Here is a 115,343-nt window from a genome sequence, read left to right as displayed (position 1 = left end):
CGCCAAAGGCCGCGCGCCTGTCGCGGTTATATTCCGCCAGACCTCTACAACAGCTTGCGCACCGCCAATATAAGGGTCCGCCTGCCCGTAACGCGGGGTACAATCGGTTGTCATCGCGAGGCCACGATTCGTACCCTCGACCCGTACAATCGCAGCATCAGCCCCACCGGGGCGTTTTACTGTCTGGCCACCCACGCCGCTATCATATTGATTCCAAATCCAAGCGCGCGAGGCCCCATTCCCGCTGGAAAGCAAACGGGCTAAAGCAGCCTCTACCCCACAAGGAGCCGCTGGAGGGGTAAGGGCAGGTTGACGCTCATACGGAACTGTCGGGCGATCGTAAATTGGAGCTTCATCAGCCAATGGGCCCAAGGGAATATCGGCTTCTACAGTACCTTTATGACGTACCGTAATACGTCCGCTATCTGTCAGCGTGCCGACAATTGCAAAATCCAACTCCCATTTCTCAAAAATCTTACGGGCCACTTCTGTCCGGTCGGGACGCAGCACCATGAGCATGCGTTCCTGACTTTCAGAGAGCATCATCTCGTAAGCCTGCATATGGGTTTCGCGCTGCGGCACATGGTCTAGATCTAGGTCAATCCCGACACCACCTTTGCTAGCCATCTCCACAGCAGATGATGTCAGCCCTGCGGCACCCATATCCTGAATGGAAATCACAGCATCCGTTGCCATGAGTTCTAAACAAGCTTCGAGCAATAATTTCTCTGTGAACGGGTCCCCAACTTGAACAGTCGGCCTTTTTGAGCTCGATTCGGAATCGAACTCCGCGGAGGACATCGTCGCCCCATGGATGCCATCACGTCCTGTTTTAGACCCTACATAAACAACCGGATTCCCCACTCCCGCCGCAGCAGAAAGGAAGATACGATCCTGCCGTGCTAAGCCAACGGTCATGGCATTAACAAGCGGGTTGCAATTATAGGAATGATGGAAGTTTACCTCGCCCCCAACGGTTGGTACTCCCATGCAGTTACCATAACCGCCAATACCGCGCACAACACCATCAACAACGCGTTTTGTATCTTTATGAGACGGGTCGCCAAAGCGTAGGGCATTTAAGTTCGCAATAGGGCGCGCACCCATTGTGAAAACATCACGCAGGATGCCCCCAACACCTGTCGCTGCCCCTTGATATGGCTCGATGAAAGAGGGGTGGTTATGGCTCTCCATCTTAAAAACAGCGGCCAAGCCATCCCCAATATCAATCACCCCAGCATTTTCACCGGGGCCATGAATCACCCAGGGGGCCTTTGTAGGCAAAGTCTTCAGATGCAGACGCGATGATTTATAGGAACAATGCTCCGACCACATCACCGAGAAAATACCAAGCTCTGTCAGACTCGGCGTGCGCCCCATAATGGTGAGTACCTTCTCATACTCATCATCTTTGAGGCCAAAAGAACGCGCTAATTCGAGATTAACAACAGCGGTTACCATTAGCCTAATCCCTCCAAAATCCCATTAAAGAGGGGCAAACCATCTGTGCCGCCCAATATGTCTTCTGTTAGATTTTCAGGGTGAGGCATAAGCCCACAAACACGGCGATTCTCACTCAACACACCCGCGATCGATCGGGCACTGCCATTCATATTAACATGTGCATCATGGTGCTTCACCTGACCTGCCGCATCACAATAACGGAACGCCACACGCCCCTCACCCTCCAACTGGTCCAAGACCTCTGGGGCGGCAGTATAATTCCCATCCCCATGGGCTAAAGGCGCGCGAAATACGGCCCCACGCTCCCAACCAGCGGTAAAGATGCTATCGCGCCCTTCTACCTTAAGGTGACAATCCTGCGACAAAAAGCGCATGCCCGCATTACGCAATAACGCCCCGGGGAGCATCTGCGCCTCCGTAAGGAGCTGGAAGCCATTACAGACCCCCAGAACATATCCCCCTTTCTCTGCAAACTGACGAACAGCGCGCATAATAGGTGAATGTGCTGCCATAGCCCCACTACGCAGATAATCGCCAAAGCTAAAGCCGCCCGGCAGGACAATTAAATCGAATCCATCAACATTATCCTGCTGATGCCACAACATTTGAGGAGCTTTACCAGAAGCCACCTGAAATGCTTGTGCCATATCCCGCTCGCGATTCGTGCCGGGAAAAACGACAATGCCTATTTTCATCTGTTATCCCCTGACGGCGTACCCGCATAGCAAGGGTAGTTATCATGCAATGCCCGATAAACACCGCGTCCTGCTGGCTCGTTCAACGCATCTTCATGACCAGCATACCAACCGACAATCAAGGCGCGCAGCTGAGACATTCTCATCTCTTTAGGGACACAAAATGCCATCGGGTTATGCGCTCCCTCAATAGTGGAGAAATTGCGTGACCAAATCTCACTATCCATTGTCCCTGCGAGATAGCCATTACAGGCTGGCAAGCCAGCATTATGACTGCACAGAGCCACCAACCCCTTACCCGGCAGAGATGAAATACGCTGTGCTTGCGCCCGCCGCTCCGCATATAAACTCGCTACGCCAGAGGGGCATGTATAGTTATCATGCAAGGCTTGGAAAACACCCCGCCCTGCTGGCTGCCCCAGAGCTGTGCTATGACCAGCAAGCCACCCTACAACGAGAGACCGAATCTGCACCCCCTTAACTTGCGCCGGGATACAAAACGCAGGAGACGGCGCAGAGCCAAGCAAAAGCCCAAAGCTTTGAGACCAAGAAGCCCCATCCGTAATGCCCGCAAGATAGGCACTACACGCAGCAAAACGAGACTGCTTATCACAGCTCCGCGCTAGCTCCTCCCCCGATACGGTAGAGACACGCTGAGCATGAGCGGCATGCCCCACACACAAAGAGGCAAGGCCAAGGGCCAATGCAAACCCTATGTTACGGATAGCTCTCACGCACTTACCTCCACACGAAAATCCTCAATAACCTCATTAGCTAACAAAGCACGCGCCATTTTCTCGCCTTGCTCTTTTGCCGCAGCGGCATCATTAGCCTTAACGTGCAAATCAACCACACGGCTAATGCGCACATCGGAGGCTTCCTCAAAACCGAGAGAATGCAGAGCATGCTCAACCGCTTTACCCTGTGGGTCTAACACGCCATTTTTCAGATATACAAAAACTCTGACTTTCACCGCATACCCTCCGTAGATACAGTCTCGACTTGCCCATTTTCTGGCAAGATGCCAAGGCGGCGTGCCACCTCTTGATAAGCTTCACCAACACCGCCCATATCCCGGCGGAAACGGTCTTTATCCATTTTTTCCTGTGTTTGGCTATCCCAAAGACGACAATTATCTGGCGAAATCTCATCAGCCAGTACAATGCGCATCTCGTCATCTTGCCAAAGACGCCCAAACTCCAGCTTAAAATCCACCAGCGTAATGCCAACCCCGGTAAACAATCCGCAGAGAAAATCATTCACCCGCAACGCTAAACTTTGAATCTCCTCCAGCTCCTGCGGATGAGCCCACCCAAAGGTAACAATATGCTCCTCCGAGATGAGAGGGTCATTCAGCGCATCATTCTTATAATAATATTCCACCAAAGTGCGAGGCAGACGCTCCCCCTCCGGCAAGCCAAACCGCTTGGAAAGCGAACCAGCCACTACATTACGTACCACAACTTCCAACGGGATAATCTCAACCTCCCGCACAAGCTGCTCCCGCATATTTAAGCTACGGATGAAATGCGTAGGAATACCCATCTCACCAAGACGCAGCATCAAATATTCGCTAATGCGATTATTCAGGACGCCTTTACCGGTAATGACGCCACTCTTTGCCCCATTACCTGCCGTTGCATCATCTTTGAAATACTGAACCACCGTTCCCGGCTCAGGCCCTTCAAAGATAATCTTGGCTTTTCCTTCATAAATCTGACGCCGGCGAGCCATGCCATTTCATCCTTAACTAGTGGGCCTATCAAAGCCTTTTCGGCCCCTATATCACAAGAGATACCCTTATACGAGCCTAAGCCACAAATTGTGGCTCTGCCTCATAAGGTCCCTTTAACCAAATACGCGCTTAAAAATATGGTCCACCGCACGCAAATGGCGCGCCGGGTCTAGCGCATCATCCAACACAGCAGGCTCAACATGTTTTGCAACTTCTGGGTCTGCCTCTAGGTTTTCACGGAAGGTACGGCCCTCCGATGTGCCTAATTTTGTCCAAGTCGCCATAGCAGCACGTTGAACAATCCGATACGCATCCTCACGCGAGATACCAGCACGCGCCAGTACCAACAGGACTTCACCAGAATGAACAACCCCGCCCAAACTCTCAACATTAGCCAGCATTTGTTCTGGATAGACGACCAATTTTTCCATCATGCCAGAAAGGCGCGCAAGGGCGAAATCCAACACAATCGTCCCATCGGGGCAGATATTCCGCTCTACAGAAGAATGGCTAATGTCGCGCTCATGCCACAAAGCCACATCCTCCAGTGCTGGGGTGACATAAGAGCGCACCAACCGTGCTAGGCCCGTGAGATTCTCGGACAAAACAGGGTTACGCTTATGCGGCATGGCAGAGCTGCCTTTCTGCCCAGCATGGAAGAACTCCTCCGCTTCTCGCACTTCGGAGCGTTGAAGATGACGTACCTCTGTAGCAAGCCGCTCAATCCCGCTAGCAATCACACCCAAAGCGCAGAAGAAAGCGGCGTGGCGGTCCCGTGGAATCACCTGTGTGGATACAAACTCAGCCTTTAGCCCCAGATGAGAGGCGACATATTCTTCCACCTCTGGGTCGATATGCGCATATGTGCCTACCGCACCAGAGATAGCACATACGGCAATCTCCTCCCGCGCAACTTCGAGACGGCGACGATTACGGGCGAACTCAGCATAATGGCCCGCCAATTTTTGCCCAAAGCTCATCGGCTCGGCATGGATACCGTGGCTACGACCAATCGTAACGGTGTGTTTATGCTCAAAAGCGCGCTTCTTCAGGGCGGCAAGGAGAATATCCATATCCTCCAACAAAATATCCGCTGCTTGTGTTAGTTGCACCGCCAAACATGTGTCCAACACATCCGAAGATGTCATCCCCATATGGACAAAACGGCTCTCCGGCCCAACCTTCTCCGCCAACCATGTGAGGAAGGCAATCACATCATGGCGTGTTTCTGCCTCAATCTCATCAATCCGCGCTACATCAGCCTCACTAAAAGCGGCCATCGCGGCATCGCCTTTTGTGCGAATAACTTTAGCTGCCTCTGCCGGAATCTCCCCCCGGCGCGCCAAAGCCTCACACGCCAAGGCCTCAATCTCAAACCAGATGCGATACCGGTTTATAGGGGACCAAATGGCTGTCATCTGTGGGCGCGAATAGCGGGGGACCATGTTATAACTCCTGCTAGAAGGGCAATTATCCCCTGATTAGCCTAAAACTGCCCCTTTTGCCCAGAGCCGAAAACCCGCTATCTAACAATGAATCCTTCATTTACAAAAACCATGGCAGAAAAACACACACAGCACGGCTTAACCGCTCATCCACTCTCACATTAAAAAGATTTTTTATCTATAGATAGAAGATTAACAGCCCACCCTAGAGCTCAAGTGAACATATGACCATGGTGTCTCCTCTCTATTTCATCATGATGGTGTGCCTCACCATTATTCTGAATCTAGCATTGAGTGGCTATAATGTGGTGATTCTGCAAAATATTGTCGAGCATATCAGGCCGCCTCGGCTGGATATAGCACGCCAAACGCACCCCGATTTAGCCCAAAAACACCTCCGCTCATACCGCCGTACAGCTCTTATCTTCGGCTCCGCTTTGGCGGCATTTCTACGAATTGGCCTAACACTCATCCTAAGCGATATGCTCGTCTTCTCTTATACGAAGATTATCGCCGCTATTCTCCTTTTATGGACCAGTTGGATCTTATTCCGTACCCTTACCTCGCCTGATCCAGAAACCGAAAGCTCTCACTCAGCCAACTTAATAGAGGCGATTCCCAAAATCATTATGGCTGACCTCGCTTTGGGATTGGATAATATCTTAGCCGTTGCTTGCGTTTCCATTCATCACCACATCATTCTCATCAGCGGCCTTGTAATATCTATTCTAGCAATCACGATTGGCGTTATGATGGCTCCCGCGCAGTTGCTCCGTTTGCGCCGGTTAGAATGGGTAGGCTTAGTCATCATGCTTGTTCTAAGCATCCATCTTTTGATTCATGGCATTCGCGATGTTCCGCTTCCTCTTTTCTCGTAAATCAGGTCCTTTTTTAAGAGGGCTAACCCTACTTTATCTCGGCAGCATTGTTACAACAGCATGGGGGCAAACCCCCTCCCGTTTTGAAGAATGGCGCGCTCTAATCGCCTCAGACGGTACCAACTACCCTCCCACACGATATGCGGCTTTTCTAGCACAAAAACCAGATTGGCCCCTGCAAAAACGAATCGAAAGCCGTTATGAACGCGCCCTTCTTGCAGAGCCAGACCCAACGGTACGACAAACTCTTTGCCCTTCGCGCCCTATTCAACGTGCGGACCTCCTCGCTACCTGCGCGCCTTTTCTCCCTAACCTTGCCCAACAGGCGCGGCGTTTATGGCGGGAGCAGCCTATGGACGGGGAGCAAATGGCGTTATTCCTGCGACAATTTACTCCATATCTTACCCCTGAAGATGAAATCGCCCGTTACGAACTCTTAGAGCATACGGGGCCTATAAATACCGCTAAACAGCAAATAGAACGTACCCCAGAGCTATGGCACGCCCTCTTTTATGCCCGTCTGACAAACCGTTTTTCCACTTCCGATGCTGATGCGCTTTATCAAGCCAATGCTGCCAGCTCTGACCCTTCCCTTCTTTATTATCGCCTGAAATATTTACGCCTTCATGATCGGCTTGATGAAGCCACATCACTTTGGCTTACGAAGAAGCCCGGCACAGCAAGCAGCCCTCTCCTTCCCCCAAGCCCAGCAGATTGGCAAACTGAACGGGCTAATTTCGTCCGGGCCTTGCTGCGTACAGGGCGCGTAGAGGCTGCCTCTACTGGTTTTACCATTATGCAAGCCATACCGCCTCATCAACAAACACCAGAAACACGCTCCCTTATGGGCTATATCGCCTTTACCTTTTTACATAATCCACCCCAAGCGCATCCTTATTTTAAAGCTCTGGCCGAAGAAAATGACCTTAATAAACATGCTGAAGGGCTTTATTGGCTTGCCCGTACAGAGGAGAGCCTGCATCCACATACGGCATTAGAGGCTTATAAAAAGGCGAGCAATTATCCCACCACCTTTTACGGCCAACTTGCTTTAGCCCATATAACGCACACGCCTTTTTTATCCAGCTCACTCCGCAATGCGGATTTTTATGAAGCCTTACAAAGGCAGCTCCGCACGCTCCCTCCTACCCCAGCGGGACATAATCCCGCACGTGAGGATTTGCTACAAGCAAGCATAGACTTATGGCATGAAGGCGATGCTTTTAACGCTATGCTGATTTTAGCGTATCTTCAAGTCCATGAAGCCGATGATAAAGCAGCACAACTCGCCATTGCCCGCCTTGCTTTATCCCTCCCACTACCAAAAATCGCCATCCTCGCGACACGGCAACTTGCGCGGCTTGGGGTAGCCTTTTACCCCGGTGGCTATCCCTCACTCCCTCTCGCATCCTCCCCGGCTTTGCCTAATGGCTTACTCCCGGCCTTGGTCCGGCAAGAAAGCAGCATGGATGAAGCTGCCATAAGCCCGCGTCACGCCATTGGCCTAACCCAACTTCTCCTCCCCACGGCCCAGCAGATTATCCGACAACATCATCTCTCTTATAAACTAACCTCGGCACATGACCTCCAAGACCCGGAGACTAACCTCACAATCGGCAGTCTTTACCTAGAAGATATGCTGTCACGTTTTAATAATGTACTGCCTTACACATTAGCCGCCTATAATGCTGGCCCAACACGAGCCAAACGCTGGCAAGACGAGATGGAAAGCCCTATAACCCCAAGCGTTGATGATGAAGATATATTGCTCCGTTGGGTGTTGTTACTCCCTTATAAAGAAACGCGCCTGTATATCGAACATATTGAAGCCGATATGTCTCTTTATGCTTTAGCCCCACAATAACACCCATAAAAAAAGCGGCCCGATTGGGCCGCTTCTTCCACTATAATGTGTGCTTAACACTCATTATTAGTGCTTGGAGTTCGCATCCGAAACGCCTGTGTTAGCAGCAGGAGCCGGAGCAGCCTCTGGTGCGGAAGCAGCAGGAGCAGCAGGCCGTGCCTTATCCAGAGATGTGCTGTTCAGGTCATCAGTGGCTTGCGGAGCCTTGCCCTCATCCTTCTTCTGGCCATGCTTCATGCCGCATTTCTTGCCATGATGATGGTGACCAGCGTGATGAGCATGGTGAGCCGGTGCCGGAGCAGCAGCCTCATCAGCAGCGAAAGCCGGAGCAGCAGCAGCCGTCAGGCCGAGCAGAGCAATAGCGGAAAGAGATAGTTTCTTCATAAAATCCTCCTCAATCATCCTTTTCTTGTGATGACGGGAGCTATCCTAGAATGGATAAGCCTTTAGGACAATCATTCTTATCTAAAAGAATTATTACATAAAATTATTTATCCTATAAGCGAAGCCTTATGAGAGATGAGCCCCCGATACTATAGTGTGCGGTGGGCCATAAACCTTACTAGCGCGTGTGATAAAGGCCTTCACCATAAGGCGCACGCCTTCATTAAAAACCATTCCTATCGCATTGCGCAGCAAAAGGGAGCGGAACTCAAAATCGACAAAGAAATCAACACGGCAATGCTCTCCCTCAGGGGTGAAACGCCATATATTTTTGAGATGCTTAAAAGGCCCACGTTCATACCCTACTGTAATCTGATGAGGGCGGTCTAGCTGAACACGGCTTGTATAAGTCTCCCGGAAAGGGCCAAAGCCAATGGTCAAATCAGCTAATAATTCCTTCTCCGACCGAGAGCGCACAGCAGCCCGCACACACCAAGGGAGGAACTCAGGATATCTCTCTATATCCGCCACAAGGTCGAAGAGCTGCTCGCTAGAGTAAGGAATTAACCTTTGCTCGGCATGTGTTGGCATTAGCTCTCCCCTTTTAAACGGCGCGCACGGGCTTCGCGTAGCTCTGCAAAATCACGATCCGCATGATAAGAGGAGCGCGTGAGGGGGGATGCACTAACCTGCAAAAACCCCTTCGCCCGCGCCATGGCCCCATAGTCAGCGAATTGCTCTGGCGTGATAAAATCTTTAACCGCGGCATGTTTAACCGTAGGTTGCAAATATTGCCCTAATGTTAGGAAATCGACATCCGCAATACGAAAATCATCCATCACTTGCGCGACTTCCATCTTCTCCTCCCCCAAACCCAACATCATGCCGGATTTCGTAAAAAGAGATGGATCAAGCCGCTTAGCATCATCCAATAAGCGAATAGATTGATAATAACGCGCCCCCGGTCGAATCCCCGGATATAAACGCGGAACGGTCTCGATATTATGGTTAAACACATCCGGCCGTGCAGCAACAACAACCTCTAACGCACCCGGCTTACGCAGAAAATCCGGCGTTAAAATCTCAATCGTTGTTTCTGGCGCAAGAACACGAATCGCTTGGATGACATCAGCAAAATGTTGCGCTCCCCCATCGGGCAAATCATCACGATCCACCGATGTAATAACGACATGCTTGAGCGCCAACTTCGCCACAGCTTCCGCGACATGAGCCGGCTCGTCTGGGTCCAATTTATGCGGGAGACCTGTCGTGACATTGCAAAACGCACAAGCGCGCGTGCAAATCTCCCCCATAATCATCATAGTCGCATGGCGTTGGGACCAACATTCCCCAATATTGGGGCATGCAGCCTCCTCACATACTGTCGTCAGGCCATGTTTCCGCATGAGGCCGCGCGTCTCATCATAGACCGGATTGCTCCCCGGAGCCCGCACCCGAATCCATGAAGGTTTCTTCTGGATAGGGTTATCGGGCCGGTGCGCCTTCTCTGGATGACGCAAAGCGGCCATCCGGTCTTTTTGATGATTAATGACGATGCGCTGAGCCATTCCTAAATATGCAGCGCACCCTCATAAGCGGCGAGGACAGCCTCATGCATTGTCTCAGAAATGGTTGGATGGGGGAACACCGTCTCCATCAACTCGGCATCAGTCAACTCACCCGTTCGGGCGATGACATAGCCCTGAATCATCTCCGTGACCTCAGCCCCAATCATATGGGCCCCTAGCAATTCGCCCGTTTCAGCATCAAAAACCGTTTTGGTCATGCCGTCAGGCTCACCCATAGCAACGGCTTTCCCATTCGCTAAGAAGGGGAACCGCCCCACGCGGACCTTATAACCTTCGGCTTTTGCCTTCTCCTCACTAAGCCCCACAGAAGCCACCTGCGGGCGTGCATAAATACAGCCGGGGATGTTGCGAATATGGAGCGGCTCTGGGGAGCGACCGCTGATTTTCTCCACGCAAATCACCCCTTCATGGCTTGCTTTATGAGCAAGCCACGGTGGAGCCGCCACATCACCAATGGCATAAATGCCCGGCTCTGCCGTGCGGCAGAACTCATCTGTTTGAATATGGGAGCGATCAACCTTCACCTTGGTGCCTTCAAGGCCAAGCTCCTCCACATTCCCCACGATACCGACCGCGCAGATTACACGGTCCACCGTAAGGTCCACCTTGCCTTTCGCTGTCTCAATAGTGGTGGAGACCTCATTAGCCCCCTTCTTCAGCGGGCCAACCTTTGCCCCTGTATGGATGGTCATACCCCGCTTCTCAAACGCTTTATGCGCTTGTGCGCTAATCTCGGCATCTTCGGTCATGAGGATACGCTCTGCGACCTCGGCAATCGTGACCTCACAGCCCAAATCCCGATAGAAGGACGCAAACTCAATCCCAATCGCCCCAGAGCCAATAACCAAGAGACGCTTTGGCAGACTATCCGGCGTCATCGCCTCACGCGCCCCCCAAATGAGCTTGCCGTCTGTCTCCAACCCCGGTAGCTGCCGCCCCCGCGCACCAGTTGCCAAAATGACATGCGGGGCACGAATCTGGCCAGTCTCTTTACCATTTTTTGTAATAGAGACTTTATGCGCCTCACCCTCACGGCCTGCTAATTTAGCGTGGCCATCAAAGGTTTTAACTTTCGCCTTCTTTAAGAGATGAGCCACACCTTTACCCATTCCCTCCGCTACTGAGCGAGAGCGTTTTACAATCGCCTCTAGGTCGAAGGAAGGATTACTGGCCGAAAGCCCATATTTCTTCAAGTGCCCTAGGCTGTGGTAAACCTCCGCAGAGCGCAACAGAGCTTTGGTAGGGATGCACCCCCAATTAAGGCAGACGCCCCCCATATGGGTACTTTCCACCAAAGCGACATTCATCCCAAGCTGACTAGCCCGCAAAGCCGCCACATAGCCACCCGGACCGCCGCCGACCACAATAAGATCAAAAAGGTCAGACATGATCACAGCACCAGTGAATAAGGGTTTTGAATAAGGTCACGCAATTTATTAAGCCATTGCGCACCAAGGGCACCATCGACCGCACGATGATCCACCGAGAGAGTAGCCGTCATCACCGTTGCAACAGCAAGCTCACCATCGCGTATCACAGCGCGTTTCTCACCCGATGCCACAGCCAAGATAGCCGCCTGCGGTGGATTGATAATCGCAGCGAAATCTTTCACCCCGAACATCCCCATATTGGAGATAGAAAATGTCCCGCCTTGGTAATCCTCTGGGGAAAGTTTACCCTCCCGCGCACGGGTCGCAAGGCTGCGGGCCTCTTGGCTAATCTCCTTCAAGCTCTTGCGATCAGCTTGGCGGATAACCGGTGTCACCAATCCATCCGGCACGGAAACCGCCATAGAAATATCCACATCCTCAAAATGCAGCATCTCGGTTTCGGTGAACTGGACGTTCAGGCCCGGCTGTTGCTTCAACGCCAAAGCCACGGCCTTAATCATCATGTCATTGACAGAGATTTTGCAGCCTTCAGCTTCAAGAGCTTTATTAAGGCGACTGCGTAGGGCCAAGAGCGCATCAAGCTCAATATCCACCGAGACGTAAAAATGCGGCACTTGTGTTTTAGATTCCGTCAAGCGGCGGGCGATAACCTTCCGCATACCGGAGTGTTTTACACGCTCAACAGAGCCCGCTGCTGAGGCCGCTGTGGCAGATGGTGCAGTGGTACTAGATGTCTGCCCTTTTGCTTTCTCCACATCGCGGCGCAGAATACGGCCATTCGGCCCTGTCCCGGTGAGGCTGGCAATATCAACACCATTTTCTTTCGCAATACGGCGGGCCAAGGGGGAGATGAAAATCCGCTCCCCTTTATCCGCTTTCTGCGTTGATGTTTGTTGAGCCGGGTCAAAAGAAGAAATCACCACTGGCTCGGGCTTTTCAGCTTGTGCAGGGGCTTCAGCCTTCGCCGCAGTAGGTGCGGTTTCAGGAGCCTCAGGGACAGCTTCTCCCTCCTCCACAAGGATGGCGATGGGCGTCTTTACTGCCACATGCTCCGTCCCCTCTGGGATGAGGATTTTACCAAGAATCCCCTCATCCACAGCTTCGACTTCCATCGTGGCTTTATCAGTCTCAATCTCGGCAATAACATCACCGGACTGAACGGCATCGCCTTCCTTTTTTACCCACCGGGCCAGCGTCCCTTCTGTCATAGTCGGAGACAGAGCAGGCATTAAGATATTGGTTGCCATTGGTTTTAGTCTCCCAACTGCTTACGCACAGCCTCAACAATCCACTCAGGCTTAGGCAGGGCCAGTTTCTCTAAATTCGCAGCATAAGGCAAAGGAATATCCAACCCGCATACACGCGCTGGCGGGGCGTCTAGCCAATCAAATGCTTGCTCCACCGCGATGGTGCAAATCTCGGAGCCAATACCCGCTACAGGCCAGCCTTCCTCAACCGAGACAATCCGGTTGGTTTTCTTCACGCTCTTGATGATCGTTTCCGTATCAAGCGGACGGAGCGAACGAAGGTTAATCACCTCAGCCTCAATGCCTTGTGCAGCAAGCTGCTCTGCGGCCTCTAGCGCAACACCCACCATGATGGAGAACGCCACCAAGGTGACATCCTTCCCTTCGCGCTCGATTTTAGCCTTACCGATGGGCAGAACAAAATCCTCATCCACCGGGCAAGGGAACTTCTTGCCATAGAGAATCTCATTCTCCAGCACCACGACAGGGTTCGGGTCCCGAATAGCAGCACGAAGCAGCCCCTTCGCATCCGCCGCAGACCATGGCGCGACAACTTTAAGGCCGGGAATATGCGCGTACCAACTGCCAAAACATTGGGAATGTTGCGCCCCTACACGCGCCGCTGCCCCATTCGGCCCACGGAAAACAATCGGGCACGACATTTGCCCACCGGACATATAACGCGTTTTCGCTGCAGAGTTGATAATGTGGTCCACCGCTTGGAGGGAGAAGTTCATCGTCATGAACTCAACAATCGGCTTCACACCAGAGAGAGCCGCCCCGACAGCCATACCGGTAAAGCCATGCTCGGTAATGGGCATGTCCATAACACGCTTCTCACCGAACTCATCTAACAAGCCCTGACTAACCTTGTAAGCCCCTTGATATTGGGCGACTTCCTCACCTAGCAAAAAGACATCCTCATCACGGCGCATCTCCGCAGCCATCGCATCACGCAAAGCCTCGCGCACTGTAATGTCTGCTGTCTCACCCCATTCAGGCTCGACAAGCTCAGCAGTAGAGCGTTGAGCAGGGCCTTGCGGAGCAGATGCCGCCGCGTTGGGGACAATCTTCTCTACCTTGGGTGTGGGTTTGGCTTTTGAACCAAGGTCCAGCCCGTCCGCTGCGGAGGCATCCTCGCCTTCTTCCAACAGAACGGCAATAGGCGTGTTTACCGCCACATGCTCTGTACCTTCATCGATGAGAATACGGCCTAGCACGCCATCCTCGGCAGCTTCCATCTCCATCGTGGCTTTGTCAGTCTCGATCTCTGCGATAACCTCGCCAGAGCGAACAGCATCACCTTCTTTTTTAACCCAACGGGCCAGAGTCCCTTCCTCCATTGTAGGGGAAAGAGCGGGCATAAGAATTGGAGAGGCCATGGCTTATTCTCCCACCAGAACATCAGTCCACAGCTCGGAAGCATCCGGCTCTGGGCTTGTTTCGGCAAATTCGGCTGCGTCCTTTACAACGGCCTTCACGTCGTGATCCACAGTTTTGAAGAACGATTCATCAACTCCCTGTTTAATCATCTCCGCCTTTAACGATTCAATCGGGTCACGCGTTTGGCGCATCTCATCCACCTCCGAACGCTGGCGATATTTCGCCGGGTCAGACATGGAGTGCCCACGGTAACGATATGTTTCCATCTCTAACAAGAAAGGCCCTTTGCCAGAGCGACAATGCTCCATGGCCTCTTTTGCTGCTTGATAAACAGCAGCGACATCCATCCCATCTACTTTGCGTGATGGAATCCCCCACGGGGTAGCATTCTTTGAGAGGTCCTTAGAGGCAGAGGCACGCTCGATCGATGTCCCCATGCCGTAACGGTTATTCTCAATCACATAAAGGCACGGCAATTTATGCAGAGCGGCAAGGTTGAAACTCTCATAAACCTGCCCTTGGTTGGAGGCACCCTCCCCAAAATACACAATGGAGATAGCCCCGTCCTTTTTATACGCGCTGGTAAGGGCAAGGCCTGTCCCTAACGCCACTTGCGCGCCAACGATGCCGTGCCCCCCATAGAACTCTTGCTCCTTAGAGAACATATGCATAGAGCCGCCCTTCCCGTGGGAATACCCACCAGAACGACCCGTAAGCTCGGCCATCACGCCACGCGCTGTCATCCCAGCAACAAGCATCTGCCCATGATCGCGATAAGAGGTAATGGAACGATCACCCTTCTTCATCGCAAGGCCAATCCCTGCGACAACGGCCTCTTGACCGATATAGAGATGGCAGAACCCGCCAATCAGCCCCATACCGTATAATTGACCGGCTTTCTCCTCAAAACGGCGTACAAGGAGCATCTCCCTATAAGCACGTTCCATTTCCTCCTTCGATAGCACCGGGCCATTCTGGCGGTTCGGCGCATCCGTCATAGAACCCATGACACTCTCCCAGGATTGCAATTTTACAATGGAGCGGAGTTGTAACAACACTCCTCCCCAAATACCAGCATTTCACACATTAACGCGGCGTTTTATACCAACACAGTACTCTTTAGAAACCTAATAGTCGGCGCGCTGCGAGGCCGGGGTCTTCCTCCCGCAATAATGATTCACCTACGAGAACAGCACTACATCCAGCTTCACCAACCTTTGCCAAATCCTCCGATGTCGCAATCCCACTCTCTGAGACAACGAGACGATCAGGCGGCACTTGCGGGGCAAGGTCTAATGTTGTTTGGATGTCCGTCTTTAATGTCTTCAAGTTACGGTTATTAATACCAATGAGGAAGCTATCATAAGCAAGAGCCTTATTAAGCTCCTCCTCATTATGGACCTCCAACAATACATCCATATCCAGCCCTCGCGCGAGAGCGATAAGCTCGGCTGTTTGTTCTTCCTTCAAAATAGCCATAATCAAAAGGATGCAATCTGCCCCAATCAAACGGCTCTCATGCACCTGCCACGGCTCTAAAATGAAGTCCTTCCGCAAAATCGGTAGGCTACAGACTTCACGGACGGCTTTTAAATCTTCCACACTCCCATGGAAGCATGACCCTTCCGTCAGAACAGAAATACAGCTTGCCCCTGCCCGCTGATACGATAAAGCAATTTGAGCAGGGTCATAATCGGGCCGCAAAATACCTGCAGAGGGGGACGCCCGCTTCACCTCAGCAATCAACCCAACGCGCTTATCTGCCGTAATATGCTGCAAAGCCTGCCCAAAACCACGGGTCGGCATGGAGACCTCTTTTGCCTTCGCGGCAATCTCCTTGAGGGGCAACACCTGCATCCGTTGTTCGACATCAAGGCGAGTCCGCGCGCAAATACGTTCCAACACACTGGCCCCGTTATCCGCAGCGGCACTATCCCCTCCGTCTACAGAGGGTGGAGTAGCATCTTCCGATTTAGCGGCCTCTGCTACATCACCCCCAGCTGGGGACTCAGATATTGGCGATTGTCCTGCATCATCAGCAGGAGCAAAAGCAGCCATCGACCGCTGTGGCAAGAAAATCATGATCGTCCTGAATCTTTACCTTAAAACAAATCACGAACGGTTTTACACGTTCAACTCTGTGCCCTTACACCCCTTTGGGCGCGGATTAAAGCCTCCTGTGCGTCTCCTTCATCCAAAGAGTGCGCCGCTTGAGCAATGTTGCGCCGCAATGCGGGGACGGAAAGCGCACCATTCTCTAACAAATTACCACGCCCTGCGACATGTAGGCCTATCGCGGCATTTAACAAAACGGTGTCCCGATAACAGCCTTTTTCTCCGGCAAATAAACGCTTCATCGCCTGCGCATTTGCCTGTGCGTCCCCGCCTTTTAGGGCCGCAATCTCATAACAGGGTAAGCCTGCCATCTCGGGCGTGATATCAAAAGAGAATATCTGACCAGCCTCCCACACCTCATTATGCGTGGGACCTGCTAAAGTGAGCTCATCAATGCCACCTTCATCCGTATGGCCATGCACCACCCAAATAGACGTACCGCCCAACTCCCCCAAAACCTGCGCAACAGGCTGGCACCACGTTTCATCAAACACGCCAACCAACTGTCGCCGCACCCGCGCAGGATTACAAAGCGGGCCGAGCAAATTAAATAACGTCCTAAACCCCAAACCTTTCCGCACTGGGGTAGCAATCCGCATCGCCGGATGGTGATAAGGTGCTGCAAGGAATGCAAGACCATCCTCCCGCAGACGCGTCTCCTGCACAACGTGACTAGCCTCAGCAGGGATGCCCAATGCTTCCAACACATCAGTTGCCCCTGCACGGGAGGATAAGGCACGCCCCCCATGTTTCGCCACAGGCACACCAAGCCCCGCCAAAACAAAGGCTGTCGCGGTGGAGACATTCAACGTCCCCAGCCCATCGCCCCCCGTCCCGCATACATCTACGGTATCGTCAGGAACATCCTTTAAAGCTTGCATCGCACGACGCACAGCGCGTACCGCACCAGAAAGCTCGGCAGACGTCTCCCCGCGCATGTAAAGAGCGGTCAAGAACGCAGAAAGCTCAATCTCCGAGACATGCTCCCCCATAATGAGCGTAAAGGCAGCTTCGGCCTCCTCAGCACTCAAGGCTTGACCTAAAACAACCTTACTCAAAAACGGTGTGAAAGGCGTCCCCTGCCGTGCCATTAACTCACCGCACCTTTATGGGGTGGTAGGACATGAGCAAGACGCAAGAAATTCGCAAGCAATTCCCGCCCGGAATGAGAGGCAATACTCTCTGGGTGAAACTGTACGCCATGGATAGGATAATCCCGATGCCGCACCCCCATCACCACACCATCTTCTGTCCGCGCATTAACGATAAGCGAATCGGGAATAGTCGCCGGGTCTAGCGTTAGGCTATGATAGCGCACCATATCCACCGGATTAGGCAACCCTGCAAAAACCCCACTTCCATCATGATGAATGGCGTTAATCTTGCCATGCATTGGCACATCTGCCCGCACAACATCTGCCCCAAAGACCTGCCCTATCGCCTGATGCCCAAGACAAACCCCCAAAACAGGCACCTTGCCCGCTGCTTTTTCGATCAACGCGCAGCAAATCCCCGCTTCATCAGGTGAGCAAGGACCGGGGGATAGCACAATCGCAGAAGGCTCCATCGCCAAAGCATGCTCTACAGTGAGGGCATCATTCCGCTTCACCGCACATTCCACCCCTAACGCCCCAAAATGATGGACCAGATTGAAGGTGAAGCTATCATAATTATCAATCAACAAAATCATCTGATTGTCTCCTCAATCGCAGCACATTTTGCTGTTATCTCAGATGAGGTGTCGCGCGGCATTTTTCATCCCCCTCGGGGCAGAATGCTTTTGCTGCCCTACATGCACCGCTTGCTCAATCGCTGCTTCTGCTGCGCTAAAGAGCGCACGTGCCTTCGCTCTCGTCTCTTGATACTCCGCCTCGGGGTTGGATTCAGCCACGACACCACAACCGGCCTGTACATACATATGCCCGTCTTTCAGCAAGGCCATACGCAAGCCGATGCAGGTATCCATGTCCCCATCCGCACCAAAATAACCAACACACCCAGCATAGGGGCCACGCCGTGTTGGCTCTAGCTCATCAATAATCTCCATAGTGCGAATCTTTGGGGCCCCTGTGAGCGTCCCCGCTGGGAAAGCTGCCGAGAGGGCCTCCAACGCACCGCATTCCGCTTTTACCTTCCCCGTCACGGTGGAGGAAATATGCATGACATGGCTATAACGCTCCACCACAAAGCGTTCTGGCACCTCTACCGTGCCAAGCTGTGCTACGCGGCCAACGTCATTACGCCCTAGGTCAATCAGCATAAGATGCTCGGCAAGCTCCTTGCCATCGGCAAGAAGTTCTTTCTCCAAAGCAAGGTCATGCGCACGGTCCCGCCCACGCGGGCGCGTACCTGCCAGAGGACGCACCGTGACGACCCCTTGGCGCATCCGCACCAAAATCTCTGGCGAGGACCCAACAAGCGTAAAGCCCCCAAGATCCATCAAGAATAAGAATGGTGCGGGGTTAATCCGCCGTAAGCTGCGATATAATGACAAACCGGAAAGGGGAAAGGGCGTTGTAAAACGCTGGCTTGGCACAATTTGGAAGGCATCACCCGCCGCAATATAATCCTGCGCTTTTTTGACATTCTGCAAAAAAGCTTCATGCGTGATGTTGGAGACAGGCTCCGCCAGTGTCGTCCCTTCAGGGAGGGATTCGGCAGGGTCTGCCACGGGTTGACGTAAAGCCTCCACTGCTTTGGCTAGCAAAGCCTCGCCATCTTGCTCTGTCGTCCCCTCACGCAGCGGTGTGGCTAAAATCAACTCATCCCGCACTGTATCAAATACAGCAAAAAGCCGCGGACGAATCATCACCCCTTCGGGGAGGCTCAGGTCATTAGGCGGGGGATTAGGTAAATCCTCCATCTGCCGAACCATATCATAACCCAACACCCCAAAGACGCCGCCAATCATCGGCGGCAAGCCTTCTGGCAAGGGCATCCGGCTTTCATCCAACAAAGCTTTAAGCGAGGTCAGGGGGGCTACTGCCTCCGGCTTGCCATCCCGAAAAGCCTGCCCATCTTGGCACCGCCACACTGTGTCAGGCAGCAAAGCGATGATGGAATAACGCCCCCGCGCGGCCCCACCTTCTACACTCTCAAAAAAGAGACGGTAAGGATCATCAGCGAGGCGAGATAAACGCAGGAATACAGAGAGCGGAGTAAGAAGGTCTGCCGCTTCTACCCTATGAAGAATCTTACACACTACTGCCCAAACCTTCCTGAAACACTGCTGAAGACCCGATTATTAATGTCATCAAACAAAGCGGCATTAAAGTGCCGCGGCGGGGCGGAGCGCGTATAAGACATGCCTAATGTCTCACGCACATCACTCCGATATGCTTCCGCCAGTTGGCTCGTGATATTCTGGCGCAATGTAGTTGTGAAACTCGGCGATTCCTCATAGCTGCCCGTCACATTCACCAACCAATAGCCATCCCCCTCTTGGAGCATAACGGTCTCACCCTCTTTCTGCTCCATAGCGGCACGAAGAATAAGAGCAGGAACATCCTGACGTTGCTGAAGACGCGGGAAATGCTCATCCTTTTGCAGAAGGGACGCCTCACCTTGCCCATCCACTGCACGGCGCAAGCCATCAGTTTTAGCATGCTGATACAGGCTGGTTGCGCGTTGCTCCATCGCATGTTTACGCGCATCATCAAGCCATGCCTCTTTAACCTTATCGCCCATTTCCTCATAGCTGCCTTGGTGGGCTGGTACGATATTATCCACCAAGACCGCAAAAGCACTCCCATCAGGCTGGGTAACAATATGAGGAGGTTCATCTTTCTTTTGGCTAAAGACCTGCTGCAACAACGCCTCACGCAAAGCAGCATCACCCGGCAGAGGAGCCGGCTCCCCGCTAGGGATATTGCCTCTCTCATCCATTGTGCCTGCCAAAGGAAATGCCCCAATATCTGCGGGAATCTGCTCTAATGTGGCAGATTTTGCCACTTCCTCCTCCAAGATCCGCACACGCTCTTGAAGCAGCGGAATGGCACGGGCATTAGCGATATCCTCCCTTAAACCTTCTTTCATATCAGCAAGATTGGCATGATGTGCAGGTTTTACAGAGATAACATGCACTACACTCCATCCGGCTGCCGTCTGAATAGGATCAGAAACCGCCCCCGCCTCTGTAGCAAAAACGGCTTTACCTAATGTTGGGTCTGGGAAGTCTGCTATCCGAGCGTCATTCAAGGAGGCAGGAATCGCACTCGGATGCTGTTTTTGCAACGCATCCCACGTCGCTCCCTTCTTCCACGCTGTCGCAATTTGCAAAGCAAGAGCTTTGTCTGTTACAGCGAGAACCTCCACCGTTCGTAGCTCTGGCGTATTATAACGCGCAGCTTGGGCAGGGTCTGTCATCTTCTGCGCAAAGGCAGCTTTCAAGTCATCATCTGAAACGCTAATGGTCTTCGCCACACTGCCTGCTGTTATCACAACTAGGCGTGCATGCCTGTATTCCGGCACACGAAATTGCCAGAGATGATTCTGATAATACCGCTTTAATTGCTCAGCTGTCGGCTGGGTTGCAACCTCTCCCAAGGAGAAAGGCAGGCGAATCATATCCACCACACGCCCATGGCTGAAAAAATTCACCATCCAATCAACTTGTGCATTCGGGGCGACCAACCCCTGACCAAAACTATACATCGTTGCGGCGGCATAAAGCATGCTCCGCGTCTCATTTACCAAACTCTGATGGTCGAGCTGATTGCCCTTCAGCACAGCTTCCATCTTCTGCGGGTCAAACTTGCCTGTTGGATCCTGAAAGATCGGCATAGAGAATACTGCAGAGCGAATCGTATCATCGCTAGGATTAAGGCCATTACGCCGCCCAGCAACCTCACCTTCTTGCGTCAAGATAAGGCTACGCAACGCTGTATGACCAAGCTCCCCCCGCGCTTGCGGAGCTTTAAGAATCTCTGGAGAGCCACCATTCTGCTGAATGGCATAAGCGATTTGCCGTTGTATTGCCTGCTGCATCTCAATGGGTGTGACTTTGTGGGAGCCAATCTGCACCACAACATCCCCACTGAGGCCGATACCTCCCCCATCAATACTGAAGAAAGTACCCCCCAAAACAATAAAGGAGGCAAAGACTAACAAGGCAATGACCCGACCCAACCAAGAGTCAACCAGGAAATGACGCAGAGCAGTAATCATCGAAAGCGCGTATCACTTATCTAATGGTGGAATGGCGTTAAGCGGAAAAACCCGCTAAGCTACCCTAGCATAGAGATGCTGAGACAAATTGACCAGCGCGCCATGGCTATCATTTGCATGATAACGCGATGAAGTACGCCATAGCGAAACCGGGGGAGAGCAGAATGACCACTGTACCCAAATTCGTCATTGGGAACTGGAAGATGCAGGCCCGCCACGAATATGGCCTAGAGCTTGCACGCGGAGTTGCTCAAGGATTAAGGGACAATCCTCCGCCTAGCCACCTCCACACCATCCTATGCCCACCCTTTACTCAACTAGCTGGGGTTCATAGCGAGCTTGATGAAATTGGCCTACCAAATGAGCAGCTCGCTTTAGGGGCGCAAGATTGTTATCCAGCAGCATCAGGGCCTTTTACGGGGGATATTTCCCCGCAGATGATCAAAGCTCTAGGGGCTAGCTATGTCATCCTTGGCCATTCTGAACGCCGCCAGAATCATGGTGAAACAGATGCCGTGATTCGCCAGAAGGTCAAAGCCGCTACGGCTGCGGGCGTGACCCCGATTGTCTGTATTGGCGAGCACCTTGCCGAACGTAATGAGGGCCGTGCGGCAAGTGTCCTTGCCAGCCAAATTGAAGGCTCTCTTACAAGAGGCTTCCGCGGAATCGTTGCTTATGAGCCTGTTTGGGCCATTGGTAGTGGGATTACCCCTTCCCATGAGGAACTCCAAAGGAAGCTAACTCTCATTCGTGCTTTATTGCCTATGCGCTTGATGACAGATGACATTCGCGTCCCGGTCCTGTATGGCGGGTCCGTAACATCTGTACAGGCCCCTTCCATTATGTCTATCGAAGCCGTAGATGGAGTGCTTGTTGGCAGTGCTAGTTTGGAGGCGCAGAGCTTCTTAGATATTATCACCGCTGCGGCTGAGGCCACGACGCCTCAACTGACTTCGTAACTTTTGGACCCTGATTGAATGACCACATTATTGCTTATCCTCACTGTTCTGGTTGCCCTAGCCCTTATCGGCGTTATCCTGATTCAGCGTAGCGAAGGCGGTGGTCTTGGCGTTGGCAATAGTCAGGGTCTTGGCTCTTTTATGTCTGGGCGTGGCACGGCTACTTTGCTCACCCGTAGTACGGCGGTGCTAGCTGCCCTGTTTATGATTCTCTGCTTAGTCCTTGCCATCTTGAATCGCGGAGCCTCCTCTGGTGCGAGCAATGGGCGTGATATTCTCGCTCATCCGCCTGTATCCCAACCAGCTGCACAAACTGCACCGCAAGCAGCGGCCCCGCAGGCTCCTACTGCTCCCGCACAGACGCAGGGACAGACACAAAATGAGCCAACACCTGCTCATTAATTTTAGGGCACTAATTTTAGGGGAAGTTAAGCCATAATCTACTTCCCCTTCCCTGCCTCTTCGCTATATAAGGGCCTCCCATGACGCGCTTTGTTTTTGTGACGGGTGGGGTTGTATCCTCCCTCGGTAAAGGTATCGCCTCGGCAGCTCTGGCTGCCCTCCTCCAAGCTCGTGGGCATAAAGTCCGCATTCGGAAGCTGGACCCTTATCTCAATGTTGATCCAGGCACGATGAGCCCTTATCAGCACGGGGAGGTGTTCATCACCGATGATGGTGCTGAGACAGACCTTGATCTCGGCCATTATGAGCGTTTCACCGGGGAGCATGCCCGCCGCTCCGACAACACCACAACGGGGCGGATTTACTCCAACGTCATCGCGCGCGAGAGGCGCGGCGATTATCTTGGGGCTACAGTTCAGGTCATCCCGCATATTACCGATGCGATTAAAGAGGCCGTTGTCTCCGATACTGATGGCTATGACTTCGTCCTTGTCGAGATTGGCGGGACAGTCGGCGATATTGAGAGCCTGCCCTTCCTAGAGGCGATTCGCCAATTACGGAATGATTTGGGCCATGAGAACACGATGTGCGTGCATCTCACCCTTCTGCCCTATATCCCCTCCGCGGGAGAATTAAAGACCAAGCCAACGCAACATTCTGTCAAAGAATTGCAAAATGTTGGCTTACAACCACAGATTCTCCTCTGCCGGTCCGATAGACCCATCCCGCAAACAGAGCGGCAAAAAATTGCCAGCTTCTGTAATGTTCGTCCTGAAGCTGTCATTGCCGCTTTGGATGTCGATACAATCTATGCCTGCCCTATTGCGTATCATGAACAAGGGATGGACCGCGAAGTCCTCCGTTATTTTGGCCTGCCACATGATACCGCACCAGACCTCTCCCGCTGGGAGAAGATTGTCCGTGGTGTGCGTGAGCCTAAAGGGGAAGTACGCATCGGGATTGTTGGTAAATACACGGCCTTACTCGATAGCTACAAATCCCTTGCCGAAGCGTTGCTCCATGGTGGAATCGCCCAAGATGTGCGCGTCCATATGAACTGGATTGATGCAGAAAATCTGGAAGACCCCGCCCAACTTGAGAACCAGCTACGCGGCATGGATGGCATCCTCGTTCCCGGTGGGTTCGGCGAGCGTGGCTCGGAGGGGAAAATCAATGCCGTGCGTTATGCGCGGGAAAACCGTATCCCCTTCCTCGGCATCTGCTTTGGGATGCAAATGGCCGTTATCGAATGTGCCCGCTCCCTCGCCGGGTTGAAAAAAGCCTCCTCTACCGAGTTCGGCCCTACAGAAGAACCGTTAGTCGGGCTAATGACGGAATGGGCCCGTGGGACAGAGCTACTCCGCCGCCGCGAAGGGGGCGATTTGGGCGGGACTATGCGCGTAGGGGCCTACCCGGCTAAGCTGGTCGAAGGCTCTCGCGTGGCGGCCATTTACGGTAAAACCGACATCCGCGAACGCCATCGCCATCGCTGGGAAGTGAACGTCCATTATCGTGAAGTGCTGGAGAAAACCTCTCTCCGCTTCTCTGGCATGTCGCCTGATGGTGTTCTGCCTGAAGTTGTTGAATATCCTGACCATCCCTGGTTCATCGGTGTGCAATATCACCCAGAATTGCTCTCTAAACCCTTTGACCCACACCCTCTCTTTAGCGGGTTTATCGGGGCGGCCAAAAAAGAGCATCAAACACGGGAGGATAAGGCGTGAATGTTCCTTTAGGGACATTCAGCCTAGGGCAGGATCAGCCCTTTCGCCTTATTGCTGGGCCGTGCCAAATCGAATCGCGTGACCACGCTTTCTTCATGGCGGAGGCGTTAAGCACGCTCTGCCGTGAGTTGGGTATCGACCTCATTTATAAAAGCAGCTTCGATAAAGCGAACCGCACCTCCCTCCGCGCTGCGCGTGGTGTGGGAATAGTAGAGGGGCTTAAAATCCTCGCCGATATTCGCGCTCATTTTTCAATCCCCGTTCTCACTGATGTCCACGCCCCTGAGCAATGTGCCCCGGTAGCAGAAGCTGTGGATGTCCTTCAGATTCCTGCTTTTCTCTGTCGGCAAACGGACCTCCTCATCGCAGCGGGAAAAACCGGCAAGGTTGTGAATGTAAAAAAAGGGCAGTTCCTCGCCCCCTACGATATGAAACATATCGTTGAAAAGCTGGAATCCACCGGTAATCACCGCATCCTCCTTTGTGAACGCGGGACATGTTTTGGTTATGGGATGCTTATTAACGATATGCGCGCCCTGCCGATTATGGCCCAGACGGGCTATCCTGTTGTGTTCGACGCCACTCATTCCGTCCAGCAACCCGGTGGGTTAGGCCATGCAACTGGTGGGCAGAGGGAGTTTGTCGCCCCCCTCGCCCGTGCGGCTGTTGCAACGGGAGTGAGTGCGCTATTCATCGAGACGCACCAGACCCCTGATACCGCTCCTAGTGATGGCCCTACGATGATCCCCCTTGCCGATATGCGCGCTTTGTTAGAGCCGCTCATCGGCATAGACCGTTTGGTAAAGCAAGGCTCTCAGAACTGACCTTGCGGAGAAAGAAGCGCGAGCGTGAAGCCAATCACGCATAAAATGCTGCTAATCACCCGTACCAGAAAATAACCGGGCGGGAAGTCACCATGCCGGTTTGCGAGTCGTTCTAATAAGATGAGGCTGAGAAAGCCCCCTATTTCCAGCGCAAAACCTATTTTTAAAGAGCCAGAGGCCCCAACACCCATGGCTAACCATCCCCATAAAAACGCAAAACACCCCAAGAGAATCGCCCGCTTATCACGCAGGCTTTCCCTTTTCGGGAGGATGATGGTGGGCTTGCAGGCTAAGAAACCCCAATTCATCGCCCCATAAAAGGGTAAGAGACAGCCCCCATACGTAAGCAAAACGAGTGTTAAATGCGGCAGAGACATGACAATCCCCGCCAAAAAGAGCCAGCCGCCCATTAACAAAGGCAAAACACCGCCAAGCACAATAAGCATGGCTGCCGTGACAGGAAATTGTCGCATCTTAATTGACCTCAGGCCCGGTTTTTGAGACTAAAATAAGGTGTAAGCGGATGTTGCTTCGCGCCTGATGATAGGCCGTGCAGGCTCCGCCGCATAGAGTCAGGAGAAGTCCCTTGAGCGCAATTGTTGATATTATTGCCCGCGAAATTCTGGACAGCCGTGGTAACCCGACTGTTGAGGTAGATGTTGAACTAGCCTCCGGTGTGACCGGCCGCGCTGCTGTTCCCTCTGGTGCCTCCACCGGTGCCCACGAAGCTGTGGAGCTGCGCGATGGCGACAAAAAACGCTTCCACGGTAAGGGCGTCCTGAAGGCTGTCAACGCTGTTAACACAGAGATTGCCGATAAGCTGCGTGGCATGGAATCTGAAGACCAGATTGCCATTGATAAGGCCATGATTGAGCTGGATGGCACACCAAATAAAGGCCGCTTGGGTGCAAACGCCATCCTCGGTGTTTCCCTCGCTGTTGCCCGCGCTACAGCTGAGGAGCTGGACCTGCCGCTATACCGCTATGTCGGTGGCACATTTGCTCATGTTCTGCCCGTCCCGATGATGAACATCATCAATGGTGGTGAGCATGCTGATAATGCTATCGACTTCCAAGAGTTCATGATCCAGCCAGTCGGTGCTTCCTCCGTTGCAGAAGCTATCCGTATGGGGTCTGAAATCTTCGCTTGTTTGAAGAAAGAGCTGCACAAGAATGGCCTGAACACCAATGTGGGTGACGAAGGTGGGTTTGCGCCTAACCTAAACTCCACAGAAGATGCTCTCGGCTATATCGAGAAAGCCGTTAAAGATGCTGGCTATAGCTTTGGTAAAGACATTACCCTTGCTATGGACTGCGCTTCCACAGAGTTCTACAAGAACGGCCGTTACGAGATGAAGGGTGAAGGCAAGAGCTTCTCCTCCAGCGAGATGGTCGATTATCTGGAAGGCCTGACCAAGAAGTTCCCGATTGTTTCCATCGAGGATGGTCTTGCTGAGGATGACTGGGAAGGTTGGCAAGAGCTTACAAAGCGTCTCGGCGACAAGATTCAGCTCGTTGGTGACGATTTGTTCGTAACAAACCCTGAGCGTCTTGCTGAAGGCATTGAGAAGGGCGTTGCTAACTCCCTACTCGTCAAGGTTAACCAGATTGGCTCTCTGACAGAGACATTGCGTGCTGTGGAAATGGCTCAACGCGCTGGCTACACGACTGTGATGAGCCATCGCTCTGGTGAGACAGAGGATTGCACCATTGCTGACCTCGCCGTTGCTGTGAACACAGGGCAGATCAAGACAGGTTCCATGTCCCGCTCTGACCGTATGGCAAAATACAACCAGCTGATCCGCATTGAGCAGCAGCTTGGTGATAGCGCACAATATGCTGGTCGCAACATCCTGAAGACACGCAAGTAATCTTCAGCCATAGGCCATTGGTCTAAAAGAAACCCCGCCCACAAGGCGGGGTTTTTTTATATCCTCTGCGTAACTTGCTTGTTGCAAAAATCCTTTATAGGGTGATTCCGTGATTTTATTTACGAGACGTTAAGGGGGATATGGTGTTCGTCTTTTTACGGCGCAGCGTAAGAGCTATCTGTGCCCCTCTCCTCTTTCTTCTCCTAGCGGCCTATTTCGTCTGGAACGCCCTTCATGGCGAGTTAGGGATTAGGGCCTATCAGCACCAAAAGACCCTACAGGCAGAGGCGCAGCTAGCCTTAGCTAATGCCCATGCGGAGCAAAATATCTGGCGGCGGCGCGTTTTAGCCCTTAATGAAAATGCCCTCGACTCTGATATGTTGGACGAGCGAAGCCGCGCTATGCTGAATGATAGTCTCAAAGGCGATTTAGTCATTCCTTATGGGGATAAACACCCGCTTTATTAAACGCGTCTTCCCATCACCTCCAGATACAAAAAAAGCGGCCCAGAGTGAGCCGCCTTTTTTATAAGATTTCTACGAAGACCCTTACTTAATCTTCGCTTCGCGAAAGACCACATGCTTACGCACAACAGGGTCATACTTACGCACTTCCATCTTGCCTGTTGCTGTACGTGCGTTCTTCTTCGTCACATAAAAATAACCCGTATCTGCGGAAGAAACGAGACGGATCATGATAACATTTGTCTTAGCCATACTACCCTCGGACTGCTGCCGTGATGGGATGCCGCTTCACCATTATTCCAAGCAGCATATTCCCGAATACTTGGACGGGAGAATGATACCTTGTGCCTTTCAGGTCAAGCCTTTTTGGCAGAAGATTCCCCCTAAAAGCAATTATCTTTTATCTATCGCCAAAAGCATCCAAATCATTATAGCGATGACGAGACGCATGATGGCGAGAATGACCATGCTTTACAACACTATGTCCACGGTAGGATGTCCCTTTATGGTAACCGCCCTTCCGCCTCACTGTCATCGTATCTTCCTCTCCTACCCGCTCAGAGAGCTTAATCACATCGCCTTCCCAATCATATCGATTATTCTCTAGCTGTTGAGTAGGCCGTACATAATGCGGTTTTGCATACTCCTCCGTAAGACTTAAACTCTTATCAGAGTGGTGCGTTGTGGCCTTCTTAAAGGCACCACCGCGTATCTCGCTTACGACCTTAATTGTCCCATCCGGTCGGATAAAGGTATAGGTCCCATCCCCATTAGGAATAGAGACCGCCCCCGGTACAAGTGGCTCTACAACCGAAGCCTTTACGTTATCATGACGCCTAGAGACAGTAGAAGCTTTGGTTGCCTCCTCCCCAAAATCATTCCATTGCTGAGGGCTTGCTTCCACACGTTCCGTTTTAGGGGGTACAGTATTTGGCACGGCAGAGGCAATCGGTGCGCTATATGGCGTAGTCTTGGCCGGAGTCTTCTCATGCCTGCTACCATATTCATGTAGCGGCAATGCCCCACCACCAGCTGCGAAAACTGCAGCAACATCCTCACTATACCGAGACGCTTGTGCCGTTACAGGAGGCATCTTCTTCGCCTCCTCCTTGATGGGAGCGTGTACCGGTGCAGGCGGCACAATAACCGGCGCAACGGAAGATGGTGCTTTTTGCGAAGCGATAGGAGCCACAACAGGGGCAGCTGGCATTCTCTCCAGCTTAGCCATTGTCTCCTTATGTTCAGGCTGCGCGGTGGCCTGCCGAGTGGCAGGCAAAGGCGGCACCACAATAAGCGCAGCAGGTGGCGGCGGAGCGACATGCGCCTGCGGAGCTGGAGAAGATGTAGCCTCCTTCTGCACAACCTCCTGCGCCTGAGGCTGGGGCTGAGGCTGAGGCTGAGGCTTTATATCGGGAAGGGGAACAGAATCTACATGGCTTTCGGCCAACAAAGCCTTGGCAGATTGCTCCGCCTTTTTCTGATCCACTGGCTCTAGATAAGCATCAGCATTATCCTGCACATGCGATGGCAAAGGGGTTTCTGCTGGCATAATCGCTTTGCCAGATCCATAGCGTTTGCCAACATCCTCGCCTACCGCTAAACCCTGCCCATCAGCCAACTGATGCTTCAGGTCCGCCTCAAGCTGTGGCCTTAATTGATGCCACTTATTAACGAACTGACTATTGGAGCGGCTTACATCCTGTAAGCTTGGCACAGGCTCTGGCTGGCCGGGCCAAATATCGCCTTCCTCTGGAAGGATAGGGGTTGTACTCGCAACTTCGCCCCGCACACGGCGTGCCACTTCACTCTGTGCATCGGGAGAGTTAGGGTTGCCGATGGGGTTAAACATCTCCCCTGCACGCCTATCCCACCCCGTACAGCTTGCCGTTAAACACGATAAAATAACGAGACTAGCCCGCCTCATCCCATCGCCCTTGGGCATCATCCGGTGCATAATACGTGTTTTATAAGCAGGCTCTGACAAGAGAAGAAGGCGGTAAGCCCCTGCATGGCTATTTGATTTATCTGACTGATATCCCACCTTTTATACCCGCATCCGTGCCATAGTTGCTTTTAAATAACCTGTTCCTGTCAAAAGGGTAGGAATCACAGACAGCCAAAGCAATACTGCCCCCATAAACCCAAAATACCGGGCCACATCATGGAAAGAACTAATACCCCCTTGCCCAAGAATGAGCAAACCTATGGCCACCATTTGTATCCCCGTTTTCCATTTCGCCAAACGAGTTGAAGGGATTGTCTGATTTTGAGAGGCCATATATTCCCGCAACCCACTAATTAAAATCTCTCGCAACATAATCAAAATAGCTGCATAGAGGGACCAAAAATGCAAGCCTCCCAGCCCGGCGAGGGCTAAAAGCAAACTACCCACCAAGAGCTTATCTGCAATCGGGTCCATCATCCGGCCTAAGTCAGACGTTAAACCTTGCCTGCGTGCTAAGGCTCCGTCCAGATAATCCGTCACACATGCCCCAACATATAAGCAAAAAGCAATATCTGCCCAGATGCCACCACCAGCGAGGCACCCGATTAATAACGGGATCACAAGAATACGGAACAAAGTCAGAAGATTGGGAAGATTAAGCACTATGTATCCCTATCCGGCAGGCCATGCCCTAACTATGAATCTAGCCAGGGTTTTTCGGAGACGTCACTTTGCTCTCTTACCCATTCTGGATGGAAATATCCATAAATGACCTGCGCCATTTCACGATTAATTCCCGGTACATGTTCTAACTCCTCTATTGCCGCTTGGCGCACCTGCCGAACAGACCCAAAGCGTGTCAGCAATGCCTTCTTCCGTGCTGGGCCAATGCCGGGCACATCATCCAACCCTGAGCGCGTTAACGCCTTAGAGCGACCAGCCCTATGGGTTGTAATCACGAAGCGATGCGCCTCATCACGCAGGCGTTGTAGATAATATAAGACAGCATCATTAACAGGTAATTGAAATGGCTCCCGCCCTTCGACAAAAAACCACTCTCGCCCCGCATTGCGATCCACCCCTTTCGCAATCCCCACAATCGGAATGGAGGACAGGCCCTTCTCCTCAAGCATCTCTTTTACGACTCGTACTTGGCCTTTGCCGCCATCAATCAACAACAGATCTGGCCATGCCTCACTCCCTGCATCCTCCATACTTAATTGTGCAAAACGGCGGCTCATAACCTCCTTCATCATTCCAAAATCATCGCCCGGTGCCACAGGACCACGAATGGAAAACTTACGGTAAGCCCGTTTTACAAACCCCTCCGGCCCGCCAACAATCATCGCCCCATAAGGGGCTTGGCCCATCAGATGAGAGTTATCATACACTTCGATACGTTTTGGCGGCGCAGGAAGACCAAACAAATCCGCCACCTTTTCCAAAAGAGCCGCCTGTCCTGCTGTCTCTGCTAAGCGGCGTTCTAACGCTTCGCGCGCATTGAGGACGGCATGATCCAACACATCTTTTTTCTCCCCCCTTTGTGGTTGGAGTATCTGCACCTTATGCCCGCGCTGTAGTGTCAGAGCCTCCATCAACAAAGCATCCTCTTGCGGAGCAAGATTCGTCAATATCTGAGCGGGTGGTTGTTTATCCTCATAAAATTGCAATAAAAAAGCAGAAAGAACATCTGCCGCTGGCTCATCCTTCGCATGACGCGGATAGAAGGCGCGGTTCCCATTATTTCGTCCTCCTCGGATAAAGAAAACCTGTATGCAGCTCTGTCCCGCTTGCTGCCACAAAGCCACAACATCTGCTTCTCGAATAGTAATGGGATTAATCGCACCTGAGGCTCGAAGATTCGCAAAGCCGCGGATACGGTCCCGAATCAGCGCAGCACGCTCAAAAGCCATCTCCTCCGCGGCATCTTCCATCTCTTTTGTGAGCCGTTGTTGAAGCTCCCGCCCTCCACCGCTGAGGAACTCCTTCGTTTGTCCAACTAACGCTTGATATTCCTGCGCGCTAATCCGCTCCACACAGGGGGCAGAACAACGCTTAATTTGATAAAGCAAACAAGGCCTAGTGCGGGATTCAAACACGCTATCGGTGCATGTCCGCAGCATAAAAGCCCGTTGAATCACCTGAATCGTCTGATCCACCGCACGAGATGACGCAAAAGGCCCCCAATAAGTCGCCCCTTTTATCGGTTTCCCCCTTTGGCGCATTAGGCGAGGGTAAGCGTGGTCCCCACTTAGCAACAACCACGGGTAAGATTTATCGTCCCGCAAGAGGATATTAAAGCGTGGCTTCATCCGCTTGATGTAATTGGCCTCTAGCAACAAAGCTTCGGCCTCTGTCCTGGTGACGACAATCTCCATCCCCATAGTAAGCGTCACCATCAGACGAATACGTTCGGATAGGCGAGAGAGATGGGTATAAGAGGTTACACGTTTCTTAAGGTTTAGGGCCTTACCAACATAAAGCACCTCCCCCTTCGCCCCGACCATACGGTAGACGCCCGGACTGTCAGGGATTGTCTTCAGGGCCTTCCGAATCGCAGCCACACCGTGAGGGGATTCAGCCATAATGCTCATTTACCGCCAATTCTTCCTGATTTTATAAGGCTTAGCAAACTCATCCACTATTCCTGTGGAAAAAGCTGTGAATACCCCAAGGGTAAAACGCCGCATCGCAGAGTTTCTCTCCTTTTTGAGAGATTGCCTATTTTTTAGTCACCATCACTAACTATCTGAAAAACAACGATTTATAAAAGGTTTTCTAACCCGTAACATAGATGTTCCCCCCTTTTCCCCCCGATATAACTGTCAATCCCGTTTCTGAAAAAAATAGTGGACAGAAAATACCCAAAACATCGCCAAAAAGGAAAATTATGTTTGACTCTTCGTCATTCTTTCTTCTGCCTTCTCCAAAAGAGTAAGCATATTCTCACCCGCCACAGCGCGAATCTCACTATCATCCAGCCCATGCTCTTGTAATGTTTGGATGAGTTGATGGGTCTCACCAGCATCCTGCCAGCCCTCTATGCCGCCCCCGCCATCAAAGTCGGAGGAGAGACCAACATGCTCCACACCTATCCGGCGGATAACGTACAGCACATGCTTCGCAAAATCCGCCGCTGTGCCACCACCGCCACGTTTTAAAAACGCCCCCATGGCTGTGATTTGGATGAGCCCGCCACTCGCCTTCAACACATCTAGTTGCCCATCATCCAGATTACGCGGATGGTCACACAAAGCCCGCACGCAAGAATGACTAGCAAAAACCGGTACCTCGGAAAGTTCTACAGCCTGCATCATCGTCTTGCGCGATGCATGTGAGACATCCACCAACATGCCATGACGATTCATCTGTTGAATCACACGGCGGCCCAGCGAGGATAAGCCGCCATGTGCTTCCTCTGGGCCTTCTCGTACCACTGCGGAATCCGCTAGGAGATTATGCCCATTATGGGTAAGGGTCATATAACGCACCCCATAACGCTGAGCGAGCCAGCCAATACGGCTATCATCCTCTCCTATCGGATAACCATTCTCCATCACCGGGATGAGCGCGACATCGCCATTTTGCACCGCTTGCCGTATATGCGCGGCTGTGTGACATAGAGCCGCCTCCCCCTCAAGATAATGGGGAACCATATCCTCTATTGCCTCTAACATAGCTTGCGCCCGCCGCCATGCCGCCGCATGACCAGCTTCATCAAGGCCTGCTTGTGGTGTATAGGCTGCTAAACAAGCCGCCCCTAACCCGCCCGCTTTCGCTTTGGGGACCGTAAACCGCCGCTCTACATCTCGCTGGGCGCAATCAGCTTGGTCACGCTTGTGCCAACTGGGAAGGCCATCCGCCGTTTTTTCCTCCCACGGAATATCAATATGCGTATCCATGATGAAAATAGACATCTATAAGGCCCCTTCCTTCGCTATACGCTTCAATGTGGCGTAATAAGCCATAATCGCAAGATCATACTTGAATTTTTCCGCTTAAAGAGGGATCAAAAGCCATGCGTCTTATTACATGGAATATCAATTCACTTCGCCTCCGGCTGCCCCTCTTAACGCGTCTAAGCGAAGAATACGCCCCTGATGTCATCTGCCTTCAGGAAACAAAGGTCCCCGACCCGCTCTACCCCCAAGAGGCGTTAACGGCCCTAGGCTATCCGCATCAGCTTTATCGCGGGATGAAAAGCTATAACGGCGTGACGATTCTATCACGCATACCGTTAGAGCCCGCCCTATCTCATGCACCTGATTGGTGCGGCAAGATGGATTGCCGCCATGTTGCTGCGCGCCTTCATACAGACTCCGGCCCGGTGAATCTTCATAATTTCTACGTCCCTGCTGGTGGCGACATACCAGACCCAGACGAGAACGAAAAATTCGCCCATAAGCTCGCTTTTTTAGAAGAAGCCAAAGAGTGGTTTACAGCCCATCCTCCTAAAAGAAGCATCCTTGTGGGGGATTTAAACATCGCCCCGCTAGAGCATGACGTATGGAGCCATAAACAGCTCCTCAAAATTGTTAGCCACACACCCATTGAGACATCCGGCCTGTTAGACTGGATGCACACAGGCTTTGAAGATGCCATGCGTACTGCCATCCCAGAGCCAGAAAAACTCTATACATGGTGGTCATATCGCAACCGAGATTGGAAGAAATCTAACCGTGGCCGCCGGTTGGACCATATTTGGGCCACGCCAGATATTCTCCCCAATATGCAAAAAATCACCGTTCTCAGCGCGCTACGCGACTGGGAATCCCCCTCCGACCATGCACCGGTCATGATGGACATTACCCTCTAACAATACCACCCTATAAAGAGTGCAGGCTGACCTAACATGATAGGACCAGCCTGCTTTGGAGAACGTCTTACACATTAGGGTTAAGGCAATAGCCCCCACCCTCTGTCAGCAAAATCCCAGCTCGGCCTTGCCCCGGCTCTATCTTTTGGCGAAGGCGATAAATATGGGTCTCTAATGTATGGGTCGTTACAGAGGCGTGATACCCCCAGACCTCATGCAACAGCACATCACGCTCTACCGGCTGCCCTCCTGCGCGATAGAGATATTTAAGGATAGCTGTCTCTTTCTCTGTTAAATGAATCCGCTGACCTGTTTTAGGCTCAAAAAGCTGCTTGTTTGCGGGGCGAAAGACATAAGGACCAATATCAAAAACAACGTCCTCGCTATTTTCAAACAAACGCAGCTGCGCTCTCACACGCGCCTTTAACTCACCAATGCGAAAAGGCTTAGCCACATAATCATTCGCCCCTGCATCAAGACCACGAATGACATCATCTTCATCATGAGATCCTGTCATGATGATAATAGGGATTGCTAACCCCTTTTTACGTAATGCCGCACAAAATTCCCGGCCATCACCATCAGGAAGATTCACATCCAACAAGACAATATTAATCCGCCCCTCAGAACGACCCAACACTTCCTCTGCAAGAGCAAGCGTGGTTGCCCGCTCTACCCGATAAGCCGCTCCTTCTGACAACTGAGCCGCTAAGACGGAACCTAAACCATCATCATCGTCAACAATCAATATTGAGTGCCGCGTATTCATGTCTCAAAAATCCTGTTCATAAATACAGTTCAGTTACAGCCTTGCCCTCAACATCCCCCCAAAAAAGAGCCTGAAAAGCATAGCACTGCTACTAACCAACCAACACTACCCTAATCCGTTTAAAAACAGAAGGCTATGCCTCTTCACGTAGCTCTGCCTCCTCTTTTACCCCGGTAAAGGCCTCTTGCCCTTCTGGCGAGAACATGGAAATAGCCAAATCCCCCGCAGCTGGACTCGTCTTAGTCCTATCTTCTGCCGAGCGTATAAAGATACCCGTCCCACGGCGTACGATGAGCAGATCGATCCGGTTTTCTTCTTTTTCCAACAAATCAGCCATTACTTCCGTAACGGTATAGCTCTTAAAACGCCAACCACGACTAAATAACGTATCAAAAAACGTATAGTTCCATCCCGGCTCTCCCAGTACTTTCCCACGCGCATCACGCGAAAGACCACGATAGAGGTCCAGCCGTGCCACACCGGGGCTAACCTGATAAACGCGCTCCCGCCCCATATGAGGGGCTAAATGCCCGCAAACCATACCATTATAAATCGCATCCCCTGTTGTCGCGATCAGATAATCGGCGGGCCGCTCCTCCAAAGCTTCTTGCCCGGCTGCGGAGAGGAGTTCCGTCTTTAAAACAGGCACCCCGAGCCGTGCAGCAGGCATAAGCTCTTGCGCTGTTGTATCAACAAGCAAGACGGGTACTTTCTCCTCATTCAAACATGCGGCGAGGTCCGTTGACCACGCATTACCGCCTAGAATGACCAAAGCTGGCTCGTTAGAGAGTGTCAGATGCAGCCGCCGTGCGAGGGGACCGAGGGAAAAGCCATGGCAAATCATCGTCACAGCAATGACTGCAAACACCGCAGGCATCACCAACTCTGCCGAAGGATACCCCGCCTCTGCCAATTTAATCCCCGCAGCCCCAGCCACAGCCGCTGCAACAATACCGCGCGGGGCAATCCAGCCAACAAAAAGCCGCTCTTGCCAGCTCATCGTTGTGCCTAATGTGGAGAGGAAAATCCCCAGTGGCCGCACCACAAACAACACCACTAAGGTCAGCAATAAAATCGGGACCGAGAGCCGTGCCAGAACCCCACGATGCAAATCCGCCGCGAGGAGGATGAACAATACCGAGACCATCAGCACAACAAGGGATTCCTTTGTGCGTTTTAGATCATTCATCCCCGGCGGGTGTAAGTTGGTCAGCATCATGCCAAAAACGGTTACGGCGATTAGCCCCGCACCTTCCATCGCCAATGTGCAGGCCTCAAAAATAACCAGGGCTAGTGTTAGAATGACAGGGACCTTTAGCAGCTCCGGCATTAAGTCCCGCGTAAAGAGATAGCTGAGCAAATAAGCAGGCAATATCCCCGCAGCAACAGACAAAGCCCCCGCCACAACCATATCAGGCAAGGTGTGGACAAAGAGCATCTGTTTATGCAGGTCGAGATGCAGCAACATAACCTGCATCACAACCGCAGCAAGAATAGCCCCTAGCGGGTCATTCACAATCGCTTCCCACCGTAAAAAGGCAGCAACACGCGGTTGTAACTTGGCACTGCGTAGCAAAGGCAGAATGACCGTAGGCCCCGTCACCACGATAATCGCCCCAAAGAGAAAAGACGGCCCCCACTCCAGCCGTGCAACATAATGCGCCGCTATGGAGCCTAAGAGCCAGTTGATAGGCAAGGCCACCATCGTCAAACGTGCAACCCCTTGCCCAGCCTCGCGTAACTGACGAAGATCCAGCGCAAGGCCGCCTTCAAAAACGATCAAGGCGACCAGCATAGAGACAAGCGGACGGAAGGCATGGCCTAATGTTTCGGAGGGGTTCAACCAGCCTAGCACAGGGCCAAAAAGCAGCCCCATAGCAAACAGCAACACAATTGCTGGCAAGTGCAGACGCCACGCCACCCATTGCGCCAGCATACCAGCCCCAAATGTTAGCACCACACCAAAGAGAACATCATAGGCCATAGGGAGCGTATTTCCTCCATTGCGCGTAGCCGAATATCAGCCATTCTCACAATAAATACACAAACGCTCCATGGCAGAAAAGCTCCGCCATCACGCTAATAAGGCTGTAAGAGGCTTAATTTTGTGCGCTACGCTCCATCACCGCAACAAAAAAGCCATCTGTCCCATAGCTATAGGGGGTAAGGGCAAAGGCAGAATCTTGGCGCAAGCTCTCTGGCAAGAATAAAGACCGCCGCGCTGAAGGAAGGCGCTGATAATCAGCCCTTCTTTTAAGGAAGGCCTCTATCTGCTGGGTATTCTCCACCCCTAAGAGAGAGCATGTGGCATAAACCAATTTACCACCGGGGCGAACAAGCCGTGCGGCAATATCCAAAATAGCGGCTTGCTTTACGCAAAGCTCTTGTACATCCGTCTCACTTAGCCGCAGCCGTGCATCAGGGTTACGCCGCCATGTTCCCGTACCAGAGCAAGGCGCATCGACCAATACCGTCTCAAACTGCCCTTCCCGCCGTTTGGCCCATTTATCTCCCTCTTTGAGGAGATGGCGCGTCACATTATGCACACCCGCCCGGCGCAACCGCTTTACAGCCCCCTCCAACCGTATAGAGGAGACATCACATGCGACAATTTGACCCTTATTTTCCATCGTCATGGCAATAGCTAAGGTCTTTCCCGCCGCACCAGCGCAATAATCAAGCAACCGCTCGCCGGGGCGGGCATCCACCGCCGCAGCGATGAGCTGGCTCCCTTCATCCTGAATCTCTACCAGACCATCCCGAAAAAGTGCCGCAGCGGTAACGGGCTGGCGGCCCTCAAGACGAATCCCCCAAGGGGAAAGAGGCGTTGGCTGCCCATCAAACCCTTCCCGCTTAAGGCGGCGCAAGGCTTCCTCACGCGTTCCTTTCAGCAGATTCACGCGGAGGTCGAGCGTTGGAGCCCCCATGAGGGCACGCATTTCCTCCTCCAATCGCTCACCGAAATCACGCTCTAAATAAGGGTGCAACCAATCAGGATATTCCAACCTGACAGGGAGGGCTTGTTTCTCATCTGTGATGGATTGGCCCTCTAATGCCGCCAGCATCGCATATTCACGCTCACTCAATGGGGCTGGCGCGTAACGCTCCCCACTAAATAACGCCTGAATGGAGGATAAAGGCTGCCCCACAAAATGCAGCATCGCCGCGCATAAAAGCCGTGGGGAAATATCCTCATGCCGGTACCGTAACTCTGCCCGTAAATGCCAATGCAGCCGCCGCCACGCCCGCAGCACATCCCACGCTAAGGTCGAGATAGCCCTGCGATCCCCGCCACCAATATAGCGGCGTTCGCGGAAGAAGTTATTAGCCACGGCATCAGCCGGACGATGAGGCGCATTTTGAATCGCACAAAGCAGATCAATCGCACCAGAGAGACGAGCAGCGGGGGTCATGGCCCCCGCCTACCCTGTTTCCGTCCTTCAGGAAAGGGAAAAATCACCTTACAGACGATAGTTCGGTGCTTCCCGCGTGATGGTCACATCATGCACATGGCTTTCGCGCAGGCCAGCATTCGTAATTTTGCGGAACTTCGCCCGAACTTGCAAATCTGCCACGGTAGCGGAGCCTGTATAACCCATACCAGCCCGCAGCCCCCCAACAAGCTGATGCACCACCGCTGCCATCGGGCCTTTATAAGGCACTTGCCCCTCAATCCCCTCTGGAACCAGCTTGAGCGTATCGCGTACCTCCCCTTGGAAGTAACGATCCGCCGAGCCACGGGCCATCGCCCCCATGGAGCCCATACCACGATACGCTTTATAGGTCCGCCCCTGATAAAGGAAGCTCTCACCAGGGCTTTCCTCACATCCTGCGAGCATGGAACCAACCATCACAACATCCGCACCCGCCCCAATGGCTTTGACGATATCGCCAGAGGTCCGAATCCCCCCATCGGCAATAGCGGGGACATCAAGCTCATGACAGGCGGCCGCTGTCTCCAACACCGCAGAGAATTGCGGCACACCCACACCCGCCACCACACGCGTTGTGCAGATGGACCCTGGGCCAATGCCAATCTTTACACAATCTGCACCGGAGCGAATCAAAGCTTGTGCAGCCTCTGGTGTCGCGACATTCCCCGCAATGAGCTGCACATCCGCATAACGATCCCGTAATTGCGCAACAGTTTCTAACACACCGCGGGAATGGCCATGGGCGGTATCAACCACCAGCACATCCACCCCCGCATCCACAAGGGCAGCCCCACGGCGGAGGCCATCTTCCCCTACGCCGATAGCCGCCGCACAGAGCAACCGGCCCTCAGCATCCTTTACCGCCAAAGGATGGGTCGTTGCTTTATCCATATCCTTAACGGTAATCAGCCCCACGCAATGCTCTGCATCATCCACAACAAGGAGCTTCTCAATCCGATGGTCATGCAGGAGTTGGCGGGCTTGCTCAGGCGATGCCCCATGCTTAACCGTCACCAACCCTTCATGGGTCATCATATCGCGGACAAGTGTTGTCTCATCAGCGGTAAAGCGCATGTCACGATTGGTCAAAATCCCAACCAGCTTGCCGCTTTTCTCCACAACTGGGAGGCCAGAAATCCCATTGCGGGCCATAATCTCATGGACTTCCCGCAGGGTTTGGTCCGGCCCAACTGTTACGGGATTAACCACCATCCCGGCCTCAAAACGCTTCACACGGCGGACCTGCTCGGCCTGCTCCTCCAGCGTTAGGTTTTTATGGATAACCCCCATACCGCCTTGCTGGGCCATGCAAATAGCCATTTCTTCTTCCGTCACTGTATCCATAGCGGAGGAAAGAAGCGGAATATTCAGGCTAAGCTTACGGGTAAGGCGCGTCTTTGTGCTGACCTGCCCCGGCAGAACAGAGGATTCAACAGGTTCAATAAGGACATCATCAAAGGCCAAGGCATCACGCACTCGGTTATAAAGTCTCTCTTGTGGGAAGTTTGTCATGCTGCCTACGCCCTCGCTCGTGCGTCCTGTGTCGATACAACTCGGTCAGCCTAACCCTATTGATAGGTTTTAAGCCGTTGGCAGGGTCTCATAACGCACTCTGCAAAGGGAGGCAAAGAAAATCCGCCACTATGACCCTTCTATCTCACAATGAAGCCGAAAAACGCGGCGTCGCTTGGCCTGTTTGCTTTGCGGCAAGCTCTTTCTGCCGCGCATCAAACACCGCTGCCACATGCCGGAGGAAAGGCTTGCCCTTTTCTGTCAGGCTAAGGTGATTCCCTTGCCAGTGAATCAACCCATCTTCCTCAAAAGAGCGTAACGCCTCTAACTCCGCAGCAAAAGCCTGACTTAGAGCCTGCCCTTCTGGAATATAAGGGGTAAGGTCCACAGCAGAGAGGCACATGATGGTCTCAATCACCCTCCCCCGCCAACGATCATCTTGTGTGCGAAAGACACCGCGGGCGATGGGCAGGCCGTCTTGCTCCTTCAAAGCACGGCCATAAGCGGCTGTGGAGGGGATATTCTGATAATATCCCTCTGGCGTCATGGAGATAGACGAGGCCCCCATCCCCAGCAAAACAGGTGAGGAATCAATCGTATAGCCTTGGAAGTTCCGATGCAGTGTCCCGGCCTCATAAGCGCGCGCCATTGCATCATCTGGATGGGCGTAATGGTCTAGCCCAATGGGCTTATAGCCCGCCTCTACCAAGACGTGATCAATCATCGCCGCTTGCTCAACCCTCTCCTCCGTACCGGGTAAGGCCTCCTGAGGGATGAGTTGCTGGCGTTTCTGCTTCCACGGGACATGAGCATAACCAAAAACAGCTAATCTATCTGGTCGCATGGCCACAATGCGTTGGGCGGTGTCCTTCACACTCTCCACCGTTTGATAAGGCAGACCATAGATGAGGTCGATATTCACCCCATGCACCCCGGCAGCATGGGCTTGCTGCACACAGGCGAGAGTTTGCTCATAAGATTGTACGCGCCCGCATGTCTCTTGTACGCGTGGGTTAAGGTCCTGCACCCCAAAGCTGATGCGATTAAACCCCAACTCCGCCAAGAGTGGCAACATCCCCTCTGGAACATGACGCGGGTCCATCTCCATAGCCAACTCTGCATCTGGAGCTATCTGGAACGCCCTACGCACAGCGGCCATGACCTCCCGTAAAACATCCTGCGGTAAGGTTGTCGGCGTCCCTCCCCCAAAATGAAGATGCCGTACAAGGCGGCCTTGCCCTATCAGGGCGATAACGCGGCGCATCTCCTCTAGCAATAACGCCCCATATGCCTTACGTCCCTCCTCCTGCCGCATCACAGCCGTATTGCAGGCACAAAAGCGGCATAGCTCATCACAAAAAGGGACATGAAAATAAAGCGAGACCGATTGCTCAGCTGGCAAAGCCTTTAGCCAGCTTGCCACATCTTGCGGACCAATAGCATCAGTGAAACTAACAGCAGTTGGGTAGCTGGTATAACGCGGCAGATTGCCCACATAACGCGCTATTAAATCAGATGAGATTTTTGCAGCCATATCGTACCATGCTCCAACCTTGAAGAAGGGAGCCTTCCCTTACAGCGGCATACGCTGATACGCAAATCTGAAGCGTATGTTAAGCGAACTTGTGCATCATTTAAGCTAAGATAACTGGCTGGGAGACCTGGATTCGAACCAGGGCTGACCGGGTCAGAGCCGGTAGTTCTACCGCTAAACTATCTCCCAAGCGGCACTGTGAGACCGCTCTAAGACGGCCTGCTAAACATAACACCCTCATAATGGCTGGGAGACCTGGATTCGAACCAGGGCTGACCGGGTCAGAGCCGGTAGTTCTACCGCTAAACTATCTCCCAAGGCGGTGTATGCAGTCGGGTTTCTAACGTCATTCATTTTCCGGCGCAAGAGGGCAGGCGCGTTTTTCCCTTGTTTCTACCCCCTCACCCCTGACGCTTATGCGCCAGACTCGCCAAAAAGGCCCCGCCTATCAATAATAGCCCGACCAGCCCCGTTATCCATTCTGGTACAGAGACCAACACGCCACATAGCATCAAAAGAGACAGAATAAGGATGGTATAAAACGCCCCATGCTCTACATAAACATACTCTGCCAAAGCGTTCGTTTTCAGCATGGAGAGGGTCATAGACCGTACAAACATGGCCCCCACACCAAGGCCAAGGGCGATTATGATAGGGTCTGTCGTAATAGCAAACGCCGAAATGACACCATCAAAAGAGAAGCTCGCATCAATAAACTCTAGATAGAGGAAGCTGAGCAAACCGCCCTTCATCATAAGGGGGGCTGCACCGGGCTCACCAATCAACCAGACGAGAACTTCTTTACCCAATATATAGGCAACAATCCCCCCACAGCCCCAAAAGAGAAAGGCTAACGGGTCATGCCCGGGGCCCATCAAACGGCTTACCCCCATCAGCACCGCTAATGTCACCCCCACAGGCAAGGCGGGGACCCCACCAAGCCGTGCTACTGGCTTTTCCACCCATGTGACCCAATGATGGGTTTTATCATCATCTAAAAAGTAATTCAGCGCGATAAGGAGGAGGAATGCCCCACCAAAAGAGGCGATCATATCCCGCGCACCGAGCATGATATGGGCATAACGCTGCGGCTCCATCATCGCCAAACGCGCCGCTTGCCACGGGGAAAGCCCTGCGACAATAGCCACAAGCAGAATGGGGAAAAGAAACCGCATCCCTAAAACTGAAATCGGCATCCCCCAGCTCATATAACGGCGTTGCCATTGTGGAGACATGGTTTTGAGAATACCGTAATCGACAATCGCATTATCCATGGATTCAGCAGTTTCCATCAGGGCTAGAATCGCTACAGCCTCTACCCCCATAAGCACCCCGGTAAGGCTCGCTGTCTGCCAATATCCTAAGCCTGCCCCTATACATAAGGCGAAGGCTGCAACCATAAAGGCGGCGTAAAATTGTCTCACAAAAGGCCCTTATCTTCTCTAGTGCAACGGCTAACACAATGTCTCTGCCAGCCCCTTACAGGCAAAAAGCCTCTTGCAGCAACAAAAAGACGAAGCGGCCTTTGCAGATAGGATGGAAGGGCTTATCTTCTCGCATTATGAGCCCAAAAGATACACCTCCCTCATCCCGCCGCCCTGCTAAAGAGCGAGCCGCAAAACGTGTTCCCGGCAAGCCCTTGCGTCACTCACGCACACCCGGCACACGCGACCCCGCCGATGATGCCTCTGCCTCCCAAACCTTACGGACGCAGACCGTCAAACTACGCAAAGCCCGTGGGCGCACCCCTGCCCAGCAACGCTGGCTCAATCGCCAATTAAATGACCCTTACGTCAGTGCGGCACGCCAACAAGGCTGGCGGTCCCGCGCGGCCTTCAAATTGCTGGAGATGGATGACCGCTTCCACTTCATCAAACCCGGTAGCCGCGTGGTGGACCTGGGTGCCGCACCGGGGGGCTGGGCGCAGATTGCCGTTAAGCGCGGGGCGGCTAAGGTCATTGGGGTGGACTTACTACCAGTGGACCCCGTACCAGGGGCCGACATCATCGAAGGGGATTTTATGGAAGCCGACATGCCAGAGCGGCTCCAAAACATGCTTGGCGGGCGCGCAGACCTTGTGATGTCCGATATGGCACCTAACACCACAGGCCATGCTGCAACTGATCATATCCGCATTATGGCCTTAGCTGAAAATGCACTCGACTTCGCCTTAAAAATCCTCGCTACGGACGGGGCCTTTATTGCAAAAGTCTTCCAAGGTGGGTCAGAAAAAGAGATGCTAGACCTGATGAAGCGCAACTTCGCCGTTGTGAAGCACGTCAAGCCGCCTGCCTCCCGTAAGGAATCGAGCGAGCTTTACGTCATTGCCACTGGCTTCCGCGATGAGCTTTGATTTCCCAGATTATCCTGCTCCCTTCCAAGAGATGTTCCAAGCGGCATTACGAGGGGAACATGACGGGTGTTTTGCGCTCCTTGCCTTAGCCTTAGAGAGCCGTCTCTTTCCTACAATTTCGCGCTCTGTGCCGCAGGAGTTCCCACGACGCATACCCAAACATATTGCTCAATTTTGGGATAGTACGCCCCCGCCCGATGATATTCTCACCGCCATGGAGAGCGTCCGGCTCGCTCATCCTGACTTCACCTATCATCGTGCCAATGCCGACTCCGCTCGGGCGTTTATTGAGGCGCATTTCGGCACGGATATTGCAGCCCTGTATGAGGCTTGTCCCCATCCTGCCATGCTCTCTGATTTTTGGCGGTTATGTTACCTGCATATCAAAGGCGGTGTGTATATTGATGCCGATGTTATCTGCCACGCCCCTGTTACGGACATAACCAAAGGAGCCCATTTTAAGACATTGCTACCTTACTCCGTGGGCAATCCGTGGTGCCTTGATAATGACATCCTCATTTACGAGGCCGGGAACCCCATCATGCAGCATATTATGGAAACGATGTTCCACCAGGTCCGCGCTTTTGTCGAGACAGGTGTTTTTGAAAATGTCTGGGCCATTACCGGCCCCGGAGCAATGGTCATGGGAACCATGAATTGGATTGCCCAACAGCTAAAAACGCATGATGTTCCTTTTAAAGAGATTGATAGCTTCCTAACAGATTCAGGGATTATCTTTATCCCTCATCCGCATATAGAGCAGGCCTTGCCGACTTATTCGCACTTTGCGTATCAACAAACTACGGCAAATTGGCGCAGATTCCGGCCTAACCTTTAGGCCCTTCATGCGGTGTGGCAATTACCTCCTGCACAGCATCCATCAATATCGTACGTTCATGCGGGGCAGTTACATCGGCCAGCGTAACGCTATCCAGCACATCCATAAACGCAAAACGTGCCTTCAACAGCGTCTGTTTTAAACGGCATCCCCCCACCAAAATACAGCCCGCTGCTGCCTCATCTTTACGCATGCAGCTTACAAGGGCGAGGTCATCCTCTGTACAACGGACAACATCACCCAGATAAATCTCCGCCGCATCACGCCCTAAACGCAGCCCCCCTTTGCGCCCACGCAGCGTCTTAATAAAGCCATGCTGCCCTAAGCGATGCACCACCTTTACTAAATGATTTTCAGAGACTCCATAAACACGGGCAATCTCCCCAATAGAGACAAGACGGTCTTTTTGTGTTTCCAGATAAATTAAAACCCGAAAGGCGTAATCCGTATAAAGGGTTAAGCGCATAGCCCTAATCCCCCTACCCTATGCCGCATCACTCTGGCGTGCTTTCTCCAGCAATTTACCTAGAGAAGCGAGGATTTTCCGCGCCATATTAATGCGTACGGCGTTTGTCATCTCCCGCACCATCGCAAGCTTATGGTCCGGGCGTATCTTCACCCCAGCTTTCTCATTCCGCGCAGCCCAACGGATTAACCCATCTGGATTAGCAAACTTATTCTTGCGGAACTGAAGCACCATGCCTTTAGGACCAGCCTCTAACCGCTCCACCCCGGTATCGCGGCAGAGTTTTTTAATCATCACAACATCAAGCAGATTTTCTACCTCTTGGGGCAGCGGGCCGAAGCGATCCACCAGCTCTACCCGCATCGCATCCACATCAGCTTCATCCTTCAAAGCGGCGATACGGCGATATAGACCAAGCCGAACAGGCAGGTCTTTTACATAATCCTCCGGCAAGAGGACAGCCAAACCGAGAATGATGTTCGGTGTCCAGCCTATATCCTCCTCATCGCTCTCATCACGCATCCGCCGCAAATCCGTCACCGCATCTTGCAGCATCTGTTGATACAGCTCGATCCCCACCTCCCGAATATGGCCAGATTGCTCATCGCCTAAGAGGTTCCCCGCCCCGCGTAAATCGAGGTCATGCGAGGCGAGCGTAAAGCCTGCCCCTAAGGAATCCAACGTCTGCATAATCTCTAAGCGTTTGATGGAAGAGGAGGATAATACATGCGTTTGTGGCCATGTCAGATAGGCATAACCACGCTGTTTGGCCCGCCCTACACGACCACGAAGCTGATAAAGCTGGCCAAGGCCAAACATATCCGCCCGATGAATAATAATCGTATTAACACGCGGCATATCCAAGCCGCTTTCCACAATATTGGTGGAGAGCAGAATATCGTACTTCCCCTCCGAGAACTCCGTCATCACCGTTTCTAGCTCGGTGGGGGTGAGGCGGCCATGCGCCTCGGTAATGCGGGCATCTGGCACAATCTCTTTAAGCCGCTCTGCCATATGCCGCATATCCGATAAACGCGGCACAACGCAGAAAATCTGCCCCCCGCGGAAGCGTTCTCGCTGAATGGCTTCATGAATCATCACTTTATCAAAAGGCGTGATGAAGGTACGGACCGAGAGCCGGTCTGTCGGCGGGGTGGCAATCAAGCTCATCTCCCGCACACCAGAGAGCGATAGCTGAAGCGTGCGGGGAAGCGGGGTTGCGGAGAGGGTCAGCACATGGACATCCTCGCGCATGGCTTTCAGCTTCTCTTTATGCGCCACGCCGAAATGCTGTTCCTCATCAATAATCAGCATCCCTAGCCGCTCAAAAGACACTGCTTTGGAAAGGAGCGCATGAGTCCCGATGACAATATCCACCGTGCCATCAGCCAACCCATCGCGCACTTTTGTGGCTTCTTTTGCACTCACCATGCGTGAGAGCTGCTCTACCCGCACAGGTAGCCCCTCAAAACGCTGTTTAAAGCCAAGATAATGCTGCCGTGCAAGCAAGGTTGTGGGCACCACGACAGCCACTTGCATACCAGAAAGAGCCGCGACAAACGCCGCGCGTAAGGCGACTTCTGTCTTACCAAAGCCGACATCCCCACAGACGAGGCGGTCCATCGGCTTGCCGCTGCTTAAATCCTCCAACACATCGGCAATCGCGCGCGATTGGTCCTCCGTCTCCATAAAAGGAAAGCGCGCGCAGAACTCATCCCACAACCCCTCTGCGGGAGCCATGATGGGGGCCTCCTTCATCGCCCGTGCCGCTGCGGTGCGAATCAGCTCCCCGGCCATTTCGCGCAGGCGTGTCTTCATCTTCGCCTTACGCGCCTGCCATGATGTCCCACCTAGCCTATCAAGCTGCACCGTCCCTTGCTCGGAGCCAAACCGGCTAAGCAAGTCGATATTCTCCACAGGCAGAAGCAAGCGTTGCTCCCCATCATAAAGGATGGAGAGATAATCATGCGCTACACGCCCTTCGCGCACGGTCTCTAGCCCAACATAACGCCCAATGCCGTATTCCTCATGGACGACAAGGTCACCCTCGGCAATTTCGCCAATTTGGGTGATAAAATCTTGACCCTTTCGCCGCCGCCTTGGTGGGCGGGCTAACCTCTCTCCTAATAAATCTTGCTCGGAGACAAAGGCGACTCTTCCCCCCGTAAAGCCACGCTCTAGCCCCAGAACAACCAGCCCAACCGCCCCACGCGCCATAGCTGCGGCCTCGGGCCAACCCTCAAAGCTCTCACACGCAATATCATGATCGCGTAAGAGGGTCGCAATCCGCTCCCGCGAACCATTGCTCCATGCCGTTAGGTAAGTGCGCCGCCCCTCTTTCGCCCATGCTTGTACATGGGTTGCAAATTGCTGAAAAATCCCTTCTCGCCCCGCGCCGCCCATGCTGGCAAAAACAGGCCCCGGCTTATAGCCCGCCTCTATCCCCTCAGCTCCATCAGGGCGCGCAAAGGGTGATAATAGGACGGTGGGATGGCCCTTCAACATCCCTTCCCACCCATGGCGATTGAGATATAAACGATGCGGTGGTAGGGCCCGGTAAGGCAGCTCCCCCTCATGCCCCGCCGCGCAACGCGCTTGGTAATGGTCGGCAATCATCTCCAACCGGGCGATAAGAATCTCTGGCGTCTCACGCTCAAAACTCACCGCGGCATCTGGCAGATAATCCAACAAAGTTTCCATATGATGGCCATCACCATCATGAAAAAGCGGTAGATAATGCTCTGCCCCGCTGGCCCGGCGTCCCTCCAATAATTGCCGGTACAGCACATCCTCCATCGCACCGCTGCCAAACACATCCCGCCATCCTGTCTGAAAACGGCTTAGGCTGGCTTTATCCAATGCATATTCCGACACGGGCGTCAGGCTGAACCCCTCCCGCGCCTCTGTCGAACGCTGGGTTGCAGCATCAAAATTACGGATATTATCAACCTCATCTCCGAAGAAATCGAGCCGCACAGGCTCCCCCGCATCAGCGGGATAGAGGTCGAAGATGCTCCCGCGCATAGCAAATTCGCCGCGCTCCATCACGGTATCAACACGGCTATAGCCATTCCCCACCAACTGCTCGGCAAGGTGATTAGCCTCCACCATATCACCACGTTTGATGTGGAGTGTCTGGCCCGCAAAAGCGGCACGCGGCGGTACACGTTGAATCATCGCATGGATTGTCGTCAGCACAATGCGGCCTGTGGGCGGTGCGGGCTCCAATAAATGGCTTAAGGTTGCTGTACGCTCTGCAACGATGGACGGATTAGGCGAGATACGATCATAAGGTAGGCAATCCCACGCAGGAAAGCGCAGCACCATTACCTCTGGCACAAGCCAACTCAGCATATCAGCCAGGGACGCTAAAGCGGCATCATCATGAGCGACATGCACAATCGTCCCTTGATGCTCTGACAAACGCTGACGCAGCAAAAACGCCACCGCGCCATCTGGCACACCCCAGATAGTCGGACCAAAAGACGCCATGGCAGAATCTTCAGCGTGCATCAAAGCAGGCTCCCCTCATGAGATAAGAGTATTTTTATTATCTGGTGGTTTTGCTACCCTATAACGCTCCCTCGGCCCTCTGTCAGCACAAAAGCCGTTTACACGCTATGCCCCTTGCCCCTCCCTCTTTGCGGATTACCCCGCTTTTGGACCCGCTGACGAGCTTGCCGGGACTCACAGCACGCCATGCCACATTATTAAGCAAAATTAGCGGCGGCAAACGGGTGATTGACCTGCTCTTTACCCTGCCAGAAAAGCTCATTGACCGCCGAAAAATAATGACCCTTGCCGAAGGACGCGCCCTCCCAACGGGGGACGTTCTCACAAGCCATGTCCGCGTCTTAGGCATTCGCCGTCCTGCACGGCCTTCCCAACCGACCATCCTCACCGCCCATGATGAAACGGGCATGTTAGAGATTACTTTCTTCCAAAAAGGGCGACTGTTCCTCCCCCCTGAAGGCACGGAGATTCTCGTCTCTGGTAAAGTAGGACATTATCATGACCGCCTCACACTCTCCCGGCCAGACCATATCATCGCGTGGGAGAAGAGAGATAACTTCCCGTGGTTAGAGCCTGTCTGGCCCTTAACGGCTGGATTATTCCCTTCCACCGTGCGCCGTGCCATGAAGGCCGCTTTGGCCCTCATCCCCGATGACCTCCCTGAATGGTTAGATGCCCCCCTCCTGCAAAAACATCGCTGGCCGTCCTTTAAAACGGCATTAGAAACCTTACACCTGCCCGAAAGCCTCTCCCAACAAGGGGACCCCACCCCCTTTTTAGAGCGCGCACGCGCACGCCTTGCCGCTGATGAAGTCCTCGCTGACCAGCTTTGCTTAGGGATGGCCCGCCAACAAGCGCAGGCGCGCGAGGGGCGTGCCCTTATTGGAGATGGCACACTCCGCCAACAGCTTTTGGAGCGTTTTGGCCATCGCCCCACCGCAGCCCAAAGCCGTGTCATGGATGAAATTGCCGCTGATATGCGCCAACCCACCCCGATGATGCGCCTTTTGCAAGGTGATGTAGGGGCAGGGAAAACCCTTGTCGCGATGATGGCCATGCTCCATGCTGTAGAGGCCGGCACTCAAGCGGCCTTCATGGCCCCGACCGAAATCCTCGCTCAGCAACATGCCAGCACCTTTGAAGCCCTCTGCCCTGTGCCCTTTGTCTTTTTAAGTGGCTCCATCAAAGGGCGTGCCCGGCGGATTGCCTTAGCCAAGCTGGCCGATGGTCATGCTAAAATCGCCATCGGCACGCATGCACTCTTTCAAGATGGTGTCATCTTTGCTGACCTCGGGCTTGCTGTCATTGATGAACAGCATCGTTTTGGGGTGGAGCAGCGTATGAAGCTCGCCACAAAAGGCCCTGCAACTGATGTGCTGGTCATGACAGCCACCCCCATCCCCCGCACACTTCAACTCACAGAATGGGGCGAGATGGGCGTTAGCCGGCTGGATAGCAAACCCGCCGGACGCCAACCCATCCATACGACTGTTCATAATATGGGCCTATTGGATGATATTCTCGCAGGGATAAAGCGCGCCTTAGAGCAAGGAAAACAAATCTTTTGGGTCTGCCCTCTTATTGAGGAGAGTGAAAGCCAAAGTGCCGCCGCAGCGGAGGAACGCTGGGCCGCACTCACCAAACGATTCGGCCCCATCATCGGCCTTGCCCACGGCAAACAGGATATTGAGACACGCCAAAAGGCCCTCACCGCCTTTGAGCAAGGCAAAACACGCCTCCTTGTTGCCACAACGGTGATTGAAGTCGGCGTTGATATCCCCAATGCAACGATTATGGTCATCGAGCAAGCTGAGCGTTTCGGCCTTGCCCAGCTTCATCAACTCCGTGGCCGGGTGGGGCGTGGGGCACAACAATCTTACTGCCTCCTCCTCCATAGTGAGGAGAGCAGCTTCACCGCGAAAAAACGCCTCTCCCTCTTACGCGATACTGAGGATGGCTTCCTCATCGCTGATGAAGATTTCCGCATCCGTGGTGGGGGCGACCTTGCAGGCAACCGCCAATCCGGCTTACCGGGCTTTCGCCTTGCCGACCCCACACGCCTTGCTTTACTCCTCACCGCTATGCGCCATGATAGCCAGCGTGAGCTAACGCGTAACCCCACCTTACAAGGCCCACGCGGAGCAGCCTTGCAAGACCTCCTCCACCTGTTTGACCGCGCCATGCCGGGACGATTGCTCGCCGCTGGGTAGAAGACTGGATATTAAATCAATTTTATTGATAACCAAGCGACTAGTTTATAGTAATTCTTTAATAGTGCCTCCCTTAATTAAAGAGATTGAAAAATCTTCGCAGTTTTTTCTTTTTCATATGGCGTAAGTGAAAAAACATGCTACCGTCCTAATCGGACCGCATGAATGGCGGTGCCTTTTAAGACCCTGAGGGTAGCAGAATGTTGCTCCCCTCCCTGATGACCCCAGTACGGGACGAGACACTTGAGAAATAATAGATCCGACCGCAGCTCCTTTTCCTCCCGCCGCGGCGGTTTTGACCGCGATTTTATGACCCAACCCTCCTATTTTGACGATCGCGGCAGTTACGATGCGCCGCGTGGTGGCTTTGGTGGTGGCCCCCGCCGTGGTGGCGGTGGCGGCCGTGGTGGCCCGCAAATCACCCCCACAGGCCCCGAAATCACCGGGACGGTTAAATGGTTCAACTCCGAGCGTGGCTTCGGTTTTGTTGGGCTGAGCGATGGTAGTGGGGATGTTTTCCTCCACGCGAATACGCTGAACACTATCGGCCATGGCGAGCCTGCACCGGGCACAACTGTTGTTGTACGCGTTGGCCAAGGCCCCAAAGGCCGCCAAGTCGCCGAGGTTCTCTCTGTTGATGCCAGCACTGCGACAGAGGAAGCCCCCCGCCACTCCGCACCGCCTATGCGGCAAGAGCGCGAGCGTTTCCACCCTGCACCAGATCTCTCCCAAGCTGAAGAAATGCGCGGGATTGTAAAATGGTACAACACCACCAAGGGCTTTGGCTTCATCACACCAGAAGCTGGGGGTAAGGATGTATTCGTCCACGCTTCTGCTTTGGAGCGGTCCGGCCTGCGTAGCTTAGCTGATGGTCAGGCTGTTGGGATGCATGTCGTCCAAGGCCATAAAGGCCCTGAGGCTGTACAGCTCTCCGCTGAATAAGCAAAGGAAAAGGGAGGTTGTGCCTTTACAACCTCTCCCACCTTATAAAAAACCCCACGGCCTGCATGCTGTGGGGTTTTTTATATCAATATTCACCACGTCCTTTATTACGCAGCAGGCGCGCTTTATCGCGCTGCCAGTCTCTATCAGCAATCGCGTGGCGTTTATCTTCTTTCTTCCGCCCTTTCCCAAGGCCAAGCGTTACTTTAGCCACACCGCGCGCGTTAAAATGAATATCTAACGGCACAAGAGACGCCCCAGCCTTTGTGACCTCCCCAATATATTTGGCTAATTGCTTACGGTGCAGCAGAAGCTTCCGTGGTGCCCGTGTATCAAAACGGGACAACACCCCGCCCTGATATTCTGGAATATAGGAGTTAATCAGCCAAAGTTCGCCCTCGCGCTCAACCGCATAAGATTCGGACAATGTAGCCCGCCCCATCCGCAAGCTTTTTACCTCTGGCCCTTTTAGCACCAGTCCGGCTTCCACAGTCTCTATGATGGAGTAATTAAAACGGGCTTTACGATTCTGCGCGGCAATACCGTGCGAAATCAGCCCGCCTTTTGTCTTTTTCTTACTCGCTGCCATATTCGCGTCTTAGCCCAACAACCCAAGCGAACGTAAAGCGTCATCAACCCGCTTCTTCGTCTCATCACGCGGCTCAACCATCGGCAAACGCAAAGTCGGAGTGCAAAGGCCTAAACGAGACAGCGCGTATTTTGCCGGGGCGGGGCTTGTCTCAGCAAAAAGAGCATCATGCAACGGCATAAGCTTATCTTGCAGCGCAATCGCCTCTTGCACCTTCCCTTCCTGCCAAAGCCGATGAAGTTGCGCACAAAGCTCCGGCACTACGTTAGAGGTCACACTAATGCAGCCATGCCCACCTGCCGCAAGGAAGGATAAAATCGTCCCATCCTCACCAGAAAGCTGATTAAACGCTGCCCCTGCAACACGCCGCACCGCAATCGGGCGTGTGAGATTCGCCGTGGCATCCTTTGTACCCACAATATTAGGATGCTGAGCAAGGCGACCTAGAGTCTCTGGCGTTAAATCCACAACTGAGCGACCGGGGATGCAATAAAGCCAAAGCGGCAAAGGAGTCGCATCTGCCACCGTCATAAAATGCCGGTAAAGCCCTTCTTGCGTTGGTTTATTGTAATAAGGCACGACAACCAACAACGCATCTGCCCCTACTTTATGGGCATGACGAGCCATTCCCACAGCCTCATGCGTACTGTTAGAGCCAGCCCCCGCCATCACCAAGGCGCGCCCATTTGCCACCTCGACACAATGCTCAACAACACGGCCATGTTCAGCATGAGAGAGTGTAGGACTCTCCCCCGTTGTGCCAGAGGGGATAAGCCCTGTCGTCCCCCCCTCAATCTGCCGCTCAATCAAACGAGCAGCCGTTTGCTCATCAAGCGTGCCATCCGCCTTCATCGGGGTGATAAGGGCGGTCAAAGAGCCGCGATAGTGCTGATTAATCGTCTGCGCCATAATGATACTCTCCGCCCTCATCTCTCAATCATCACAACAAATAATGCCACCATTATAAGCATCCTCCCCTCTGGGAGAAAGGTCACATCTCATCACGGAAGGGACTCCGTGGGTAACTCCCCAAAATATGATGGCCCTCGCTTACCTTTACCAACGCGGTGAGGGCATGTTGCACCTTTGGCTCCTCCACCGCACCTTCTATATCCATCAAAAAACGAGACGCCTCAAAAGAGCCCCCCAGCATATAGCTCTCAATCCGCGTCATGTTGACTCCATAACGTGCAAAACACTCTAAGACATCACATAAAGCCCCCGGCACATGCCGAATATGGACAAGCAATGTCGTCATCATCGGTTGCCCAGCCATAGCATCTGTAACAGAATCTGGCAGGGCAACACGGTAAAAGCGCGTTGTATTATGGGCAGCATCCTCAACATTGCGTTGCAGAATATTCAACCCATTCAGCTCCCCCGCTAGAGAGGACGCAATGGCTGCATCTTCCTTCCGCCCCCAGCCAGCTACAAGCTCCGCCGCGCCTGCTGTATCAAACTCCGTCACAGGCTCCAACGCATAATGAGCAAGCAAGCCGCGTACCTGTGCCATCGCTACAGGGTGCGTATGAACACGCTTTATATCCTCAAGCCGTGCCCCCGGTACGGCTAATAGGCAATGCTCCACGCGCTGAAAATGCTCCCCAACAATTTTTAACCCCGCTTCTGGCAAAAGCGCATGAATCTCCGCCACACGCCCAGCAAGAGAGTTCTCACACGGTAAAAGCCCCTCATCGGCTTGCCCATCCCGCACGGCCTCAATCGTCTCGGCAAAGCTGCGGCATGGTAGGGTAACCCAGCCCGGCCGGGTTGCACGGCATGCGAGGTCGGAATACGCACCCGGTCGGCCCTGAAATGCAATTACCGGCATGATGCTCTCTCCCCCAGATGCGCCCTGACCCGCGCTAAATCCTCTGCTGTATCCACACCCAACGGAGCATGAGCCACCTGCACACAGCCAACCGCCATGCCAGCCTCTAAAGCGCGTAATTGCTCCAAACGTTCGCGTTTTTCTAACAAGGAAGGCGGCAATCTCACAAATTGCGCTAAAGCCTTACGCCGCCATGCATACACCCCTACATGATGCCATAAAGGCCCACCCCCCCACGGAATCACAGAGCGCGAAAAATATAAGGCCCGCGCTACAGCATCATCATGCTGAAACGCACAGGCTACCTTCACAACCGACTCGGCCTTAGCTTCAGCCTCGCTCTGCACGGGAGCCACTAAGGTGCCGATTGCAAACTGCTCATCCTCTAAAGGGCGCAATGATTTTGCAATCATCTGGGGGTCTATCAAAGGGAGATCCCCTTGGAGATTAACGACAGAATCGTAATGTTCGTGAGGGTCATAAACAGCCAACGCCGCTTGCACACGGTCCGAGCCACTGGGCAAAGCGGGGTCTGTTAAAACCACCTCCACACCGGGAAGATGGGAGACAGCCGCGCTAATCTCATCATCGCCCGCAGCGACTAAAACCGGCCCCAACCCAGCCGCCACAGCACGCCGGGCGACATGAACAATCATCACCTCGCCATCAATTAAAGCCAAAGCCTTGCGTGGAAGCCGCGTAGAGGCAATTCTGGAGGGGATGACAATAATCGCTCGCATGAGTCCTTGATTGCCGCGCTCCCTGCGTCTCGTCAATTACTCCGTAAGAATAAAGGCATATCCGCCCTATGTCCCACCCCGCTTTTTCTGACTATCTTCCCCTCGCCCAACAATGCGCCGAGGTCGCGCGGCGGGTCATTCTTCCCTATTTTCGGCAGTCACTTACTATTCATGCTAAAGAGGATGACAGTCCCGTTACCAAAGCTGACCAAGAGGCCGAGGCCGCTATGCGGGCCCTCCTCACCCAGCATGTGCCCCACCATGCCATCTTAGGAGAGGAAGCGGGACACTCTGGCCAGATAGATAATGAATGGCTCTGGGTCTTAGACCCTATAGACGGCACGCGCGCCTTTGTGACAGGCCGCCCCAGCTTTACGAGTTTAATCTCCCTCTTTTACAAAGGCCGCCCTGTTTTGGGAATCATCGACCAACCAATAACCAATGAACGCTGGATAGGGGTTGAAGGCGCACCCAGCCGTTATGACGCCCCTCACATGCCCGGCCATATCGGCACATGTCAGCACGTCCCCCTCCATGAGGCTGAACTCTCCTGCACCGCACCAGAAATCTTCCGCCCTGCGCAATATCAATGCTTCCAAAAACTCCAAAAACAAACGCGCCGGACCTCATGGGGCGGCGATGCTTACGCTTACGGGCTGCTCTGTTTAGGTCATATCGACATCATCGCAGAAGATACACTCAAACCGTGGGATTGGGGGCCTCTTTTGCCCATCATCACGGGGGCCGGTGGCTGCGTGACAGATTGGGCAGGCAATGCTTTAACACTAGAAAGTGATGGCACTATTCTCGCTTGTGCCAACCCAACCCTCCATCAGGAGGCGATAGAAGCCCTTTCCTCTTAACGCGCTGTCCGTTACAGATAAAGAACGATTCCTTTCGTGCCGCGCTCATGTTGGCACCCGCCCTTATGATGAGGTTACCCGCTATGACCCTCTCCCTCGCTAAAGACCGTATTAAAATCCTTCTGTTGGAAGGGATTCATGACAGTGCGGTTAATTACCTAGAGCAACAAGGCTATGCCTCTGTTACCCGCTTAAAAGGAGCTTTAGAGGGTGATGCCCTTAAAGAGGCCCTTGATGGCGTCCATATGGTCGGCATCCGCAGTCGTACGCGCCTTACAGCCGAGATTATCCATTCTGCTAACCGCCTAATGGCGATTGGCTGCTTCTGCATTGGGACCAATCAGGTGGACCTTAATGCCGCGCGTATGGCCGGTATTCCTGTCTTTAACGCACCTTTTAGCAATACGCGCTCCGTTGCGGAGCTGGTCATGGGCGAGATTGTGATGCTCCTCCGCCGCATCCCCTCCCGCTCGGAAGCCTGCCATCAAGGTGGATGGGAGAAATCCGCCGCCAATGCGTGGGAAGTACGCGGCAAGACAGTCGGCATTGTTGGCTATGGCTCCATCGGCTCTCAGCTTTCTGTTTTAGCGGAATCCTTCGGCCTGCGCGTACTTTACTACGATATTGCCCCGCGCCTGCCCCATGGGAACGCCATCGCCGTTGCCTCGCTGGAGGAATTGCTGAGCCAGTCCGATATTGTCACCCTGCATGTTCCTGAAACACCAGAGACAAAAGACATGATTGGCGAGGCAGAAATCCGTGCGATGAAGCCTAACTCCATCCTCCTCAATAATGCCCGTGGTACGGTTGTGGACCTTGAGGCCCTTGCCCGCGCACTTAAAGATAAGCATTTGATGGGGGCTGCGATTGATGTTTTCCCTGTCGAGCCAAAAAGCAGCCAAGAGCGTTTTACCACTCCGCTGCAAGGGCTAGAGAATGTGTTGCTCACCCCTCATATTGGTGGCTCCACGATGGAAGCACAAGAGCGCATCGGTGTGGAAGTCGCCCAAAAGCTGGTGGAATATTCCGATGTTGGCTCAACCATCGGGGCGGTCAATTTCCCGCAAGTACAGCTTGGCGAACGCCCCGGTGGGATGCGCTTTATGCACGTCCATGCCAATCAGCCGGGTATTTTAGGGCAAATCAACGATATTTTTGCGAAGTCGGCCTGCAACCTCACAGCGCAGTTCCTCCAAACAGATGGCGAGCTTGGCTATGTCGTCACCGAGGCTGAGGCTCAGCCGGGGCAGGACATCCCCACATTGGAGAAAGCCCTGCTCGAGCAGCTTCGCGGTTTGAAAGGGACGTTACGGGCCCGCTCTATCCGCCCGCTCATGAGCGCGTAAAGAGGCCTCGCCTCTCTATCAGCCCCGCCCATCATGAATACGCCTATGATGGCGGGGTATCGTCCCACAAGCCCCTATATGACGGAATCCTAGCGTTATGGCGGTTACGCCTCCTTCCCTTGCCCGCATCCAAAGCTTCACTTTTATGGGGATTGATGCTTTGCCGGTCATGGTGGAGGTGCAAATCTCCAGCGGGTTACCGTCTTTCATCATCGTTGGTATGCCCGCCCGCGCTATTGCGGAATCACGCGAGCGTGTACGGGCTGCCCTCTCCGCTATGGGGCTTGCCCTCCCCCCTAAGCGCATCCTTGTTAATCTCACACCAGCAGACCTCCCCAAAGAGGGCGCGCATTTCGACCTCCCTATTGCGCTAGGCGTCCTTGTCGCGATGGGCGTCATCCCACCAGAGGCCACAGCCCCGCTCACCGCCTTGGGGGAAGTCGCCTTAGATGGCACGATAAACCCTGTTAGGGGCGTTCTTTGTGCGGCATTAGCGGCTGTCAGCCAGGAGCGTGGATTAATCTGCCCGGCCTCTCAAGGGGCAGAAGCCCGTTGGGGCCATCCAGAGCTTAACATTATTGCTGCCCCGACCCTTAAGGCACTCATTGGCCATCTTCGCAAAGAACAACCCCTCCCGCCAGAGCCTCCACCCACGCCACAACCTCCCGATTACGGGCCGGACCTCAAAGATGTTAAGGGCATGATGCAAGCACGCCGTGTGTTGGAGATTGCCGCAGCGGGGCGTCATTCCCTGCTGATGTCTGGCCCGCCGGGCTCTGGCAAATCTATGCTAGCAAGCCGCCTACCGAGCATCCTGCCTGAGCTTACCCCTGCTGAAATGCTGGAGACAAGCCGCATCCATAGCATTAGCGGGCTATTACCGGCGGGTAGGCTCATCAACCGCCCGCCTTATCGCGCACCGCATCATAACACGACCCTCCCTGCCCTCGTTGGCGGCGGTCCTAAAGCTATGCCCGGCGATATTAGCCTCGCTCACAATGGCGTTCTTTTCCTTGATGAACTCCCCGAGTTCCCCCGTAATTGTCTGGAAGGTTTGCGCCAACCTGTTGAAACAGGGGAAGTAACCATCTCCCGCGCGGCACGGCATACGCAATATCCAGCGCGTTTCCAACTCATCGCAGCGATGAATCCCTGCCGGTGCGGCTATGTCCATGATGCCGAACGTGCTTGTAAAAAAGCCCCTCGTTGTGCGCAAGAATACACTGCCCGCATCTCCGGCCCGATGATGGACCGCATGGATTTATGCGTCCATGTCCATTCCCTCTCCCCCTTAGAAATCAGCCGCGCCCCTACGGGTGAGAGCAGTGCAGAAGTACGCGCGCGTGTCCAACAAGCTTACGACCGCCAACTCGCCCGACAAGGGGCATGTAATGCGGCTATGCCGCCAGAAGGCTTTGCCTTTGAGGACGAAGCCCGCACCCTTGCCGAGCAAGCCGCCCTACGGATGAAACTCTCTCATCGCGGTATTACGCGCATGTTCCGCGTAGCCCGCACCATCGCGGATTTAGACGCAGCCACCACCGTACAAAAACAGCATGTAGCCGAGGCTCTTTCTTACCGTAATGCGCTATAGGCCCCGAAGACACGCGCCCTTACCTGATGTGATAGAAAAGCACGTTCTACTCAGTATGTTCTGGCCAACGAATAAAGCGATTTAACGCCCATTCCTCAAGAGCTTGGAACATCACCTGCTCCATTGTCTCATTATGTGAGGCAGTATAGTCCTTCAGGGCCTCTAACGCCTCTGTCTCTAGGTTAAGCACAAGGAACAACGCATTGGTCATAATACGCTCCTTTAAAACCAAGGTCATCTTCCCTCCAGGAAAGACGATTCCCACGCCTCACGCATTGATATAGAACAATAGAGGTCCTTAATACATTAACGCGTAGTAAATTAACTATGTAAGTAACGTCAAGGCCTTAAAGAAATCTGCTTTCAGGTCATCTACATCCTCTAGTCCCACTTGGACACGAAACGCCGCCCCGCTGGGCAAACCTTCATGATGCGTCCGCTTCAAACCACCAGATGTAGGCAGTACAAGGCTTTCATACCCGCCCCAGCTTACGCCTATACCAAATAGCTCCAAGCTCTCTAACATAGCCATCATCGCCTCTTGCGTGATGCCCGCTGCTAATTCCACACCAAATAGCCCACTTGCATCTTGGAAATCCCTCTTCCAAAGCGCATGACCGGGACAAGAAGGCAGAGCAGGATGACGCACACAAGCAACCTCTGGTCGGCTCTCCAACCATTGCGCTAACGCATAAGCAGAGCGGGCTTGCTGTGCCAAACGCACGGCCATCGTTTTTAAACCGCGTAATGTCAACCAGCACTCATCTGGTGCGCCACAGGCCCCAAGCTCAATCGCTGCACGGCGCAAGGCCCGCCAATCCTCTGGTTTTTGAACCGTAATCGCCCCTAAAATCACATCGGCATGGCCTGCGGGGTATTTCGTCAAGGCTTGGATGGACACATCCACCCCATGGGTAAAAGGCTGAAACGCCCCAATCCCCCATGTATTATCCAGCAATAAGCGTGCCCCCACCCCATGTGCTATCCGCGCTAACAGGGGAATATCTTGGACCTCAAATGTATGGCTACCGGGGCTTTCTGCAAAGATAACCGCTGTATGAGGCTTCATATAAGCCCGCAATTCAGCCTCGTTCGCACGCGGAGGATAAAAGCTGGTTTCCACCCCAAAGCGGGCCAAAAAATTAACCGCAAAACGCCGTGTCGGCCCATAAACCGAATCGGGTAATAAGAGATGATCCCCGCCCTTTAAAAAAGCGAGCAAGGCTACTGTACAAGCAGCTAGGCCAGAATTAACAACCTGCGTATGCTGCCCGCCCTCTAGCGCGGCAATAACACGCTCTAACTCATGCTGAACGGGGTTACCCATTGCCCCATAAACAAGCTCATGCTCATAAGCCCGTGCCCCTTGGGCCTCCATATCCGCCACAGTGGGGAACACTACAGTAGAGCCACGCTCGATAGGTGGATTCACAAAACTACCATCGCGCTCCGGCTTTTGCCGCCCCGCATGGGTTAAAAAGGTCGCTAATTTCTGCCAACCAGCCCCAATAATGCGCTCTGATGATTCAGATGATGGTGTCTTTTCCATATCCACCCCATAGCCCCCCTTGCTGGATCCGTTTCGCTCTTTATAGCGCGCCGCCTAACCCTAAACTACCCAACTCGGCTTCATGGTGTTTTTCCTCTTAAAAACGGTATAGAATGAATCTTTCTATTGCTAAATCTCAGGCCATGTTCATGCAGGATTCGACAATACCCTCTACCTCCTATCTTCGGCTCGTTAGTTGGAATCTCTTCCATGAAGATGGTGCCACATTAGAGGATATTCGCCTGCTACTGCGTACAACCAAGGCTGATATTTTACTGATGCAAGAATGTCGCCCTTTTACAAACCGCTTACCAGACCTCGTTGGTGGTCATTATAGCCGCCTCGCTTCCGAGGGGCGTGTGCATGGGACAGCTTGTTGGAGTCGCTTCCCCTTCCAAACCCCGCCCCGGCTGCACATGCTCCAACCGGGGCTAGTCGCTCATCGCTCGGCGCAATTATTGGAGTTTGATATTGGCTTCGGCCCCTTTACAATCGCCAATGTGCATCTCTCCCACGGTCCTATCCTCAACCGCCGCCAGCTACGCCTTATCCGGCAAGAACTCTCAGAGCGCGCCATCATTATGGGGGATTTTAACCAAGTTGGGCCTGCTATGCTCCGTGGCTTTAAAGATGTCGGCCCGCGTGAACAAACACATCGGATGCTTGATAAAGTCCCCCTCCGGCTGGATCGCTGCCTAACACGTGGCTTCTCAGCCCTAAGCCATCGCGCTTATCCCCGTTTTGGCTCGGACCACCGGCCTATTGCCGTCACCCTTTACCCTCATGATGAAGTGGAAACCTTTCTCCCCCTTAAAGGTAAGGGAGAAAGAGCCGACATACCCCATTACGCAACCTTGTCACCAACGGCCATACCTCAATATCCGACAAGGTAAGCCTGTCGTTACAATGGGCTAGGATGAAGCCCTCCAAATGAGCGGCGGTTGCCTCATCATGCAATGTTATGTTGCTCTCAAAATTGAGCCGCAATGACCGCCTATCCAAATTCGCGCTACCGACAAAGCTCCACATCGTATCGACTGTCATTAATTTGGAATGATTAAAGGGCGGCGCACCTAACCAAACACGACAACCAGCCTGTACCAACTGCCGCAAACATGCATCACGCGCATAATCGGTGATGGGATGATTACTTCTATGCGGCACAACAATATCAATCACCACACCACGCAATGCGGCTAATTCTAACGCTGTTGCAAAACGATCATCGGGGATGAAATAAGGCGTCATGAAACAAACATGATGCCGTGCCAAAATAATGGCTTGGAGGATGGTATATTCTATAAGCTCCACCTCCATATCCGGCCCAGATGTCACAACCCGTGCAGGAATATCCCCTGCTGCAACGGGGTCTGGGAAGTAACGCTCGCCGTCCAGCTCCTCCCGCGTTGTAAACGCCCAATCTTTAATAAAGACTTCTGATAACTGCTGTACAACGGGGCCTTCTAGGCGGAAATGTGTGTCTGCCACCGGCATACGGCGGTGGGTAGCGTTATTGAGGCAATTTTCATCCCCAATATTTAACCCGCCCATATAGCCAACACGGCCATCCACCACCAAAATCTTACGATGATCCCGCAAATTGACAAAAGGCATCCGCCACGGCCATAGCGAATGCATAAAACGCGCACAGCGTATATGACGTTGTCGCAACTGCTTGATAATGGGGCTATAGAGATAGCCACTGCCAATCCCATCCACCAACACACGCACCTCAACACCGCGCTGCTGCGCTGTGGCAAGGGCATCTACAAATTGGCGACCAATTTTATCATACCGAAAAATGTAAGAGCATAAGAGGATGGACCGCTCCGCCTGATGAATACTCTCCAACATATGCGGGTAGGCTTGGTCACCATTATGAAGGCACTCAACCTGATTCCCCTTCAATAAGGGTAAGCCCGTCAAGCCATCCAACATCTTAATCAACGGATTCATGAAACTATCTTGAGCATCATGCGTCCATTTAGCGAGGAAGGCGGTTTCCTCCGGGCTAGTATATTCCCGCAATTTTTGCGCACGCCGCCGCACCCGATTAATACCGAGGCATAAATATAGGATAGGCCCCATATAGGGCATAAACCAGCAAATGCCGATCCACCCTGTCGCAGCGGCCGTGTCCCGTTTTGTTAGCAACACATGCGCTGTAATACCGAGCGAGAACGCAATATGCAGCGCACCAAACCAAAAAGAGACTGAAAAGAACGATGCCATATAGGGCCGCACCCCTCTCTTAACGCCGTAACATCCATTGCGGTGCGACCCGGCCAGCACTCCCACGACGCCCCACAAGCGGTGATAAATCCTCTGGCGAGCGTGCCCGTTGGCCATCTTGCCATATCAGCCCTTCATCAAGGCAAAAGAGCCGGACTTGCTTTAAACTTGCCCCGGCAGCCAGTTTTTGCAAACTCACTCCCCCGCCTTTTGCCACTTCGGCCACTTGCTCCAACGGGAAAATCAGCGCGCGCTTATTGGTTGTCAGGCACAAAACATGCGTTCCCTCCGCTGGGAGGACATACTGCACCACAGCCCCATCGCGCAGATTAAAGACCTGCCGCCCTGTCCGCTTCTCAGCTGCGAGATTCCCGGCTGAAACCTGCATCCCGCGCCCATCACTGCTTGTCAGCATATAGCGGCTCTCATCATCACCTAATGCAAAGAGAGCCACCGGTTGGTCCTCTTGGGCAAGGTCTGCCAAAGTACGCACCGGCTGGCCAAAACCACGACCACGCGGCAGGTCTGCCACTTTTAACGTAAAAGCGCGGCCTCCTGCTGCCATCATGCACAGGCGGTCCGTACTCTGACATTCCACAGCATAAGCCAGCCCATCGCCTTCCTTAAAACGATGATTCGCTACATCATGCCCATGCCCCTTTACCGCACGGATCCACCCTTCTTGCGAGAGTAGAACCGTCACTGGCTCCCGCTCCACCGCAAGGGCGGCGGACGTATCAATAGTTGCAGGGGCTTCCCCTATAATGGTGCGGCGAGCCCCATAAGCTCCCCCTTCAAAAAGAGCCTGCATTTTTTGGAGGTCTTTACCGATCCGGCTCCAACGGCGTTTTTCAGAGCCTAAAAGGGCCTCCAACGTGGCTTGTTCCTTCCCAAGGCCATCCCACTCTTTACGTATCTCCATTTCTTCCAAACGCCTCAGAGACCGCAAACGCATATTCAACACATAATCGGCTTGCAATTCACTGAGGGAGAACGCCTTCATCAAAGCGGGTTTTGGCTCATCTTCCTCCCGAATGAGGCGGATGACCTCATCTAGATTTAGATAGACCTTTAAGAACCCTTCTAAAATCTCCAGCCGCTTCAATACCGCATCCAAACGGTGCTGCGTCCGGCGGATTAAAACCTCATGAACATGCTCTAACCATGCCTGCAATACCGCTTTTAGCGACAAGACCCCGGGGATTTTCCCTTGACTCAGCACATTCATATTCAAGCTAAAACGGCTCTCCAACATCGTATGTTTAAAGAGCGTCTCCATCAGCACTTCTGGGGCACAATTACGGGTTTTAGGCTCCAAAACCAATCTTATATCCGTTGTGCTTTCATCCCGCACATCTGCCAGAAGGGGCAGCTTACGCTCCTCCATCTTCTTGGCGATATCTTCGATCAACTTACCCTTTTGCACTTGATAAGGGATTTCCGAGACGATGATGCTCCATGCCCCAGCGCGACCTTTCTCTACAGCCCAACGCGCCCGGATGCGGAGACTCCCCCGGCCTGTCTCATACGCTTGGATGAGCGTCTCCCGGTCCTCCACCAATAGCCCTCCCGTGGGGAAGTCCGGCCCTTGGACAAGCTCTAAAAGCTCCGCGATGGTACAATCTGGTTTTTCAATCAATAAACGTGCGGCTTGGTAAAGTTCCGCCGCGTTATGGGGAGGGATGCTTGTGGCCATCCCCACAGCAATCCCCGCCGCCCCATTAGCCAACAAATTGGGGAACAACCCCGGCAAGACAACAGGCTCTTGGTCCTCATTATCGTAAGTCGGGCGGAAATCGACCGCATTATCGCCAATGCCTTCCAGCATGATGCGCGCGGTTTCTGTCATTCGGCTTTCTGTATAACGCATGGCTGCTGCACCATCGCCATCAATCGAGCCGAAATTGCCTTGCCCTTCCACCAAGGGATAACGCACAGCAAAATCCTGCGCTAGGCGGACTAACGCATCATAAACGGAAGCATCACCATGGGGGTGGAACTTACCAATCACATCCCCCACCACGCGGGCGCATTTCTTAAAGCCAGAGCTTGGGTCTAGCTTGAGCTGCTGCATCGCATAGAGCAAACGCCGATGCACGGGCTTAAGACCATCGCGCACATCCGGCAGGGAACGCGATGTGATAGTGGACATCGCATAGGCCAGATAACGCTCGCTCAACGCTTCTGCCAGCCGTGTATCTTCAATATGCCCGGCGTGGTCCCCCGTCATAAGCTCTCCTGCTCTCTTTATTCAGACGCATATGCGCAACAGGTTAGACACGCTCTTTGCCCTCATGTCCAGTGCTGCTAGCGACAACAGCCCGCTGTAAAGCGGCCATTAATCTCTCCCGCGCGGCAGGGAGTGGACGGTGATGCGTCGCAAAAACAGCCCGTTGCAGAAAATAACCGCTCAGCTGGGCTCCTTCTAGCCAATCTGCTGCGCGGCCTTCGGCCTCCTCGTCATATAAAAAGGACGGCAGAGGGAGAAGTCGATCCTTCCACTCCCCTGCCCCCTCCTCACTCACAGCGCGCCCCGTACGGGGGGAGACATAAGCAAGCCCCTCACTCGCCCCCGTAACAGCGCAGCGATCCAGCGTTAAGCCATAACCAAGCTCTTGCAGCAAAAGCAGCTCCCACCGCAAATAGAGCGCAACAGGCGGTTGAGCTGGGGAGACACTTAAAGCCCCTAAAAAATGCGTCAGAGAGGAAAAGAGAATCTCATGCGGCTCACGTTCTGCAAGGGCCTCGCTACAAAGGCTACACGCACTGCTCAACAAGGTTAGAGCGAGGGGATAATCCAACAGAAAAGACGCGCTGGGCCTAACAAGCTCTGCCGTCAAATAGCCTAGCTGCTCTGGCAGGCGGGCTTTCCAGCGGGCCATGATAAGGCTGCCCTCTTGCCACAAACCCGTTTGCCGGCGAGAGCGTCCCCCATGCACCAACGCATGATACATGCCACGCTTTTGCGTCAATATCGTAGCACGTAAGCTGCTCTCACCATGGAGGGACAACCGCAAAATAATCGCTGGCTCTTCCCACTCCATACGTCCCTCCCTTTTAGGGCCGTAACATGAAAAAAGCCCCCGCTATAGTGACGGAGGCCTTTTCTCATCATAAACCCCTAATAAGGCTTATTTCTTTTGGCCAGAAGCCGCAGCGACCTCAGCCGCGAAGTCTGTCTCAGCCTTCTCGATGCCTTCACCGAGTTTAAAGCGCGTAAAGCCGACCAGCTTTGCCCCAGCCTTTTTGACAACTTCCTTCACGCGGCTCTCACCGTCATGCACCCAGACTTGCTCCAGAAGAACCACTTCCTCATAGAACTTACGGATACGCCCATCGACCATCTTCTCAATGATAGCTTCTGGCTTGCCAGAGTTACGGGCTTGCTCCTCCAGCACCTTACGCTCATGCGCTACAGCAGCAGCATCCACGCTATCAATATCCAGAGCGGTCGGGCTGGTGGCTGCAACATGCATACCAATCTGACGGCCCAATGTGAGCAGAGCCTCACTCTCGGAAGGAGCCTCAATCGCAGCCAACACACCGATGCGGCCAACACCCGGACGCAGCGCACCATGAACATAGCTCGCCACAACGCCAGAAGGAACGCTCAGCACGCTCACGCGGCGGAGGCTCATATTCTCGCCGATTGTTGCGACAAGATGGGTCAGCTCATCAGCCACTGTACGACCAGACGGCATTTTAGCGGCCTTAACAGCCTCTAAATCATCACCGACCTTCAGCGCAACTTTGGCGATATCTTCCACAGCCTGCTGGAAGGCATCATTACGCGCAACGAAGTCCGTCTCCGCGTTCACCTCAACCAGAGCAGCCTTTTTGCCCTCAACCGCTACAGCAACGAGACCCTCAGCCGCCACACGGCCGGATTTCTTTGCGGCTTGGGAGAGGCCCTTCTTCCGCAACCAGTCAATCGCGGCTTGCATGTCGCCCTTAGCTTCGGTCAGGGCTTTTTTACAATCCATCATGCCGGCACTTGTTGCATCGCGCAGCTCGCGCACCATTGCTGCTGTAATCTCTGCCATAGTCTCTAACCTCTAATAACAAGCGGCACAGCCACGGGGACCCCACGGCTGTGCGGCTCTCTATACGCACATAGGCAGCGTAGCATCCCGCATAGGGCTAGATACTACGCTTACTTTATACAGCTCAGCCAGCTGTCGGAGCGGCAGCCTCGGCCTTCTCTACAGCGGCGGTCTCCTCCACTGGCAGCTCCGCAGAAGCCCCAATATCCTGGCCAGATGCTGCCAACTCGGCAGAGATACCATCCAGCACAGCACCGGAAATCAGCTCGCAATAAGTTGCAATAGCGCGGATAGCATCATCGTTACCGGGGATGGGGAAGGTCACACCCTTAGGGTCGGAGTTGCTATCCAGCACAGCGATCACGGGAATGCCCAGCTTATTGGCTTCCTCAACAGCCAGCTTCTCTTTGTTTGTATCAATCACAAACAGAAGGTCCGGCAGGCCACCCATATCCTTAATCCCACCGAGGGAGCGTTCCAGCTTCTCACGATCACGGGTGATGTCGAGGATTTCCTTCTTCGTCAGGCCCGTTGTATCGCCAGCGAGCATCTCATCAATGCCGCGCAGACGCTTAATGGAACCGGTGATGGTCTTCCAGTTCGTCAACATACCACCGAGCCAACGGTGATTCACATAATACTGGCCGCAACGCTGTGCTGCCTCTGCCACGAGATCCGCTGCAGCGCGCTTTGTCCCCACAAATAGGACACGCCCACCAGAAGCAACCGTGTCACGCACTTGCTTCAAAGCGCGGTCTAGCAGCGGTACAGTCTGCTGAAGGTCGATGATATGAACCTGATTACGCACACCGAAAAGATACGGTGCCATAGCAGGGTTCCAACGGCGGGTATGGTGACCGAAATGAACACCAGCCTCAAGCAGTTGACGCATTGTGAATTGTGGCATTGCCATCGTAAAATCTCTCTAACTCTGGTTAAACCTCCGCATAGCAACGCCCCCTTAACGGGAACACCAGGTGATTGCGGGCTATGCGTGCGAAATACACCTCCCCTTACGAAGGAAGATAGCTCTCCTATAAGCGAGGGAGGGAGAGAAAACAAGCCTCCCGCGCTGCCGCTGAGGCTAGGATGTTATTTTTTGTAAAAACCGCTCCATAACACGCCGTGCATGAGCAGCATCGCGCCCTAAACTGATAAGCGCACCAATTTGCAGCGGATGGCGTATTAGGGACCCCATTAACGCAGCAATATCAATGCGCCCCTCACGCAGCCCATCGCGCGCTGCAGGGGGAAGGTCTCGCCCCGCATCATCACACACAACACGCAGCACGGCAAAAGGCAGGCCCGCTTGTGCCACTAACCCGCTCTCCATATCCACTGTAGAACACTGGCTGCGCGTAAAGCAGGCGGCTTTTTCAACCGCACGATCGAGCATAATCGGGCTATGATACACCCCACCGCCGATGACCGCCTGCCCCGCCCCAAAACGCGTATTTAAGGCTGGGGAGGTCGGGTATTTTTTCCCTTCAACAAAAACGTAATCGGCAAGCTGTATCGTCCCCGGCTGTAAGGTACGGTCCAACCCACCTGCACAGCCAAAGGAGAGCAGCTCCGTCACCCCGGCTTCTTTTAGGGAGGCAACCGCCCGCTTCGCCCCTGCCTCATGCGCGTGGCTAAGGGCGATTTTCGCATGAGGGAAATAGCGTTCAGCCAAACGAGCCTCTTGCGCTAATCCCACAATAATGCCGAGCATTAAAAGCCGTACTCCACCCGGCCCGAATTACTAGAGGCCAAATTGCGATAACGCGACAAAGCCATAAGTGGGAAGAATTGCTTATAGCCATGATAGCGCAGGTAAAAGACCTTAGGGAAGCCAACAGCATTATAGGGGGCTTCGTGCCATTCCCCAGCCTCATCTTGCGCTTGGGTAAGATAAGCCATGCCACGTTGCACAGCCTCGCTCTCCTGCCGCCCAACAGCCATAAGCCCAAGGGTAGCCCATGCTGTCTGGGTCGGTAGGCTCTCCTTATACACCCCTTGCGGAGCCCCCTCATAACTGGCGCAATCCTCACCCCAGCCGCCATCATCATTCTGCACGCTTTCCAACCACGCAACAGCGCGTTGAATCATCGGGTCATCATGGGGGACACCGGCAATATTCAAGGCACATAATACAGACCATGTCCCATAAATATAATTCGTTCCCCACCGGCCAAACCAGCTACCAGAGGCTTCCTGCTCTTTGCGAATATAGTCGATCCCCTTACGGATAACGTCCTTATCCTCTGGGTGCCCCAACTGCGCTAGGAAGGAGATACACCGTGCTGAGACATCTACCGTTGGCGGGTCCAACAACGCACCATGATCTGAGAACGGGATGTGATTGAGAGCTTCGAGATCGTTATCAATATCAAATGCCCCCCAGCCGCCATTACTGCTTTGCATTCCAATAATCCATTCCCGCGCGCGCTCAATCGCAGGAGCGTTTTTCTCTGGGGCCATCCGATGCAGCAACATCCCGACAACGGCTGTATCATCAACATCAGGATAATAATCGTTTTTATATTGAAAGGCCCAGCCACCCGGGCGCAGATGCGGCGTATTAATCGCCCAGTCGCCTTTCACATCAAGAATCTGCCGTTCACGCAACCATGACGCCGCCTTCTCCAAAGCAGCCATTGTCTCGGCATTCTGTACAGCTTTGGGGCCTGTCGCGGCCTCCATCATCGCAAGACCAGAAAGCCCCGTATCCCACACAGGCGAGACACACGGCTGGCAATAAGCCTCATCGTCCTTCACAACCAGCAAATCTTGCACAGCTTGCCAAGCTTCTACAGCCCGTGGATCATCATCAGGCACGCCCATGACCCGATACATCATCACGACATTGGCCATGGAGGGGTAAATAGCCCCTAACCCACCCGCACTAAGCCGTTCTTCCACAAATTGAATGGTCGTCCGAATCGCTTTTGCATGAATAGAGCGTGGAATATGCGGCACAACGGGACGCAAAGCTTTATCCAGATAGGTAAAGAGCCGCCCCCAAATGGAGCGATAAGGCCCACGTATCCAATCCTTCACCTGTGCTGGGGGAGTTTTAAATAGCTCCTGCACATGCACACCACGCGGATTAATCGCTAATGGTTTACGCGTCACAAGAATCAAAAGCGAGGCAATGACCGTGCGGGACCAATAAGACATATTCCAAACGGAGAAGAAGGCCTTTCGCGGCAGTAACATCAGCTCTATCGGCATAACAGGGACGGCATGCCACGGCACTTCCCCATATAAAGCGAGTTGAATCCGCGTAAAAACGTTACTCCGCTCAGCCCCGCCATGTTGAAGGATGGCCGCACGCGCCCGGCGCATATGGGGGGCATTAATATCATCGCCAATCATCTTGAGGGCGAAATAGGCCTTCACGCTCGCTGAGAGGTCGAACTTCCCATCCGTATAAAGAGACCAGCCCCCATGCACCCCTTGGATACGCCGGAGATACACGCCTATTTTTTGCTCAAGAGGCTCATCTATCCGGTCGAGAAAGTGTCGCAGCAAGACATATTCAGCAGGAATAGTGGCATCAGCCTCTAGCTCGAAGACCCAATGACCATCTTCCTTTTGACGTTTGCCCAAAGCGGTGTGCGAGGCCTTAACCGCTTGCTCCACCGCTGTGGCATCAATTTTATGACGGGACAACGTCGCGCTCACTGAATCTCTCCTCCACTTTCCACAATATCGGCCTTATGCCACATCACTCACGGCCGAACGAAAACCCAACGCATCCACTGCGGCAAGACCAGATTTAATAGCCCCTTCAATCGTTGAAGGCAGACCGGTATCCGTCCAATCCCCCGCAAGAGCAAGATTAGCGTATGAGGTTTTTGCCTCAGGCCGCTTCTTATCCTGTTCTGGCGTGGCTGCAAAGGTGGCCCGTTTTTCACGGATCAACCGTGCAGCGGGCATTACCTCTGGCAGAGGATGCTGTAAAGCAGGATTTAACGCTTGCCGAAGCTCCTGCCACATATGGGCTAACATCTCGTCATTCTGCCAGCTTGCATAACGGTTCGCCGCACTCACTGTGACAGACAAAACCTCATCATGCAGAAAGACCCATTCCGCCACACCGCCGACAAGCCCCATAAAGCCTGCCTCACGCAATGCTGCATGCGGTTTAAGCGGCTCTGCCAAGCGATAATGCGCATTAGCAATGCTCTCAAATGCATCAGGGCCAGTAATGGAGGGCATCAACCCCGTAGCCACAGGGGCCGGTACAGCAAGAATAACGACATCTTCAGCCCCAAGGGAAACCTCCCCGCCAGATGTCTCTAACGCCGTAATGCGCCCTCCTTCTTCCCGCAAAGCAGATACGCGCGTCCCCGTTAATATTTGGGCATGAAAGCTCTCCAGATAAGCCATAGCCGGAGTGACGAAACTTTCTGACAAACCATGCGCAGCCGTCCAAGGGCAACATGCCGTCCCTCCCTTAGCTAAGGTTTGCCGCACAATATTGCCCAGCAAGCGGGCACTTCCTTGCTCAATATCCGTATTCAACGCAGAGACCGCCAAAGGCTCCAACAGACGGCGCGACAATGCTCCTGATGAGAGACATTCCCCCACACACATATCGTCATCAGCCTTCATCAAACGCGGGAGGGCCATCAACTCCCCCCATCTCATCCCCGGCACGCGATGCTCTTTACGGAATAACCAAAAGGGAATCCGCCCCTTAGAGAGCCGCAAGACCCAAGAAAGGTCCGCCTCTAAATCATACCACGGGAAAAGCGGCCTCCCCGGCCCTTTTAACGTACCGCGCGCACCTAAAAGGTCCAGATAACGAAATGTATAGGGATTTGCTGAAAGAATAAGGTGATTGCCATTATCAATCACGCAATCCAACGCTTTATCGTGAAAGGACCGTGCCCGCCCACCACAGGCAGGGCCAGCCTCATAAAGTGTTACCTGCGCTTGGGGAGCAAGCTCCACTGCGGCAGAAAGGCCAGCAAGCCCCCCGCCGATGATGTGAACATGGCTCACAGCGAGACCCCAAAGGCCGCTAAGAGCATGGAAAGCTTCTTCCATACCGAGCAGACCCGTAAAGGCGCCTCTGGGTTACTCCAACCACGCCGCCGGAGTGCGGCTAAGGTCACGCGGTATGAAGCTGCCATAATGCGCGCTGGCCGTACCGTTGCCGCAGGACAACGGGCCATCACCGCATAAGCTTTGCGGAAATGGTCTTCCGCCCGCCCTGCGATAATCCGGCACAACCCCTCTAGCCCGACAGCATAAAGAGCCTCAGTTGGATCGGCAGGAACGCCATAACGCTGCAAAAGCTCAGTAGGGAGATAAAGCCGCCCACGGGAGGCATCCTCTGCGACATCCCGCAAAATATTGGTAAGCTGCAACGCACGCCCCAGATGATAAGCCAGCTCATCCCCCTCTGGCTCTGGCGTGCCAAATATGCGAACAGAAAGCCGCCCCACAGCCGAGGCCACACGGTCGCAATATAAATCCAACGTGGCTTCATCAGGCGCAATAATGGGCGCGCCGCAATCCATCTTCATCCCCTCAATCACGGCGATGAAATCATCTTGCTGCAAACCGAATTGCTCAATCGCAGCATGAAGAACACGGTCCAACGCATCTTCTGTATGGCCTTGATACAAAGCAGCGATGCGCTCTTTCCACCCCTCCAAAACGAAGGCTGGGTCATCCAGAGGGATATCACCATCGGCAATATCATCCACCAGCCGGCAGAAAGCATAGATCGCATACATGCCATCGCGCTTTATAGGGGGTAGAATCTTCATCCCGCGCCCAAAGGATGTGCCAGAACGGTTAACGATCTCCTCCACATAATTTAGGTCCGATGGAGCGCAGGGCAAACCTTGGGACTCTTTGTGATGCGTGGAGACCATATCTTCCTCTTGCTTTTCTAACAGTAATGTAAATCTGTCTTACTCTTAAAGGCCATATCAGGCCAAGAGCTACACATTAAAAGAACTCAACGGATATACCGCATCGCCCAGCTTAATGCGCGCAGGCCATCTAGTTTGGTGAGAGCTACACGCTCTGCTATCGGGTCTTGATGGCGTAAGCGTGCGCTCAAACGGCGGCATAAAGCAACAATAACCGCAGCCTCCAAGCGCATCCGGCGGTCTTTTACCAAAGCAGGCAAGCGGGCCGCTTCCTCATTTAACGCATCAACATGGGCGAGCATTTGGTCAAACACGCGCCGCACACCCGGCTTACTCCGCGCGAGGAGGAGGTCCTCTATCCCCACATTTTCTGCCGCCAACCAAGGCAAAGGCACATAACACCGATTCAGCGTTTTAAGGTCACCCTTAACATCCTGCATGTGATTGACAATTTGCAACGCCGTGCAAAGCGCATCGGAAGGGCCGAATGTCTCCTCACTCTCTTTATGCAGCATCAGCAAAAACCGCCCCACAGGATTGGCGGAATAACGGCAATAATGCAGAAGCTCCGACCAATGCTCGTAACGGGCTTTCTCAGCATCCATAATGAAAGCGGTGATTAAATCGCCCCCCACCTCCAAAGGTAGGCCATGCTCTTGCAGCACAGTGCGTAGCACAACGGCACTCCACCCATCAGCGCGCCCAGCAGGCGGACGCCGCCGCCCGTAAAGGACATCCCGCAACGCTGTCAGCCGGTCCACCTTTTGCGTGGCAGAAAGCTGGGCATTATCCACCATATCATCAGCAATACGCGCAAAACGATAATAAGCATGGACAGCCGGCCTCACGCGCGGAGCAATGAGGAATGACCCGACCGGGAAGTTCTCATCCTTCATCCCTTTTGAGGATGAAACATCATGCGCCCCCCACAGGCGTGCCTCTTCTTGCTCTTGCATATAACCCTCCCCGCCCGACTCCGTTATCATGCTGAAAACTGCCCTGATTTATGGGTTTTAAACCACGCAATCGCATCCGTAAGGGCCTGACGCGCCGCACGGGGACGGTAGCCTAGCTCGCGCTCTGCTTTCTCTGAGGAGAAGAACATCAGCTTCTTAGACATCACCAGCATCTCCCGTGTTACGCGCGGCTCTATGCCACAACTGCGCGCTAATAGCTCCGACACACAGGCAACAGGATACAACCATGATTGCTTGAGCTGGATGCGCGGGGGTTTTCTATGCACAATCTCCGCTACCATGCCAAAAAGGTCCCCCAGCATGATATTCTCCCCGCCGAGAATATATTTCTCGCCAATCGTCCCACGCTCAAAAGCAAGGACGTGGCCTTCAGCAACATCATCCACATGGACGATATTCAACCCCGTCTCCACATAAGCGGGCATACGCCCTGTAGCAGCATCAAGAATCATCTGCCCTGTTGGGGTTGGCTTAATATCGCGTGGCCCGACTGGGGTGGAGGGATTTACAATCACCGCGGGCAGCCCTTCCTCCCGCACAAGGCGTAAGACCTCTTGCTCTGCACGATATTTAGAGCGTTTATACGCCCCAACAATCTGATCCTCCGTCACAGGGGATGATTCCGTAGCCGGCACCCCATTGCGGGCCGTGGCAAGAGCTGCAACGGAGGAACAATAAACAACCCGCTTTACACCTGCTTTTTTAGCCGCGATCATTAACTGACGCGTACCCTCCACATTCGCGCGCATCATCGCATCAGGGTCAGGCACCCATAACCGATAATCCGCTGCGACATGAAAGAGATAGGATACCCCCTCCAACGCAGCCTCCATGCTCGCTTGGTCGGAAAGGTCCCCAACAGCGAACTCCACCGGTAGATCCGCTACATTACTGCGGTCTGATGTATGGCGGACAAAAAGACGCAGCTTATGCCCGCGCTCTAGCAAAACGCGCGCCACAGCGGACCCTACAAAGCCGGTTGCACCGGTAATCAGGGTGATTTCTTCTGCCATAACCGCTCTTTCCTTCCTACCAGCATTATCTTGAGGGATATAAGCCCCCACTGCATAGCCGGTAAAGCCCCCTCTGATTGGACCTTCCTCCCAGAGTAGCCTAGAAGGGGTCAAACTGAACTGACTTGCGGCGGCCATCTTGAAGAAAATGCTCCCCTACATCCTGTCTCTGGCAGGAATTACCCTCTTTTGCATCCTCACCTTGCGGGCTGGGATACATCCGATTCTCCTAAGCCTTGCTAAAATTGGCCTCTCGGGCTTTTTTCTGCTGCTTCTCTGCCAACTCGCTATCAATTTTCTTCTCGGCTTCGCATGGAAGAGCAGCATCCCCGATATTAGTTTTACCCGGCTAACCGCCTCACGTTTTGTACGAGATGCCGCAGCGGCCTGCTTGCCTTTCTCCCAACTCGGCGGGATGCTACTTGGCATCCGTGCCACAACCGCTGGCCATGCCCGCCATACCACCAATGAGCAGCCCATTAACTGGATGGAGGGTATTGCCGCAAATATTGTCGATATTACAACCGAAGTTTTGGGCCAGATTGTCTTTATCATCATCGCCCTCCTGTGCCTGATTGGCCAGGCCGATGCAGGGCGGTTTATGTGGCCGCTCAGTATTGGGATGGTGTTTCTTACCTGCGGGGTGGCTGGTTTTATTTGGACACAACAACGCAGCGGGAACGCCCTGCAAGCCCTTGCACGCTTTTTTGCCAAACATATCTCCGCAGAATGGCGCGATGTCCTTGCCGATAATACTGAGAACTTCCAATCCTATATGGAAGGCTTATGGGGTAACCCGGCACGCATCGGACTAGGCGCGGGGATGCACCTTCTCTGCTGGATGGGCAGTGCTTTTATGACGTGGCTCTCCATCATTCTCCTTGGCGCGCATTGCAGCTTTCTCAATGCGTTAGCGATTGAAGGTGTTGTCTGCGGGATTATGTCTGCTGGCTTTTTCATCCCCGGCTCTTTAGGTGTGCAAGAGGCTGGTTATGTTGCTTTAGGGCATCTCTTTGGTATTAATGCCGACATCGCCATGAGCATTTCCCTACTACGCCGTGGGCGGGATATTGTCATCGGCATCCCTGTCCTACTCTTATGGCAGCTCTATGAGTTCCGGCATTTAAAGCGGCGTTCCTAAATGGCTGATACCCCCCCTCTCTTTAAGACCATAACCATCGTTGGGCCGGGATTAATTGGCTCCTCCATCCTCCGCCGTGCTCGACAAACAGGCACACTCGCCCAAAAGCTCATCGCTGCGGACTGCCAAGAGGCTGTTCTCCACCGCGTAACCGCGCTGAATATCGCTGATGAAACCACAACCGACCTCATCGCGGCAGCGGCGCAGTCTGACCTTGTAATTCTGTGCATCCCAACAGGGGCTATTAGAGCTGTTGCCGCCACTATCCTCCCCCATATGAAGCCCGGTTCTATTCTAAGTGATGTCGCCTCTGTTCGCAGCAACATAGGGCCAGAGATACACGCGCTCCTACCCGAGGGGGTAAGCTACGTCCCTGCCCATCCTATGGCAGGGACGGAATATTCCGGCCCGGATGCTGGCTTTGCCACCTTATTTGAGGACCGTTGGACGCTCCTCATCCCACCCCCCGGCACTGCACCGGAGGCCATCGCGCTTATGGAGGCCTTTTGGCACCGCTGTGGGGCACGCACACGGCAAATGACCGACCAATATCACGACCAAGTATGTGCCATTGTGAGCCATTTGCCGCATTTACTGGCCTTTACTATCTGCAACACAGCAGACCGGCTTTCGGCTGACCTACAAACTGATGTGTTAGAATATGCGGCCTCTGGCTTTCGGGATTTTACACGCATTGCGGCATCCGACCCGATTATGTGGCGCGATATTTTCCTGACCAATAAAGATGTCCTCCTCGCCACATTTAAGCGGTTTGAGGAAGATGCGCATCGCATGGTTAAAGCCATTCAAGAAGATGATAGCGAGGCCATAATGCAAAACCTCCAACGCGGGCGGCATATTCGGCGCGGCTTGATGCCAGAGCCCCAAAACTAACCGCCCTCACGCTATAACGACCCCATTATAAAAAAGCCCCCAGCAGAGGATGAACCCTGCCGGGGGCTTTTAGTCTCATCACCTCTGACGACTGAAACCATCAGAGGTGATGACCTGCAATCCGTAAGGATTAGACCTTAACAATACGCAGGTTCTTGGAGCTGTCGAGCAGAACAACATGCTCACCGCTCTTAGCGAACTCGCCAACAGCCTTCACATCATCCTTGCTGGAGACAACCTTCGGGAACACACCCCACACCACACAGAGACGACGTGATGTCTCCGCGTTGGTCAGAGCCACAACAGGCTCATGCGGACGCTCACGAGAGACCAGCACAGCACTACGGCCATTCTCTGTATGCACAGCCAGAGCCTCCGCACGCGCATTACGCGCTACATCAAAGGCAGACTTAGCCTGTGCCCCTTGGATGGTATGCTCAGCAACCGGGCGCATACGGTCCATACGGGCACGCCATTCTGGGTCCTGCTCCACGCGGGAGGTGACACGCACCATCGTTGCCACAGCTTCCGGCCCGAAAGAGCCAGCCGCACTCTCAGCAGAGAGCATAACAGCATCGGCACCATCATAAACGGCATTTGCAACGTCAGAGACTTCTGCGCGTGTTGCCACTGGGCTGGAGATCATGCTCTCCATCATCTGCGTTGCCACGATGACCGGGCGACCCTGACGGCGTGCCTCATTAATGGCGCGCTTCTGAATCACAGGCACATCCTCAGCAGGCAGCTCCACACCAAGGTCCCCACGAGCCACCATCAGACCATCAGAGAGACGGATGATTTCCTCAAGGCACTCAACAGCTTGTGGTTTTTCCAGCTTGGTGATGATCCAAGCGCGGCCCTTAACGATGTCACGTGCTTCTTGAATATCAGCCGGACGCTGCACGAAGGAGAGGGCAATCAAATCCACCCCGATGGAAAGGGCGAATTGAAGGTCCTTATGGTCCTTCTCTGTCAGAGCAGGGATTGGCAGAGCAACGTCAGGGACGTTCACGCCCTTACGCTCGGAAAGCTTCCCACCAACGAGGACTTCAGTCTCCAGAGAGTCTTTGTTCTTCTTGGTGACACGCAGAGCCAGCTTACCATCATCCAGCAACAGACGATGACCGACATCAATAGCAGAGATAATCTCTGGGTGCGGCAAGTTAACGCGATGAGCATCACCCGGAGCTTTATCAAGGTCTAGGTTAAACTTTTGCCCGACCTTCAGCTCAACCGGCCCGTCTTTAAACACGCCAACGCGCAATTTGGGGCCCTGGAAGTCCGCCAGAACAGCCAGAGGACGCCCCAGCTTGGCCTCAGCCTCGCGCACAGCTTTGTGGCGGGCGGCGTGCTCATCATGAGCACCGTGGGAGAAGTTCAGGCGGAAAACATTCACACCAGTCTTGGCAAGATTAAGAATCTGCTCAGCAGTCTGTGAAGCCGGCCCGAGGGTCGCAACAATCCGCGTGCGGCGATGATGGATGTTGGCTGTCATAACATTCCTCGACTTTTCATTTGGTCAGTCAGGCTGAATGATTTCATCGGGTAAAAGCCCCCATAACAGGCGGCGTTCAACCCACCCGTCATAGCCCCTGACTGTAACATGACACCATGATAAACCCTGTGGACAAGCTTTAATCGTACCAACTGTACCCGGCTCTAGCAGGGCAACAATCTTCTGATCAGGCTTCTCCGAGCTCATCAGCGGGACGTCACGATTCTGACCCCGTGCTACCTCTCCCGCAGACCGATAGGTCACAATGCGCGAATCAGCATGCCCCGTGATCGAAACTTTAGACGCATCCCCATCATAGGATGAGGAGCCGGGTATAAGGAAGGAACGGCTGCTATGCAGTGTGACCTGATGCACCCATCCCTTTTGGCCATCTGAGTCTTCCACAAGACGCCAAACCCCAAACTCACGTTCAATTTTCACCGGGTACCCACGGCGATGATACACCCAATCAATCGGGTACCGCTCACCCGGGCCGCGCCGCATATACACACGGTCTGCTCGCATAGAGGCAAAGCGTGGGAGCGGCAATTTCGTCTCCGTCCCTACATTATCGGGCACGGCTGGCGGAGCAGGATGGGCAGCTTTTGCAGCACTTGCCGCCGCGGCGGCAGCGGCCGCCTTACGCTCCAACGCACGATTACGCGCAGCCCCTCCCCCATGCTTGGCCGCATGAGGCGAGCCTTTCCCAGCTCCGGCTTTTGCTTTCGCAGCTTTCGCCTCCTTTGCATGAGCCTGCGCCCCTGCATGATGTTTGCCATGGTGATGAACGCGATGGTTTTTTTGAGACTCGTCTTGCTCCTGACCCACCCCATAAGCAGGCCCCCCGAGCGACAAGGCCATCACCGCAAAGGGCACAACCCCTTGCTTAAATAACCTGTGGGAAAAAGGAACAAACACTCTCATCCCCTTATCCCTGCCAAGGGATGAGCATTTGGGCAAGCCGTATTCACCCTCATTCCCCCAAAAAATGCCCCTATAAGGAGCAACCCTGCCCTGCCAGAAAAGCGGGGCAGAAACTTACCGGCAATACTGTAGGAGTATCCGTAGAAACTTTTAAAGCAGTGAAGGCGCACCAAATGACAGGCTCAGTAACAAAATCGCAAGCAGAAGAGATCCTCGCTAGACGAGTTCGTAGCTTTTTTGGCTCCGTAGACCTATACTTCAATGTTCATGGGCCCGATCGTAAGCGCGTAGAAGAAACCAAAAAGGAAATCGGTTCTCTTTTAACAAAAGAGGACGTACATCGCGTCATTGAACCAATCATTAGACATTGGCTCACCGAAGACTATACGCACTATGGTAGTGACAAGCGCGGAGCATATCGTAACTCAGAAAAGGAAACAAATCAGAAGATATCCGAGATGTGCAAGGAGGTTGCTGAGCATTTTGGCTCCTGAGCCTTAGATTCCCACCCTTATAAACCCGTCCCTCCCGACGGGTTTACAACCAACGCTAGAACGTTCTCCTAACTCTGCTCACTCCCACTCGATCGTACCCGGGGGTTTGGAGGTGATGTCGTAAGTTACGCGGTTAATACCGCGGACTTCGTTCACGATGCGCCCTGCAACCCGGTTGAGGAACTCGAAGCTAAAGGGATAGACCTCCGCCGTCATGCCATCCGTGCTAGTGACGGCACGCAAGGCGCACGCTTGGTCATAAGTGCGGTCATCACCCATCACACCGACTGTACGCACAGGCAGAAGGACAGCAAAAGCCTGCCAAATCTCGTCATACAAGCCAGCCTTACGGATTTCCTCCAGATAGATGCTATCTACCTTGCGTAAAAGGTCCAACTTCTCCCGCGTGATATCCCCGGGGATGCGAATAGCCAGCCCCGGCCCGGGGAAGGGATGCCGCCCCACAATATGCTCTGGCACGCCAATCTCACGGCCTAAAGCACGCACCTCATCCTTAAAGAGTTCACGCAGCGGCTCAACCAACTCCATATTCATCCGCTCTGGCAAGCCACCCACATTATGATGGGACTTAATCGTCACAGACGGCCCACCATTAAAGCTAACACTCTCAATCACATCCGGGTACAATGTCCCTTGCGCGAGGAATTGTGCGCCCCCTAGCTTCGCTGCCTCTTGCTCAAACACCTCAATGAACAAGCGGCCAATGGTCTTGCGCTTTACCTCCGGGTCCGTAACCCCTGCCAACTCACCAAGGAACAGGTCGGAAGCATCCCGATGAACGAGCTGAATGTTAAAGCGATCCCGAAAGGTCTTTACCACCTCATCCGCTTCCCCGGCCCGTAAAATACCGGGATCCACGAAGATGCAGGTTAGCTGATCGCCAATCGCATCATGAATCAACTTTGCCGCAACAGAGCTATCCACCCCACCAGATAGGCCACAAATCACCTTGCCATCACCCACCTGCTTGCGGATGCGGGCAATCTCTAGGTCACGGAAGCCCGCCATTGTCCATGTGCCAGAACAGCCCGCCACATCATGCGTAAAGTTACGAATCAACTCTGCCCCGTGGGGGGTATGAACAACCTCCGGGTGGAATTGCACGCCATAAATTCGCCGCTCCTCATTAGCGATGATGGCAAATGGCGCACCTTCGGAATAAGCAACGGCCTTAAACCCAGGTGGGAGAGCCGTAACGCGGTCCCCATGGCTCATCCATACTTGCTCACGCCCACCTTGTGCCCACAAACCATGAAAGAGCGCACATTCCTCCGCGACATCAATATAAGCACGGCCAAACTCGCGATGATCATGCGTCTCCACACGCCCGCCAAGTGTGTGGCACAATACTTGCTGGCCGTAGCAGATTCCCAAAATAGGACGGCCAAGCTCCAACACACCATCTGGTAGGGTTGGTGCATTATCATCATGCACACTAGCGGGACTACCAGAGAGGATAATCCCACGCGGGTTGAAAGCGCGAATCTTCTCCAATGTGGAGGTAAAAGGCCATATCTCACAATAAACGCCGCTTTCCCGCACACGCCGAGCGATGAGCTGGGTCACTTGGCTACCGAAATCCAAAATCAGGATACGGTCCTCATGAAGGGTTTCATCAAGATGTTGAAGAGTCTCTGCGCTTTTCTGCGTCACGGTCCGGCCTCGCCTTCTGGATATGGCACAATAGTCATTTCGTGCTATCTCTATAGGACGACAGGCCGCCAAGGTCATCCTTATTTTCCTGCGGCTTTACCCTCAAAACATATTTATCAGAGCTTGCCTATGCGTCTTACTCCTCTCCCCTGTCTCTTTGGCCTTCTTCTCCTTGGGGCTTGCTCCTCCCTACCCGACCCCGCGCACGACCCATACGGTACATGGGTCGGCAAGCTTGTAAGAGATGAGGGAGTCTGCCCTACAAAGAATATGTCCTCTCTGCGTATTCGCGGGAAGGATATTGTTTTTAACCCCGGTATGACTTCTGCTGCCCTGCACGGCACCTACCAGCCGGGCCAGCAAAGCTATCATGCTGAGCAAGTGGATGAAGGGATGAATCACACTCCCTACCGGCAGGTTTTTGAGGGCTATCCCGTAGGCACAGCCATCGGCGGGAACTTTACAACCCCCCGCTGCCATGCCCACATCACCCTGACGCGCCGCTAAGGCGGCCCCCTCCCTGCTGAAAATCTATAAAAAGCCTTTCAGCAGGGTTGCACCTTTTGAGAAGACCAGATAAAAGCCTCCTCAACACGATGCACCCGTAGCTCAATTGGATAGAGCACCAGACTACGAATCTGGGGGTTGGAGGTTCGAGTCCTCCCGGGTGCACCATGTGGGTTATAGCCTAGCCTTTTAGGCCCTGCACCCGTAGCTCAATTGGATAGAGCACCAGACTACGAATCTGGGGGTTGGAGGTTCGAGTCCTCCCGGGTGCACCAATCTCCTTATGCAGTATCGTACAACTTGATGATTTCATCAGCTTTCACAGCGTCTTCTTGCGGGAAGAAGCTGAGGTGACTGACCATAAAATCCGAGAAAATCGCCACCTTTTTACCAAGAAACCGTGGCAGAACAACGCTTAGCATATGCTCATCATCATCTTGCGGCGTTATTTGCATATAACGCAACATCTCCCCCCGCCAACCGATGAAATTGATGGAAAGACGCGCCTCCACATCCATCAACGCTTCCCCTAACGGGAAGGCAGGCTTGCCTTGCGTTACAAAATAACGATGTACGTCATAAGCTTTTTGCCCATCTTGCCATAAGCTCCCTCCAAAACCCCCTTCAGGATGTTCAAAAGCCCCAAGAGCCTGCGGCAAATGCCCAGCTTGTTGCTGAAGATAAGCACAGACACCATTATTCACGACATTAGCCGAGATGAGAAACTTATCGGTTCGTTCTTCAATACAGCGTATAAAGTCAGCAATGCGATCTTCTTGCAGGTAAATAATATCATCATCACATTTTAAGAAGATGGCCTCTTTATACGCCTCATAACGCTCCACATAATATTGATAAGCCTGCCAATAAGGCTTCTGGCATCCCCTATCCCCAATAAAACGCCGAATCGGCCCTGTAACCTCTGGCAGCTCTACCGAACTCCCAAACCCACCACGGATGAAAACCTCTACCTCACCAATATCGCCCCGCAAGGGGACCTCTGGGAATTGGTAAGCAGAGACGCCAAGCTGCAACGCCCCTTCATCACTCAAGTGAATTCGCAGCTTATCTTTAAGCTGCCCACATAAAACAGACGGCGTACTGGCTTGATGCAAACATTGCCCTGCCTGCCGCTCATACGTTGAAAAAGCAGCCCCCTCTAACTGCCGAATCATCGAGCCACGATTCTGCCACCCCCCAATCACATATTCCAAAAATTGATCATGACCGGCTGTTTTAATGGCGACATGCACATCTGATGCCGCCATGAATGCCACATCACGCCCTGCACCACGCTCTATCATCCCAACAGAATGATACCCCGCCTCTGGCCTTAAAAAACATGCAGGACCATAATGTGATGAAATATAAGCACGGTCTTTTTCTGTTCTTGTAAAATCCCATACATGCCATTCATCCAACAACCCGGCATCTAATAAGGACGAAATATGCTTTCTTAAAAGACCCATCCGGTCTTCACGCCCTGCAAATGTGACAAGTATCTTTCTTTTCGTCATAATGTTTTAATAATCTCCTTTTTATAAGAAAAATCTTCCTCTATAAGCCGGGATTATAACATTCTTTATTGAATAAAGGATTTCAGAAGCCCATCATTCTTGCTGCTGGCTGAGCCAAAGTGAATGCTTTCTCTAAAGAGACATCTTCCCATTTACGCTACTGGTCTGTAATCATGCAGGCATGACTTCCGCAGCTTCAGACCCGACCTTCCATCGCCTCCTCGCGACTCATCCCAACCTGCATTATGACAACAAGCAGGGTTTAATGATGGATGGAACAGCCCTAGCCCCCCTCGCTGAGCATTATGGTACGCCAAGCTGGGTTATCAGTGCCGACACATTGCGCCAACGTGCACATAACATGCAGGCCGCTTTTAAAGAGCGCGGCCTATCTATGGGCTATCATTTCGCCGTAAAAGCGCAGGATCATCAAGCCTGCTTAAACGTCCTCGCACAATGTGGCTTTGGCGCGGATGTTGTCAGCGGGGGGGAGCTAAAGCGCGCCCTTACAGCGGGGATGGAAGCGCGCCATATCGTCTTTTCGGGAATCGGTAAAACTGATGACGAATTGACCTATGCCATCCAGCAAAACATAGGCCAAATCAATATCGAAAGTATTGAAGAACTAACCCGCATCAACCACCTTGCCGAGACCCTTCAACAACGTGTGCGCGTTGCCTTCCGCGTTAATCCCGATATTGATGCCCAAACCCATAGTAAAATCACAACCGGACGCGCTGAAGATAAGTTTGGCATCGCTTATAACCTCATCCCTGCCTTATATCGCCGCACACAGCAGGAGATGAAGGGGGTGGAGCTTGTCGGTCTAGCGGTCCATCTCGGTAGCCAAATGCTGGCGGAAGCCCCCTTCCGCAAAGGGTATGAACGCATTGCGGAGCTCGTTAAGACCCTCCGCGCAGATGGTTTATCTGTCACCGATATTGATTGCGGCGGCGGGCTTGGCATCGCCTATCGTGGTGAGGACGCTCCCCCGCCTGCGCTCTGGGCTAAGGTCATTGCCGAGACATTGGGGGGATTGGACGTTCACCTTCATATCGAACCGGGCCGTTGGCTCGCAGCCCCGGCGGGGGTGCTGCTTGCGCGCGTTATTAATGTTAAAGAGGCAGCGCGCCGTTTTGTTATCATTGATGCCGGGATGAATGACCTTGTTCGCCCCGCTATGTATGATTCATGGCATGGTATCTTACCCTTACACGCCCCACCTACAGACACGCTTGAAGAACGCGTTGATGTTGTTGGCCCGATTTGTGAAAGCAGCGATATTTTCGCCCGTCAACGTACCTTACCACCTCTTAAAAAAGGCGACCTTATTGCCCTTTTAGATGCAGGGGCTTATGGCACAGTGATGAGCTCGACCTATAATTCTCGTCCTTTTGCAGCACAAATCATGATTAGTAATGGCCAAGAGGCCGTCATCCGTAAACGCCAAACGCTTGATGAGCTTCTCGCACAAGACGTTGTCCCTAGCTGGTTAGCCCGCCCCTAACGCTCGTGAAGGCCCAACTCCTCCCCCCCCAATTTGCGCGCCTCAAGCGGAAAGCCGCCCGCCGGTTGCAGGTGGAGCGTGTGTGGCACTATCTGCGCTGGCTTGTGCTGCTTATCGGGCTATGGGGGTGTGCTGCCTGCCTCCACCTTCCGCAATCTCTGCCGGATTATCTTCATTTTGTGCTGGAGCTTGCTCTTTTTGGAAGTGTTATCGGCTGGGCAAGCTACGCGCTATATCATAGCCCACCCCCCTCACTAGAGGATATTGATCAACGCATAGCCCGCGATGGAGGGTTAAACTTCCGTCCGCTTGAGGCTCTTACAGACCGTCCCGCTTTAATAAAAACAGCCTCTCAGGAGCAAAAACATCAAGCTGGACAGCTTTGGGCCCTCCATCACCAGCAGCTTTTGGACTCACTGAAAACGCTGCGCCTACGCCCCCCTCGTTTCTTCCATCATTGGGCAGAGCGGTTAACCGCGCTCTGTCTTCTCATCGGCCTTATCAGCCTCGCAAGCGTAGCGGGACCGCACCTTGGCTTACGCCTAAAAGCGGGTTTCCTCCCCGGTCATGATGACGATTCCGTCCCGCTCCCTACGCTTCAAGGATGGGTCAACCTGCCACATTACGCACCGGGGGCTCCTCTCTTCCTAACCCCTCATATGCCCCCTCTCACCTTACCAGAAGGCGCGGTAGTGCATATCCTCGTAGGGGGGGCTACAACTAGGCCTTCTTTGCGGGGGCAGAAACATATTCACTATAATCATCTCCCTACAGGGGAATGGCAAATAGAAACGGCCCTCATTAAAAGCCACACCCTCACTTTATCCTATCGTGGCCGGGTCATGGGCCATTGGTCTGTGCAAATTAGTCATGATACCCCCCCTGATATCCGTTGGGATGGCAAAGCTGGCCCCAAAACAAGTGATGACTGGCATACTCATATTCCATGGTCTGTTGCCCAGCCTCATGGCGTTACAGCATTGGAGGTACGGCTCTACCCCATCATTCCCCCCTCTCATACGCCGAATAAAGCGCACGAAATACGCAGCCCCCTTCCCTTAAAACCACATACACGCAAAGCACATGAGACCACATCGCTGGACCTCTCAGACAACCCCTTTGCAGGGCTAAAGGTCGTAGGCCGCCTCTGCGCAACAAGTAGCTCCAACAAACAAGCTTGCTCCCCACCACAAACATTCCGGCTTGGCCATCGCCCGTTTCATAATCCCGTCAGCCGTGCTTTGCTCGCTCTACGGCTCCGCCTTGCGAGTGGGCAGGATGACCCTACCCAAACAGCCCATGCACTGGGCCTTCTTACCTCGCTCTCTTTACCCTCTGATGTCGCTTTGCCTCTTATTTGGCTCCGTCAACGCATCATAGCGGGCCTTCCAAGCGAACATATTAACGAGCAACTATGGTTCAACGCTCTTTATGAAGAAGACCGCGAACAAACCGGCGAGGTCATTGCCGCGTCTATGCTCCATGTTCGTGCTCTACAAAATGCCGTGCGGTTGCATTTACTGGCGTTAGCCCAACAACCAAGCCCTCCACCGCCTCATGAACAAGACGCTCTGCATGATGAATTGAATCGTCTCAAAGAGGCCTTAGGGCAACACCTCGCCTTCATCTTCCAAAAAGCGAATCGTAATGGGTTGGTCATGCCTATGCCGGATGGCAAAGGGATGCCCTGGGTACGCCTTGCCGAGCATGTGCAGGCTGAAGCCCTAGCAGGCCATATTCCACAAGCCCTAGAGCATCTTAAAGCCATGCTGGAACCTGCCGAGCAAATGCGCCAAGCAACCTTGCCAGATATGCAAGCACTAGCTGCCTCCATGCAGGCACAAGCTGAAGCACGCAACCAGCGCATGGCCCTGCGCGAGCTTATCCGCCAAGAGACAGAGCTACTCAATCATGCTCAAAAACGCCTCGCTGCGGAGCAACCCACCTCCTCAGTTATGGAATCGCATAAGGATGTTTCCCAAATGTCCACGGCGGAGTTGCTCAGCCAATTAGGCATGGCCTCGCATGAGGGCACTGGCCCCGCCACCACTCCGCTAGACCCTACGGCCCTTCTCAGCCATGCAGAAGGTCGCCAACAAGACCATGCCACGCAATATGCCCTCCGCCACCTTACCCATATCTTAAATAAACGCGGTGAAGCATTAACAAAAAAGAAAATGCCTAATCTCGTAAAAGCCGAAGCGGATATGGGGCCTGTTCTGCATAATCTGGCTAACCGAGAGGATGAGGTCAGTGTGCGCACCATCCAAACTGTTTTGGAGGACCTCTCCCAAGCGCGCCATGATATGAAGAAAAATCAAGCCGCAGCACAGCAGACGAGTAAAGGCCATCTTGGCTTCATCCCACCACCTTCTGCCTCCTCAACAGAAGACCCCAATGGCAGTGCTGGTGTCTCCCCAGAGGATGACCCTAATGGTGGCCAGGATAATGACGAACCAGAAGACGAGAAACAACCTAAAAACCAAGACCCGCTAGGCCGGAAGATGGATGATAGCTCGGATTCTGATGCCCATATCCCCGACCATGATACAAACCGCGCCCATGATATTGAGCGCGAACTCCAACGCCGGGCCTCAGACCGCACACGCCCGCAAAGCGAGCTTGATTACCTCAACCGTTTGCTCGCCCCACTGCGCCAATCCCATTAGCGGGCATCGTGCAATTATGGCGTACAGTGATGATCCTGTAGCTCCTCCGCATATCCCCACACCATCCCAGCAGCACGGCTACGCAGCAGAATAAAGCCCTCTTGCACGGCGATTACAGCCAAGCCGTACCGACCACGCTCCGTCTCATCCGCCCCTTGAGGAAAGATGGACTCAATGCGCCATAAAGGTAAGGAACGTGCAGGAATGCGCCACCAATGATACATATGCCCTAATAAACGCAGCTCCCCCGCCGATTGTTCCTGCGGTAAATGCGTTACTTGCTGCCATACATCCTTACGCACGCAATCTATATGAATATGAAGCTGTTCTTGGCTACGCGCCCTGCGGGAATTGATGGCCAAAGAGAGGCGAGTATCCGCTATTGGCCAGCCATAGGCTTGTGCAACAAGCTGACGATACCCCCACGCTTGCGCTAAATAAGGCGGGCTATCACTCCGCAAAAGATATGCTGATTCAATACCGCGCAAAGGTTGAGTCGGGATAAGCAAATACTGCCCTCTCCCCTCACGCGCTTTAAGAATGGCATAGCCATCCTTCGCCTTATATACGGCACAAGGGTTGTGATCAGAATCCACCCCACAATGACGCACGATACGCCACAAAGCGTTGCTCTGATAAGACCAATAAAAAAGATATAACACCGCTAAAAGCACCAAAGCCGCGGCCCCGCCAATAAGGCAGACCACGGCTTTGCGGGATATGACCATCCTCATAAAAGCAAGCTATTGTAAATCAGCCTCTAACCCCAGAGACTCAGCTAAACGATTGAGTTGGCGTGAAACAGCATTCCCACCAGAGCGCAAACGCCCTCCATGTAAGCTAAGAACCAACTGGTCCTCATCTTTAATGGTAAGATGCGTCCCCTCTAGTAAAGTCTCCGTCCCGGCAGAAAGCACATAAACGAGACGGAAGGCCTGCCCTAGCTGGATTGCCGCCTCATAATAATCCTTACTCAGCAACCGGCGCGAAGGCTCCAAAACCGAGCTATCACGATCGATATCGTATCGCCCTGCCAAAACAAGCGCGAGAAAGGCCCGCGATTCATGCGAGAAGCCAACACCATGACAATATAAAATACGCCGATATGTCTGCTCAGCCCGATATTGCGGATGATCATAAGAGCCAACATCGGAGACCATACAGGCTAGGCGGAATTGCAAAGCAAGGAATGAATCCTTCTTCCAGCCCAATCGCTCCAAAAAGACAGAGGTCAGCCACATATATAAAGGTTCAGCAAAAGAGGGATTACGCCCCAACCGCCCTTCCATCTCCTGAACCAGAGCTTGCATCGGCTCCTCATCGGCTACGCGCGCGGCAACCTCACGCATATACCAACCCTCACGCAACCCCTCTGCACTAAAGATGACCTCTGGAGCCTCAGTCCTATCAAGCAATGCTAGGAGAACCTGTGCCGCAAAGGGGGCATCAATCATTCGCTTGCGGGGGACATTCCCCACCTTTTCCATCTGCTTGCGGCTCGCCCTTACGACCCACTCCGCCATCTCCACCGCCTCTTGCCGGTTAAGACGGAATAGGTGAACCATATTCAACGGATAATCTGTCCGCGCCATATGTAAGCGGGCCAAAGCACGAAACGCCCCACCTACCAGATAAAGTGGCTTCCCTTTTGCATCCTCTAACCATGCTACATCAGCAAGGGTCTTCCGCGCGATTTTACTAGCTGCTTCCACATCATCATCTGAGCGTTCCCGCAGGCGAATCACACCCAGAGGCGTTGTCCCAGCATCAAAATACGCACTATCCCGCACACGAATCAGCTCTAGCGAGCCACCGCCAATATCTGCCACCACGCCATCAGCATCAGGGAGGGCACATAACACGCCCGTAGCGGAGTAGTCGGCTTCCTCCTCCCCGTTTAGAACACGAAAACGTGCCTCAGGCATCCGTAATTGAGCTGCTCTTACAAACTCCGCTCCGTTACGAGCATCCCGCACCGCAGCCGTTGCCAGAACATCAAAGGGCTTAACCCCCATTGCCTGACCAATCGCCTGATAGCGCGACAGCACTTCCAGCGCGCGCTCGATGCCTTCCTCGCTCAACAGGCCCGTTGCCTCTAACCCAGCACCGAGCCTGAGCGTTGCCTTCTCGTTGAAGATGGGGACGGGATTGCGCGCAACCCCTTCATACACCACCATCCGCACCGAGTTAGACCCAAGGTCCACAATCGCCGCCCGGCGGGACTGACGAGCAGCCCCCCCTTGCGCTGTGCTTTCTACCATCCTTACGACTCCTGTACGGCTACCCCGGTACGAGACTCGGACCCTACGGGGGCAATCTCCTCCCCATATGCAGGAGATGGATGCGCCATGAAATAGTCATGAGCAGAAAGTGGCTCATTTCCCGGTGCCATGCGCTCCCACTTCCCATTTGGCAGCAACTTCCAACTCCGCAGCGTATCCCGCATATTCACAACCATAATCTGGTTTAGAATATGCGCATGAGCGGCAGGGTCAGTAATGGGAACCATCGCCTCAATCCGCCGGTCCATATTACGCTTCATCCAATCTGCCGAGGAGATATACAGCTTAGCATATGGCGAAGGAAGCCCTTCCCCATTACCAAAGGCAAAGACACGCGCATGTTCTAAATAACGCCCAACGATGGAATGTATCTCAATATTCTCAGAGAGACCCTTCACGCCCGGACGCAGGCAGCAAATCCCCCGCACCACAGCTTTAACAGACACACCCGCCTGTGAGGCATCATAGAGCAGCTCAATCAACTGAGGGTCGACAAGGCTGTTCATCTTCAACCAAATCTGCGCTGGCCGACCAGCACGGGCGTGAGCTATCTCCGCCTGCACTAATTCCACCAAAGTAGAACGGATTGTCAGCGGGGAGCAGCACAGAGCTTGCAAATGCGGCTTCGCACAGCCTGTTGCGTAGTTAAAGAGGCGTGCTGCGTCCTCCACTAACACAGGGTCACAGGTGAAGAAGGAGATGTCTGTATAGATCTTCGCCGTGCTAGGATGATAGTTCCCCGTCCCAAAATGAGCGTAAGATTGCAGACGCTCACCCTCGCGCCGGACGACAAGAATCATCTTTGCATGGGTCTTATAAGCTGCCAGCCCGTAAACAACCTGTACACCCCGCGCCTCCAGCGCACGAGCAAGGTTGATATTGGCCTCCTCATCAAAACGTGCCCGCAACTCCACCACAGCGGTGACAGATTTACCGGCCTCCACAGCGGCAATTAACGCATGGACAATCGGGCTATCATGCGATGTCCGATAAATGGATTGTTTGATGGAAAGAACATTCGGGTCCTGCGCGGCCTGTTGGAGGAAATGGACCACGACATCGTAGCTCTCATAAGGATGCTGAACTACCAAGTCTTTCTCTTTAATGGCGGCAAAGCAATCGCCATCATGGTCCAATACACGTTGAGGCATAGCCGCATGGAAGGGGGAGAAAAGCAGCTCTGGCCTATCGGAGACGATAAGTTGCTTTACATCACCCATACCGGCCATCTTCGGCAGCAAAACAACCTCATCACGCTCTAGGCCCAACTTGCGGACCAAGTGCTTCGGGATTGTTCCCTCTACCTCTAAATGAATACATACACCATGGCGGCGGTCTTGCACGGCTTTCTCAAACGTATTGAGCAAGTCCTCTGCTTTTTCCTCCAAGTCAACATCCAAGTTCCGCACAATACGCATCATGCCTGTTGGTACGCCGTGCAGCCCGGGGAAAAGACGTTTTGTGTAATGCGCAATAAGATATTCCAGCGCAATGAAGCGAATCTGCCCATTTTTATCTGGCAGGCGAATAAAACGTGGAATCTGCGGTGGCATAACAACAAGGCCATCAGCCTTATGCTTATGCGTATCAACATCCCGCAAACGCAACACCAAGGCTTGCCCCCCACTGGGGATGAAAGGCATGGGATGGGTAGGGTTCAAGTCCACCGGAGTAAGAACAGGGAAGACTTGCTCCTCAAAATACTTATCCAGCCACTCTTTATCACTATGGTGAAGCTTATCGACCGACTCGATAACAATCCCAGTTTTTGCCAATTCAGCACGGACACTGTGCCAAATGCGCTGCTGCTCCTGCTGCATACGCCATGCTTGATGCCGTACAGTCTCTAGCTGTTGAGTGGGGGTTAAGCCATCAACGCTCTTCTTCCCCTCACCAGCGCGAACTTGATCGACCAACCCAGCAACACGGACGGCATAAAACTCGTCCATATTCCCCGCACTAATGGAGAGGAAGCGCACCCGCTCCAACAGAGGGTTGGTTGAGTCTTCTGCTTCCTCCAGAACGCGCTGGTTGAAGGCCAACCATGATAATTCCCTATTGATGAAATCAAGATGGTGATAGCTACGTTGGCTCTTAGCTTCCCCATGCTCCCCATGATGTGCAGAATCGGTTCTGTCAGTCACGTCAGTTCTCCTCCAAGCTTCTGCCAGCATCCCAATGGGGACACCCGAATGTGAACATCATTACAACAACCATTCTTTCATCATGGCAATCCTTCCATGCTATTTTATTTATTCGCCTGAGCGGTAAATACACTATCGCAACAAAATAGGACGCATTACTATGAAGCTTCTATGACAATCCCCTTTAATCTAGCAGGGGTTATTCTTATAAATGCTCGTCCTTTAATAAATCTTTTAGAACATTCATTGCGAGACTACGGCTAATCGCACTCCCTTGTGCCATCGCTGCTTCATCCAATCTTTGCACAGCTTGCACCAATGCTTCCCCTGTGCGTGGCAAACGCCGCCATAACCACTCGGTCACAGATTGCGGGACAACAAGCTGACGCTCCGCCAGAAGGGAAAGCAATAATGTTGCCCGCACATTATCCTCTGGCTCCTCCAGCCCAGCGGTTACAGTTGCGCGCAACCGGCTTGCAAGGTCCGGTAATGCAAAATCACCCCGTGCAGGAGGATGACGAGAGGCCATCAACACACGCTGCCCTGCCGCATGAGCACGGTTAAGGAGATGCAACAACGCAACCTCACTGCCCACCCTCTCGATATGGTCAATCGCCAAAGGCGCAGCACTGGCCTCCAAAATCTGCTGCCCCACGCGCAATGCACCATCTGGAGCACATGATAGTGCGGATGCCTCACAGAGAATCGCCTCCTGTTCTGCGGCCCATATATGAAGCAAATGCGTCTTGCCCGTCCCCGCAGGCCCCCATAACCACAACCGCCCTTCTGGCCATTGGGGCCGTGCTAACCAAGCCCGTGCTGAAGCATTAGACCCCCCTGCGATAAAACGCTCTGCCGAAAAATGGCGTTTTTGCTGCAAATCCAATGCTAGCTGCGCTTGTACGCTAAAGGGCGTGTCCTGCTCTCTCTTGTCGCCCATATCTACCCTTCTCGCCTATCGCCTCAATGATTCCACACGCCCTACATTCCGTCTTTGTGCAGGATGCTCTATAAAGAGGCCAGCATCAACCAGCAGGAATACCCTCTCTCCATGACCAAAACCCCTTCTCCCCCCAATGCAAGTTATGCAGCCGCCGGTGTTGATATTGAAGCCGGAGATGCTCTAGTTGACGCCATCAAGCCCGCGGCCAAAGCAACCAATCGCCCCGGTGTTATGGGCGGGCTTGGTGGGTTTGGTGCCCTGTTTGACCCCAAAGCCGCTGGGTTAAAGGACCCTGTCCTCGTCAGCTGTACAGATGGCGTGGGCACAAAGCTCCTCCTCGCTATCGAGAGCGGCTTGCATGATGAAATCGGCATCGACTTAGTCGCTATGTGCGTTAATGACCTCATCGTCCAAGGGGCACAGCCGCTTTTCTTCCTTGATTATATGGCAACAGGTCATCTCTCCGTCTCCGTGGCAGAGCGGATTATTAAAGGGATTGCCGCAGCCTGTAAGGAAAGTGGCTGCGCCCTCGTTGGGGGGGAAACAGCGGAGATGCCGGGCCTTTACGGCAAAGGCCATTATGACCTCGCCGGCTTCAGCGTTGGGGCAGCAGAGCGCGATGCCATGTTGCCTGCCACCATTCGCGAGGGCGATAGTCTCATCGCTCTGCCCTCCTCTGGGGTACATTCCAACGGGTTCTCCCTCGTTCGTCATATCGTGGAGTCCTCTGGTCTAAGCTGGAAGGACCCCGCCCCCTTCTCACCAAAGCAAACTTTGGCAGAAGCCTTCCTGACCCCCACACGGCTTTATGTCAAAACCGTGCTTGCCTTACATGAGAAGAAGCTCCTCAATGGCTGCGCGCATATCACAGGCGGTGGCCTGCCGGGCAATCTACCGCGTGTCCTGCCAGAAGGACTCGGTGTGGAAGTAGATGGGCAAAGCTGGCCACTCCCCGGTGTATTCTCATGGCTTGCCGAGCAAGGCCCCGTATCTGAAGATGAAATGCTCAAGGTCTTTAATTGCGGGATTGGTATGGTTCTCATCACCAGCGAACCCGAAAAACTCATGACGGAATTGGAAAAGCTGGATGAAGACGCCATGCTGATTGGCCGTGTTGTCCGCAGCACCACACCTTTCCGCCTCACTGCGCCATTAAATCTGGATTGAAGCGATTTATGGTGACGAAAACCCCCATCGCTATCCTCATTAGCGGGCGCGGTAGTAATATGCTCGCGTTAATGGAGGCCTGCGCCCACCCGGACTTCCCAGCTAAAATTGTCCTTGTTCTGAGCAATAAGGCCGATGCCGCTGGGTTAGACACCGCTCGCAAGGCAGGGATTAAAACGCTCTGCATCCCCCATAAAGACTATGGGAAGGGCCGTGAGGCGCATGAACGTGCCATAGATGAAGCCGTGCGAGCCTCTGGTGCGGAGTTAATCTGCCTTGCAGGCTATATGCGCGTTCTCACCCCTTGGCTTGTCCAGCAATGGCAGGGGCGGATGATTAATATTCATCCCAGCTTGCTTCCTGCGTTCCCCGGCCTCCATACGCATGAAGCCGCCCTAAAAGCGGGTGCTAAAGAGCATGGTTGTACCATTCACCTCGTCACCGATGGGGTGGATGAAGGCCCCATCCTTGCCCAAGCGCGCGTCCCTGTCCTACCCCATGATGATGCTGATGCCCTCGCCGCCCGCGTTTTGGAGCAAGAACACCGCCTCTATCCCGAAACGCTCAAGCACTTCATCACACAACGCCACACCTAAAAGCCAAACATAAAAAAGGGGAGCCATAATGGCCCCCCTTCACAGCATGTCCAAACATCATGCTAACGCCACTGCTGCATCAGGGCAGGATTTCCGTCTCCGCAAAGAAGAAGCTAATCTCACGCTTAGCATTCTCAAGGCTATCAGAGCCATGAACGGAGTTCTCACCAATGCTTTGAGCATAAAGCTTACGCACAGTCCCTTCAGCCGCCTCGGCGGGGTTGGTCGCGCCCATCACCTCACGATGATGCGCCACAGCATTCTCGCCCTCTAGCACCTGCACAACAACCGGCGCGGAGCACATAAAAGACACAAGCTCCCCAAAGAAGGGGCGCTCCTTATGGACCTCATAAAAAGCCCCGGCTTGCTTCTCTGTCAGCTGAATACGCTTTTGGGCTACAATACGCAGGCCAGCTTCCTCAAAAACAGTATTCACCTTGCCTGTCAGATTACGGCGTGTTGCATCCGGTTTGATGATGGATAATGTACGTTCCAGAGCCATAAGTCCCTCCTTATAAAGAGCCCTCTATCTCCAACTTCCCCTAGAGGAAAAAAGGAGTTCCTGATAGGGTTAGAGCCACCTTTTTTCATCTTTCCCTGCTGAGTGTGTGCGTTGAGCCTGCTTTCCATCACCGACCTTACCTTACGCATCGCAGGCCGTACCCTGCTAGAGCAAGCCTCCCTCACTATTGAGCCAGGTAAACGCATCGGGCTCATCGGCCATAATGGAGCGGGGAAGTCCACGCTGCTGGCGGCCATCGCCGGGGACATCGCCCCAGATGGCGGCAGCATTACCCTCTCTGGCCGCGCCACGATGGGGCGGGTCAAGCAGGAAACACCTTCTGGCGAGCTGTCCTTGTTAGAGACCGTTCTTAACAGCCATGAGGAACGCACCCGCCTCCTCACCGAGGCCGAAACCACAACTGACCCTACCCGCCTTGCTGACGTGCATGAGCGTTTACTCGCTATTGATGCCCATACTGCCCCAGCGCGTGCTAGTACAATCCTCGCCGGGTTAGGCTTTGACCAAGAGGCCCAACATCGCCCGGTCAATGACTTCTCCGGTGGTTGGCGGATGCGCGTTGCCCTTGCCAGTGCCTTATTCCTCGCCCCTGACCTTCTGCTCCTTGATGAACCAACAAACCATCTGGATATTGAAGCCACATTATGGCTGGAAAATTGGCTAAGCCGCTTCCCCGGTGCAGCGTTAATTGTCAGCCATGACCGTGCGTTGCTAGATAACAGCGTGCAAGCCATTGCCCATTTAGAGCAAAAAAAGCTCTCCCTCACCCCCGGCGGTTATGAGCGTTTTGTCCAAATCCGCACCGAGCAGAAGCTCCAACAAAATCGCCAAGCGGAAAAACTGGCAGACCAACGTGCAAAGATGGAAGCCTTTGTGGCGCGCTTCCGTGCCAAAGCGACCAAAGCCAAACAAGCGCAATCTCGCTTAAAAGCCCTCGCCCGCTTGCCACAAATTGATTCAGTCGTGGAGGATACCCCTACCCATTTCACCTTCCCCGACCCCGGCCCGCTCCCACCCCCCATGCTCACGTTAGAGGATGTCTCTGTCGGATATGGGGAGCGCACAATTCTTCACCATCTCTCTTTGCGGCTCGATAGTGAGGACCGCATCGCCCTACTGGGGCAAAATGGGCATGGCAAATCAACCTTCGCCAAATTACTCGCCGGTCAGCTCATCCCTACGGGAGGGGTATTTCAGCCTTCATCACGCTTGCGGGTTGGTTATTTCGCCCAACATCAAACAGATGAGCTTATTGTGGATGAAACCCCCATCCAACATATGGCCCGCACGTTAAAAGATGCCACACCCCCGCAAGTGCGTGCCCAACTAGCCCGTTTTGGGCTCGATGCTGAACGTGCCGAAACACCCGTCCGCAACCTCTCTGGTGGGGAGAAAGCCCGCCTCCTCCTCGCCCTTGCCACACGTCACGCCCCTCATCTACTCATATTAGATGAGCCAACCAACCATTTAGACCTCGATGCCCGCGATGCGCTCATCCGCGCTCTCAGTGCTTTTGAAGGGGCCGTCATCCTCATCAGCCATGATAGTCATTTAGTCGAATCCGTAGCTGAGCAGCTTTGGATCGCCGCAAACGGGACTATCACCCCTTTTGACGGAGATATGAATGATTACCGCCTCTGGCTAGAGGCCCGCGCTAAACACGCTTTAGAGGCAACGCGACAAGCCTCCTCCCCCGCTGCACACGGCGCACAAGCCGCCACAACGCCTGATAAAAACCAACAACGTGCCCAACGCAAAGAGCAAACCCGCCAGCTTGCCCCCCTCCGCCGTAAGATTCGGGAGCTGGAAACCCGCCTCTCCCGCTTGGAAAAAGCCAAAGAACAGCTTGAAGCGAAATTAGCAGACCCCGCCCTTTACCAAGCAAACCACGCTGGAGACATCGCCACATTAAATAGCGACCTCGCCCTTGTCCGCCAAAAACAAGAGGAGACCGAGCTACAATGGCTAGAAGCCCAAGACGAATTAGAGCAAGCCACAAATTGACCCACCATTAAATAACCCACATTATAGCACACCAACTCACCGCCCGTTGCAGGACGCCTATGCCCATGCCCTTCTTCTTCAACCGCCCGCCGACTCCCGCAGCCCAACAAACACCCACCACCGCGTTGGACCGCATTTATGGCATTATGCGTCTCACGCTTTGTCTTTCTCTCATTATGCTGGCTGTTTGGTTGATGGGAGAGGTCTTGGCGGTTCTCTTCGCAGCCGTATTAATGGCCATTGTTCTGCATGGGCTTGCACGTATCCTCCGCCGTCGCTTACCCTTCATCCCTTATACAATCGCAATTAGCATCGTAGCCTTTAGCATTATTGGGCTATTTGCCGCTCTTATTTGGAGTAGTGGCCCCTCTATGGGGGAGCAGTTTATCAGCCTAAAAAATGCTCTCGTTATACAATCAAGCGATCTCCGCTCCCATCTCTCCCAAACAACTTTCGGCCAAATGGTCTTAAACCATCTGCCAACCTCCCTTGGCGGGAATGATAAAACAGCTTCCCTCAGCAGTTTAGGCTTTGGGATTGCAGGCTCCGTGACCGGGTTGCTCGGCAGTGCGGTTGGCTTAATCGGTACGATTTTTGTTGTTTTAATCGCCGCCTTTTACTTTGCCGTCTCACCGTCTCTTTACATCAACGGCTTCCTCCGTCTCATCCCCCCTTACCAACGCGAAGCCACACGCACGCTCCTCTATAGCGCAGGCAATACTTTATGGGCATGGACCGCAGGCCAAGCGTTGGACATGCTCGCCGTAGGGCTTTTCTCCGGTATTGGGCTATATCTCATCGGGATGCCCCTCGCTCTCGCTTTGGGCGTTGTCGCAGGGTTGTGCAACTTCATCCCCTATATCGGCGCGATTTTAGGGGCAGTGCCTGCCTTGCTCATCAGCCTCTCTCTTGGCACGCATGAAGTGTTATTCGTGGCCATCCTCTATAGCGTTATCCAATTTTGTGAGGGCAATATCCTCGCCCCGCTCATCCAACGGCGTGCAGTCCATATGCCCCCTGCACTAGCCATCCTCTCCCAAAGTGTTTTTGGCTCCATCCTTGGGGTGCCGGGGCTCGTGCTGGCTTCCCCCATCACCGCAGCCCTCCTCGCTGTCTTTGATAAAGCCATGCCCCCGCTGGAAGATGCCACCAAAACCCGATTAGAGACGAACGAGCTTACCCCAAAAGAAGTTGCTCAGAACGCTCAAGAAAAAGCAGCCGCGAGTAAACAAGAGACCAAACAAAAGGAAAAAGATAAAACCACCCCGCCTCCCTCCACCTGAGGAAAGCAAGACCGCCTTTTTAAGGGAGGCCCGGCAAATGGAGGGTCCCACGGTCGAAGGAGCGCATCCTATATGCGCCCCCCGGTTGGGTTTGTATCCCCACAACATCATCCCCATGCTTAAAATGCCATGCGGAGAGAATGACAAAGCGGCCCTCTGCACTGCTCATCTGATACACAGCGAGCGCAGGCATATTCTTAGGGGGTACCTCACCTGGGATCCCCCAGCCTGTCCGATACTGTTGCACCCAAAGATTCATCGCCTTTACTTCATCCTCAGTGAGGCTACGTTGCTGCTGAGCCTGCTCCACCGTGCCATGAACAACCGTTGGGAGGGACCACGGGCGCAAAATAGGCCACGCAAAATACCAAATCACCACAACAGGAATAATCACAATCGCCGCAAACATAAGAAGATATTCGTCATTCTGCTTCATGCTGCTCTCTCGCCCATGTTTGACTCTCTCTTATCACATAATCTACGGCCTCATCGGTAAGGTCAGGATGGATTGGCAGGGCCAAGACATACTCCCCTAACGATTCCGACACAGGTAAAGGAACCCCATCATGGCACGCTTGATAGGCTGGCTGATGATGCAATGGTTTGGGATAATAAATAGCCGTTGCAATCTGCGCTTGTGTGAGATGTTGCCTTAAAGACTCACGCAAAGATAGCGAGGGTAGCTTCACACAATAGACTGCCCATGCACTCTGGCTTTCTGCCACACGTGCAGGTGAGGTGATGAGAGAGGGCAAGCCTGCATCATAAGCGCGTGCCACAGCCTCACGCCGTTGCAGCTCCTCCTCAAACACATCCAACTTGCTCAAGAGAACCGCCGCTTGCAAGCTATCTAACCGCGCATTAAGGCCAATGCGCTGCACCTCATAGCGTTGTTGCCCCTCCCCATGGCTGCGCAGGGAGCGGTAAAGAGCCGCCTTATCATCATCATCAGTGAGGATAGCCCCGCCATCGCCATAACAACCTAGCGGCTTAGATGGGAAGAAAGACAGAGTCGTAGCCATGGCCTCATGCCCCAACTTCCGCCCCTTATAGGCCGCACCAAAGGATTGAGCGCAATCCGCAATGAGGGTTAGGCCCTCTTGTGTGGCAAAGCTCTTTAGCGCATCCCACGGGGCAGGTTGGCCAAATAAATCAACCCCGATAATCGCCTTTGGCACCACCTCTCCCGCTTGCTTTACCGCGGCAACACGCGCCTGCAAGGAGGCAAGAGAGAGTTGGAAGCTATCCGCCTCCACATCCACAAAAACCGGCTTCGCGCCTAATAACAGAACAACCTCTGCCGTGGCCGTGTATGTAAAAGCAGGTAGGAACACCGCCATCCCCGGCCCAATTCCCTCCGCCATGAGGACGGTTAAAAGCGCATCTGTACCGGAGGAGACAGCCACAGCATGACGCGCCCCCCCATAAAGAGCCAAACGCGCCTCAAGCTCTACAACCTCCGGCCCCATTACGAAACAACAATGGGTTAAGACCCGCTCCATCCGCTCCCGCAACGCCGCGCCAAGACGCCGCTGCTGGGCAGGAAGATCCAGAAAGGGAACAACTCCCACCAAGATACTTACCCAGCCCGCCGCGCTTGGAAGGATGCTACAGCCGGACGAGCCGCTTTACGGAGGATAATCTCATCCCCGCAAGCTTCCTCCATCACATCCCGCAACCCACGCAGATAGGCCGAGCCTTTTAATGTCCGCTGAACAAGAATGGAGCGGCGGTCCAACGGGTCCACCTTACGGCGTGCTAAATCAAGCTCGCTCAACCGGTCCAACGCACGGGTGATAGCGGGTTTAGAGACATTCAAAGACTGTGCTAAGCCCCGCACGGTATGAGCCCCATCATCCAAATAACAGCTCAAAAACACAGATAATTGCCGCGCAGAAAGGTCCGGCCCATCACCGCGCACGGTGGACACAATCGTATCGCGCAAAAGCTGCAACATGCGGTTATCGCCATTTCGACTCATAAAAACTCTCTTTCGCTCTTTTACAACGCGACTTACCCTCTGCCAGTTAGCGCATATACGCCCTCCCCGCTGGCCGGTGGGATACATCATATTTGCGATTTCTACTTAGTCCTATTCTAATTTGTGACGCTTATGTATCGAAATAACAACCACGCCCAACGCAGGGCTGCTATTCCTAAAGACAAACCTCATTAAAAATGAATAAAAACAGCTAGTTATACACGCTATAACGAATCATTACTTTTTAGAAACCTTCCGAAACCGCACGGAACAACGCCCTTAAAGCTAGCACCTCACCCCCCATAGGCCGGCCGGGGCGTGCGTTATCATTCCATCCATAAGTATCAATATGCGCCCATCTCTGCCCCTCTGGGACGAAGCGTTGGAGGAATAACGCCGCTGTAATCGCCCCGGCCATAGGCCGAGAGGAAAGATTGTTACAATCAGCAATGGGGCTATCCATCCATTCATCATAATCAGCCCATAATGGGAGCTGCCAAAGCGGGTCATGCGCATGACGCCCAGCGGCAAGAATATGCGCCGCTAATGCATCATCATTACTAAAAAGGGCGGGTAAATCTGGCCCCAAAGCCACACGCGCAGCCCCGGTAAGCGTTGCGGCATCTATGATGAGGTCCGGCTGGCTCTCTGCGGCCTCTGTCAAGAGGTCAGCTAGAACCAAACGCCCTTCTGCATCCGTATTGCCGACCTCTACCCGCAGCCCTTTCCGCGTGGTCAACACATCCCCCGGCCGCATCGCATGGCCGGAGATACTGTTCTCCACACAACCAAGGCGAATCTCCAAAGCGACATCTAGCTCCGCCTCCATAATCACGCAGGCCAGGGCGAGCATCAATGTCGCTCCACCCATATCCTTCTTCATCTTCGCCATGGAGAAGCCGGGCTTGAGGTCATAACCGCCTGTATCAAAACATACGCCTTTACCCACTAAAGAGAGGCGCGGGGCTGCTTTGCTCCGCCCGGGTTTTTGCCCGACCACCACAACAGCCTCCCGGTCCGAGCCCGCCCCCACAGCGGCAAGGCATGGGTACGCTTGTCTTAATGCCTCCCCTTCTATCAGCTCAACACAGGCCCCACGTTCCTCCAGCATGTGACGGGCTGCCGCCGCTAATTCCGCAGGGCCCATCAGATTCGCCGGGCTATTAATCAGGTCACGCCCTAGCCACGCCGCCCGCGCAAGGAGACGCGCCTCGCGCCCATATTCTGCGGCGATGCATAATTTAGGCTGCGCTTTGGGGGTATGTTGGGCAGCCCCCTTTAGATGATACTGATACGCCCCTAAGCAGAAGCCAAGAATGAGCTCCTCCAAAGCCGCCCTTGTGTCTTGCCCCTGAACCTGCGGATGAAACTGCGGAACCCAACGCCCCTCTGGCAATTTTGCTGGTAAAGCCCCATAAGGCATAGGCCCTGCCGTAGGCTTGATGCAAAATACCGCCCCGGCAATCCCCTCCTTACCCGGCAAAAGGGTAAAATCCCCCGCACGTCCTTCAAAGCCTTGCGCGCGCAAAAAAGGCTCATCACGCCCTAATAGAGCGGAAAGCGCAGCAGACTCCCCCGCTTCTACGATATGAAGCGGGTAAGTCTCCCCCCCATCACAGGGAGCGCACAGGGGCAAAAAAGGGGCATTAGACATAAAAAACCATTCCACCAAAAAACTCTTATAATGTCTTGCTTTTATCGCATTCACGCAAGATCATTCCACCCATGACAGCACGTTCTTCCTCCTTTATGCCTGCGGCGGGCCAGCCCCCACGGCTTATTCATGCGATTTTAGGGCCAACCAATACCGGTAAGACCCATTACGCCCTCACCCGTATGATGGCGCATCAGAGTGGGATTATCGGCTTCCCCCTCCGCCTGCTTGCGCGCGAAAATTACGAACGGCTCGTCAAACTAAAAGGCGAACGCCATGTCGCCCTCCTCACAGGGGAGGAAAAGATTATCCCTCCCCATGCACGTTGGTTCTCTTGCACAGTGGAAGCAATGCCGCTGGACCGCAAAGTGGATTTCATCGCTATTGATGAAATCCAGCTCGCTGCGGACCCTGATCGCGGGCATATTTTCACCGACCGCCTCCTCCATGCGCGTGGGACGGGGGAGACGCTCTTCCTCGGTGCGGAGACCATTCGCGGCTTGCTCAAACAGCTTATCCCCTCCATTACGATTGAGACCCGCGCCCGTCTCTCCCACCTTACTAATATAGGGCCGGTGAATCTCACACGCTTACCTCCACGCTCTGCCATTGTGGCTTTCTCCGCCACGGAGGTTTACGCCATTGCCGAGGCCATCCGCCAAAAGCGCGGGGGCTGTGCGATTATTATGGGCCGCCTCAGCCCTAGAACACGCAATGCCCAAGTCGCCCTCTATCAAAATCGCGATGTTGATTATCTCGTAGCGACTGATGCCATCGGGATGGGGCTGAATATGGATGTGGACCATGTTGCCCTTGCAGCCTTGCATAAGTTTGATGGCCTTGCCTCCCGTGCTCTAACCCCGCAAGAGGTGGCTCAAATCACCGGGCGAGCAGGCCGTGGGATGCATGATGGCACCTTCGGCACCACAGGCTCTTGCCCCCCTATGAGCCAAGAGCTCATCAAGGCTGTGGAGGACCATAAGTTTGAGCCATTACACGCCCTTTATTGGCGGCAAACGGCCCTAGATTATAGCTCTCCTGAAACGCTGTATCACAGCTTGATGCGTAAACCCCCACGCCCCGGCCTCATCACCGGGCGCACAGCTTCGGACCTTGATGTCCTCACCGGCTTGATGCAGATGGAGGATATTCGCGCTGCTGCACGCGGTACAAAGGCCACAACTCTCCTATGGGAAGTCTGCCAGATACCGGACTTCCGCAAGCTTGGTGATGGTAGCCATACCCGCCTTTGTGGCCGTTTATTTCTCGACCTCTTAAAACATCACCGCATCCCCCCTGCGTGGATGGAAGGCCAATTACGCGGGCTTGACCGGCTTGATGGCGATATGGATACGCTCATGCACAGGCTCTCTGGTGTACGTGTCTGCGCTTACATCGCCGCTCGGACAGGCTGGATGCCCCAAAGCCGCCATTGGCAAGATCGCTGCCGCACAGTGGAGGACCGTCTCTCTGATACATTACATGAGAGGCTGAAAGAACGTTTTGTCAATAAACGTGCCACGGCCCTGCTCCGCCGCTCGGACACCGGGCAACGTGTTGAGGCCCTCTATGCCATAACGCCCCAAAATCGCATCCTTGTGGAAGGCCATGAAATTGGCCGTATCACCGGTTTTGGTATGAATCTGGACGCCACGGCGGACCCTCAAGAGAGTGCATTGCTCCTCAAAGCAGGCAAACGCGCCCTCCACCACGCAATGCCTGCGCGGATACGCTACTTCCTCCAACAAGAGATGACCGCCCTGCACATCACAGAGGCTGGGCATATCCATTGGGAAGGCGCGCATATCGCCAGCCTGACCCGTGGCGAGGACCTCTTTAACCCCCATAGCCAGCTTCTACCGGGGGAGTTTCGCGATACATATCAGAGCCGCCAAGTGCAGGAACATCTTCATACGCTCATCAACGCACTGCTGCGCAAAACACTTGCCCCCTTCTTTCAGATGGAAGCGCACCTCCAAAAGACGGCCTCATTACGCGGTTTGGCGTATCGTTTGCGTAAAGATGGCGGCACAACACCAACCTTGCCGGAGGACCGCGCAATCTCGCGCGAAGAAAAACGCTTCCTCCATCATCACGGTGTACAGATTGGGGAGCAATTTATTTACTGCCCACGCCTGTTTAAACCAGCCTATCTCCCTATGATGAGCCTGCTTCATACCATCTGGCATAGGCAAGAATATCGCATCCCTCATGCCGGGTCTATCTGCCTACCCAGCGCAGATTATCCCACCCCACCACCCGGATGGCAGAATGCCGGCCCTGTCCATATACGACTCGATAAATTAGACGCGCTCTTGCGTCTCCTTCGCCCTCATGGCAAGCCACCCCGCCATAACCAGCTCATTCCCCCCACGCTCGCCTCCTCCCTTGGGGTGAAAGCCGCCCTTCTCCCCGCCCTCCTAAAAGGGCTGGGCATTGCCCACCATCCCCCACAACCTTTAGAAGAAACACGCTATGGGCCTGCCGCGCCGCTCATTATTCTAGGACGCCCGCATAAACATAAAACAGCCCCACCGCGTACAAAAAAGACCCGCAAGCCCCAACGCGCCGTGGCCGACTCCCCCTTTGCTGCCCTCCAGAACTGGGCTATACGCCCCTCCTCATGAGTACAGAGCCACATCAACGGCTAGACCTCTGGCTTTATTACACGCGGCTTGCCAAAACGCGCGGCCTTTGTGCTGCCTTCATCCGCAAGGGGCGTGTCCGCATTAATGGCCAAAGGACGCATAAAACCCACGCACACCTCCATATTGGCGATATTGTGAGTTTTGCCTCCCCCCACTGGGACGAAAAGGTCTGTATTTGGCGCGTTATACAGCTTGGCGAGCGGCGCGGCCCCGCTAAAGAAGCCGCCCTTCTCTATGAAGAACTTGAGGAAAAGAGCGGTAATTCCTGACAATAGACTTGCAAAAGCCCCCCATCATTCGGCATATCAGTGCAGGAATCTTTAAAAGGGGCCGTTCGGCTGGCCTGTAACACCAAACCGGAGACGGCAATCATGACCTATGTGGTCACAGAAAACTGCGTGCGCTGCAAGTTTATGGATTGTGTGGAAGTCTGCCCTGTTGACTGCTTCTACGCGGGTGAGAACTTTCTTGTCATCAATCCTGATGAATGTATCGATTGCGGCGTATGTGAACCTGAATGCCCCGCAGAAGCCATCTTCCCAGATAGTGATGAACGCTCTGCGGACTGGATGGAGATTAACGCCAAATATTCCACAATTTGGCCTAACATAACCCAAAAAGGGACCCCACCGGCTGACCGTGAAGAATGGAACGGTAAAGAAGGTAAGCGGGAGATGCTCTCTGAGGAGCCTCATAAGGACTAACCCCCCCTCTTATCGCCCTATAATAAACCCTCGGATGAGCTGAACTCTCCGGGGGTTTTTCTTACGCTAATCATCCAGACATAAAAAGCCGGTGGAGTTGGCCCCCACCGGCTTTTTCTCATCTTGAAAGATGAAACGGCGTATCAGCCGGGCATCATATTCATCTGGGCATCCCAAAGGACAAACAGATAACCCGCAATCACCACTGCAACCATCAACACTGTGATGATGAAGGCAGCAAGATTCTGACGCTGAGACAAGCTCTTCGTCCCCATATGGAGGAAGAAGACCAGATGCACAACAACCTGAACTGTCGCCAACACAGCAAGAATGGCAATCGTCTGCCAGAAGGCGAAGGCCTTGCTCAAGACAGTGGCAAAAGACGCCACTGTCAGGATAACAGCAAGAACAAACCCAACAATATAGGAGCCGTAAGAGCCGTGGCTCTCACCTTCGTGCGATGTCGTATGATTCTCGCTCATTAGACAACACTCCCCAGGTAGACGAAGGAAAAGACGCAAATCCAAACAATATCAAGGAAATGCCAGAACAAGCTCAAGCATGTCAGTTTTGTTTGCATCCGAGTGCTAAGCCCCTGCTTGCCCATAACCTGGAAGAACAAAATGAACATCCAGATAAGGCCAATCGTGACATGCAGCCCGTGCGTCCCCACCAACGTGAAGAAAGAAGACAGGAAGGCGGATTTATCCGGCCCTGCCCCATGAGCTACGAGTTCATGGAACTCTTTAATCTCAAGGGTGACAAAGGAGACACCGAGGATGAAGGTCAGCAACAGCCAAACCAACACGGCACCTTTGTTCTTCTTATGCGCATTAATAGACGCGAAGCCGTAGGTAATAGAGGAGAGCAACAGGATAGCTGTTTCGATCTCAACATTCTTGATGTCGAACAGCTCTTTCCCCGTTGGCCCACCAGCAAAATGATGGCAGAGCGATGCAAAAACGGCAAATAACGTGCCGAAAATGATGCAGTCCGTCATCAAATAGACCCAGAAACCAAAAATTGTGGTTTCCTGCTGATGATGCTCATGCTCCTCGTTATGAGCAACGGATGCGTGAGTTGTGTCGTAAGACATGGTTTTCATCGCCTCCCTTTACTCTGCTGCCTGAGCAGCGGCAAGCCGCTTGGCAAAAGCTTCTTCATCAGCGCGGATCTCCTCTACAGGGACGTAGAAGTCGATATCCAAATTCGCACTACGGTGAACCACAGTGAAGAAGGATACCACTAGCCCCGCAATCACAGCCCACCAAATATGCCAGACAAGGGCGAAGCCAATCACCAGCGCGCAAGCCCCGAGGACAGGACCAACGGCAGAGTATTTTGGCATATGGATAGGCTCTAGCTCAGCCAATGGTGCTGGGCGACCCAGCTCCTTCTCGATATGGAATGTATCCAAACCGCGAACGACCGGCAAACGAGCAAAGTTATAATGCGGTACAGGGGAAGGCAAAGACCACTCCAGCGTACGGCCAGAGCCCCAGTTATCGCCTGTTAGGTCTAGCGCATCAGGCTTTTTATTCACCGCATCAAACGCTGCGAGAACAAATTGGATGACCTGACATGCCACACCAGCCGCCAAAATGAACACACCAACACAAGCCACCAGCAACCAAGGATGCCAATTAGGGTTGTCATAATGGTTCATACGGCGGGTCATACCCTCCAGACCAACGACATAAAGCGGCATGAAGGAGACGTAGAAACCAACGAACCAGAAACGGAACGCCCATTTCCCCCAAACATCGCGCATCTTAAAGCCGAAGACCTTCGGGAACCAGTAGCTCAGACCAGCAACATAACCAAAGAACACACCTCCGATAATCACGTTATGGAAGTGCGCCACCAAAAAGAGGGAGTTATGAATCACCCAGTCCGCTGCAGGCATCGCCATCATCACACCGGTCATACCACCGATGGAGAAGGTGATCATGAAGCCGACAATCCAGTTCATCGGGCCTTCAAAACGGACACGCCCCTTATACATGGTAAAGAGCCAGTTGAAGATTTTCACACCTGTCGGCACGGCGATGAACATCGTCATAATACCGAAGAAGGTGTTCACATCTGCCCCAGCACCCATTGTGAAGAAGTGATGCACCCACACAATGCTGCCTAAGAAGGTGATTATACCCGTTGCAATAACCATCGTGGCATAGCCAAAGAGCGGCTTGCCGGAGAAGGTTGCTGCGATTTCGGAGAAGACACCAAAAGCAGGCAGGATGAGAATGTAAACCTCTGGGTGACCCCAAGACCAAATCAAGTTCAGGTAGAGCATAACGCTACCACCACCATCATTGGTGAAGAAGTGCATCCCAACGTAACGATCCAGTGCCAGCAACGCCATGGAGACCGTCAGAACCGGGAAGGTCGTCAGGATCATGATGCAGGAGAAGAATGCCGTCCATGTAAAGACAGGCATATGCATCCACTTCATGCCGGGGGCGCGGAGCTTAACAATCGTTGTGATGAAGTTTACAGCGGTAAGCAGCGTCCCAATACCGGAAATCTGCACAGACCAGATGTAATAATCCACACCAACACCGGGGTTAAACTGCAACTCGGAGACTGGCGGGTAGCCAAGCCAACCAACATTGGAGAACTCACCAACAAACAGGGAGATGTTGATGAGGATAGCACTGACCAACGTCATATAGAAGCTGATTGAGTTAATCAGCGGGAATGCAACGTCACGCGCACCAATTTGCAGCGGCACCACGAAGTTGAACAAAGCCTGCATAATCACCATGGCCATGAAGAAAATCATGATCGTGCCATGAGCGGAGAAGACTTGGTCATAATGGTGCGGCGGCAGGTAACCGGGGTTACCAGCGTAAGCAAGGGCAAGCTGCGTACGCATCATCACCGCATCAGCAAAGCCACGCACAAGCATGACAAGGCCGAGGATGACGTACATAACGGCAAGCTTCTTATGGTCAACGGTGGTTAACCACTCGCGCCACAAATAACCCCATTTTTTAAAGTAAGTGACTGCCGCAAGCACGGCAATCCCGATTACAGCCACACCAATAAATGTACCGACAAGAATCGGCACATCATACGGTATGGCAGAAAGGGTAAGTTTTCCGAGCATCTTTAGATTAGTCCTCACATGCCGGTATTAGAAGGCGCAGCCATCTGAGAGTCAGAATGCGTATCCATAGGCATATCACCCATAGGTTTGCTATCTTTCCCGTGGGCATTGTTGCCAACATTGTATTTCGCAACAATGCTCTCAAACAAGCCGGACTGCACGTTGGAGAAATACAGAACCGGAGCCGGTTTTGGTGCTACCTCGTTAGAGACAGCCGGCGGGGCCTGATATTTCGGGTAAGTTTGTGCGTCCAGTGCCTCTTTAGCTACGAACGGATTTTCAGTGTTATGGACGCTCTGCACCCATGCCTCAAACTGCTCTTGGGGCATAGCAATCGTGCGGAAGCGCATATCAGAGAAGCCCGGCCCTGTATATTGAGCGGCCTCACCCTGATAGTTACCCGGACGGCTTGCTAATAGGTGGAGCTGCGTCTCCATACCTGCCATGCTGTAGATCTGAGACCCAAGCTGAGGGATGAAGAAGGATGTCATCACACTATCAGACGTAATCCGGAAATCCAGAGGAGTCTTTGTGGGAACATCAAGCTCATTGATGGTAGCAATCCCGAGATCTGGGTAAATAAACAACCATTTCCAGTCCAGAGAGACCACTTCCACACGGAGCGGTTTTGCATTTGGCGCACCAACTTTAGCCAGCATCTCTTTAGAGATAGGCTTATACGGGTCGTAATAATGCGTGCTCCAATAGTTAAAGCCACTCAGAACAAGAATGATGAGGATGGGTACACCCCAGATAAATACCTCAATCTTGTTTGAATGTGACCAGTTCCGCAAATATTCGGCCTTCTCATTAGATGCCCGGTACTTCCACGCAAATATGAGGGTCGCAATAATTACTGGAACCACAACGCACATCATGACGGCCCATTCAAGCACCATCATGTCGCGATTACCTTCCCCGATCGGACCTGCGGGTTGAAGAAGATCAACCGTACAGCCCGACAGCATCAATGCAGGCAACGCCGGGAAAAATCGCCAGAGTCTTTTCATGGATCCTGCCTCTATCTGTTATTCTGCCACAAAAGGGGTCAGAACACTTTCTGACACAGTCAGGACAGCACAACTGCTATCGAACGTCGTCATCTTATATGTGCCTTTCCCGTTCGTATCCTGACAACGAGGGGGAACACCTCCCCCCGTACTTAATGAAATATAGGACGTACAAACGCCCCAGTGTCGCCACTTTTAATCATCTGGAATGGCCCAGATTACAAGGGGTCAATTTCAACAAAAAAAGAGACCCCCTTGGTCTTTCTTACAAAAAAGACCAGTTAGCCGCCATTCCTTATATGTCATCACAATGAGATTACAAAATAGAGTCTACGCATTTTAATTTCTCATTATCCTCCTAATCGCAAAAAATCGCAACAAAAAAGGGGCAGCTCTGGCCCCTTTCTTATTTTATGCAATGTTCCGACTCTTCTAAAGTCAGTCACGGCCACCTGATCTCGTCCCAGTAAATTGAAGAAGAAACTGAAAAAGATTAACAAAATTTAGGTACATAGAGAGCGCATCATACACGCTCATCTTCCCCAATGCTTCAGCTGGCAAAGCCGAGGCGTAACTCTGATAAGAAAATTTAATGCGCTGGGTATCGTAAGCCGTAAACCCTACAAAAATCAGCACTCCGATGAAGGAGATTACCGTTGTCATCCCTTGTGAGGGGATAAACAGCGCCACAAGAGAGGCAATAACAAGACCAATCAGGCCCATCATTAAGAAAGAGCCCATCCCCATTAGAGAGCGCTTCGTGACATAGCCCCATAGGGACATCACACCATAAAGCGATGCCGTAATGAAGAAGGTCCGCACAACAGAAGCCCCAGTATAGGCCATCAATATAGAGGCCATACTAATGCCCATAACAACACTATAGAGCACAAAAAGCATCTGCGCAGTTGAGCGGGAGAGACGATTAACCCCAAATGACAGCACAAGAACAAAAGCGAGCGGCGCGAAAACCCCCACCATACCTAAGCCCGTTGGGGCAAATACAAACTCGTCTCCCCGCTGCACCACGTGGAAAAACAACGTCCGCAGAGAGGTATGAACCACGGCATAAGCCGTAACGGCTGTTAGAAACAGAGCGAATGCCATCCAGTTATAAACGCGCACCATATAAGCGCGCAAACCAGCATCAAACGCTGCAGCGGCCGAGTATCCCCGTGAGGAGTCAAAATCGGAATAAAAAGCCATGATACCCACTGTTCCGGAATTAAACTATAAGTCTAAAGGGATACATCATCCCCAACCTATGCAAAATGTGGGGTCTTTCCTGCTGAAGTCAAGATGAACTACACTCCCCCTATGTCTTTCCTCCTCGCTCTCCCCCTCTCCGCTACCATGCAAGACGAACTTAACGTGCTGCGTGATAGTTTAAATGAGGTACGCTGGCTCCCGCCTGCACATTGTATGATTCCTCTCTACACTTTAGGCCGAATCACCGCACGCCATACTTTGGAGGAGCTAGATGCCACGCTCTCCCATTTCCACTGGGAGCCTTTTTCCATCACATTGCAGGAGGTCAGCCATCATTTAGGGGAGGTTGAAGATACGCTCAGCGTTGGGATAACGCCCAAGCAAGCACTCATTACCTTCCAAAAGAAGCTCTCAACCTTACTAAGACGTGCTGGTTTTGCATCACCGCGCCGCCCCTTCATCCCCGCAATGACCATTGCACGGCTCGACCCCGCTGCCCCAACCGACCTTATGACATGGGTGCAACGTCATAACCTCTTTCACAGTTCACCCATGATGGTTGATCACCTCATGCTCCTAGAACATCTCCATTCTCACGGCGAGGACCATTTTCAACTTTTGGAACAATATCCCGCTATCCCCAGCCTTCTCCTTGATGATGCGCTCGGTTCATCCCCAAAGCCCGATGACTTTCCGTAAAGCTAGATAATCCTCTACCCGACAGAGCAAAAACCACCCATCTTCTGCCTCTAAAGAGAACGCCTCCAGACCAATAGAGCGGTAAATCTCTGCCTGCCGTGCGCCGTATTGGAAAATAGCCAAACGGCATCCTTCCTGCACCGCATAATCGCGCAATCGCCAAATCGCTCCGGCCCGCTGTTTAGGGGCTCCTACCGCTCCCCCAAGGCATAGCAAAATAGGCTCTGAGAACAGAAAAGGGCTTAAACGCATCACCGCACAAGCCGCGGTACCTGTTGCATCAGCGACAATGCCCTCCGGCATTAAGCCACGGCTCTGCGGTATGGGGAGAGCCGATCGCGCATCTTGCAAACAGGCATAACGAATCCTCATCGTCAGGGTCCATGGTTGCACATGCAAACGTGCCCGCCGGAGGGCTAAGCCGAACCCTAATAAGCAACATAAAGCCGAGCCACCCAAAACCCAGCGGCCTATGGCTGTATGGGCATCATAAACCATTGCCCGCCACCAAATCGGCCCTAAATGATGCTGGCGTGCAATCCACCTCACCCCTGCCAAACCGCAAAGCCATAAGGATAGAGGGGCAAGAATAAAGGGAGAACATGGCTCTACCCGCCAATAAGCCTGCCGATAATAAGCCTTCCGAAACGGGATTAATGTTACCAACACGGCCATCACCACAACAAACACGGCCCAATGGGCTTGCCGTAACATTAAAATCCCCACCGTGCCGCTCAACACAATCACCGAGAGCCGCCATGCCAGTGCAACCCGGCGCGAAAGCCCTGTGGAGAGGGCGATCAACACCACCCCAGCGACTACCAGAAGAAAGGCCGCACCTTGCATAAGCCCGCCTTCTAGAGAGGAACGAAACGCAGGGAGAGGCGTAAGCAGCCCATACAGCACCAATGCTACGCCTAATACAGCCTGACTGCCCGTTGCCACGATGGTGGAGAAGTCCCCCTCAGACGTACGCAACGCTTGGCTGGCCTCAACCACACGACCAAAGCGCGCTAAGAAGGGAGCCCCGCGTACCATTAGCTCATGCCCGGCGAACATCAGCCCAGCCACAAGTAAGGGGATAATGTAGTAAAATAAGCGAAAAACGAGGATGCCGCTCATAATATGAGGGATGGAAAACCACGGGGAGAGAGCCAGCATCATGGTGCTATCAAACACACCGAGGCCCCCGGGAACATTGGCCAAAAGCCCCGCTGTATAAGCCCCGATATAAATCGCGAGGAACCCACCAAAGGTTAGGTTACATCCCGCAGGCAAAGGACCCATCACGCACCAGGCGATCAAAGCCGTGGCAGACATATCGGCCATACTCGCAAGAATCTGCCCCAGCCCGATACGCCATGTGGGGAGCGGCAAAGTCCATTTATAAAGCGTTATCTCGCGCTTCCAGCATGGGATAAGCACATAAGCCAGCAAAACAGCAAAGCAACCACCCCCGGCAAGCTTAGGCACCCAAAGCGGCATCGTGCGAATATAAGGGATAATGCCCGGCTGAGTGAGCAAAATAACCCCAACTAAGCCAATCATCCCCAGCCAATATGTAATTGAACAAAACGCAACGATGGAGGCAATCTTTCGCCCCGATACGCCCCAATTGCGATACAGCCTATAGCGCACCGCCGTGCCTGATATCGCAGCGCAGCCTAAATTATGAGACAACACATAGGAGCAAAACGCCACAAAGGCCGAACGCCCCCACGAGACACCCGCCCCCACATGGCGACATGCAAGACCATCGTAAAACGATAAAATCCCATAAGAGAGCAGCGTGGCCCCCGCCCCCTCCCACAAACTCAGAGCGGGGATAGCCCGTAATCCCCCAATAATTTGGGGGAAGGAAAGATGCCGCACCTCACGCCACATCACAATAATGGCAGCGACCAACAACACCAGCCCGACCAATGCAGGCAGCCGAGTAAGCAACCGCCTTAGCCATTTACCCTTTACAGAGCATAGCGTTTGGGCAGGCTCCTCCTGCGGCGTACCGGCATGCTCGGCCATCTTAGCCTTCAGCCTCTCCAGCATGGGCATCTACAGGGCGCGCTAGAGCTTCATCAATCAAAGCAATGGTTTCTTTCAGCCCAAAGAGTGCTGCAAAAATGCCAAAGCGCGGCCCTTCCTTCTGGCCCAGTAGGACCTCATATAAACAACCGAACCATGACCGCAGCTCTGACTTGGCAAAATACCGCTTACCCACTTCAAAGACGACATTTTGCACATCATCCGGGCTGGCCGTCTCGGGTACAGTCTTTAGCGTGGCGGCAAGATCCTCCAACGCTTTGCGCTCTGTCTCCGTTGGGGCACGGAAGACCTTTGTCGGGCGGACGCGTTCATTAAAATAATCCAACGCATGTTGCACCAACCGCGCCACATAAGGATGTGTCTCTGGCGAGAGAGACGCATCATAACGGCGCAGGAACTTCCACAACGTCTCCACCTCCCGCGCATTCGCCACACTAGCCAGATTCAACAGAGCTGTGAAGGAAACCGGGCTGGTATCTTGCGGGCGTAACGTCCCATCATGCACAAACCAAACCGGATTAGAGCGGAACTCCTCCGCTGTTTGCTGCTCGCCCTTTTGCACAAGGGCCAAATATTCATCCGTAGCACGCGGAATCATATCGGTGTAAAGCCGCTTCGCCCGCGTAGGTTGCTGGAACATATAATGCGCCAAACTTTCCGCCGGGCCATAGCGCAGCCACTCCTCTACCGAGAGGCCATTACCTTTGGACTTACTAATCTTCTGCCCATGAGCATCAAGGAACAGCTCATAGGTCAGATTTAGCGGCGGCTCTTTCCCCAAAATACGGCAGATTTTGGAGGAAAGCTTCACACTATCGATGAGGTCCTTACCGGACATCTCGTAATCGACCCCTAAGGCGTACCAGCGCATGGCCCAATCCGCCTTCCATTGCATTTTGGCCTGGCCGCCATACACAGAGGTCTCAAAGCTCTTGCCGTCCTCATCCTTCCAAGCCACTGTACCAGCATCAGGATCCACACTGATGATAGGCACCTGCATGACACGGCCCGTCTCTGGATGGATGGGCAGCACGGGGGAATAAGTCGCGCGGCGTTCCTTCCCCAATGTAGGGGCGATGACCTCAATAATGCGATCATGCTCCTCCAGAACACGCTTCAAAGCCGCATCGAAAATGCCGGAGGTATAATAATCAGTGGCTGAGGCGAATTCGTAATCAAAGCCAAAGGCATCTAAAAACTGACGCAAGCGAGCATTATTATGGGCCGCAAAGCTTTCATGCGTACCAAAAGGATCAGGAATACGTGAGAGGGGCAAGCCGAGATGCTCTGCCAACATCTCTTGTTGTGGCACATTGCCCGGCACTTTACGCAAAGCGTCCATATCATCAGAGAACGCCAAGAGCCGGGTCTTACGGCCTGTAAGCTCCTCAAATGCCTGACGGACCCATGTTGTCCGCGCTACCTCGCCAAATGTGCCAATATGCGGCAGACCAGAAGGGCCGTAACCTGTCTCCATCAAGACCGGTTTGCTAGGGTCCCTCTCTGCCACTCGGGCGGCGAGCTTGCGGGCTTCCTCAAACGGCCAGAGCTTGGGAAGGGACGAATCAGTCTGAGAAGACGGTGAATGTTTTGTCATAATCCCACGGTAATTATGAAGCCACACTCTACGGGTCAAGTATCCTAATGCGAGGGAGGCATGTCTTCTCTCTCGCAGAAAAGACCATTCGCGTGTATGGTAGCAGCAATGCCCAGCCTTTTTCACTCCTTTTTTGATGCCCCGGCTCTCATTGCCCGCCATGGCTTATCCTCCCTCATCACACCTGATGGGGAAATGCTGGACTTACCGTTAGAGGAGCTGCGCAGCACATTACGCCAGCTTCCCCCGCCTTTGCTCATCCACGGCCCGGCCACGCTACGCTTGTTGGACCTCCCGCCAGAACCCCCACCAGCCCCGTGGTTAGACCTGCTGGAGCT

The 115,343-nt window shown here is 53.4% G+C and carries 101 protein-coding genes and 4 tRNA genes (2 of these 105 only partly in view); 34 read left to right on the top strand and 71 right to left on the bottom strand.

The features are described from left to right. The 6 genes from purL to purB form a co-directional block, all read right to left on the bottom strand. On the bottom strand, window positions 1–1,461 hold the 5' portion of the coding sequence (gene purL, locus GM556_RS03430; protein ID WP_155579250.1) for a phosphoribosylformylglycinamidine synthase subunit PurL. It extends 780 nt beyond the left edge of the window; only the first 1,461 of its 2,241 coding nucleotides appear in the window; the start codon lies at window positions 1,459–1,461; its stop codon lies off the left edge, out of view. Then, window positions 1,461–2,159 (bottom strand): phosphoribosylformylglycinamidine synthase subunit PurQ, encoded by a 699-nt coding sequence (purQ, locus tag GM556_RS03425; RefSeq protein WP_155573075.1) that lies wholly within the window; start codon window positions 2,157–2,159, stop codon window positions 1,461–1,463. The genes purL and purQ overlap by 1 nt, the downstream gene beginning before the upstream one ends. Next, entirely contained in the window at window positions 2,156–2,893 is a 738-nt protein-coding gene (locus GM556_RS03420) for a Rap1a/Tai family immunity protein (protein WP_155573074.1), read from the bottom strand. Before GM556_RS03420 ends, purQ begins: the two co-directional genes overlap by 4 nt. After that, window positions 2,890–3,132, bottom strand: a complete 243-nt coding sequence (gene purS / locus GM556_RS03415; RefSeq protein WP_370513577.1) for a phosphoribosylformylglycinamidine synthase subunit PurS — start codon at window positions 3,130–3,132, stop codon at window positions 2,890–2,892. The genes GM556_RS03420 and purS overlap by 4 nt, the downstream gene beginning before the upstream one ends. Beyond that, a complete protein-coding gene (gene purC, locus GM556_RS03410) occupies window positions 3,129–3,893 on the bottom strand; it encodes a phosphoribosylaminoimidazolesuccinocarboxamide synthase (protein ID WP_155573073.1) in 765 nt (254 codons plus the stop codon). The genes purS and purC overlap by 4 nt, the downstream gene beginning before the upstream one ends. A gap of 114 nt (window positions 3,894–4,007) precedes the next feature. Further along, on the bottom strand, window positions 4,008–5,339 hold the full coding sequence (purB, locus tag GM556_RS03405; protein ID WP_155579249.1) for an adenylosuccinate lyase: 1,332 nt from the start codon (window positions 5,337–5,339) through the stop codon (window positions 4,008–4,010). Between the two features lie 230 nt (window positions 5,340–5,569). On the opposite strand from purB, the gene GM556_RS03400 reads away from it, so the two are divergent. Both GM556_RS03400 and GM556_RS03395 read left to right on the top strand, forming a co-directional pair. Then, window positions 5,570–6,217, top strand: a complete 648-nt coding sequence (locus tag GM556_RS03400; protein ID WP_196424766.1) for a TerC family protein — start codon at window positions 5,570–5,572, stop codon at window positions 6,215–6,217. Continuing rightward, a complete protein-coding gene (locus GM556_RS03395; RefSeq protein WP_155579248.1) occupies window positions 6,180–8,081 on the top strand; it encodes a lytic transglycosylase domain-containing protein in 1,902 nt (633 codons plus the stop codon). Before GM556_RS03400 ends, GM556_RS03395 begins: the two co-directional genes overlap by 38 nt. A gap of 66 nt (window positions 8,082–8,147) precedes the next feature. On the opposite strand, the gene GM556_RS03390 is transcribed toward GM556_RS03395, so the two are convergent. From GM556_RS03390 to GM556_RS03335, 12 genes are all read right to left on the bottom strand, one after another. Next, window positions 8,148–8,465 (bottom strand): hypothetical protein, encoded by a 318-nt coding sequence (locus tag GM556_RS03390; protein ID WP_155573069.1) that lies wholly within the window; start codon window positions 8,463–8,465, stop codon window positions 8,148–8,150. A 126-nt stretch (window positions 8,466–8,591) separates the two neighbouring features. Continuing rightward, a complete protein-coding gene (locus tag GM556_RS03385) occupies window positions 8,592–9,056 on the bottom strand; it encodes a type II toxin-antitoxin system RatA family toxin (protein WP_155573068.1) in 465 nt (154 codons plus the stop codon). Beyond that, window positions 9,056–10,033 (bottom strand): lipoyl synthase, encoded by a 978-nt coding sequence (gene lipA / locus GM556_RS03380; RefSeq protein ID WP_155579247.1) that lies wholly within the window; start codon window positions 10,031–10,033, stop codon window positions 9,056–9,058. Before lipA ends, GM556_RS03385 begins: the two co-directional genes overlap by 1 nt. A 2-nt stretch (window positions 10,034–10,035) precedes the next feature. Next, on the bottom strand, window positions 10,036–11,442 hold the full coding sequence (lpdA, locus tag GM556_RS03375; protein WP_155579246.1) for a dihydrolipoyl dehydrogenase: 1,407 nt from the start codon (window positions 11,440–11,442) through the stop codon (window positions 10,036–10,038). A 2-nt stretch (window positions 11,443–11,444) separates the two neighbouring features. Continuing rightward, the gene (locus GM556_RS03370; protein WP_155579245.1) at window positions 11,445–12,692 is read right to left on the bottom strand and encodes a pyruvate dehydrogenase complex dihydrolipoamide acetyltransferase; all 1,248 of its coding nucleotides are present in this window, start codon (window positions 12,690–12,692) and stop codon (window positions 11,445–11,447) included. Between the two features lie 5 nt (window positions 12,693–12,697). Then, complete coding sequence (locus GM556_RS03365; RefSeq protein ID WP_099025979.1) at window positions 12,698–14,074, bottom strand: pyruvate dehydrogenase complex E1 component subunit beta; 1,377 nt, start codon at window positions 14,072–14,074, stop codon at window positions 12,698–12,700. Between the two features lie 3 nt (window positions 14,075–14,077). After that, window positions 14,078–15,082, bottom strand: coding sequence for a pyruvate dehydrogenase (acetyl-transferring) E1 component subunit alpha (pdhA, locus tag GM556_RS03360; protein WP_155579244.1), 1,005 nt, complete (start codon window positions 15,080–15,082; stop codon window positions 14,078–14,080). Between the two features lie 112 nt (window positions 15,083–15,194). Beyond that, the gene (gene trpC, locus GM556_RS03355; RefSeq protein WP_196424765.1) at window positions 15,195–16,157 is read right to left on the bottom strand and encodes an indole-3-glycerol phosphate synthase TrpC; all 963 of its coding nucleotides are present in this window, start codon (window positions 16,155–16,157) and stop codon (window positions 15,195–15,197) included. Between the two features lie 50 nt (window positions 16,158–16,207). After that, window positions 16,208–17,281 carry an anthranilate phosphoribosyltransferase gene (gene trpD, locus GM556_RS03350; protein ID WP_155579243.1) on the bottom strand — a complete coding sequence of 358 codons (1,074 nt, stop codon included), beginning with the start codon at window positions 17,279–17,281 and terminating at the stop codon, window positions 16,208–16,210. Next, window positions 17,281–17,880 (bottom strand): aminodeoxychorismate/anthranilate synthase component II, encoded by a 600-nt coding sequence (locus GM556_RS03345; protein ID WP_155579242.1) that lies wholly within the window; start codon window positions 17,878–17,880, stop codon window positions 17,281–17,283. The genes trpD and GM556_RS03345 overlap by 1 nt, the downstream gene beginning before the upstream one ends. Before the next feature lie 39 nt (window positions 17,881–17,919). Further along, a complete protein-coding gene (locus tag GM556_RS03340) occupies window positions 17,920–19,392 on the bottom strand; it encodes an anthranilate synthase component I family protein (RefSeq protein ID WP_370513576.1) in 1,473 nt (490 codons plus the stop codon). Continuing rightward, window positions 19,392–21,356: a peptidylprolyl isomerase gene (locus tag GM556_RS03335; RefSeq protein ID WP_155579241.1), complete on the bottom strand. Its 1,965-nt coding sequence runs from the start codon at window positions 21,354–21,356 to the stop codon at window positions 19,392–19,394. The genes GM556_RS03340 and GM556_RS03335 overlap by 1 nt, the downstream gene beginning before the upstream one ends. A 164-nt stretch (window positions 21,357–21,520) precedes the next feature. Between GM556_RS03335 and tpiA the strand changes: the two genes are divergently transcribed. From tpiA to kdsA, 4 genes are all read left to right on the top strand, one after another. Beyond that, window positions 21,521–22,315: a triose-phosphate isomerase gene (tpiA, locus tag GM556_RS03330; RefSeq protein ID WP_155579240.1), complete on the top strand. Its 795-nt coding sequence runs from the start codon at window positions 21,521–21,523 to the stop codon at window positions 22,313–22,315. Window positions 22,316–22,333: 18 nt separating this feature from the next. Beyond that, the gene (gene secG / locus GM556_RS03325; protein ID WP_155579239.1) at window positions 22,334–22,717 is read left to right on the top strand and encodes a preprotein translocase subunit SecG; all 384 of its coding nucleotides are present in this window, start codon (window positions 22,334–22,336) and stop codon (window positions 22,715–22,717) included. Window positions 22,718–22,797: 80 nt separating this feature from the next. Continuing rightward, on the top strand, window positions 22,798–24,441 hold the full coding sequence (locus GM556_RS03320; protein WP_155573058.1) for a CTP synthase: 1,644 nt from the start codon (window positions 22,798–22,800) through the stop codon (window positions 24,439–24,441). Continuing rightward, entirely contained in the window at window positions 24,438–25,265 is an 828-nt protein-coding gene (gene kdsA, locus GM556_RS03315) for a 3-deoxy-8-phosphooctulonate synthase (RefSeq protein WP_266137703.1), read from the top strand. Before GM556_RS03320 ends, kdsA begins: the two co-directional genes overlap by 4 nt. Here kdsA and GM556_RS03310 read toward each other — a convergent pair. Beyond that, window positions 25,256–25,738 (bottom strand): DUF3429 domain-containing protein, encoded by a 483-nt coding sequence (locus tag GM556_RS03310; protein ID WP_155579238.1) that lies wholly within the window; start codon window positions 25,736–25,738, stop codon window positions 25,256–25,258. The two genes, kdsA and GM556_RS03310, sit on opposite strands and share 10 nt — an antisense overlap. Window positions 25,739–25,851: 113 nt before the next feature. Here GM556_RS03310 and eno point away from each other — a divergent pair, with 113 nt between their 5' ends. Both eno and GM556_RS03300 read left to right on the top strand, forming a co-directional pair. After that, complete coding sequence (gene eno / locus GM556_RS03305) at window positions 25,852–27,135, top strand: phosphopyruvate hydratase (RefSeq protein ID WP_155579237.1); 1,284 nt, start codon at window positions 25,852–25,854, stop codon at window positions 27,133–27,135. Window positions 27,136–27,275: 140 nt separating this feature from the next. After that, window positions 27,276–27,602: a septum formation initiator family protein gene (locus tag GM556_RS03300; protein WP_155573055.1), complete on the top strand. Its 327-nt coding sequence runs from the start codon at window positions 27,276–27,278 to the stop codon at window positions 27,600–27,602. Window positions 27,603–27,683: 81 nt separating this feature from the next. On the opposite strand, the gene rpmG is transcribed toward GM556_RS03300, so the two are convergent. From rpmG to GM556_RS03275, 5 genes are all read right to left on the bottom strand, one after another. Further along, window positions 27,684–27,851, bottom strand: a complete 168-nt coding sequence (gene rpmG, locus GM556_RS03295; protein WP_043561310.1) for a 50S ribosomal protein L33 — start codon at window positions 27,849–27,851, stop codon at window positions 27,684–27,686. Between the two features lie 148 nt (window positions 27,852–27,999). Further along, on the bottom strand, window positions 28,000–29,523 hold the full coding sequence (locus GM556_RS03290) for a hypothetical protein (protein WP_196424764.1): 1,524 nt from the start codon (window positions 29,521–29,523) through the stop codon (window positions 28,000–28,002). A 120-nt stretch (window positions 29,524–29,643) separates the two neighbouring features. Beyond that, a complete protein-coding gene (pgsA, locus tag GM556_RS03285; RefSeq protein ID WP_266137731.1) occupies window positions 29,644–30,210 on the bottom strand; it encodes a CDP-diacylglycerol--glycerol-3-phosphate 3-phosphatidyltransferase in 567 nt (188 codons plus the stop codon). A gap of 29 nt (window positions 30,211–30,239) precedes the next feature. Continuing rightward, window positions 30,240–32,138 (bottom strand): excinuclease ABC subunit UvrC, encoded by a 1,899-nt coding sequence (uvrC, locus tag GM556_RS03280; RefSeq protein WP_155579235.1) that lies wholly within the window; start codon window positions 32,136–32,138, stop codon window positions 30,240–30,242. Between the two features lie 294 nt (window positions 32,139–32,432). Then, complete coding sequence (locus GM556_RS03275; protein WP_155579234.1) at window positions 32,433–33,461, bottom strand: dipeptidase; 1,029 nt, start codon at window positions 33,459–33,461, stop codon at window positions 32,433–32,435. Window positions 33,462–33,562: 101 nt separating this feature from the next. On the opposite strand from GM556_RS03275, the gene GM556_RS03270 reads away from it, so the two are divergent. Beyond that, window positions 33,563–34,360 carry an exodeoxyribonuclease III gene (locus GM556_RS03270; RefSeq protein ID WP_155573051.1) on the top strand — a complete coding sequence of 266 codons (798 nt, stop codon included), beginning with the start codon at window positions 33,563–33,565 and terminating at the stop codon, window positions 34,358–34,360. Window positions 34,361–34,427: 67 nt separating this feature from the next. Here the strand turns inward: GM556_RS03270 and GM556_RS03265 are convergent, their stop codons facing one another. The 8 genes from GM556_RS03265 to GM556_RS03230 form a co-directional block, all read right to left on the bottom strand. Next, window positions 34,428–35,129 (bottom strand): response regulator transcription factor, encoded by a 702-nt coding sequence (locus tag GM556_RS03265; RefSeq protein ID WP_155573050.1) that lies wholly within the window; start codon window positions 35,127–35,129, stop codon window positions 34,428–34,430. Between the two features lie 133 nt (window positions 35,130–35,262). Next, window positions 35,263–37,113 (bottom strand): sodium:proton antiporter, encoded by a 1,851-nt coding sequence (locus GM556_RS03260; protein WP_155579233.1) that lies wholly within the window; start codon window positions 37,111–37,113, stop codon window positions 35,263–35,265. A gap of 115 nt (window positions 37,114–37,228) precedes the next feature. After that, on the bottom strand, window positions 37,229–38,542 hold the full coding sequence (locus GM556_RS03255) for an RsmB/NOP family class I SAM-dependent RNA methyltransferase (RefSeq protein ID WP_155579232.1): 1,314 nt from the start codon (window positions 38,540–38,542) through the stop codon (window positions 37,229–37,231). Between the two features lie 48 nt (window positions 38,543–38,590). After that, window positions 38,591–40,075: an IMP dehydrogenase gene (gene guaB, locus GM556_RS03250; RefSeq protein WP_099026001.1), complete on the bottom strand. Its 1,485-nt coding sequence runs from the start codon at window positions 40,073–40,075 to the stop codon at window positions 38,591–38,593. Between the two features lie 145 nt (window positions 40,076–40,220). Beyond that, window positions 40,221–41,609 (bottom strand): oxygen-independent coproporphyrinogen III oxidase, encoded by a 1,389-nt coding sequence (gene hemN / locus GM556_RS03245; protein ID WP_155579231.1) that lies wholly within the window; start codon window positions 41,607–41,609, stop codon window positions 40,221–40,223. A 115-nt stretch (window positions 41,610–41,724) separates the two neighbouring features. After that, window positions 41,725–41,798 (bottom strand) — tRNA-Gln (locus tag GM556_RS03240). 54 nt (window positions 41,799–41,852) lie between these two features. Then, a tRNA-Gln gene (locus GM556_RS03235) sits at window positions 41,853–41,926 on the bottom strand. An 84-nt stretch (window positions 41,927–42,010) separates the two neighbouring features. Continuing rightward, complete coding sequence (locus tag GM556_RS03230) at window positions 42,011–43,033, bottom strand: DUF475 domain-containing protein (protein WP_155579230.1); 1,023 nt, start codon at window positions 43,031–43,033, stop codon at window positions 42,011–42,013. Window positions 43,034–43,170: 137 nt separating this feature from the next. Between GM556_RS03230 and GM556_RS03225 the strand changes: the two genes are divergently transcribed. Beyond that, window positions 43,171–43,962: an RlmE family RNA methyltransferase gene (locus tag GM556_RS03225; protein WP_155573044.1), complete on the top strand. Its 792-nt coding sequence runs from the start codon at window positions 43,171–43,173 to the stop codon at window positions 43,960–43,962. Further along, window positions 43,952–44,800, top strand: a complete 849-nt coding sequence (locus tag GM556_RS03220; RefSeq protein ID WP_155579229.1) for a glycosyltransferase family 32 protein — start codon at window positions 43,952–43,954, stop codon at window positions 44,798–44,800. Before GM556_RS03225 ends, GM556_RS03220 begins: the two co-directional genes overlap by 11 nt. On the opposite strand, the gene GM556_RS03215 is transcribed toward GM556_RS03220, so the two are convergent. Beyond that, window positions 44,790–45,266, bottom strand: coding sequence for an Rrf2 family transcriptional regulator (locus GM556_RS03215; protein WP_155573042.1), 477 nt, complete (start codon window positions 45,264–45,266; stop codon window positions 44,790–44,792). The two genes, GM556_RS03220 and GM556_RS03215, sit on opposite strands and share 11 nt — an antisense overlap. Before the next feature lie 18 nt (window positions 45,267–45,284). Next, window positions 45,285–48,779, bottom strand: a complete 3,495-nt coding sequence (mfd, locus tag GM556_RS03210; protein WP_155579287.1) for a transcription-repair coupling factor — start codon at window positions 48,777–48,779, stop codon at window positions 45,285–45,287. Window positions 48,780–48,886: 107 nt separating this feature from the next. Between mfd and recG the strand changes: the two genes are divergently transcribed. After that, window positions 48,887–50,989, top strand: coding sequence for an ATP-dependent DNA helicase RecG (gene recG / locus GM556_RS03205; RefSeq protein WP_155579228.1), 2,103 nt, complete (start codon window positions 48,887–48,889; stop codon window positions 50,987–50,989). A gap of 243 nt (window positions 50,990–51,232) precedes the next feature. Further along, on the top strand, window positions 51,233–51,931 hold the full coding sequence (locus GM556_RS08780; RefSeq protein ID WP_304488802.1) for a cold-shock protein: 699 nt from the start codon (window positions 51,233–51,235) through the stop codon (window positions 51,929–51,931). 85 nt (window positions 51,932–52,016) lie between these two features. Here GM556_RS08780 and smpB read toward each other — a convergent pair whose 3' ends face one another. The 4 genes from smpB to GM556_RS03180 all read right to left on the bottom strand — a co-directional run bounded on the left by smpB (window position 52,017) and on the right by GM556_RS03180 (window position 55,091). Next, complete coding sequence (smpB, locus tag GM556_RS03195) at window positions 52,017–52,520, bottom strand: SsrA-binding protein SmpB (RefSeq protein WP_099026006.1); 504 nt, start codon at window positions 52,518–52,520, stop codon at window positions 52,017–52,019. A gap of 9 nt (window positions 52,521–52,529) precedes the next feature. After that, window positions 52,530–53,429 (bottom strand): 4-hydroxy-tetrahydrodipicolinate synthase, encoded by a 900-nt coding sequence (dapA, locus tag GM556_RS03190; RefSeq protein ID WP_155573040.1) that lies wholly within the window; start codon window positions 53,427–53,429, stop codon window positions 52,530–52,532. A gap of 82 nt (window positions 53,430–53,511) precedes the next feature. Next, entirely contained in the window at window positions 53,512–54,351 is an 840-nt protein-coding gene (locus GM556_RS03185; protein WP_155579227.1) for a prephenate dehydratase, read from the bottom strand. Continuing rightward, window positions 54,342–55,091, bottom strand: a complete 750-nt coding sequence (locus GM556_RS03180; protein WP_155579226.1) for a 3-deoxy-manno-octulosonate cytidylyltransferase — start codon at window positions 55,089–55,091, stop codon at window positions 54,342–54,344. Before GM556_RS03180 ends, GM556_RS03185 begins: the two co-directional genes overlap by 10 nt. A 68-nt stretch (window positions 55,092–55,159) precedes the next feature. Between GM556_RS03180 and GM556_RS03175 the strand changes: the two genes are divergently transcribed. The 3 genes from GM556_RS03175 (at window position 55,160) to GM556_RS03165 (ending at window position 58,894) form a co-directional block, all read left to right on the top strand. Then, window positions 55,160–55,954 carry an inositol monophosphatase family protein gene (locus tag GM556_RS03175; RefSeq protein WP_155579225.1) on the top strand — a complete coding sequence of 265 codons (795 nt, stop codon included), beginning with the start codon at window positions 55,160–55,162 and terminating at the stop codon, window positions 55,952–55,954. Between the two features lie 83 nt (window positions 55,955–56,037). Beyond that, entirely contained in the window at window positions 56,038–57,300 is a 1,263-nt protein-coding gene (gene serA / locus GM556_RS03170; protein ID WP_155573507.1) for a phosphoglycerate dehydrogenase, read from the top strand. Window positions 57,301–57,397: 97 nt separating this feature from the next. Continuing rightward, window positions 57,398–58,894: a YifB family Mg chelatase-like AAA ATPase gene (locus GM556_RS03165; protein ID WP_099026012.1), complete on the top strand. Its 1,497-nt coding sequence runs from the start codon at window positions 57,398–57,400 to the stop codon at window positions 58,892–58,894. Window positions 58,895–58,940: 46 nt separating this feature from the next. Here the strand turns inward: GM556_RS03165 and GM556_RS03160 are convergent, their stop codons facing one another. Beyond that, entirely contained in the window at window positions 58,941–59,132 is a 192-nt protein-coding gene (locus GM556_RS03160) for a hypothetical protein (protein ID WP_155579224.1), read from the bottom strand. 87 nt (window positions 59,133–59,219) lie between these two features. Beyond that, window positions 59,220–60,443, bottom strand: a complete 1,224-nt coding sequence (gene metC, locus GM556_RS03155; protein WP_155579223.1) for a cystathionine beta-lyase — start codon at window positions 60,441–60,443, stop codon at window positions 59,220–59,222. A 149-nt stretch (window positions 60,444–60,592) separates the two neighbouring features. Here metC and GM556_RS03150 point away from each other — a divergent pair, with 149 nt between their 5' ends. Beyond that, entirely contained in the window at window positions 60,593–61,336 is a 744-nt protein-coding gene (locus tag GM556_RS03150) for an endonuclease/exonuclease/phosphatase family protein (RefSeq protein WP_155573506.1), read from the top strand. Here the strand turns inward: GM556_RS03150 and cls are convergent. The 11 genes from cls to hpnA all read right to left on the bottom strand — a co-directional run bounded on the left by cls (window position 61,254) and on the right by hpnA (window position 74,584). Then, on the bottom strand, window positions 61,254–62,675 hold the full coding sequence (cls, locus tag GM556_RS03145; protein ID WP_155579222.1) for a cardiolipin synthase: 1,422 nt from the start codon (window positions 62,673–62,675) through the stop codon (window positions 61,254–61,256). The two genes, GM556_RS03150 and cls, sit on opposite strands and share 83 nt — an antisense overlap. Before the next feature lie 19 nt (window positions 62,676–62,694). Beyond that, a complete protein-coding gene (parC, locus tag GM556_RS03140; RefSeq protein ID WP_155579221.1) occupies window positions 62,695–64,905 on the bottom strand; it encodes a DNA topoisomerase IV subunit A in 2,211 nt (736 codons plus the stop codon). A gap of 43 nt (window positions 64,906–64,948) precedes the next feature. Continuing rightward, window positions 64,949–65,719 (bottom strand): DNA repair protein RecO, encoded by a 771-nt coding sequence (gene recO / locus GM556_RS03135; protein ID WP_155579220.1) that lies wholly within the window; start codon window positions 65,717–65,719, stop codon window positions 64,949–64,951. A gap of 87 nt (window positions 65,720–65,806) precedes the next feature. Further along, window positions 65,807–66,718 (bottom strand): translation elongation factor Ts, encoded by a 912-nt coding sequence (gene tsf / locus GM556_RS03130; RefSeq protein ID WP_155573030.1) that lies wholly within the window; start codon window positions 66,716–66,718, stop codon window positions 65,807–65,809. Between the two features lie 124 nt (window positions 66,719–66,842). Further along, window positions 66,843–67,631, bottom strand: a complete 789-nt coding sequence (gene rpsB, locus GM556_RS03125; protein ID WP_099026018.1) for a 30S ribosomal protein S2 — start codon at window positions 67,629–67,631, stop codon at window positions 66,843–66,845. 171 nt (window positions 67,632–67,802) lie between these two features. Beyond that, window positions 67,803–68,432: a hypothetical protein gene (locus GM556_RS03120; RefSeq protein ID WP_155579219.1), complete on the bottom strand. Its 630-nt coding sequence runs from the start codon at window positions 68,430–68,432 to the stop codon at window positions 67,803–67,805. Further along, a complete protein-coding gene (gene shc, locus GM556_RS03115) occupies window positions 68,432–70,387 on the bottom strand; it encodes a squalene--hopene cyclase (protein ID WP_266137687.1) in 1,956 nt (651 codons plus the stop codon). The genes GM556_RS03120 and shc overlap by 1 nt, the downstream gene beginning before the upstream one ends. A 33-nt stretch (window positions 70,388–70,420) precedes the next feature. Then, window positions 70,421–71,713, bottom strand: a complete 1,293-nt coding sequence (hpnE, locus tag GM556_RS03110; protein WP_370513575.1) for a hydroxysqualene dehydroxylase HpnE — start codon at window positions 71,711–71,713, stop codon at window positions 70,421–70,423. Then, a complete protein-coding gene (gene hpnD, locus GM556_RS03105) occupies window positions 71,710–72,594 on the bottom strand; it encodes a presqualene diphosphate synthase HpnD (RefSeq protein WP_155573027.1) in 885 nt (294 codons plus the stop codon). The genes hpnE and hpnD overlap by 4 nt, the downstream gene beginning before the upstream one ends. Before the next feature lie 86 nt (window positions 72,595–72,680). Then, the gene (gene hpnC, locus GM556_RS03100; RefSeq protein ID WP_155579217.1) at window positions 72,681–73,550 is read right to left on the bottom strand and encodes a squalene synthase HpnC; all 870 of its coding nucleotides are present in this window, start codon (window positions 73,548–73,550) and stop codon (window positions 72,681–72,683) included. A gap of 26 nt (window positions 73,551–73,576) precedes the next feature. Continuing rightward, window positions 73,577–74,584: a hopanoid-associated sugar epimerase gene (gene hpnA, locus GM556_RS03095; protein ID WP_155579216.1), complete on the bottom strand. Its 1,008-nt coding sequence runs from the start codon at window positions 74,582–74,584 to the stop codon at window positions 73,577–73,579. A 148-nt stretch (window positions 74,585–74,732) separates the two neighbouring features. Between hpnA and GM556_RS03090 the strand changes: the two genes are divergently transcribed. Continuing rightward, a complete protein-coding gene (locus GM556_RS03090; protein ID WP_155579285.1) occupies window positions 74,733–75,725 on the top strand; it encodes a lysylphosphatidylglycerol synthase domain-containing protein in 993 nt (330 codons plus the stop codon). Next, window positions 75,726–76,619, top strand: coding sequence for a prephenate dehydrogenase/arogenate dehydrogenase family protein (locus GM556_RS03085; protein WP_155579215.1), 894 nt, complete (start codon window positions 75,726–75,728; stop codon window positions 76,617–76,619). Window positions 76,620–76,749: 130 nt separating this feature from the next. On the opposite strand, the gene pyk is transcribed toward GM556_RS03085, so the two are convergent. Then, complete coding sequence (gene pyk / locus GM556_RS03080; RefSeq protein WP_099026025.1) at window positions 76,750–78,114, bottom strand: pyruvate kinase; 1,365 nt, start codon at window positions 78,112–78,114, stop codon at window positions 76,750–76,752. A 24-nt stretch (window positions 78,115–78,138) separates the two neighbouring features. Beyond that, entirely contained in the window at window positions 78,139–79,038 is a 900-nt protein-coding gene (locus GM556_RS03075) for an SH3 domain-containing protein (RefSeq protein WP_196424589.1), read from the bottom strand. A gap of 173 nt (window positions 79,039–79,211) precedes the next feature. On the opposite strand from GM556_RS03075, the gene GM556_RS03070 reads away from it, so the two are divergent. Next, window positions 79,212–79,532 (top strand): hypothetical protein, encoded by a 321-nt coding sequence (locus GM556_RS03070; protein WP_155579214.1) that lies wholly within the window; start codon window positions 79,212–79,214, stop codon window positions 79,530–79,532. A 78-nt stretch (window positions 79,533–79,610) separates the two neighbouring features. On the opposite strand, the gene guaA is transcribed toward GM556_RS03070, so the two are convergent. Continuing rightward, on the bottom strand, window positions 79,611–81,206 hold the full coding sequence (gene guaA / locus GM556_RS03065) for a glutamine-hydrolyzing GMP synthase (protein ID WP_370513574.1): 1,596 nt from the start codon (window positions 81,204–81,206) through the stop codon (window positions 79,611–79,613). Here guaA and GM556_RS03060 point away from each other — a divergent pair. From GM556_RS03060 to GM556_RS03050, 3 genes are all read left to right on the top strand, one after another. Continuing rightward, on the top strand, window positions 81,174–81,713 hold the full coding sequence (locus tag GM556_RS03060; protein ID WP_230873276.1) for a hypothetical protein: 540 nt from the start codon (window positions 81,174–81,176) through the stop codon (window positions 81,711–81,713). The genes guaA and GM556_RS03060 overlap by 33 nt on opposite strands. Before the next feature lie 91 nt (window positions 81,714–81,804). Further along, window positions 81,805–81,881 (top strand) — tRNA-Arg (locus GM556_RS03055). Between the two features lie 30 nt (window positions 81,882–81,911). After that, window positions 81,912–81,988, top strand: a tRNA-Arg gene (locus GM556_RS03050). A gap of 6 nt (window positions 81,989–81,994) precedes the next feature. Here the strand turns inward: GM556_RS03050 and GM556_RS03045 are convergent. Next, window positions 81,995–83,230, bottom strand: a complete 1,236-nt coding sequence (locus GM556_RS03045; RefSeq protein ID WP_155579212.1) for a hypothetical protein — start codon at window positions 83,228–83,230, stop codon at window positions 81,995–81,997. Window positions 83,231–83,411: 181 nt separating this feature from the next. On the opposite strand from GM556_RS03045, the gene lysA reads away from it, so the two are divergent. Then, a complete protein-coding gene (gene lysA, locus GM556_RS03040) occupies window positions 83,412–84,737 on the top strand; it encodes a diaminopimelate decarboxylase (protein WP_155579211.1) in 1,326 nt (441 codons plus the stop codon). A 5-nt stretch (window positions 84,738–84,742) separates the two neighbouring features. Beyond that, window positions 84,743–87,406 (top strand): DUF4175 family protein, encoded by a 2,664-nt coding sequence (locus GM556_RS03035; RefSeq protein WP_196424763.1) that lies wholly within the window; start codon window positions 84,743–84,745, stop codon window positions 87,404–87,406. Between the two features lie 14 nt (window positions 87,407–87,420). On the opposite strand, the gene GM556_RS03030 is transcribed toward GM556_RS03035, so the two are convergent. From GM556_RS03030 to GM556_RS03015, 4 genes are all read right to left on the bottom strand, one after another. Then, a complete protein-coding gene (locus GM556_RS03030; protein ID WP_155573018.1) occupies window positions 87,421–88,140 on the bottom strand; it encodes a CDP-diacylglycerol diphosphatase in 720 nt (239 codons plus the stop codon). 9 nt (window positions 88,141–88,149) lie between these two features. After that, window positions 88,150–89,667, bottom strand: coding sequence for a Ppx/GppA family phosphatase (locus tag GM556_RS03025; RefSeq protein ID WP_155579209.1), 1,518 nt, complete (start codon window positions 89,665–89,667; stop codon window positions 88,150–88,152). Between the two features lie 2 nt (window positions 89,668–89,669). Further along, on the bottom strand, window positions 89,670–91,832 hold the full coding sequence (locus GM556_RS03020; RefSeq protein WP_266137680.1) for an RNA degradosome polyphosphate kinase: 2,163 nt from the start codon (window positions 91,830–91,832) through the stop codon (window positions 89,670–89,672). Window positions 91,833–92,037: 205 nt separating this feature from the next. Next, window positions 92,038–92,772, bottom strand: a complete 735-nt coding sequence (locus tag GM556_RS03015; protein ID WP_155573015.1) for a DnaA ATPase domain-containing protein — start codon at window positions 92,770–92,772, stop codon at window positions 92,038–92,040. A gap of 111 nt (window positions 92,773–92,883) precedes the next feature. On the opposite strand from GM556_RS03015, the gene purM reads away from it, so the two are divergent. Together purM and purN are read left to right on the top strand one after the other, a co-directional pair. Further along, a complete protein-coding gene (gene purM, locus GM556_RS03010; RefSeq protein WP_155573014.1) occupies window positions 92,884–93,942 on the top strand; it encodes a phosphoribosylformylglycinamidine cyclo-ligase in 1,059 nt (352 codons plus the stop codon). A gap of 8 nt (window positions 93,943–93,950) precedes the next feature. Then, complete coding sequence (gene purN / locus GM556_RS03005) at window positions 93,951–94,538, top strand: phosphoribosylglycinamide formyltransferase (RefSeq protein ID WP_155579207.1); 588 nt, start codon at window positions 93,951–93,953, stop codon at window positions 94,536–94,538. 79 nt (window positions 94,539–94,617) lie between these two features. Here purN and ndk read toward each other — a convergent pair whose 3' ends face one another. Beyond that, entirely contained in the window at window positions 94,618–95,040 is a 423-nt protein-coding gene (gene ndk / locus GM556_RS03000) for a nucleoside-diphosphate kinase (protein WP_099026036.1), read from the bottom strand. A gap of 111 nt (window positions 95,041–95,151) precedes the next feature. Here ndk and GM556_RS02995 point away from each other — a divergent pair, with 111 nt between their 5' ends. After that, window positions 95,152–97,065 (top strand): ABC-F family ATP-binding cassette domain-containing protein, encoded by a 1,914-nt coding sequence (locus tag GM556_RS02995; protein ID WP_155579206.1) that lies wholly within the window; start codon window positions 95,152–95,154, stop codon window positions 97,063–97,065. Window positions 97,066–97,130: 65 nt separating this feature from the next. After that, window positions 97,131–98,348 carry an AI-2E family transporter gene (locus GM556_RS02990; protein ID WP_155579284.1) on the top strand — a complete coding sequence of 406 codons (1,218 nt, stop codon included), beginning with the start codon at window positions 97,131–97,133 and terminating at the stop codon, window positions 98,346–98,348. A gap of 19 nt (window positions 98,349–98,367) precedes the next feature. On the opposite strand, the gene GM556_RS02985 is transcribed toward GM556_RS02990, so the two are convergent. The 4 genes from GM556_RS02985 to GM556_RS02970 form a co-directional block, all read right to left on the bottom strand. Further along, the gene (locus GM556_RS02985) at window positions 98,368–98,784 is read right to left on the bottom strand and encodes a hypothetical protein (RefSeq protein ID WP_155579205.1); all 417 of its coding nucleotides are present in this window, start codon (window positions 98,782–98,784) and stop codon (window positions 98,368–98,370) included. Next, window positions 98,771–99,922: a DegT/DnrJ/EryC1/StrS aminotransferase family protein gene (locus GM556_RS02980; protein ID WP_230873260.1), complete on the bottom strand. Its 1,152-nt coding sequence runs from the start codon at window positions 99,920–99,922 to the stop codon at window positions 98,771–98,773. Before GM556_RS02980 ends, GM556_RS02985 begins: the two co-directional genes overlap by 14 nt. Window positions 99,923–99,927: 5 nt before the next feature. Then, window positions 99,928–100,329 carry a MarR family transcriptional regulator gene (locus GM556_RS02975; RefSeq protein ID WP_155573009.1) on the bottom strand — a complete coding sequence of 134 codons (402 nt, stop codon included), beginning with the start codon at window positions 100,327–100,329 and terminating at the stop codon, window positions 99,928–99,930. A 244-nt stretch (window positions 100,330–100,573) separates the two neighbouring features. After that, window positions 100,574–101,983: a M17 family metallopeptidase gene (locus GM556_RS02970; RefSeq protein ID WP_155579204.1), complete on the bottom strand. Its 1,410-nt coding sequence runs from the start codon at window positions 101,981–101,983 to the stop codon at window positions 100,574–100,576. A gap of 71 nt (window positions 101,984–102,054) precedes the next feature. Here GM556_RS02970 and GM556_RS02965 point away from each other — a divergent pair, with 71 nt between their 5' ends. The 3 genes from GM556_RS02965 to fdxA all read left to right on the top strand — a co-directional run bounded on the left by GM556_RS02965 (window position 102,055) and on the right by fdxA (window position 105,335). Next, window positions 102,055–104,610: a helicase-related protein gene (locus tag GM556_RS02965; RefSeq protein ID WP_230873259.1), complete on the top strand. Its 2,556-nt coding sequence runs from the start codon at window positions 102,055–102,057 to the stop codon at window positions 104,608–104,610. Then, on the top strand, window positions 104,607–104,900 hold the full coding sequence (locus tag GM556_RS02960; protein WP_155573007.1) for an RNA-binding S4 domain-containing protein: 294 nt from the start codon (window positions 104,607–104,609) through the stop codon (window positions 104,898–104,900). Before GM556_RS02965 ends, GM556_RS02960 begins: the two co-directional genes overlap by 4 nt. Before the next feature lie 102 nt (window positions 104,901–105,002). Further along, window positions 105,003–105,335: a ferredoxin FdxA gene (gene fdxA / locus GM556_RS02955; protein ID WP_155573006.1), complete on the top strand. Its 333-nt coding sequence runs from the start codon at window positions 105,003–105,005 to the stop codon at window positions 105,333–105,335. A gap of 143 nt (window positions 105,336–105,478) precedes the next feature. On the opposite strand, the gene cyoD is transcribed toward fdxA, so the two are convergent. The 5 genes from cyoD to GM556_RS02930 form a co-directional block, all read right to left on the bottom strand. Beyond that, entirely contained in the window at window positions 105,479–105,817 is a 339-nt protein-coding gene (gene cyoD / locus GM556_RS02950; RefSeq protein ID WP_155573005.1) for a cytochrome o ubiquinol oxidase subunit IV, read from the bottom strand. Further along, window positions 105,817–106,431, bottom strand: a complete 615-nt coding sequence (cyoC, locus tag GM556_RS02945; protein ID WP_155573004.1) for a cytochrome o ubiquinol oxidase subunit III — start codon at window positions 106,429–106,431, stop codon at window positions 105,817–105,819. Before cyoC ends, cyoD begins: the two co-directional genes overlap by 1 nt. An 18-nt stretch (window positions 106,432–106,449) precedes the next feature. After that, window positions 106,450–108,447: a cytochrome o ubiquinol oxidase subunit I gene (gene cyoB / locus GM556_RS02940; protein WP_155573003.1), complete on the bottom strand. Its 1,998-nt coding sequence runs from the start codon at window positions 108,445–108,447 to the stop codon at window positions 106,450–106,452. A gap of 14 nt (window positions 108,448–108,461) precedes the next feature. Then, complete coding sequence (gene cyoA, locus GM556_RS02935) at window positions 108,462–109,415, bottom strand: ubiquinol oxidase subunit II (RefSeq protein WP_155573500.1); 954 nt, start codon at window positions 109,413–109,415, stop codon at window positions 108,462–108,464. Between the two features lie 480 nt (window positions 109,416–109,895). Further along, window positions 109,896–110,663 carry a Bax inhibitor-1/YccA family protein gene (locus GM556_RS02930; protein ID WP_155579203.1) on the bottom strand — a complete coding sequence of 256 codons (768 nt, stop codon included), beginning with the start codon at window positions 110,661–110,663 and terminating at the stop codon, window positions 109,896–109,898. A gap of 93 nt (window positions 110,664–110,756) precedes the next feature. Between GM556_RS02930 and GM556_RS02925 the strand changes: the two genes are divergently transcribed. Then, window positions 110,757–111,365 (top strand): 2'-5' RNA ligase family protein, encoded by a 609-nt coding sequence (locus GM556_RS02925; RefSeq protein WP_155579202.1) that lies wholly within the window; start codon window positions 110,757–110,759, stop codon window positions 111,363–111,365. Here the strand turns inward: GM556_RS02925 and GM556_RS02920 are convergent. Both GM556_RS02920 and GM556_RS02915 read right to left on the bottom strand, forming a co-directional pair. Next, window positions 111,336–113,387 carry a lysylphosphatidylglycerol synthase domain-containing protein gene (locus GM556_RS02920; protein WP_155579201.1) on the bottom strand — a complete coding sequence of 684 codons (2,052 nt, stop codon included), beginning with the start codon at window positions 113,385–113,387 and terminating at the stop codon, window positions 111,336–111,338. The two genes, GM556_RS02925 and GM556_RS02920, sit on opposite strands and share 30 nt — an antisense overlap. Before the next feature lies 1 nt (window position 113,388). Then, window positions 113,389–115,005: a lysine--tRNA ligase gene (locus tag GM556_RS02915; protein ID WP_155579200.1), complete on the bottom strand. Its 1,617-nt coding sequence runs from the start codon at window positions 115,003–115,005 to the stop codon at window positions 113,389–113,391. 96 nt (window positions 115,006–115,101) lie between these two features. Here GM556_RS02915 and GM556_RS02910 point away from each other — a divergent pair, with 96 nt between their 5' ends. Beyond that, a protein-coding gene (locus GM556_RS02910) for an ATP-dependent DNA helicase (protein WP_230873258.1) crosses the window boundary here: on the top strand, window positions 115,102–115,343 show its start. Its footprint extends 2,701 nt past the window's final position; the window shows 242 of its 2,943 coding nt (coding positions 1–242); its start codon is at window positions 115,102–115,104; its stop codon lies off the right edge, out of view.

Origin of the sequence: Bombella sp. ESL0378, from assembly GCF_009725845.1 — a bacterium.
In the GTDB taxonomy this organism is placed as follows: Bacteria; Pseudomonadota; Alphaproteobacteria; order Acetobacterales; family Acetobacteraceae; genus Bombella; species Bombella pollinis.
Note: the sequence above shows the minus strand (reverse complement) of the source record. Positions and strands in the feature narration are given on the sequence as shown.

What these genes read in the sequence shown, in the direction of transcription:
- purQ (WP_155573075.1), bottom strand. Translation starts at nt 2,159, where the DNA reads ATGAAAATAGGCATTGTCGTTTTTCCCGGCACGAATCGCGAGCGGGAT.
- purC (WP_155573073.1), bottom strand. Translation starts at nt 3,893, where the DNA reads ATGGCTCGCCGGCGTCAGATTTATGAAGGAAAAGCCAAGATTATCTTT.
- purB (WP_155579249.1), bottom strand. Translation starts at nt 5,339, where the DNA reads ATGGTCCCCCGCTATTCGCGCCCACAGATGACAGCCATTTGGTCCCCT.
- GM556_RS03400 (WP_196424766.1), top strand. Translation starts at nt 5,570, where the DNA reads ATGGTGTCTCCTCTCTATTTCATCATGATGGTGTGCCTCACCATTATT.
- GM556_RS03395 (WP_155579248.1), top strand. Translation starts at nt 6,180, where the DNA reads ATGGCATTCGCGATGTTCCGCTTCCTCTTTTCTCGTAAATCAGGTCCT.
- GM556_RS03390 (WP_155573069.1), bottom strand. Translation starts at nt 8,465, where the DNA reads ATGAAGAAACTATCTCTTTCCGCTATTGCTCTGCTCGGCCTGACGGCT.
- GM556_RS03385 (WP_155573068.1), bottom strand. Translation starts at nt 9,056, where the DNA reads ATGCCAACACATGCCGAGCAAAGGTTAATTCCTTACTCTAGCGAGCAG.
- lipA (WP_155579247.1), bottom strand. Translation starts at nt 10,033, where the DNA reads ATGGCTCAGCGCATCGTCATTAATCATCAAAAAGACCGGATGGCCGCT.
- lpdA (WP_155579246.1), bottom strand. Translation starts at nt 11,442, where the DNA reads ATGTCTGACCTTTTTGATCTTATTGTGGTCGGCGGCGGTCCGGGTGGC.
- GM556_RS03370 (WP_155579245.1), bottom strand. Translation starts at nt 12,692, where the DNA reads ATGGCAACCAATATCTTAATGCCTGCTCTGTCTCCGACTATGACAGAA.
- GM556_RS03365 (WP_099025979.1), bottom strand. Translation starts at nt 14,074, where the DNA reads ATGGCCTCTCCAATTCTTATGCCCGCTCTTTCCCCTACAATGGAGGAA.
- pdhA (WP_155579244.1), bottom strand. Translation starts at nt 15,082, where the DNA reads ATGGGTTCTATGACGGATGCGCCGAACCGCCAGAATGGCCCGGTGCTA.
- trpC (WP_196424765.1), bottom strand. Translation starts at nt 16,157, where the DNA reads ATGATTTTCTTGCCACAGCGGTCGATGGCTGCTTTTGCTCCTGCTGAT.
- trpD (WP_155579243.1), bottom strand. Translation starts at nt 17,281, where the DNA reads ATGGCACGGCAGGGGACGCCTTTCACACCGTTTTTGAGTAAGGTTGTT.
- GM556_RS03345 (WP_155579242.1), bottom strand. Translation starts at nt 17,880, where the DNA reads ATGATTTTGTTGATTGATAATTATGATAGCTTCACCTTCAATCTGGTC.
- GM556_RS03335 (WP_155579241.1), bottom strand. Translation starts at nt 21,356, where the DNA reads ATGATTACTGCTCTGCGTCATTTCCTGGTTGACTCTTGGTTGGGTCGG.
- tpiA (WP_155579240.1), top strand. Translation starts at nt 21,521, where the DNA reads ATGACCACTGTACCCAAATTCGTCATTGGGAACTGGAAGATGCAGGCC.
- secG (WP_155579239.1), top strand. Translation starts at nt 22,334, where the DNA reads ATGACCACATTATTGCTTATCCTCACTGTTCTGGTTGCCCTAGCCCTT.
- GM556_RS03320 (WP_155573058.1), top strand. Translation starts at nt 22,798, where the DNA reads ATGACGCGCTTTGTTTTTGTGACGGGTGGGGTTGTATCCTCCCTCGGT.
- GM556_RS03310 (WP_155579238.1), bottom strand. Translation starts at nt 25,738, where the DNA reads ATGCGACAATTTCCTGTCACGGCAGCCATGCTTATTGTGCTTGGCGGT.
- GM556_RS03300 (WP_155573055.1), top strand. Translation starts at nt 27,276, where the DNA reads ATGGTGTTCGTCTTTTTACGGCGCAGCGTAAGAGCTATCTGTGCCCCT.
- rpmG (WP_043561310.1), bottom strand. Translation starts at nt 27,851, where the DNA reads ATGGCTAAGACAAATGTTATCATGATCCGTCTCGTTTCTTCCGCAGAT.
- GM556_RS03290 (WP_196424764.1), bottom strand. Translation starts at nt 29,523, where the DNA reads ATGAGGCGGGCTAGTCTCGTTATTTTATCGTGTTTAACGGCAAGCTGT.
- uvrC (WP_155579235.1), bottom strand. Translation starts at nt 32,138, where the DNA reads ATGAGCATTATGGCTGAATCCCCTCACGGTGTGGCTGCGATTCGGAAG.
- GM556_RS03275 (WP_155579234.1), bottom strand. Translation starts at nt 33,461, where the DNA reads ATGTCTATTTTCATCATGGATACGCATATTGATATTCCGTGGGAGGAA.
- GM556_RS03270 (WP_155573051.1), top strand. Translation starts at nt 33,563, where the DNA reads ATGCGTCTTATTACATGGAATATCAATTCACTTCGCCTCCGGCTGCCC.
- GM556_RS03265 (WP_155573050.1), bottom strand. Translation starts at nt 35,129, where the DNA reads ATGAATACGCGGCACTCAATATTGATTGTTGACGATGATGATGGTTTA.
- GM556_RS03260 (WP_155579233.1), bottom strand. Translation starts at nt 37,113, where the DNA reads ATGGCCTATGATGTTCTCTTTGGTGTGGTGCTAACATTTGGGGCTGGT.
- GM556_RS03255 (WP_155579232.1), bottom strand. Translation starts at nt 38,542, where the DNA reads ATGACCCCCGCTGCTCGTCTCTCTGGTGCGATTGATCTGCTTTGTGCG.
- guaB (WP_099026001.1), bottom strand. Translation starts at nt 40,075, where the DNA reads ATGACAAACTTCCCACAAGAGAGACTTTATAACCGAGTGCGTGATGCC.
- hemN (WP_155579231.1), bottom strand. Translation starts at nt 41,609, where the DNA reads ATGGCTGCAAAAATCTCATCTGATTTAATAGCGCGTTATGTGGGCAAT.
- GM556_RS03225 (WP_155573044.1), top strand. Translation starts at nt 43,171, where the DNA reads ATGAGCCCAAAAGATACACCTCCCTCATCCCGCCGCCCTGCTAAAGAG.
- GM556_RS03220 (WP_155579229.1), top strand. Translation starts at nt 43,952, where the DNA reads ATGAGCTTTGATTTCCCAGATTATCCTGCTCCCTTCCAAGAGATGTTC.
- GM556_RS03215 (WP_155573042.1), bottom strand. Translation starts at nt 45,266, where the DNA reads ATGCGCTTAACCCTTTATACGGATTACGCCTTTCGGGTTTTAATTTAT.
- mfd (WP_155579287.1), bottom strand. Translation starts at nt 48,779, where the DNA reads ATGCACGCTGAAGATTCTGCCATGGCGTCTTTTGGTCCGACTATCTGG.
- recG (WP_155579228.1), top strand. Translation starts at nt 48,887, where the DNA reads ATGCCCCTTGCCCCTCCCTCTTTGCGGATTACCCCGCTTTTGGACCCG.
- smpB (WP_099026006.1), bottom strand. Translation starts at nt 52,520, where the DNA reads ATGGCAGCGAGTAAGAAAAAGACAAAAGGCGGGCTGATTTCGCACGGT.
- dapA (WP_155573040.1), bottom strand. Translation starts at nt 53,429, where the DNA reads ATGGCGCAGACGATTAATCAGCACTATCGCGGCTCTTTGACCGCCCTT.
- GM556_RS03185 (WP_155579227.1), bottom strand. Translation starts at nt 54,351, where the DNA reads ATGCCGGTAATTGCATTTCAGGGCCGACCGGGTGCGTATTCCGACCTC.
- GM556_RS03180 (WP_155579226.1), bottom strand. Translation starts at nt 55,091, where the DNA reads ATGCGAGCGATTATTGTCATCCCCTCCAGAATTGCCTCTACGCGGCTT.
- GM556_RS03175 (WP_155579225.1), top strand. Translation starts at nt 55,160, where the DNA reads ATGTCCCACCCCGCTTTTTCTGACTATCTTCCCCTCGCCCAACAATGC.
- serA (WP_155573507.1), top strand. Translation starts at nt 56,038, where the DNA reads ATGACCCTCTCCCTCGCTAAAGACCGTATTAAAATCCTTCTGTTGGAA.
- GM556_RS03165 (WP_099026012.1), top strand. Translation starts at nt 57,398, where the DNA reads ATGGCGGTTACGCCTCCTTCCCTTGCCCGCATCCAAAGCTTCACTTTT.
- GM556_RS03160 (WP_155579224.1), bottom strand. Translation starts at nt 59,132, where the DNA reads ATGACCTTGGTTTTAAAGGAGCGTATTATGACCAATGCGTTGTTCCTT.
- metC (WP_155579223.1), bottom strand. Translation starts at nt 60,443, where the DNA reads ATGGAAAAGACACCATCATCTGAATCATCAGAGCGCATTATTGGGGCT.
- GM556_RS03150 (WP_155573506.1), top strand. Translation starts at nt 60,593, where the DNA reads ATGCAGGATTCGACAATACCCTCTACCTCCTATCTTCGGCTCGTTAGT.
- cls (WP_155579222.1), bottom strand. Translation starts at nt 62,675, where the DNA reads ATGGCATCGTTCTTTTCAGTCTCTTTTTGGTTTGGTGCGCTGCATATT.
- parC (WP_155579221.1), bottom strand. Translation starts at nt 64,905, where the DNA reads ATGACGGGGGACCACGCCGGGCATATTGAAGATACACGGCTGGCAGAA.
- recO (WP_155579220.1), bottom strand. Translation starts at nt 65,719, where the DNA reads ATGGAGTGGGAAGAGCCAGCGATTATTTTGCGGTTGTCCCTCCATGGT.
- tsf (WP_155573030.1), bottom strand. Translation starts at nt 66,718, where the DNA reads ATGGCAGAGATTACAGCAGCAATGGTGCGCGAGCTGCGCGATGCAACA.
- rpsB (WP_099026018.1), bottom strand. Translation starts at nt 67,631, where the DNA reads ATGGCAATGCCACAATTCACAATGCGTCAACTGCTTGAGGCTGGTGTT.
- GM556_RS03120 (WP_155579219.1), bottom strand. Translation starts at nt 68,432, where the DNA reads ATGCTCGGCATTATTGTGGGATTAGCGCAAGAGGCTCGTTTGGCTGAA.
- hpnD (WP_155573027.1), bottom strand. Translation starts at nt 72,594, where the DNA reads ATGGTCTCCACGCATCACAAAGAGTCCCAAGGTTTGCCCTGCGCTCCA.
- hpnC (WP_155579217.1), bottom strand. Translation starts at nt 73,550, where the DNA reads ATGCAAGAGCAAGAAGAGGCACGCCTGTGGGGGGCGCATGATGTTTCA.
- hpnA (WP_155579216.1), bottom strand. Translation starts at nt 74,584, where the DNA reads ATGGCAGAAGAAATCACCCTGATTACCGGTGCAACCGGCTTTGTAGGG.
- GM556_RS03090 (WP_155579285.1), top strand. Translation starts at nt 74,733, where the DNA reads ATGCTCCCCTACATCCTGTCTCTGGCAGGAATTACCCTCTTTTGCATC.
- GM556_RS03085 (WP_155579215.1), top strand. Translation starts at nt 75,726, where the DNA reads ATGGCTGATACCCCCCCTCTCTTTAAGACCATAACCATCGTTGGGCCG.
- pyk (WP_099026025.1), bottom strand. Translation starts at nt 78,114, where the DNA reads ATGACAGCCAACATCCATCATCGCCGCACGCGGATTGTTGCGACCCTC.
- GM556_RS03075 (WP_196424589.1), bottom strand. Translation starts at nt 79,038, where the DNA reads ATGAGAGTGTTTGTTCCTTTTTCCCACAGGTTATTTAAGCAAGGGGTT.
- GM556_RS03070 (WP_155579214.1), top strand. Translation starts at nt 79,212, where the DNA reads ATGACAGGCTCAGTAACAAAATCGCAAGCAGAAGAGATCCTCGCTAGA.
- GM556_RS03060 (WP_230873276.1), top strand. Translation starts at nt 81,174, where the DNA reads ATGTTGAAGAGTCTCTGCGCTTTTCTGCGTCACGGTCCGGCCTCGCCT.
- GM556_RS03045 (WP_155579212.1), bottom strand. Translation starts at nt 83,230, where the DNA reads ATGACGAAAAGAAAGATACTTGTCACATTTGCAGGGCGTGAAGACCGG.
- lysA (WP_155579211.1), top strand. Translation starts at nt 83,412, where the DNA reads ATGACTTCCGCAGCTTCAGACCCGACCTTCCATCGCCTCCTCGCGACT.
- GM556_RS03030 (WP_155573018.1), bottom strand. Translation starts at nt 88,140, where the DNA reads ATGAGGATGGTCATATCCCGCAAAGCCGTGGTCTGCCTTATTGGCGGG.
- GM556_RS03025 (WP_155579209.1), bottom strand. Translation starts at nt 89,667, where the DNA reads ATGGTAGAAAGCACAGCGCAAGGGGGGGCTGCTCGTCAGTCCCGCCGG.
- GM556_RS03015 (WP_155573015.1), bottom strand. Translation starts at nt 92,772, where the DNA reads ATGGGCGACAAGAGAGAGCAGGACACGCCCTTTAGCGTACAAGCGCAG.
- purM (WP_155573014.1), top strand. Translation starts at nt 92,884, where the DNA reads ATGACCAAAACCCCTTCTCCCCCCAATGCAAGTTATGCAGCCGCCGGT.
- purN (WP_155579207.1), top strand. Translation starts at nt 93,951, where the DNA reads ATGGTGACGAAAACCCCCATCGCTATCCTCATTAGCGGGCGCGGTAGT.
- ndk (WP_099026036.1), bottom strand. Translation starts at nt 95,040, where the DNA reads ATGGCTCTGGAACGTACATTATCCATCATCAAACCGGATGCAACACGC.
- GM556_RS02990 (WP_155579284.1), top strand. Translation starts at nt 97,131, where the DNA reads ATGCCCTTCTTCTTCAACCGCCCGCCGACTCCCGCAGCCCAACAAACA.
- GM556_RS02985 (WP_155579205.1), bottom strand. Translation starts at nt 98,784, where the DNA reads ATGAAGCAGAATGACGAATATCTTCTTATGTTTGCGGCGATTGTGATT.
- GM556_RS02975 (WP_155573009.1), bottom strand. Translation starts at nt 100,329, where the DNA reads ATGAGTCGAAATGGCGATAACCGCATGTTGCAGCTTTTGCGCGATACG.
- GM556_RS02970 (WP_155579204.1), bottom strand. Translation starts at nt 101,983, where the DNA reads ATGTCTAATGCCCCTTTTTTGCCCCTGTGCGCTCCCTGTGATGGGGGG.
- GM556_RS02965 (WP_230873259.1), top strand. Translation starts at nt 102,055, where the DNA reads ATGACAGCACGTTCTTCCTCCTTTATGCCTGCGGCGGGCCAGCCCCCA.
- GM556_RS02960 (WP_155573007.1), top strand. Translation starts at nt 104,607, where the DNA reads ATGAGTACAGAGCCACATCAACGGCTAGACCTCTGGCTTTATTACACG.
- fdxA (WP_155573006.1), top strand. Translation starts at nt 105,003, where the DNA reads ATGACCTATGTGGTCACAGAAAACTGCGTGCGCTGCAAGTTTATGGAT.
- cyoD (WP_155573005.1), bottom strand. Translation starts at nt 105,817, where the DNA reads ATGAGCGAGAATCATACGACATCGCACGAAGGTGAGAGCCACGGCTCT.
- cyoC (WP_155573004.1), bottom strand. Translation starts at nt 106,431, where the DNA reads ATGTCTTACGACACAACTCACGCATCCGTTGCTCATAACGAGGAGCAT.
- cyoB (WP_155573003.1), bottom strand. Translation starts at nt 108,447, where the DNA reads ATGCTCGGAAAACTTACCCTTTCTGCCATACCGTATGATGTGCCGATT.
- cyoA (WP_155573500.1), bottom strand. Translation starts at nt 109,415, where the DNA reads ATGCTGTCGGGCTGTACGGTTGATCTTCTTCAACCCGCAGGTCCGATC.
- GM556_RS02930 (WP_155579203.1), bottom strand. Translation starts at nt 110,663, where the DNA reads ATGGCTTTTTATTCCGATTTTGACTCCTCACGGGGATACTCGGCCGCT.
- GM556_RS02925 (WP_155579202.1), top strand. Translation starts at nt 110,757, where the DNA reads ATGAACTACACTCCCCCTATGTCTTTCCTCCTCGCTCTCCCCCTCTCC.
- GM556_RS02920 (WP_155579201.1), bottom strand. Translation starts at nt 113,387, where the DNA reads ATGGCCGAGCATGCCGGTACGCCGCAGGAGGAGCCTGCCCAAACGCTA.
- GM556_RS02915 (WP_155579200.1), bottom strand. Translation starts at nt 115,005, where the DNA reads ATGACAAAACATTCACCGTCTTCTCAGACTGATTCGTCCCTTCCCAAG.